The 115343-nt window shown below is 49.6% G+C and carries 92 protein-coding genes (1 of these 92 cut by a window edge); 38 read left to right on the forward strand and 54 right to left on the reverse strand.

All coding sequences use genetic code 11. From position 1 onward, the window contains the following. Positions 1-90 precede the first annotated feature (90 nt). The 3 genes from QP938_12780 to QP938_12790 all read left to right on the forward strand — a co-directional run bounded on the left by QP938_12780 (position 91) and on the right by QP938_12790 (position 2139). Positions 91-672, forward strand: coding sequence for a 5-formyltetrahydrofolate cyclo-ligase (locus QP938_12780; protein ID WIO74158.1), 582 nt, complete (start codon positions 91-93; stop codon positions 670-672). A 55-nt stretch (positions 673-727) separates the two neighbouring features. Further along, a complete protein-coding gene (rpiA, locus tag QP938_12785) occupies positions 728-1408 on the forward strand; it encodes a ribose-5-phosphate isomerase RpiA (GenBank protein WIO75670.1) in 681 nt (226 codons plus the stop codon). Positions 1409-1605: 197 nt separating this feature from the next. Then, positions 1606-2139, forward strand: coding sequence for a peptidoglycan recognition family protein (locus tag QP938_12790; protein WIO74159.1), 534 nt, complete (start codon positions 1606-1608; stop codon positions 2137-2139). A gap of 115 nt (positions 2140-2254) precedes the next feature. Here QP938_12790 and QP938_12795 read toward each other — a convergent pair whose 3' ends face one another. Further along, on the reverse strand, positions 2255-2851 hold the full coding sequence (locus tag QP938_12795; protein WIO74160.1) for a PhnA domain-containing protein: 597 nt from the start codon (positions 2849-2851) through the stop codon (positions 2255-2257). 102 nt (positions 2852-2953) lie between these two features. Here QP938_12795 and QP938_12800 point away from each other — a divergent pair, with 102 nt between their 5' ends. From QP938_12800 to QP938_12810, 3 genes are read left to right on the forward strand one after another with little or no spacing between them, the layout of a single operon-like run. After that, positions 2954-3208, forward strand: coding sequence for a DUF2164 domain-containing protein (locus QP938_12800; protein WIO74161.1), 255 nt, complete (start codon positions 2954-2956; stop codon positions 3206-3208). Beyond that, the gene (locus QP938_12805; GenBank protein ID WIO74162.1) at positions 3205-4035 is read left to right on the forward strand and encodes a patatin-like phospholipase family protein; all 831 of its coding nucleotides are present in this window, start codon (positions 3205-3207) and stop codon (positions 4033-4035) included. Before QP938_12800 ends, QP938_12805 begins: the two co-directional genes overlap by 4 nt. A gap of 9 nt (positions 4036-4044) precedes the next feature. Then, positions 4045-4491: a nuclear transport factor 2 family protein gene (locus tag QP938_12810; protein ID WIO74163.1), complete on the forward strand. Its 447-nt coding sequence runs from the start codon at positions 4045-4047 to the stop codon at positions 4489-4491. Between the two features lie 12 nt (positions 4492-4503). Here QP938_12810 and yfaE read toward each other — a convergent pair whose 3' ends face one another. The 3 genes from yfaE to nrdA form a co-directional block, all read right to left on the reverse strand. Continuing rightward, positions 4504-4755 (reverse strand): class I ribonucleotide reductase maintenance protein YfaE, encoded by a 252-nt coding sequence (yfaE, locus tag QP938_12815; GenBank protein ID WIO75671.1) that lies wholly within the window; start codon positions 4753-4755, stop codon positions 4504-4506. Positions 4756-5154: 399 nt separating this feature from the next. Next, positions 5155-6285, reverse strand: a complete 1131-nt coding sequence (gene nrdB / locus QP938_12820; protein WIO74164.1) for a class Ia ribonucleoside-diphosphate reductase subunit beta — start codon at positions 6283-6285, stop codon at positions 5155-5157. Positions 6286-6385: 100 nt separating this feature from the next. After that, a complete protein-coding gene (gene nrdA, locus QP938_12825; protein ID WIO74165.1) occupies positions 6386-8662 on the reverse strand; it encodes a class 1a ribonucleoside-diphosphate reductase subunit alpha in 2277 nt (758 codons plus the stop codon). A gap of 431 nt (positions 8663-9093) precedes the next feature. Between nrdA and QP938_12830 the strand changes: the two genes are divergently transcribed. From QP938_12830 to ppnN, 4 genes are all read left to right on the forward strand, one after another. Beyond that, the gene (locus QP938_12830; GenBank protein WIO74166.1) at positions 9094-9516 is read left to right on the forward strand and encodes an MAPEG family protein; all 423 of its coding nucleotides are present in this window, start codon (positions 9094-9096) and stop codon (positions 9514-9516) included. A gap of 33 nt (positions 9517-9549) precedes the next feature. After that, a complete protein-coding gene (locus QP938_12835; GenBank protein WIO74167.1) occupies positions 9550-9909 on the forward strand; it encodes a VOC family protein in 360 nt (119 codons plus the stop codon). Positions 9910-9983: 74 nt separating this feature from the next. Continuing rightward, a complete protein-coding gene (locus QP938_12840) occupies positions 9984-10232 on the forward strand; it encodes a DUF1289 domain-containing protein (protein WIO74168.1) in 249 nt (82 codons plus the stop codon). Positions 10233-10398: 166 nt separating this feature from the next. After that, complete coding sequence (ppnN, locus tag QP938_12845; protein WIO74169.1) at positions 10399-11772, forward strand: nucleotide 5'-monophosphate nucleosidase PpnN; 1374 nt, start codon at positions 10399-10401, stop codon at positions 11770-11772. Positions 11773-11787: 15 nt separating this feature from the next. Here the strand turns inward: ppnN and QP938_12850 are convergent, their stop codons facing one another. Genes QP938_12850 through QP938_12865 form a run of 4 tightly spaced genes read right to left on the reverse strand, consistent with a single transcriptional unit; the run spans position 11788 to position 15203 of the window. Beyond that, on the reverse strand, positions 11788-12459 hold the full coding sequence (locus QP938_12850) for a fumarylacetoacetate hydrolase family protein (GenBank protein ID WIO74170.1): 672 nt from the start codon (positions 12457-12459) through the stop codon (positions 11788-11790). Next, positions 12446-12796, reverse strand: a complete 351-nt coding sequence (locus tag QP938_12855) for a hypothetical protein (protein ID WIO74171.1) — start codon at positions 12794-12796, stop codon at positions 12446-12448. Before QP938_12855 ends, QP938_12850 begins: the two co-directional genes overlap by 14 nt. A gap of 23 nt (positions 12797-12819) precedes the next feature. Then, a complete protein-coding gene (locus tag QP938_12860; GenBank protein ID WIO74172.1) occupies positions 12820-14217 on the reverse strand; it encodes an FAD-binding oxidoreductase in 1398 nt (465 codons plus the stop codon). Next, positions 14217-15203: an alpha/beta hydrolase gene (locus QP938_12865; protein ID WIO74173.1), complete on the reverse strand. Its 987-nt coding sequence runs from the start codon at positions 15201-15203 to the stop codon at positions 14217-14219. The genes QP938_12860 and QP938_12865 overlap by 1 nt, the downstream gene beginning before the upstream one ends. Positions 15204-15253: 50 nt before the next feature. On the opposite strand from QP938_12865, the gene QP938_12870 reads away from it, so the two are divergent. From QP938_12870 to QP938_12905, 8 genes are all read left to right on the forward strand, one after another. Further along, on the forward strand, positions 15254-15796 hold the full coding sequence (locus tag QP938_12870; GenBank protein ID WIO74174.1) for an RNA polymerase sigma factor: 543 nt from the start codon (positions 15254-15256) through the stop codon (positions 15794-15796). Between the two features lie 124 nt (positions 15797-15920). After that, complete coding sequence (locus tag QP938_12875; protein WIO74175.1) at positions 15921-16904, forward strand: FecR family protein; 984 nt, start codon at positions 15921-15923, stop codon at positions 16902-16904. A gap of 77 nt (positions 16905-16981) precedes the next feature. Next, the gene (locus QP938_12880; GenBank protein WIO74176.1) at positions 16982-19951 is read left to right on the forward strand and encodes a TonB-dependent receptor; all 2970 of its coding nucleotides are present in this window, start codon (positions 16982-16984) and stop codon (positions 19949-19951) included. 602 nt (positions 19952-20553) lie between these two features. Next, a complete protein-coding gene (locus QP938_12885) occupies positions 20554-23313 on the forward strand; it encodes a TonB-dependent receptor (protein ID WIO74177.1) in 2760 nt (919 codons plus the stop codon). Between the two features lie 298 nt (positions 23314-23611). Beyond that, on the forward strand, positions 23612-24064 hold the full coding sequence (locus QP938_12890; GenBank protein ID WIO74178.1) for a hypothetical protein: 453 nt from the start codon (positions 23612-23614) through the stop codon (positions 24062-24064). A 107-nt stretch (positions 24065-24171) separates the two neighbouring features. After that, a complete protein-coding gene (locus QP938_12895) occupies positions 24172-27021 on the forward strand; it encodes a TonB-dependent receptor (GenBank protein WIO74179.1) in 2850 nt (949 codons plus the stop codon). Positions 27022-27269: 248 nt separating this feature from the next. Next, a complete protein-coding gene (locus QP938_12900; protein WIO74180.1) occupies positions 27270-27740 on the forward strand; it encodes a hypothetical protein in 471 nt (156 codons plus the stop codon). A 107-nt stretch (positions 27741-27847) separates the two neighbouring features. Next, positions 27848-30508, forward strand: a complete 2661-nt coding sequence (locus QP938_12905; protein WIO74181.1) for a TonB-dependent receptor — start codon at positions 27848-27850, stop codon at positions 30506-30508. Positions 30509-30550: 42 nt separating this feature from the next. On the opposite strand, the gene QP938_12910 is transcribed toward QP938_12905, so the two are convergent. From QP938_12910 to QP938_12935, 6 genes are all read right to left on the reverse strand, one after another. Beyond that, positions 30551-31696 (reverse strand): tetratricopeptide repeat protein, encoded by a 1146-nt coding sequence (locus QP938_12910; GenBank protein ID WIO74182.1) that lies wholly within the window; start codon positions 31694-31696, stop codon positions 30551-30553. 194 nt (positions 31697-31890) lie between these two features. Continuing rightward, complete coding sequence (fba, locus tag QP938_12915; protein ID WIO74183.1) at positions 31891-32955, reverse strand: fructose-bisphosphate aldolase class II; 1065 nt, start codon at positions 32953-32955, stop codon at positions 31891-31893. A gap of 215 nt (positions 32956-33170) precedes the next feature. Further along, positions 33171-34334: a phosphoglycerate kinase gene (locus QP938_12920; GenBank protein WIO74184.1), complete on the reverse strand. Its 1164-nt coding sequence runs from the start codon at positions 34332-34334 to the stop codon at positions 33171-33173. A gap of 210 nt (positions 34335-34544) precedes the next feature. Then, on the reverse strand, positions 34545-35555 hold the full coding sequence (gap, locus tag QP938_12925) for a type I glyceraldehyde-3-phosphate dehydrogenase (protein ID WIO74185.1): 1011 nt from the start codon (positions 35553-35555) through the stop codon (positions 34545-34547). Between the two features lie 96 nt (positions 35556-35651). Next, on the reverse strand, positions 35652-37667 hold the full coding sequence (tkt, locus tag QP938_12930) for a transketolase (GenBank protein WIO74186.1): 2016 nt from the start codon (positions 37665-37667) through the stop codon (positions 35652-35654). Positions 37668-37870: 203 nt separating this feature from the next. Further along, positions 37871-38710 carry a 23S rRNA (adenine(2030)-N(6))-methyltransferase RlmJ gene (locus QP938_12935; protein WIO74187.1) on the reverse strand — a complete coding sequence of 280 codons (840 nt, stop codon included), beginning with the start codon at positions 38708-38710 and terminating at the stop codon, positions 37871-37873. Positions 38711-38987: 277 nt separating this feature from the next. Here QP938_12935 and QP938_12940 point away from each other — a divergent pair, with 277 nt between their 5' ends. The 5 genes from QP938_12940 to metF all read left to right on the forward strand — a co-directional run bounded on the left by QP938_12940 (position 38988) and on the right by metF (position 44274). Beyond that, entirely contained in the window at positions 38988-39968 is a 981-nt protein-coding gene (locus QP938_12940) for a metalloregulator ArsR/SmtB family transcription factor (protein ID WIO74188.1), read from the forward strand. A 204-nt stretch (positions 39969-40172) separates the two neighbouring features. Further along, positions 40173-41330 (forward strand): methionine adenosyltransferase, encoded by a 1158-nt coding sequence (metK, locus tag QP938_12945; protein ID WIO74189.1) that lies wholly within the window; start codon positions 40173-40175, stop codon positions 41328-41330. A gap of 71 nt (positions 41331-41401) precedes the next feature. After that, positions 41402-41761 carry a four helix bundle protein gene (locus tag QP938_12950; protein ID WIO74190.1) on the forward strand — a complete coding sequence of 120 codons (360 nt, stop codon included), beginning with the start codon at positions 41402-41404 and terminating at the stop codon, positions 41759-41761. Positions 41762-41835: 74 nt separating this feature from the next. Then, entirely contained in the window at positions 41836-43206 is a 1371-nt protein-coding gene (gene ahcY / locus QP938_12955; GenBank protein WIO74191.1) for an adenosylhomocysteinase, read from the forward strand. Between the two features lie 225 nt (positions 43207-43431). Then, entirely contained in the window at positions 43432-44274 is an 843-nt protein-coding gene (metF, locus tag QP938_12960) for a methylenetetrahydrofolate reductase [NAD(P)H] (protein ID WIO74192.1), read from the forward strand. A 341-nt stretch (positions 44275-44615) separates the two neighbouring features. On the opposite strand, the gene QP938_12965 is transcribed toward metF, so the two are convergent. Beyond that, positions 44616-45875: a TlpA disulfide reductase family protein gene (locus tag QP938_12965; protein ID WIO74193.1), complete on the reverse strand. Its 1260-nt coding sequence runs from the start codon at positions 45873-45875 to the stop codon at positions 44616-44618. 252 nt (positions 45876-46127) lie between these two features. Here QP938_12965 and QP938_12970 point away from each other — a divergent pair. Continuing rightward, positions 46128-47290 (forward strand): IS3 family transposase gene (locus QP938_12970; protein ID WIO74194.1). Its coding sequence is split into 2 segments (ribosomal slippage): positions 46128-46383 and positions 46383-47290, totalling 1164 coding nucleotides; the frame shifts between segments, so codons are not numbered across the junction. On the opposite strand, the gene QP938_12975 is transcribed toward QP938_12970, so the two are convergent. Beyond that, entirely contained in the window at positions 47218-47739 is a 522-nt protein-coding gene (locus QP938_12975; GenBank protein ID WIO74195.1) for a DUF4369 domain-containing protein, read from the reverse strand. The genes QP938_12970 and QP938_12975 overlap by 73 nt on opposite strands. Before the next feature lie 653 nt (positions 47740-48392). Here QP938_12975 and QP938_12980 point away from each other — a divergent pair. Next, the gene (locus tag QP938_12980; GenBank protein WIO74196.1) at positions 48393-48989 is read left to right on the forward strand and encodes a carboxymuconolactone decarboxylase family protein; all 597 of its coding nucleotides are present in this window, start codon (positions 48393-48395) and stop codon (positions 48987-48989) included. A gap of 83 nt (positions 48990-49072) precedes the next feature. On the opposite strand, the gene QP938_12985 is transcribed toward QP938_12980, so the two are convergent. The 9 genes from QP938_12985 to QP938_13025 form a co-directional block, all read right to left on the reverse strand. Continuing rightward, the gene (locus QP938_12985) at positions 49073-50242 is read right to left on the reverse strand and encodes a thioredoxin family protein (protein WIO74197.1); all 1170 of its coding nucleotides are present in this window, start codon (positions 50240-50242) and stop codon (positions 49073-49075) included. Between the two features lie 48 nt (positions 50243-50290). Then, the gene (locus QP938_12990; protein WIO74198.1) at positions 50291-51544 is read right to left on the reverse strand and encodes a TlpA disulfide reductase family protein; all 1254 of its coding nucleotides are present in this window, start codon (positions 51542-51544) and stop codon (positions 50291-50293) included. A gap of 125 nt (positions 51545-51669) precedes the next feature. Continuing rightward, entirely contained in the window at positions 51670-54993 is a 3324-nt protein-coding gene (locus QP938_12995; protein ID WIO74199.1) for a TonB-dependent receptor, read from the reverse strand. A 180-nt stretch (positions 54994-55173) separates the two neighbouring features. After that, positions 55174-56226 (reverse strand): FecR domain-containing protein, encoded by a 1053-nt coding sequence (locus tag QP938_13000; protein ID WIO74200.1) that lies wholly within the window; start codon positions 56224-56226, stop codon positions 55174-55176. After that, positions 56223-56828, reverse strand: a complete 606-nt coding sequence (locus tag QP938_13005; GenBank protein ID WIO74201.1) for a sigma-70 family RNA polymerase sigma factor — start codon at positions 56826-56828, stop codon at positions 56223-56225. Before QP938_13005 ends, QP938_13000 begins: the two co-directional genes overlap by 4 nt. A 186-nt stretch (positions 56829-57014) precedes the next feature. After that, a complete protein-coding gene (locus tag QP938_13010) occupies positions 57015-58172 on the reverse strand; it encodes a TlpA disulfide reductase family protein (GenBank protein ID WIO74202.1) in 1158 nt (385 codons plus the stop codon). 55 nt (positions 58173-58227) lie between these two features. Continuing rightward, a complete protein-coding gene (locus QP938_13015; protein ID WIO74203.1) occupies positions 58228-61383 on the reverse strand; it encodes a TonB-dependent receptor in 3156 nt (1051 codons plus the stop codon). Positions 61384-61493: 110 nt separating this feature from the next. Next, a complete protein-coding gene (locus QP938_13020) occupies positions 61494-62543 on the reverse strand; it encodes a FecR domain-containing protein (protein WIO74204.1) in 1050 nt (349 codons plus the stop codon). Beyond that, entirely contained in the window at positions 62540-63109 is a 570-nt protein-coding gene (locus tag QP938_13025; protein ID WIO74205.1) for an RNA polymerase sigma factor, read from the reverse strand. The genes QP938_13020 and QP938_13025 overlap by 4 nt, the downstream gene beginning before the upstream one ends. A gap of 399 nt (positions 63110-63508) precedes the next feature. Between QP938_13025 and QP938_13030 the strand changes: the two genes are divergently transcribed. Then, positions 63509-64593 (forward strand): IS3 family transposase gene (locus QP938_13030; protein WIO74206.1). Its coding sequence is split into 2 segments (ribosomal slippage): positions 63509-63770 and positions 63770-64593, totalling 1086 coding nucleotides; the frame shifts between segments, so codons are not numbered across the junction. Positions 64594-64819: 226 nt separating this feature from the next. On the opposite strand, the gene QP938_13035 is transcribed toward QP938_13030, so the two are convergent. The 4 genes from QP938_13035 to QP938_13050 form a co-directional block, all read right to left on the reverse strand. Further along, positions 64820-66124 (reverse strand): TlpA disulfide reductase family protein, encoded by a 1305-nt coding sequence (locus QP938_13035; protein ID WIO74207.1) that lies wholly within the window; start codon positions 66122-66124, stop codon positions 64820-64822. Between the two features lie 214 nt (positions 66125-66338). Further along, the gene (locus QP938_13040) at positions 66339-69338 is read right to left on the reverse strand and encodes a TonB-dependent receptor (GenBank protein WIO74208.1); all 3000 of its coding nucleotides are present in this window, start codon (positions 69336-69338) and stop codon (positions 66339-66341) included. 122 nt (positions 69339-69460) lie between these two features. Beyond that, positions 69461-70522 carry a FecR domain-containing protein gene (locus tag QP938_13045; protein WIO74209.1) on the reverse strand — a complete coding sequence of 354 codons (1062 nt, stop codon included), beginning with the start codon at positions 70520-70522 and terminating at the stop codon, positions 69461-69463. Continuing rightward, positions 70515-71114: a sigma-70 family RNA polymerase sigma factor gene (locus QP938_13050; protein WIO74210.1), complete on the reverse strand. Its 600-nt coding sequence runs from the start codon at positions 71112-71114 to the stop codon at positions 70515-70517. The genes QP938_13045 and QP938_13050 overlap by 8 nt, the downstream gene beginning before the upstream one ends. 197 nt (positions 71115-71311) lie before the next feature. On the opposite strand from QP938_13050, the gene QP938_13055 reads away from it, so the two are divergent. Then, entirely contained in the window at positions 71312-72040 is a 729-nt protein-coding gene (locus QP938_13055) for a 16S rRNA (uracil(1498)-N(3))-methyltransferase (protein WIO74211.1), read from the forward strand. Positions 72041-72120: 80 nt separating this feature from the next. Here QP938_13055 and QP938_13060 read toward each other — a convergent pair whose 3' ends face one another. The 9 genes from QP938_13060 to nspC all read right to left on the reverse strand — a co-directional run bounded on the left by QP938_13060 (position 72121) and on the right by nspC (position 83798). Continuing rightward, positions 72121-72555 carry a hypothetical protein gene (locus QP938_13060; GenBank protein ID WIO74212.1) on the reverse strand — a complete coding sequence of 145 codons (435 nt, stop codon included), beginning with the start codon at positions 72553-72555 and terminating at the stop codon, positions 72121-72123. A gap of 367 nt (positions 72556-72922) precedes the next feature. After that, complete coding sequence (locus QP938_13065; GenBank protein WIO74213.1) at positions 72923-73852, reverse strand: SPFH domain-containing protein; 930 nt, start codon at positions 73850-73852, stop codon at positions 72923-72925. A 151-nt stretch (positions 73853-74003) separates the two neighbouring features. Then, complete coding sequence (locus tag QP938_13070) at positions 74004-75197, reverse strand: hypothetical protein (GenBank protein WIO74214.1); 1194 nt, start codon at positions 75195-75197, stop codon at positions 74004-74006. 57 nt (positions 75198-75254) lie between these two features. Continuing rightward, entirely contained in the window at positions 75255-76058 is an 804-nt protein-coding gene (locus tag QP938_13075; protein ID WIO74215.1) for an outer membrane lipoprotein-sorting protein, read from the reverse strand. A 64-nt stretch (positions 76059-76122) separates the two neighbouring features. Then, positions 76123-78477, reverse strand: a complete 2355-nt coding sequence (locus QP938_13080; GenBank protein ID WIO74216.1) for an MMPL family transporter — start codon at positions 78475-78477, stop codon at positions 76123-76125. 171 nt (positions 78478-78648) lie between these two features. Next, on the reverse strand, positions 78649-79230 hold the full coding sequence (locus tag QP938_13085; GenBank protein ID WIO74217.1) for a TetR/AcrR family transcriptional regulator: 582 nt from the start codon (positions 79228-79230) through the stop codon (positions 78649-78651). 226 nt (positions 79231-79456) lie between these two features. Then, positions 79457-81577 carry a S46 family peptidase gene (locus QP938_13090; protein ID WIO74218.1) on the reverse strand — a complete coding sequence of 707 codons (2121 nt, stop codon included), beginning with the start codon at positions 81575-81577 and terminating at the stop codon, positions 79457-79459. Positions 81578-81648: 71 nt separating this feature from the next. Further along, a complete protein-coding gene (gene speB / locus QP938_13095) occupies positions 81649-82527 on the reverse strand; it encodes an agmatinase (GenBank protein ID WIO74219.1) in 879 nt (292 codons plus the stop codon). Positions 82528-82643: 116 nt separating this feature from the next. Next, positions 82644-83798, reverse strand: coding sequence for a carboxynorspermidine decarboxylase (gene nspC, locus QP938_13100; protein ID WIO74220.1), 1155 nt, complete (start codon positions 83796-83798; stop codon positions 82644-82646). Positions 83799-84052: 254 nt separating this feature from the next. Here nspC and QP938_13105 point away from each other — a divergent pair, with 254 nt between their 5' ends. Both QP938_13105 and QP938_13110 read left to right on the forward strand, forming a co-directional pair. Beyond that, complete coding sequence (locus QP938_13105; protein ID WIO74221.1) at positions 84053-84415, forward strand: hypothetical protein; 363 nt, start codon at positions 84053-84055, stop codon at positions 84413-84415. Further along, positions 84412-85299: a hypothetical protein gene (locus tag QP938_13110; GenBank protein ID WIO74222.1), complete on the forward strand. Its 888-nt coding sequence runs from the start codon at positions 84412-84414 to the stop codon at positions 85297-85299. Before QP938_13105 ends, QP938_13110 begins: the two co-directional genes overlap by 4 nt. A 288-nt stretch (positions 85300-85587) precedes the next feature. Here QP938_13110 and QP938_13115 read toward each other — a convergent pair whose 3' ends face one another. The 3 genes from QP938_13115 to QP938_13125 form a co-directional block, all read right to left on the reverse strand. Then, positions 85588-86808: a saccharopine dehydrogenase family protein gene (locus QP938_13115; GenBank protein WIO74223.1), complete on the reverse strand. Its 1221-nt coding sequence runs from the start codon at positions 86806-86808 to the stop codon at positions 85588-85590. 104 nt (positions 86809-86912) lie between these two features. After that, on the reverse strand, positions 86913-88844 hold the full coding sequence (speA, locus tag QP938_13120; GenBank protein WIO74224.1) for a biosynthetic arginine decarboxylase: 1932 nt from the start codon (positions 88842-88844) through the stop codon (positions 86913-86915). A gap of 306 nt (positions 88845-89150) precedes the next feature. Next, positions 89151-91049, reverse strand: a complete 1899-nt coding sequence (locus QP938_13125; protein ID WIO74225.1) for a beta-ketoacyl synthase N-terminal-like domain-containing protein — start codon at positions 91047-91049, stop codon at positions 89151-89153. A 117-nt stretch (positions 91050-91166) separates the two neighbouring features. Between QP938_13125 and QP938_13130 the strand changes: the two genes are divergently transcribed. Then, a complete protein-coding gene (locus QP938_13130; protein WIO74226.1) occupies positions 91167-92180 on the forward strand; it encodes a helix-turn-helix domain-containing protein in 1014 nt (337 codons plus the stop codon). Positions 92181-92184: 4 nt separating this feature from the next. Here QP938_13130 and pdxH read toward each other — a convergent pair whose 3' ends face one another. After that, entirely contained in the window at positions 92185-92820 is a 636-nt protein-coding gene (gene pdxH, locus QP938_13135) for a pyridoxamine 5'-phosphate oxidase (protein ID WIO74227.1), read from the reverse strand. Between the two features lie 327 nt (positions 92821-93147). Between pdxH and QP938_13140 the strand changes: the two genes are divergently transcribed. The 3 genes from QP938_13140 to QP938_13150 all read left to right on the forward strand — a co-directional run bounded on the left by QP938_13140 (position 93148) and on the right by QP938_13150 (position 98809). Continuing rightward, entirely contained in the window at positions 93148-95070 is a 1923-nt protein-coding gene (locus QP938_13140; protein ID WIO74228.1) for a TonB-dependent receptor, read from the forward strand. A 107-nt stretch (positions 95071-95177) separates the two neighbouring features. Then, positions 95178-96146, forward strand: coding sequence for an ABC transporter substrate binding protein (locus tag QP938_13145; protein ID WIO74229.1), 969 nt, complete (start codon positions 95178-95180; stop codon positions 96144-96146). Beyond that, complete coding sequence (locus QP938_13150) at positions 96143-98809, forward strand: ATP-binding protein (GenBank protein WIO74230.1); 2667 nt, start codon at positions 96143-96145, stop codon at positions 98807-98809. Before QP938_13145 ends, QP938_13150 begins: the two co-directional genes overlap by 4 nt. A gap of 60 nt (positions 98810-98869) precedes the next feature. Here the strand turns inward: QP938_13150 and QP938_13155 are convergent, their stop codons facing one another. The 5 genes from QP938_13155 to QP938_13175 form a co-directional block, all read right to left on the reverse strand. After that, on the reverse strand, positions 98870-100039 hold the full coding sequence (locus tag QP938_13155; protein ID WIO74231.1) for a phosphoglycerate dehydrogenase: 1170 nt from the start codon (positions 100037-100039) through the stop codon (positions 98870-98872). Between the two features lie 24 nt (positions 100040-100063). After that, complete coding sequence (locus tag QP938_13160) at positions 100064-101182, reverse strand: phosphoserine transaminase (protein WIO74232.1); 1119 nt, start codon at positions 101180-101182, stop codon at positions 100064-100066. 256 nt (positions 101183-101438) lie between these two features. After that, positions 101439-102077, reverse strand: a complete 639-nt coding sequence (locus QP938_13165; protein ID WIO74233.1) for a thiol:disulfide interchange protein DsbA/DsbL — start codon at positions 102075-102077, stop codon at positions 101439-101441. A 117-nt stretch (positions 102078-102194) separates the two neighbouring features. Beyond that, positions 102195-102881, reverse strand: coding sequence for a thiol:disulfide interchange protein DsbA/DsbL (locus QP938_13170; GenBank protein ID WIO74234.1), 687 nt, complete (start codon positions 102879-102881; stop codon positions 102195-102197). Positions 102882-103277: 396 nt separating this feature from the next. Continuing rightward, complete coding sequence (locus QP938_13175) at positions 103278-103949, reverse strand: c-type cytochrome (GenBank protein ID WIO74235.1); 672 nt, start codon at positions 103947-103949, stop codon at positions 103278-103280. Positions 103950-104101: 152 nt separating this feature from the next. Here QP938_13175 and yihA point away from each other — a divergent pair, with 152 nt between their 5' ends. Beyond that, positions 104102-104737 (forward strand): ribosome biogenesis GTP-binding protein YihA/YsxC, encoded by a 636-nt coding sequence (gene yihA, locus QP938_13180; protein ID WIO74236.1) that lies wholly within the window; start codon positions 104102-104104, stop codon positions 104735-104737. 431 nt (positions 104738-105168) lie between these two features. Here yihA and polA read toward each other — a convergent pair whose 3' ends face one another. Further along, positions 105169-107895 carry a DNA polymerase I gene (polA, locus tag QP938_13185; protein ID WIO74237.1) on the reverse strand — a complete coding sequence of 909 codons (2727 nt, stop codon included), beginning with the start codon at positions 107893-107895 and terminating at the stop codon, positions 105169-105171. Between the two features lie 109 nt (positions 107896-108004). Then, positions 108005-108952: a metal ABC transporter substrate-binding protein gene (locus QP938_13190; GenBank protein ID WIO74238.1), complete on the reverse strand. Its 948-nt coding sequence runs from the start codon at positions 108950-108952 to the stop codon at positions 108005-108007. Positions 108953-109062: 110 nt separating this feature from the next. Here QP938_13190 and QP938_13195 point away from each other — a divergent pair, with 110 nt between their 5' ends. The 4 genes from QP938_13195 (at position 109063) to QP938_13210 (ending at position 111928) form a co-directional block, all read left to right on the forward strand. Continuing rightward, positions 109063-109542 carry a transcriptional repressor gene (locus QP938_13195; protein WIO74239.1) on the forward strand — a complete coding sequence of 160 codons (480 nt, stop codon included), beginning with the start codon at positions 109063-109065 and terminating at the stop codon, positions 109540-109542. Next, positions 109533-110297: a zinc ABC transporter ATP-binding protein ZnuC gene (gene znuC, locus QP938_13200; protein ID WIO74240.1), complete on the forward strand. Its 765-nt coding sequence runs from the start codon at positions 109533-109535 to the stop codon at positions 110295-110297. Before QP938_13195 ends, znuC begins: the two co-directional genes overlap by 10 nt. After that, on the forward strand, positions 110290-111084 hold the full coding sequence (znuB, locus tag QP938_13205) for a zinc ABC transporter permease subunit ZnuB (GenBank protein WIO74241.1): 795 nt from the start codon (positions 110290-110292) through the stop codon (positions 111082-111084). Before znuC ends, znuB begins: the two co-directional genes overlap by 8 nt. Positions 111085-111301: 217 nt before the next feature. Next, positions 111302-111928, forward strand: a complete 627-nt coding sequence (locus tag QP938_13210; GenBank protein WIO74242.1) for a LuxR C-terminal-related transcriptional regulator — start codon at positions 111302-111304, stop codon at positions 111926-111928. Here QP938_13210 and QP938_13215 read toward each other — a convergent pair. The 5 genes in view from QP938_13215 to QP938_13235 are tightly spaced (at most 51 nt apart) and all read right to left on the reverse strand, a layout consistent with a single transcriptional unit that may run on beyond the window. Then, positions 111925-112461, reverse strand: coding sequence for a hypothetical protein (locus tag QP938_13215; protein WIO74243.1), 537 nt, complete (start codon positions 112459-112461; stop codon positions 111925-111927). The two genes, QP938_13210 and QP938_13215, sit on opposite strands and share 4 nt — an antisense overlap. 27 nt (positions 112462-112488) lie before the next feature. Next, positions 112489-113169, reverse strand: a complete 681-nt coding sequence (locus QP938_13220; protein ID WIO74244.1) for an SCO family protein — start codon at positions 113167-113169, stop codon at positions 112489-112491. A gap of 51 nt (positions 113170-113220) precedes the next feature. Next, a complete protein-coding gene (cyoE, locus tag QP938_13225) occupies positions 113221-114132 on the reverse strand; it encodes a heme o synthase (protein WIO74245.1) in 912 nt (303 codons plus the stop codon). Then, complete coding sequence (locus QP938_13230; GenBank protein WIO74246.1) at positions 114129-115208, reverse strand: COX15/CtaA family protein; 1080 nt, start codon at positions 115206-115208, stop codon at positions 114129-114131. Before QP938_13230 ends, cyoE begins: the two co-directional genes overlap by 4 nt. Beyond that, on the reverse strand, positions 115208-115343 hold the end of the coding sequence (locus tag QP938_13235) for a hypothetical protein (protein ID WIO74247.1). Its footprint extends 440 nt past the window's final position; the window shows 136 of its 576 coding nt (coding positions 441-576); its start codon lies beyond the right edge, outside the window — the gene reads right to left on this strand; its stop codon occupies positions 115208-115210. The genes QP938_13230 and QP938_13235 overlap by 1 nt, the downstream gene beginning before the upstream one ends.

Here is a 115343-nt window from a genome sequence, read left to right on the forward strand (position 1 = left end):
TTCGTTTCACAATCCCCCTTTTCTCCGCTTCCCTGTTCAAGGTAGAGTAATTGCATCAACTAAAATTGCATCGACCTACTACAGGGCACTATGGATAAATCACAAATTCGACGCGAAATTCGCCAGCGCCGCAACGCCCTGACCAAGCAGCAACAGCGTTATGCCGCCGAAAGTCTTGCACAACAGCTGGCCAATCTGCCGGAGTTTAAACGTGCCAAACGGGTGGCCTTGTATCTGGGCAACGACGGGGAGATCGACCCACTGCCCACACTGGCACTGGCCGAAGCCGCTGGCAAAACCTGTTATTTACCGGTGCTGCATCCGCTTAAGCACAACCGAATCCACTTTGTGCGCTATCGCACTGGCGAGCGATTGACCACAAGTTACTTTGGCTATCCCGAGCCCCCACTGAAGCATCACCAGATTACCCAACCCTGGGCCATCGACCTGATCCTGATGCCACTGGTCGCTTTTGATGCCCACGGCAATCGACTCGGCATGGGGGGCGGCTTTTACGACCGCACCCTGGCCTTTACCACCAGAAGCCCGTCCCGCCCGAAGCTGATAGGGCTGGCCCATCAATGCCAGCAGATCGACCAGATCGACGTGGAGCCCTGGGACATCCCACTGGACGCCATAGTCACCGATAAATCGGTGATTCGCTGCCGTTAGGCCGCTATAATTGCCGCCACCTTCAAGCCATTAAAAAAGAGCCGATACCATGTCTATGACGCAGGACGAATTGAAACAGGCGGTTGCCAAAGCAGCCGTGGACTACACCCTGACCCGCATCAACGACGACAGCATTATAGGAATCGGCACCGGCTCCACCGCCAACTGCTTTATCGACGCATTGGCCGAACACAAAGCCAAGTTCCGCGCCACCGTTGCCAGCTCCGAGGCCTCAGCTGAGCGACTGCGCAAGCACGGCATTGAAGTGATGGATCTCAATAGTGCCGGCGAGCTGGATATCTATATCGACGGTGCCGACGAGACCAACCCGCGACTGGAACTGATCAAAGGTGGCGGCGCCGCACTGACCCGCGAGAAGATTGTCGCCGCGGCCTCCAAAGAATTTGTTTGCATCGCCGACGGCAGCAAGTGGGTAGACACCCTGGGTGAATTCCCGCTGCCAGTTGAAGTGATCCCAATGGCACGCAGTTACGTCGCCCGCGAGCTGGTAAAACTGGGTGCCGATCCGGTTTACCGCGAAGGCGTAGTTACTGACAACGGAAACGTAATTCTCGACCTCTACAATTTCCGCATTCCTACACCGCGCAAAATTGAAGAGCAGATCAATGCAATTGTCGGTGTGGTAACAAACGGCCTGTTTGCCCTGCGTCCGGCAGATTTGTTACTGCTGGGCACTGCGGATGGCGTAAAAACCATCAAGGCGTCAGACGCGTAATTTTTAAATTCTTCCCGCATTTCGTTATCACTCCATACGGGCTACAAAGTTGAGTAGCCCGCATGAAGCGACGTGCAATGCGGGACAATAGTTAATTTCTCTCCACCCCGTTCCATTATCTCTCTAATTTTTCGTCTGGCAGCTTAAATTACTTACGCCAATACTGTTTGTTGTAGAGACAAACAGGACTGTTATTAATGAACCGTCGCAAATTTTTAATTGGATCAACACTGGCCTTAGCGGGTTTTACAACAGGCAGTTATTTTTGGCCGCGGCGCTGGAACTACATTGTTATCCATCATAGTGCCGGCAATTTCGGCACCATTGAATTTCTGCAACAGGTGCACCGTGAACGACAATCGCGCGATCCCATTGACGCCATTCCCTATCACTATGTGATCGGCAACGGCAATGGATTGGCCATGGGTGAAATCGCCAGCGACTGGCGTAAGGAGTATCACATTTGGGGAACACACGTTTCGACAAATAACCGGGATCGTAATTTTCGCGGCATAGGCATTTGCCTGATAGGAAATTTTGAAGAGCAGACAGTTCCGAAACAGCAGTACGATGCGCTCATTAATTTGGTGAAATCACTAATGATTGAACACCAAATTCCAGTCAGCAACATTTCCGGCCACGGTTATACACCCGGTGAACACACCAAGTGTCCGGGCAAAAATTTTCCGATGGAGAAGTTTTTAGAAGATCTTTCAATACTGTCATCCTGAGTGCAACGAATACAAAATCTCAACATAGGTCGAGATTGTCGCCTTCGGCGCCCAACGCGCTATGCGCTTTTGTCTTCGCTGCGCTCAGGATGACAACAAAAGTGGTTTTTCTAACTCAGGAGCCCGCCTGCTCAGCACCCTGCTTTTTCACAAACTTGGTCAGAATCACAATACGAGTTCCATTCACCCGGCCTTCGATATGCTCCGGGTTGTCGGTCAAGCCGATCCCGCGCACTGCAGTTCCGCGCTTGGCGACAAAACTGGTGCCTTTTACGTTGAGATCCTTAATCAGGGTCACCGTGTCCCCAGCCAACAGCCTGGCACCGTTGCTGTCAAAAGCCGGCGGATAGTCATCATCTTCGTGCACCGCACCGTCGTTTTCTGCCCAGGCCTTGGTGTCATCATCCAGATACATCATATCCAGCAAGTCCCGGGCCCAACCTTCACTGTCCAAACGCTTGAGCATACGCCAGGCCATCACCTGCACCGCCGGCACCTGACTCCACATACTGTCATTCAGGCAACGCCAGTGATTTACATCCAGATCCGTCTCTCCGGCAATCTGGCTGCGACAGGTTTGGCAAACCATCACCGCTTTATCAACCTCAGCCGCATCAACCGGCGGTACATCCAGTGCCGAGAGATGTTCGGGGGACGAGCAAAGCTCACATTTGGAGTCACTGCGCTGCAGCAGAGCCTGTTCAATACTCATGGACAAATACCCTTAATCTATTTGCGGGTATTATGCCTTTTATTTACAACAAAAGCGCGGATAATGATCCATTACCAGCCTCAGCAGACAGGGATTTGACCAATGTCCAAAATCACTTTTTCAGCGGATGAAAAAGCCGCCATTACCCCGAAGATTCAAAGGTACCTACTAGAAAAGCTGGATATTGAGGTGGGTTCATTTGATGCCGAATTCCTGCTTGACTTTTTTGCCCAAGAGATCGGTGGGTATTTTTACAATCGTGCCCTCTACGATGCACAGGCCGCCCTCCAACAGCAGCTGGAATCTATCCAGGACACCATTTACCAGCTCGAAAAGCCCACGGAGTCTCGTCGATGAATAAAATTGGGCTTGCCTTAGGAGGCGGCGGCGTTAGGGGTATGGCGCACCTGCTTGCGCTTGAGGAACTGGACAAACTGGGAATTCGTCCAGCAGCCATTTCCGGTACAAGTATGGGGGCCTTGGTTGGCGCACTCTATGCGTCCGGGCTTAGCGGGAAAGAAATTCGCTCTGGTGTAGAGCGCCACATCATTCGTAAAGACGACCAACTCAAAGATATTCTTCAAAAGAAATCCGATCTGTTTAAGTGGCTGACGTTTGCAAAACCCTCACTCAAACGCGGGGGGTTTTTAAGCGCAAATGGCATCATCGGTTACCTGATGGAACAAATTGAAGCGACTACATTTGAAGAGCTGGAAATTCCGCTCTCCATCGTAGCAACTGACTTCTGGAGTGGCGAACAGATTATTTTTGACAGTGGGGAACTGTTACCAGCACTAACTGCCAGTATGGCGATACCCGGCGTTTTTGCACCAGTTGAATTTGAAGGCAGGGTATTGGTGGACGGCGGACTGGTAAACAACCTCCCTTACGACATTGTTGCAAAGACTTGCGATTACACCATTGCCATTGATGTAGCGCCAACTCGCAAGCCCAAAACCGACAAACCGGTTCCCAACGTATTCGACGCCGCACTGGGTATGTTTGATTTAATGCTGGAAAAAGCGGTGGAACAAAAGATGGAAATATCGCCTCCAAGCCTCTATTTTCGCCCCGAGCTGATAGGTATCAGAACACTCGATTTTGACGAAATAGAAACTGTATTTGATCAAGCCGCACTAAACATGATTCGCCTTAAACAACAGCTGACATCACAACTTAACTAGGAGGTAGTAATGAAAAAAGCATTAGCACTTCTTTTTTTCGTAACATCCAACCTGGCACTGGCCGACCAAGTACGAGACGAAGACCGTCAGTTATTACTGGATAAGATTGAACAATTCAACAGCGCCATCAGGGAAGGCGATAAACAGAAATACAGTGATGTTTTCACTGACGATTTTATTTTCACCTGGTCCCGCGATGGTCAGAACTATACCAAGGAAGACATTCTTCCCAATGTTGTACCTACTCCTGACTACAACCCAATAGTCGATGAAATTGAAATGCGCCAATACGGCAACAGCGCCATTGTAAGCTATCGGGTTCGATTAAAACCGGAAGCTGCCGGCTCACGAGCAACTTTTAGTTATTGCAAAATTAACGGCGAATGGAAGGTGATCTCTTCTCACAGCACTAAAATTGTGCCACCAAAACAGAATTTAGAGACCGAAACTGAATAAGCTATTCTACGACTAGCCTTTCAATTTTAATTCGAGGTCAGTTTTAGGCACGCAACAGCAAGGCAGGATTTCATCGTCGTTGATCCACGCCATTGGCTCCTGCAAGTACGCCACCTCACCGGACAGCAATTGGGTGCGGCAGCTGCCACAGTATCCATCGCGGCACTGATAAGGCACTGCAACACCTTGTGCTTCGAGAGACTCAAGTAAGGTATGGGCATGTTGAAAATGCACCGAGGCCCGGGCACTTTCATTGCCTTCAATATTGCACACCGACACCGCGTGAACCGGCTTGGCCATGCCGTCAAATTCAATTTGCGGCGTTGCCTCCGGTTGTTCCGGGTTGCCCAGCGGAATATAGAACTCAACTTGCTGAAAGCGGTCGAGACTTTCGCTGGCACTGTAAGGCGCAAATAGATCCACGGCGTCGGGCTCCAGTTCAAAAACCGGTTTTTCTGGCTTATTGTCGAGATGAAAATCTGGGTCGGCGATCAGGGATTGCTGCGCCATATCGTTGTTCTTGTCTTTTTCGGTGGACACGTTTTTTATCGCCACCTGTCTAATATTGATTTTTTAATTCCGTCATCCTGAGTGAAACGAAGGATCTTTTCATTTTAAGTAAGAGATCCTTCGCTACACTCAGGGTGAGCAGCGAGCAGAGTTTTACAGAGCAAATCCATCAAACTCTTCGGAGTTGACTTCCGAATCGATGGCACCCACCAGGTAGGAACTGATTTCTGATTCCTGCGGTGCAACCTGTACATTGTCGCTCATCAACCAGGCGTCCATCCACGGCAGTGGATTGCTCTTCACATCGAAAATCGCCGGCAGGTTGATCGCCTGCATACGCTGGTTGGTAATGTATTCAACGTACTGGCTCAGGATCTGCTGATTCAAACCGATCATGGAGCCTTCTTTAAACAGATACGCGGCCCAGTCTTTTTCCTGCTGCGCTGCATCGCGGAACATCTGGATAACTTCGTCCTGACACTCGCGGGCAATTTCGGCCATTTGCGGGTCGTCCTGACCTTTGGCAAAAATTTGCAGCATGTGCTGAGTGGATGTCAGGTGCAGTGCTTCGTCGCGGGCAATCAGTTTAATTACCTTGGCATTGCCTTCCATTTTTGCGCGCTCGGCAAATGCGAACGAACAGGCAAAGCTGACGTAAAAACGAATCGCTTCCAGAATATTGACCGAGGCAATGGTCAGGTAGAGCTTTTTCTTCAGGTCGCGTAAATCCACCACAACTTCATTGCCGTTTACAATGTGAGTACCCTCACCGAAGTTGTTGTAATTATTCACGCCTTCGATCAGGTCGTCGTAATATTTGGTGACACTTTCAGCGCGACGAATAATGTATTCGTTGCTCATGATGTCATCAAAAATCTCACCCGGATTCGGAATGATATTGCGAATAATGTGGGTGTAGGAACGGGAGTGAATGGTCTCGCTGAACGACCAGGTTTCAATCCAGGTTTCCAGTTCTGGTAGTGACACGATCGGCAGCAACGCAACGTTGGGTGAACGACCCTGTACAGAATCCAACAGGGTCTGGTATTTCAGATTGCTGACGAAAATGTGTTTTTCATGATCCGGCAGTTTTGCAAAATCGCCGCGATCGTTGGACAAGTCCACTTCTTCCGGACGCCAGAAAAACGACAACTGCTTTTCGATCAGCTGCTCAAAAATTTTATGCTTTTGAACGTCGTAGCGAGAAACATTGACATTCTCACCAAAAAACATCGGCTGTTTCAGTGCATCGAAGTCGTTGCGATTAAACGTTTGGTATGCCATGGCCAGTTACTTACTCTTTCAAATGGATCCCCGCCTGCGCGGGGATGACATAACTATCAGGTTTTATTTTGTTGTTCACTGCACTCACAGTGACAGGCACTTAAATCTTGCACGCTCCGCCGGCACAGTTGTCCTCTTCTTCCACTTTGCTCTGGTCCGAAGCGCCATCGCGAGTGTTGTGGTAATAGAGGGTTTTCAGGCCCAGTTTGTAGGCAGTCAACAAGTCCTTCAGCAGCAGCTTCATCGGCACTTTATTTTCCGGGAACTTGGCCGGGTCGTAGTTGGTGTTGGCCGAGATCGCCTGATCGACAAACTTCTGCATGATGCCCACCAGCTGCAGGTATCCGTCGTTGCTGGGAATGCTCCACAGCAACTCGTAGTTGTCGCGGTATTTATCCAGGTCCGGCACCACTTGCTTGAGAATACCGTCTTTGGAGGCTTTCACCGATACGAAACCGCGCGGCGGCTCAATACCGTTGGTGGCGTTACTGATCTGGCTGGAGGTCTCGGACGGCATCAATGCTGTCAGGGTTGAGTTGCGCAAACCGTCGCGCTTGATATCTTCGCGCAGCGCTTCCCAATCCATGTGCAGCGGCTCATCGCACACCGCGTCCAGGTCTTTTTTGTAGTTGTCGATCGGCAGCTCGCCCTGGGCGTAGCGGGTCTCGTCAAACTTGCGACAGGTACCAAATTCACGCGCCAACTGGTTAGAAGCTTTCAACAGGTAGTACTGAATCGCCTCAAAGGTGCGGTGAGTCAGGCCATTAGCGGAACCGTCGGAGTAACGCGCACCGTTTTTGGCCAGATAGTAGGCGTAGTTGATAACGCCCACACCCAAAGTACGGCGATCCATGGAGCCTTTTTCGGCAGCAGGAACCGGGTAGTGCTGATAGGACAGCAGGCTGTCGAGTGCACGAACCAACAGGTCGGCCAGCTCTTCCAGATCGTCCAGCGAATCCAGTGCACCAAGGTTAAAGGCCGCCAGGGTACAGAGAGCGATTTCGCCATCCAGGTCGTTAATGTCGTTGAGCGGTGCAGTCGGCAGGGCAATTTCCAGACACAGGTTGGACTGGCGTACCGGCGCTTTGCTCGGGTCAAACGGGCTGTGGGTATTGCAGTGGTCAACGTTCTGCAGGTAAATACGACCGGTTGAAGCACGCTCCTGCATAAATTGACTGAACAGGTCCACCGCCTTGATGGTTTTCTTGCGAACCGAGGGGTCTTGCTCGTATTTGATGTATAGCTCTTCAAACAGCGGCTGGTTCTCAAAGAACGCGTCGTACAGACCGGGCACATCGGATGGGCTGAACAAGGTGATATTGCCGCCCTTGATCAAGCGCTCGTACATCAGCTTGTTGAACTGCACACCGTAGTCGAGGTGACGCACACGGTTTTCTTCCACGCCGCGATTGTTTTTCAGTACCAGCAGTGATTCCACTTCCAGGTGCCAGATTGGGTAAAACAGAGTCGCCGCTCCACCGCGTACACCGCCTTGAGAACAGCTTTTAACTGCTGTCTGGAAGTGCTTGTAGAACGGAATACAACCAGTATGGAATGCTTCGCCGCCGCGGATCTCCGAACCCAGCGCGCGAATGCGACCGGCGTTTACACCAATGCCAGCGCGGTGGCTGACGTAGCGAACAATCGCCGCTGAAGTAGCGCTAATAGAATCCAGTGAGTCGCCGCATTCGATCAGAACGCAGGAACTGAACTGACGGGTCGGGGTGCGTACGCCGGACATAATCGGCGTCGGCAGGGAGATTTTGAACAGGGACACCGCATCGTAGAAACGACGGATGTAATCCATACGAGTCTCTTTCGGGTAGCTGGCAAACAGGCAGGCACCGATCAGCACGTACAAGAACTGTGGGCTTTCGAAAATTTCGCCGGTCACACGGTTTTGAACCAGGTATTTACCTTCCAGCTGTTTCACGGCCGCATAGCTGAATTTCAGATCGCGGGTGTGATCCAGGAACGAGTCCATCTCGTCGAACTCTTCCGGGGTGTAATCTTCCAGAAGGCTTTCGTCGTAGCGTTTTGTGTCGACCATTTTGGCAACGTGGTCGAACAGCTTGGGTGGCTCGTACTGGCCGTAAGCTTTTTTGCGCAGGTGGAAAATATTCAGTCGCGCCGCCAGGTACTGGTAATCCGGACGCTGCTCGGAAATCAGGTCCGCTGCGGATTTGATCATGGTTTCGTGAATATCGGCGGTTTTAATTCCGTCCACCAAATGCAGGTGAGCTTTCAGCTCTACCTCGGACACCGAGACGTTATCCAGGCCTTCTGCGGCCCACATGACGACTTTGTGAATTTTATCGAGATCAATGGTTTCGGTACGACCATCACGCTTGGTGACCTGGATATTGCTGCTGTTCATTGCCAACCTGCTTTTATTATGAGAATAAGTGTCTGGTTTTGATGTTCGGTGCTCAAAACCGCCCCTTACAACCAAAATATGGCGCTGTTCGCCATAAAAAAAGGCGCCTCAACCAGTGAACTGCTCGGTATTCTGTACAACACAGACCCAACAACACTACATCTAGGGACGCCCTTTTCTTGATACACAATATAGTGTGCAGTTCAGCGTTTCGCAACACCATATGTTGTTAATTTAGTATGTATAACCCTGTGGAAAACCTGTGGATTTTGCAATGTTGGTATTTACTAACTTTACAGATTCCGTGACGAGCGTCACTTAAAAAAGGCAAGAAATTTGATCAGAAATTTTTATTTCAGGTTGGTCGCATTGATTGGACAATGAATAGGCTAGGATAGTGAAATCATTCATAAGGAACCGTGGTCAATATAATGAACCTGACTGAAATTTATACACCCGCGCTATGGGGTTTGTTGATCATTCTTCTGACCTGGATCGTGCAATGGTTTGTGGCCAGTGGGCCGAAGGCCAGATTACCGGGAGCAATTCCCGGAAAGATTGACGAAAGCCTGAGTCACTCCTCCTTTGTGTTTCGCGCACACCGCACATTTATGAATTCACTGGAAAATGCCCCGGCAATATTGGGCACCATTTTGCTGGCCTTTCTGGTAGGTGCAGAGCCTTTCTGGACGGCGCTGTTTATCTGGGTATTTGCCATTTCACGGATACTGCATATGGTGCTCTACTTTGCCATCGCCACCGAAAAGAACCCCAGTCCCCGCACGCTGTTCTTTATGCTTGGGCTGCTTGCCAATATAGGTCTGCTGGGGTTGTGCGGTTATACGCTGCTATAGTGACCGATTACAAACTGAACGGAATCCAGTTCAATGAACACACACGAAAAACTTAATTATGTGGAATTTCAGGCGTCGGACCTGAAAGCAACCAAGGTATTTTTCGAGCAGGCATTTGGCTGGGAATTTGTTGATTACGGCCCAGACTACACCGCATTTTCCAATCAAGGGCTGGACGGCGGTTTTGAGCGATCTGACAAGTGTTCAACCGCCTCTCAAGGAAGTGCACTGCTGGTGTTTTACAGCGAGGATCTTGAAGGCACTCTCGATAAAGTCGCTGGGGCAGGCGGCAAAATAGTCAAACCGATTTTCAGCTTTCCCGGCGGCCGACGCTTTCATTTCACCGAGCCCAGCGGAAATGAGCTGGCAGTCTGGTCAGATAAAGGCATGTAACCACTGCGCTTTCGCTGGATACCGACCACGGGTTTGATTAAAGTAGGAACAAATTTCCTTGAGCCAGCAATATTGTGTCTGTAGAGCAGTTTGAGTTTTTCGATATTGCCAATCCTTGCATCGGCGTATGTGAAAATGGCCCCAACGGCATGTGCAAGGGCTGTTTTCGCAAACGCGAAGAGCGCCAATACTGGAACAGCTTGAACAACGATGTGAAACGGCAGATCGTCCAGGCTTGCCAGATTCGAAAACGACGGGCCCAGCAAAAGGGCAAAACCGGCGCAGAAGATACCGATCAATCCCCTCAGGGTGACCTTTTTTAGCTCTGTTTCCACGAGACTCAGTCAGCTGATTCCCAATCATTTACCTCTCACGTACGCCAAACAACGTCCATACTGAAAATAAACCTTCTCAATAAATCGATACTCTAAGAGGAGAGCAAATAAAGAGAAGTGATAACAACAAGCGGATAACAAGAGAGGTACCGCTATGGAAAGAGTCAAAGAGGCCAGTGTACGGCCTATTAAAAGTCTTGAGCTGTTGTCCCACCGGGAGATCTCCGAGCTGCTGGCAACAAATGCCGATATTTTTCAGCAATTTCGACAATGCGCGCTGGCGGTATTGAACACCGACAGTCAAATTGACGATGCCGAGGAGATGCTCAATCAGTTTGCCGATTTTGACATTCAGGTTGAACCAACATCACGTGGTTTAAAACTACGTGTGTTCAATGCTCCAGCCACTGCATTTGTGGATGGCCAGATGATTCGGGGGATTCAGAATCACCTGTTCGCTGTATTGAGGGACGTGGTGTATACCCATGAGAAAATTACCCGCAATACCAAGTTTGACCTGAAGACTTCCGACGGGGTAACTGATGCGGTATTTCGTATTCTTCGAAATGCCGACGTAGTACGCCCTAACCTCGCTCCCAATCTAGCCGTGTGCTGGGGAGGCCACTCCATCAGCCGCACCGAGTACGACTACTCCAAGGAAGTGGGCTACGAACTCGGCCTGCGCGGCTTGAATGTGGCGACCGGCTGCGGCCTGGGGGCAATGAAAGGCCCAATGAAAGGTGCCACCATCGGCCACGCCAAGCAGCAGATTCACGACGGCCGTTATGTGGGAATCTCGGAACCGGGGATTATCGCGTCGGAATCACCGAACCCGATTGTGAACGAGCTGGTGATTTTGCCGGACATTGAAAAGCGCCTGGAAACCTTCGTTCGCCTGGCACACTGCATTGTGGTATTTCCGGGAGGTGCAGGAACTGCCGAAGAGATACTGTATCTGTTGGCTATTCTTTTGCACCCGAAAAACCGCGAACACCCCCTGCCATTTATTCTCACCGGGCCGGAGTGCAGCCGTGGCTACTTTGAAGTGATGGATCGTTTTATTCGCAACACTCTGGGTGAAGATGCCACAGACTATTACCAGATTATTGTCGGCGATCCCCAGGGTGCCGCACGCTCTATTAAAGAGGCAATCGACCGGGTCCACCGTCACCGCCGCAAACACCAGGAAGCCTACTACTTTAACTGGCACACCTATATAGAGTGGAACCTGCAAGAACCGTTTGATCCCAACCATGAAAATATGGCGAGCCTGCGATTGGACAAAGATCAACCCGTGCACCTTCTCGCAGCAGAAATGCGTCGCGCGTTTTCAGGCATTGTGGCGGGTAATGTGAAGTCTTACGGCATCGCCCAGATCAAAAAACACGGGCCTTATCAGCTGCATGGCGACCCGTCGATTATGGTGGAGATGGAAGCGCTACTGAAACAGTTTGTGGCCCAAAACCGCATGAAGCTGCAAGGCGAATACACTCCCTGTTATCAAATCGAGCCATTTGTTGAGGCTTGAAAGCTGTTCGCGCGGTTATCGCACTGTCGACTCCGCGCGAACCAGCCCGGTCAGCTCTGCACAGAGGCTGTCACCAACGGCTAGCGGCCCAACACCAGCTGGCGTGCCGGTGAGCACCACATCGCCGGGCATCAAAGTAAAGTGCCCAGAGATATACGCCATTAGCTTTAATACCGGCGTCAGCATATCGGATGTGTTCACCTGCTGACGAACTTCGCCATTTTGGATGAGTGAAAATTCAAGATTCTGCAGATCGCCATCAAAAGAGACAAATTCCGACAACGGGCAGGCACCATCAAAAGCCTTGGCTTTTTCCCACGGCTGGCCCTTCTCTTTTAACTGCTGCTGTACATCCCGCAGGGTTAAATCCAGTGCCACCCCCACGCCAAGTATTGCCTTTTCGGCTTGCGATTCATCGGCATTGCTCAGCCGCTCACCTACCAAAATCGCCAGTTCAGTTTCAAAGTGGCAGCTTCCACGGTCCATTGGAATGGAAAACGTCGGGGCAATCGGCACCACAGTAGTAGCCGGCTTTATAAACAGCAGTGGCTCTGTAGGAATCGGGTTATTTAATTCCCGTGCGTGCTCGGCATAGTTGCGGCCAATACACACAATCTTTCCAACAGGCAAATTGACTTGCTTACCATCCAGGACGTGCTGGTAGGCAGGTAATTCAGCTGAGTTCATACATCGGCCTGCGTTCATTAAAATTCAGCCAACCGCGAATGATGCGATAAATCACCCAAATACAGACAGCGGCATAGCCCAAAAAGCCAATCATGACAAAAATCAGTGGGGTAGCCACAGCGAGCCACAACAACGCAAACCAGAAAGTGCGCATCTGCCAGCGAAAGTGGCTGGCGTACCAGGTGCCCTGAACACTGTCCTGTTTAATGTGATTGATGATTACTCCGGCAACCCAGGTTATGCCGCCGACAAAAAAGCCCGCCGCCTGAAGGATATATACCGCCAGGGTCAGGTTGCGTGCCTGCTCTTCATCCAACATTTGTGTCTGCTCGTTCATAATCCGTCTCTCTTCGCTTCCTTTTAATCAAACAGTTTGCCGGGATTCATTATCCCGTTGGGGTCAAACACCTGCTTCAGCTGTTTCATCAAGTCAATTTCCGTTTCGCTGCAACAATACCCGAGACTGGCTTTCTTGAGCAAACCAATCCCATGCTCGGCGGACACACTTCCCTCGTAGCGGGACACCAATCTTGCCAGCTCATCACCTATTACTTCACTGTGCCGGGCAAATTGTTCGGTGGTCATCTCATCGGGTTTAAGAATATTGACGTGGATATTACCGTCACCGATATGACCAAATAGGACCACCTCAAAACGCCGATCCATATCGGTCACCAGACGCTCAATATCCGCAACAAAGCCCGGCAGCCGGGACACCCGAACCGACAGATCTGACTTGTAGGGCTGGTAGCGGTGCAGCCGCTCGGGAAGATCCTCACGCAAGCACCACAACGCTTTCGCCTGGGCAACACTCTGGCTGGCTACACCATCCACAATCAAGCCCTGATCCAAACACTCGCTGAAGGCTGCTTCGGCATGGTGCTGATCCAGCTCGTAGACCGCATCGAACTCCAGTAAAACGTAACAGGGTGCTACGGTGGCAAAGGGGCGTGAAGACCCCTCCTCTACCACGATCTGCAAGCCACGCTCGGTGAAAAATTCAAAGGCGGTCAACTCCACAGCCCTTGAAAATACTTTCAGCACCTCGAGAACTGCCGGCAGATCTCGCATCGCCAGTACCATTACCTGCAAGCTTTTCGGTGGCCGGGTGAGTTGCAGAGTCGCCTCTGCGATAAACCCCAACGTACCCTCTGAGCCAATAAACAGCTGCTGCAGGTTGTAACCGGCGTTGTTTTTGACCAGGCCGTGATTGAGCTCCAGCACATCACCTGCGCCGGTAACCACAGTAAGGCCGCGTACCCAGTTGCGGGTCATGCCGTAACGAATCACTTTGATACCACCGGCATTGGTAGCGATATTGCCGCCAATCTGGCTGGAGCCCGAGGAAGCGAAATCTACCGGGTAAAACAACCCGTGCTGCTCAGCGGCATCCTGCACCTGACGAGTAATGACTCCTGCCTGACAACGCAGGGTACGATCGGTGGTATCAAGATCGAGAATCCGGTTCATGCGATCCAGGGCAACGACTAACTCTCCATTGGCAGCTACAGCCCCCCCACTTAATCCGGTGCGTCCGCCGGATGGCACCAGTGCCAACTGGTGCTGATTGGCCAGTTTCACAATCGCTTGCAGCTGCTCGACGCTTTCTGGCCTTACTGCTGCCACCGGTGCAGGCTGCCAAAAGCGGGTGCGATCCACCCCCAGATCCTCTAGGGTGTTGGGGTCAGTATGCACATAGCGGTTACCGACCACATTGGCCAGGCTCTTTAAAACAGAATCGGATAATGCACTATTCATCAATCGGGATGTATGTGTTCAAACACTTGGGCGCGAATGTCCTCGCGTTCATTTACAAGGTGGTGCATCGCTTGCGGCAACCACACTAACTCTGCATTTGGGAATTGTCGCTCTATAGCGGAGATATTGTAGCGCCAGTCCACCGTTGTATCCTGTTGCCCCTGAATTACTGTGATTGGCCAAGTGCAGGAGGGCGCTTCGTTGAAGTCCGCTATCCACTGTTTCATCGCACCCACCCAAACCAGAGGGATTCGGTCCACCTGAAGTGGTTCGTGATGCTCGAGGAATTCGGCAAATACAATGTCATGGGAGTTGCGCCTGAATTTGCGCTTCGTCGTCACCATTCGTCCGTTCAGCAAGCGGTACAGCCAGATACTGAAGTGCCAGTGCCAGGGCTTGATCAGCGGTGCAAGCAACCAGATATTGCGAAAAGGACATGGTTCGTGCCGGGCATTCCTTGATTGAAGAAAACGCAACACGATAGCCGCACCAGTGCTTTGGCCAACAACACTGAATGGACGGGGAAAGTGATTTAACCGGTCCAGCAAGTCTGCAAAAACGGACTCATAGCTGGCAAAACTTTCGATCGCCAGTCGCTCGCCATCAGACAGGCCGTGGCCCGGTAGATCAAAAGCTACCACGGCCTGCCCCTGCTGGATAAGGTGTTCGATCAAATTGCCATACAGACCAACGTGATCAAAGTAGCCATGCACCATAAAGGTGGTGCCGCGAGGCGATGCCGGCAGCCAGTAATAACAACACACCCTAAAACCTTGTGTCTCTATATGCCCGACTCGAAACTCGACATGAGGATCCTGTCTGGCAGGGAATCGGTAGTCGTGCAGATGCCTGAGAAGCAGTGGGTTAGCTGGTGTGTGATCATTTCTAGGCTGAAAGATCAGCTCATCCAGCGAGTTCCTGATCTGTACAAAATCATCAACATTCAGAGAAATCCGTTGCATGGCAATTGCTTCTTTTTCCGGCATTGATTAGATTGCCTGTCGGGAGGGGTTATGGACATCTTCGCAAACCCAGCATGAATTACAAGAATAAACAGCGCATTGAAAAATTAATCAAGGAGCACGGTGCCACTCTGGTGCGGTTTTTGACCCGGCGACTGAACAACCGGGAGGACGCCGAGGACATCGCTCAAAACACTTTTATGCGCCTTTACACTCTGGACAACCCTGATGAGGTTGAGAATCCGCGTGCCTTTTTGTTTCAGGTGGCCGCCAACCTGTCGGTGGATCAACTGCGCCGCAAAGTGCGCATGAACAATTATCTCGATGGCGAGCGAGCCAGGGTAGACAGCGATGAAGCGGCCGGACTGACTGCAGGGGAGCACTCCCCGGAAGAGTTAATGGAAGCTCGTGAGCGGGTACAACGCATTTACGACGTGATCGAATCGATGCCCAACAATGTCCGGCAGGCTTTTTTGCTCAATCGAAACAAGGGCATGTCTTACAGCGATATCGCCAAATTGATGGATGTTTCGGTGAGCAGTGTTGAAAAATATATGCTGGAAGCATTGAAACAATGCCGCCGGGCTCTTGTCGAAGACCCGTCCAGTGAGAAATAATAACGATCTGGTCACGAAACAAATCATCTAATTCACACTCAATGATGAGGACGATTCATTCCAGTTCGTCTACACTGGGCAAGCGATATAAAACTATGAGCCGTTTTCGGGGAATTTTCAGGCGATGACTGCCACTTATACTTACACATCCACAGACGATTTGCTCGATGAAGCGTGCGAATGGGCTGTGCGTTTGCGTGGCGAAAATGTGGACGACTCATTGCTGGATCAATTTTCCGAGTGGCTGACCACCAGTGAAGACCATCGAATCGCCTTCACCCAGATCGCAGATTTTTCCGGCGAACTGGATGTAGTCAAAGCCATGCCGATGGATCACCTGATCCCCGAAGCCAAACAGACCGCCAAGCCACGTTTTGGCTGGCTGCGCCTTTCCGGTGGATTTGCCGTAGCAGCTATTGCAGTTGTTGCCTGGCTGGGCCTGCAACCCACCCTACCGGTAGAACACTATCAAACTAACGTAGGCAAACAGTTGACTGTATCGCTCAGTGATGGGTCCACTGTAGAGCTCAATACAGATTCAGAGCTGGAAGTTCGTTTTGATGACGAGCACAGAACGATTCGTCTGGTGAAAGGTGAAGTTTTCTTCAATACGGCCAAAGACAGCGAGCGCCCCTTTATTGTAGAAATTGGAGATGTCTCCGCACAGGTGCTTGGCACCAGCTTCAACGTCTACCGGACCACCGAGCAAGCCGCCACAGTAGTCGTTACTGAGGGCGCAGTACGAGTTGCCTCAACACACTATCCGTCCCAGGCCACTATCCTGGAAGCTGATCAGGCAGCGGCCTACAACCATGAAAGTGGTATTGAGCCAATCAAGGTAGACCTGGAAGCAATAACCGCCTGGCGCCACCAACAGGTTAAATTCGACAACACCCCTCTTCACGAGGTTGTTGCAACCCTGAATCGCTACAGTTCCACGCCGATATCCTTGCTTTCCAACGATATCGCATTTGTCCCCGTGTCCGGCACCTTCTCTATTGAAGCGCCGATTGACACCGCCCTCGCCGTTGCCGCCAGCCTTGAGCAGCTGGAAGGCACCCTCGAAAACGGCAAAGTAAAGTTGTACAAGTCCGTTAACAGGATATAACCTCTCACATTAATGTCTTAGAACTGACTAACCGGTTCCGGTCAGCCCGTGGCTGACTTGTGCTGTAACGGAGGTCGATGTCGTTGGGACAGCGTCGTAAATCGAGCAAATACAAGGGCTTCAGGCACAACAGGCTGGCAACCGGACTGTTGTGTGCACTGCTGTGCGGCTCCGCAACAGCTGGCCTACACGACGCCTATGAGATCACCCTACCCAGCCAATCACTCAAAGAGACCTTGGTAAAATTGGGTGAAATAGCCAAGATCTCGATCATTTTTTCTGACCGAACGGTCACAAAACTCGACAGCACCGCCATATCGGGCAACATGACGATTGAACAGGCCTTACAACTGGCTATTGAAGGCTCCGATCTGGAACTGCAGGTCATTTCTCCTCGAGCTGTCGCAATCGTCAGTGCGAAAACGGAACATGTGGTCTCCGAATCCACCCCCGACAGTAACGAAGAGCTCTTTTATATCGAAGAACTGATGGTGAGTGGCCGCAAGGTAACTGGTTCAAGGTTGCGACAGGCAGATCTCAACGGCTTTGCTCCGGTAGAAATTCTCTCCGGAACCGAATTACGTATGAGCGGTGCCGAGTCCTTATCTGACTTACTGAAATATATTCCGGTAACCTCCGGCAACTCCACCAGCACCGCAGTGAGCAACGGCGGAGATGGCACCGCCACAGTTACCCTGCGCGGCCTGCCCGCAAGCAATACCCTGGTGCTACTGAACGGTCAGCGCATAGCAAGCAACGGGTTTGGCGGAAAATCCGTCGATATCAATACCATACCCACCGCAGCCATTGAGCGCATTGAAATCCTCAAAGATGGCGCTTCAGCCATTTACGGCTCAGACGCCATTGCCGGTGTTGTAAATATTATTCTGCACAAACAATTCGATGGCTTACAGCTGGAAACCTATTACGGCCAAAGCGGACATGGCGACAACGGCACCATCACCACAAATGCAGTTTGGGGACGGCAGGGCAGCAAAGGCTCTTACATGATTGCCCTGAACCATTATGAACAGGACGGCTTTAACAGTCGCGACCGCGAACTGTCACGGGATGCAGATAGTCGCCCATTGGGCGGTATTGATAAACGCTCGACAGCAACACCGAGCGCACGTATCACCATTGATGAAACAACAATGATTGTCAAAGAGGGCACCTCCGGAGACAGCAGTTCGGATTTTCGGGAAGCCACCGATGAAGATCTCTTTGATTTCCTCGATTACACCTCGTCACTGACACCATCCCAGCGTACGAACCTGTTTATCAATGGCGAATATGAAATCAGTGAGCGAATAATCGGCTCCCTGTCCGCCAGTTACACGCACACAAAATCCAAGATTACATTTGCGCCAACACCAATTTTTACCGCTTTTGAAGATACACCGATCATGGTGGCGGCAGATAATCCATACAACCCGTTTGATACCGAAATAGGCGATGTGCGCCGTCGAATGCTTGAGGTTGGTGAACGCGCCAAGTTTAATAAAAACCGTGCCGCACGAATCTCTCTGGGGTTGCGAGGTCATCTGGAAGATTGGGAGTGGGCCACAACCGCAAACTGGAGCCGAACTTCCGCCAACGAGGAATTTACCGGACTGATCAATGCTGACAGGCTGAGACAGGGCCTGGGGTCACCTGACCAGTGCAGCGAAGATTGTGTAGCCATTAACCTGTTTGGGCCCACCGGCTCTCTGGACCAGGAGCAAGTCGGCTGGATTAAAACCGGCTCCACTTCCACAGGTGAAACCGAATTGCGCAACCTAACCGTAGACCTGAACACATGGCTGTGGGACCTTCCCGCCGGTGAAGTCGGACTGGCATTTGGTGGTGAGATGCGCCACGAATCCATGAACATTACACCGGATCAACTGGCTACCCAAAATAACCTGATCGGCGGTCATAATTTCACCTCCTCGAGCGGAACCCGCAATGTCTTTGAAGCCTACATGGAATGGATGGTGCCACTTTTAAGCGAAAAACCGTGGGTCAAAGACCTCGACTTCAGCCTTGCTCTGCGTCATTCCCACTTCAGTGATTTTGGCAACTCTACAAATCCAAAAGCTTCACTTCGTTATCAATCGAACGAGGACTGGACATTCAGGGCCACCTACGCCACCGGTTTCAGAGCCCCATCTTTGATTGAGCTTTATAAAGGCGCAAGCGAGAACCAGAGCCGCTTGTCCGACCCTTGTTCCAAACCTGAAAATGTCGGTGTCCTGCCCGGTTGCCAGCAACAGACTGACCCACTGCGGATGCAGTACCTTACTCAACTGGGCGGTAATGCCACATTAAAACCCGAGGATTCGAACAGCTACTCGCTGGGCACAATCTGGCAACCAGTGGAGCTCGGCTCCCTCTCGATTACCCTGGACTATTTCCATATTCAGCAGAGTAATGTCATTGACGCAAATGCCCAGTTTTTTGTAACCAGCAACGCAACGACCGGTGAATATGGCGACAGGGTTTTTCGAGATGCCAATGGCGAGATTATTCGAGTTATCAGTACGATGGCCAACCTTGGCGAAAGGGAAGTCACTGGCCTGGATATAGGTGCCAGTTGGTCTTTAGGGCTTGGTGAATATGGTTCAATCGCCACAAATCTCAGTGCCACACACCTGATGGAATACCTCTCTCAAAGCTCACCGCTATCACCAGCAGAAGATCTTGCAGGCACATTTGAGGACGACGCAGCGGACGGCCAGGGCACTCTGCCTGAATGGAAAACTCACCTGAACATTTATTGGCAACACCTGCACTGGGAAGCGGCTTACTCCCTGAATTATGTCGGCTCTCTTACCGAGACAATTCCCGGCTCTGAATTGCGACGCTCTATCACTTCATGGGTTACACACGACGTACAGATGAGTTACCAGACCCTGCAGGGAAAAGCTCGCCTGACCCTTGGCATTGATAACCTGTTTGACAGAGCACCGCCATTTGCGGCGGCTGCATTCAATGATAATTTTGATGCGCGAAACTACGATGCCACCGGCCGATTTGGTTACGCCAAAATCACTTTGAAATTTTAGTAACGCTCGTCACCATCAGATTGATTCAGCTCTCAAACAACCACTCTATACAACCGTTGAATATCACACTCTCCGTGTGAGCTAACTCACAAAACTCGCTCGAGAGTAAACCAGAAAAATTTTCCCTCAATAAAAAGTTCAAATTTCTTAAACTTTTTTCGGCCACCCCAAATCATTTATTGCTTAAAAATACATCTCGCAATTTGAGGCTTTATTTCAATCAGACCTCTTAATTCATAAAATATATTTCACATATATTGAAGCAAATGTGTACATCTGTACCGACACCTTCCTCTCTGCCTATTAAAGACAAAAATATTACAACAATATTACAGGACCAATGCCTGCAGAATGGTCGCACTGCAACATAAAATCGAAAATTACTCAGAGGAATAAGCCATACCTTTTTAGAACAAAAAATTATTGAAATTTTATTCCAGTATCAACTTGATATTCTCAACATCATCCCATCTAAAACCTTTTTTCAGTACGTTTTCAGCTTAAAACCTCTTTGAGGTAAATGCTTTTCCACCCGTCTCACAATCGGATTCGAAACTTTAGATCCATTGATTATAAAAATCGTTTCATTAAGGGGTATTTAAATGATTAAGAAATCTTTGGCTGTCGCCATAAGTTCTGCACTGGGCTTTAGCGCGCTTGGCTTCTCACAAACCATTCTTGCTGACGAGAATACTGAGAACAATACAGCACCAATTGAAGAAGTAGTTATCACAGGCTCCAGTATTAAACGCGATCTGGATGGCGCCCTCCCGGTTCAAATTATTTCCAAAGTAGAAATCGAACGCAGTGGCGTTGCTAGCGTTGGCGAGCTGGTACAGTCTCTGCCAGCAATGCAAGGTTTCACCACTACTGCTGACTCAGTTGGCGGCAGTGGTGGCGGTATCGTAACGGCTAACCTGCGTGATTTGGGCGACCAATACACACTGGTACTGCTGAATGGACGTCGCATGGCTCCCGCTGATTCAGGCAGCTCCATCGACCTGAGCAACATTCCATTGAGTGCAGTTGAACGCGTAGAGGTTCTGACCGACGGCGCCAGCGCACTTTACGGCTCCGATGCAATTGCCGGTGTTGTTAACTTTATCCTCAAGGATTCTGTCGAAGGCACCTCTATCAGTGCTCGTATGGATACCCCGCAAGAAAAAGGTGGCGAGAGCTGGAGCTTTGACGTAACCACCGGTTTCGGTGACATTGACGCGGACGGCTACAGTGTTGTTCTGTCTTACAGCCACCACCGCCAGGATCAACTGGCTTCCAAGGATCGCGATTTTGCCAAGTCCGGCATTATCACCTTCGATCACCCCTCTTACACCCAGCAAATGTATTTCTTTAACGGTTCCGGCAATGCCATTCCTGGCAACGCCCGTGTTAAATACATCGATGGTGACGGCGTAGAACAAACTCGCGTATTTAACCCCTACAGCGCCGCTAACGGTGACTGTGCAGAAAACACCTCTCCAATCGGCGATGAGTGCTGGTTCGATTACACCAGTACTATTGAAATTATTCCTGAATCTGATCGTGATAGCTTCTTCGCAAACGCTCGCTTCAGATTCTCCGACAACCTGGAAGGTTTCTTTACTGGCGCATACTCCACTTACGATATGACCACTCGTATCGCACCATATCCAACAGGCTGGGTTCGGTTACCGAATGACTCCGACCTGGTTATGAGCGAAGTACTGCCGCACTTGACCGACGAAGAGCTGGCTGGCCTGACCTCCGTTGACGGCCGCTGGCGTGCGCTGCCAGCCTCCAACCGTACAACTGAATGGTTATCAGAATCGCTGAACCTGACGTTTGGCCTTGAAGGCAACTTCGGTGACATCGATTATTCAGGTGCAGTCACTCACTCTGTAAACAACCGCGATCAGAATTACCCAACCGGTTGGTTACTGCGTGAGCCGTTCCAGGACGCCGTAAGTAATGGTGACTTCAATATCTTCGCGCACCCAAGCGATTTTACTGACTCAGATATGGCCGCCCTTGCCCCCACCATCTACAGCGGTGACTGGGACAAAGAGAAGATCACCGTTTCAGCAATAGACGGCAAGGCCTCTATGCCAGTATTTGAAATGAATGGCGGTGAAGCACAGGTTGCGGTTGGCTTTGACTACCGTACTACCCGTTACGATCGCACTATCGCCGAAGCCAACGCCAATGAAGACCTGCTCTTCCTGAGCAAGGACACTCCGTACGACATGGAGCGCAGCCAGTGGGGCATGTTCGCAGAAATGCTGTTGCCGGTTACCGACACACTGGAAGTAACCCTGGCTACCCGTTTCGACGAAATCGGCGCAGTTAAAGACAAGATCAACGGCGGTGACATCAACGAATCAGACAGCGACCTGACTTACAAAGTCAGCGCCCTGTGGAATGTTACCGACTACATGTCCCTGCGCGCTTCTTACGGCACCGGCTTCAAGGCCCCGTCCATGCGTGAAATTGGCGAGCCGCTGTCAGAGTTCGGCGTAACATCCGGCAACTTTGCCTGCCCGTTCCCTGCTGGTGACCCGCTGGCTGAGTTCTGTCTGTCTGGCGAATCTCAGTACAACGTATTCCGTCAGGGCTACGCCGGCCTCAAGTCCGAGACCTCAACCCAGTACTCCTTCGGTGCCGTATTCACTGCCTCATCAGGCTTCAGTGCGACCATCGATTACTGGAACATTGAGATGAAGGACCTGGTTGAGCGCCTGGAAGAAGCTCAGATTTTTGCTAACCCGCAGCAGTACCGCGACCTGTTCACCACCAAGCCAAACCTGTCTACTGGTGAAGATGAACTGGCAATTATCCAGGCAGCCGTTAACGTTGGCTCCTCCAGCAACAGCGGCATCGATTACAATTTCCGCAAGACCTATGAACTGTCGTTCGGACAACTGTCTACTTCTTTGTCTGGAACACACTTCCTGGAATCAGAAAGCTCACTGACCGGCAGCAGTCTGGGCCGCTTTGGTGCTGATGCCGCGGTTACTTTCCGCGATATCATCAAGCTGAATGCGGTGCTGGATCACGGCAACTTCACCCACAGCGTTTCCCTGAATTACCGCTCTGGTTACAGCGACCAGCTGCAGTGGGTAACCTTGCTGGAGAGTGACGGCAGCTTCGGTGACGACATTCAGGTTCAGATGCAGGTTCCGTCTTACACCACTATCGACTACCAGACCCAATACCGCATGATGGACGACAGCCTTGTTCTGGCATTCGGTATCAACAATCTGGGTGACAAGGAGCCACCACTGTCTCTGCGCACCGAAGGTGCCGGTCACCAGGTTGGTTGGGATCCTCGCTATGTCGATCCATACGGTCGCACCCTTTACTTCAAAGCTGACTACAGCTTCTAAGAAGAGTGCAACTTTTGTAAGAATGGCAGTCTGTTGAGAAACGCTTTCGCTTCGCAATAGCAAAGTCGATAGTTTTCAACAAACTGCCGGGAGCCGGCCCTAACCGGTCGGCTCCTCTCTCTTCAACAACAATAATTGAAAGCATTTTTAATGGGCCACGTACGCCCCCCTGGTGGCCCTTTTTTACTTTTATTTCTCATCTTGATTCGTAAAGATTGTTGCTTCATTTAATTTATTTGCCAGTTTTGCCAAGTCCCTTTTAAATTAAGAGGGTTACTCTCTAACTGGAAATGACGCCATGAAAAAAACCATATTCGTTTTCTTGTTTTTACTTTCGATGTTTAACCCAAGCTATGGCGACGATTTTCCAGGCATAAAGAAACTCATGACAGAGCAGCAATTTCAAAGCAGCGGGCTGCATAAGCTGACACCTACTGAAATCGATTCTCTCAACCAGTGGCTCATTCAATACACAGCCCATGACGCCAAGACCATACGCCAAACCACTAAAGAAGTTCGGGAAGCAGAAAGCGCCTTGATTGAATCAGAAATTGATGGCGTCTTTTACGGCTGGAGTGGGAAAACGACATTTAAACTAAAAAATGGCCAACTATGGGAACAACGCGACAAGGGGAGCTGGGAAACTGAAATAAATTCCCCTAAAGTAGAAATCAAGAAGAATATTTTTGGCTTTTACAAATTACATATAGTAGGCACAAATCGCTATATCGGTGTAAAGCGAGTGAAATAGATCAATTTTTTTTGAGGACTATTTTTTCTAAATCGTCTCCCTTTTTGAGAGGCTCATTGGGAGTGCTCTCAATTTTCACGTGAGCATCAAATGCCAAGGGGGGCATTATGTTTAAAAAACCACTAACAATGGCTATCAGTTCAGCCCTTTGCTTTTACGGGCTTGGATTGTCCGTTTCAGCAATCGCTGAGGAAGAGAAAGCGAAAGATGGCGAACTGATTGAAGAGGTGGTCACCACCGGCTCTCGTATTGCCCGTGGTAACCTGGATTCACCCACACCTGTTACTGTTATTGACTCAGCAAGCCTGAAGATTTCCTCAGACAGTAATATCGCAGACACCCTGTTTGAACTCCCGTCTACAGGGGTTCCGGGCGTTTCACAAACCACCAGTAACTTCACTGTATTCGGTGCTGGTATTGCCACCGTTGATCTTCGCAACCTGGGCACAACCCGTACTCTGGTTCTGGTTAATGGTCGCCGTCATGTTGCCGGTGATATCGACAATCCATCTGTGGTTGACCTCAACTCAATTCCCAATGAATTTATTGAGCGCGTCGAGGTAATTACCGGTGGTGCTTCTGCCGTTTACGGCTCCGAAGCAATGGCTGGTGTAATCAACATTATTACTAAAGAAAACTTCGATGGGCTGGTTGTAGATGGTAAATACGGCTCGAGCAGCGAAGGTGATGGTCAAGAGTACAACTTCAACATTACCGGTGGCTCTGAGTTTGCAGATGGCAAAGGCCACGCAATGTTCCATCTTGGTTATCAGGATCTGAAAAGTGTTGAGTCCAAAGATCGCAGCCTCTCTGATACCGATGATTTCTTCGGTGACTTTATGGCATTTAGCTCCTTTGCCCCACAGGGCAGCATTAATGCACCGACAGGAGATCTGACCAGTAGTGGTGATACTGAATTCGCGTTTTTTACCGAAGATGCCAATGGTGGCTGGACAAAACAATTTGTTTCTGCAGAAGATGGATTTAACCGTGCAGCATTCCGGAAAATTCAACTTCCGCTGACCCGAAAAAACGTCAATTTTAATTTCGATTATCAATTGACTAATACCACAAATATTTTCCTGGAAACATCCTGGACACAAACCAGCTCTAAAAATAATCTGGAACCAATCTTTGTTGGGCAATTCATCTCGGTTGGTGATGAAGATTTAAATCTGCCGGGAGACAACCCATTTATTCCCGACGATATTGTTCAGGCCTATGCCGATGCTGGCGAACCATTAACTGCAGATGACCAAATTGTATTCCGCAAACGCTTCCTGGAAGTGGGTCCACGCATAACCAGTTCATCACGCGACACCATTCGTGTTGCATTTGGATTTGAAGGCGAGCTTGATAATGGTTCCAACTGGGACCTCTATTATCAGTTCGGTCAAACTGAAAGTTCACTGGGTCGGAGCGGTGACTACAATACATTCTTCTTTGCACAGGGCCTGAATGTTGAGCCAGATCCAGACAATGCTGGCGAATACCGTTGCAAAGATGCCCTGGCCCGCTCTCTGGGCTGTGTGCCAATCGATCTGTTTGGCGTCGGTTCTATCAGTCAGGAAGCAGTAGACTATGTGCGCGTACCGGCCAGCTCCGGAGCACGTCTGCAGCAACAAGTGGTGGGCGGCAACATATCTGGCGACCTGGTTGAATGGGGTCCCGGCATGATTCGCTATGCCACCGGCTTTGAATACCGCAAAGAGCAATACACCCGTACCACAGATGCTCTTGCAGCTGCCGGTTTGAGCTCATCCAACGCCTCGGCGCCAATCAATGGCAGTTACGACGTATGGGAGTATTACGGTGAGGTGGATGTACCTTTGGTTCAAGGTGCCTGGGCCGCTGAATATATCGGCCTGAACCTCGCCTTCCGTTATGGTGACTACAGCACTGTAGGCGGCGTGGACCAGTGGAAAGCCTCTTTCCAATGGCAGCCAATGGAGGACCTGCGCGTACGCATCACCCAGTCTCAAGCGGTTCGCGCACCGAACGTCGCCGAGCTGTTTGACCCGGGCTCAGAAACCTTCGAAAGTTTCGTAGACCCCTGTATTGATGGTGGCGTAGGCGGCCCAGGTAATACCGCGGCAAACTGTCAGTCACTGGGTATTCCACTTGACTTCGATCCGGGCCCCAGCGGCTCATCAGCTGGGGGGTTCCAAAGTGGTAACCCGAATCTGCAGGAAGAGACTTCAGACTCTCTCACTGTTGGATTCGTGTACACCCCCAACTGGGCCGACGGCGTATCTTTGACTGTCGACTACTTCGATATCGAAATTGAAGACGCTATTGAAACCATCGACCCGCAAATCAAGCTCGACCAATGCTATGCAGCTGGTGACTTCCCGAACAACGTATTCTGTGACGGCATTGTTCGCAACGGTGCCAGCCTTGGCTTCCTGGTAGATCGACTGGACTTTGGTTACGAAAACATCGGTTTGCTGCAAACTAGCGGTGTCGATGTTGAGTTCCGCTGGGCATTCGATGCCGACCGTCTTGGCATGGGCGAAGGAAGCTTCCAATGGAGCTGGCTGGGAACCTATACCGGTGACTGGGAACGCCAGATCTTTGGTGAGAAGGAAGATAACCTTGGCGAACCCGGCTACAACCGTGTGAAATGGAATAACCGTCTCTCATGGATGGATGGTCCACTGTCCGTTTCATGGACCATGCGCTACATTGGTGATGGGGTTGCGGATAATTCACCTTCATTCCAAGGCGAGCCCCTTAATGATGTGAACGGTGAGTCTTATCACGACCTGAATCTGCGCTACACCATGGAAGGCGATACCACCTATGAATTCTATATGGGTATCAACAACGTTCTGGACAACGGTGCTCCGTACATTCCAGAGCCTTCTGACAATACCGACACTGGTACCGGCACTGCAGCCGGTGTCTATGACGCAGTTGGTCAATACTGGTATCTGGGCATGACTGCCAGATTCTAAAACCTGAAACATCCATCCTCTTTGACCCGCCAATCGGCGGGTCTTTTTTTGCCTTCGATTCCAGCACTTCTATCACCATCAAATAGAAAAGCCTCCACTAACAAATAGATATATAAATCGTCATATATATATTTATTAATTATTAAAAATCTATTGAATCAACGGAACTTTAATAGACACAAAAAAATATACCGTCTACTTTTAAAAAAACGACCCTATATAAAGAAACGAAATATTGCGTCAATGAAATGACTGTAAAGACACTCTTTATCACAGTAATTTTCACAGCCCTATTCATCGGTGATGCCCCTCTATGCCTGGGCTCTGACGACTCCCCCACCATTCAATCATTAATGTCCACCAAAGAATTCGAACGCTGCGGCCTGAAAAAATTAACTACAGAAGAACTTTCGGCGTTAAACCACTGGCTTATCAAGTACACCGCCAATGAAGCGGAGATCGTTAAGAAAAACTCACAATTCGTCAAAGAATCTGAAGATCAGGTTATTCAGTCAAGAATTATCGGCAAATTCTACGGATGGAAAAAAGGCGCAACGTTTCAACTGGAAAATGGCCAGATATGGGAACAGAGAAACACAACTTACTGGAAAACCAATATGGACAATCCAGAAGTAGTAATAAGAAAAAACCTTATTGGAAATTACGATATGGAGGTTGTCGATGCAAAAAGAAAAATTGGAGTAACCCGAATCAAATAAGAAGTCAAAGTTAATTTTGAGGAATACGGCTTATAGCTCGTCTCAGCTGTGTCATGGGAGCTATTTTCCGGTGCAGTTAATACCAAACTGAACAGGGGTTATACATCATGAAAAAGTCAAAGTTATCGACCTCCATTAGAGTAATACTGGGCGTCGCCTGCACACCAATCCTGTTTTCTCCAGCGGCATTTTCCGCAGATGAAGAAGACCAGGTTTTAGAAGAAGTAGTAATAACCGGCTCGCGAATTATTCGCAAAGACCTTGAAGGCGCTTCTCCGGTTACCATTCTGGATAGACAAACCATTGAGCTATCCGGCACCAACAACGTCAACGAAATCCTGAAAACACTTCCAGCGATTTCCGGCAACATGCTCACACTGGCCACCACAAATGGCGGCGGTGAAGGGACCACAAACGTTACCATGCGGGGACTTCCTGCGACGGCCACTCTGGTCTTAATTAATGGTCGCCGTCTGGCACCTGACGCTGACAGTGGTGAAACACCCGACATCAGCATGATCCCCGTTTCAGCCATTGAACGGATCGAAGTCCTGAAAGATGGTGCATCCGCCATCTATGGTTCTGATGCCATCGCGGGTGTTATCAACTTTATCACTCGTACTGATTACGATGGCCTATCCATCAATGTTGGATACGGGGAAGCAAGCGAAGGTGATTTCGCAAATAAGGAAGCCAGCATAACCTTTGGCAAAACTTTTGACGAAGGACACATTCTCGTTGGCGTCAGCTACGCCGATAACGACCCTGTAAAGTCTCGGGATCGTGACATTTCAGCCGTCACCCAAACCCCTAGCTCCGCACCGCCCTGGGGTAACTTTTTTGTTGAAAGTGTTGATCCGGATAACCTGCTCACGCTCGGTAACGGCTCAATGATCACCAATCCAACCGCCGCCGATTTCAGACCATTCGGGGATGGTGATGCATATAACTATTCGGTAATAACTGACGCGGTGATGTCACAGGAACGGACAAGTGTGTGGGCATCGGGAAGTTATAAAATCACTGACGAAATAGATCTGTTTTTTGACTCATCATTCTCACAAACCGAAGGTGGCTACGACTCAGCCCCGACCCCTGTTTTTACCACCTTTGAATTTCCATCACTAACTATTTCCGCCCTGAATCCATATAACCCCTGGGGTGTTGATATTACTGATGGACGTCGCCGTTTCCTAGAGTTGGGTCCCCGGACAACAAACTTTGAGTATGACAACTTTCGGTTTATCACAGGATTGCGTGGTGAATTTGACAACTCCTGGCGATGGGAGATGGCCTGGAACTTCAATACCGCAGATGGCCTACAGAACAATACCAATATCGTTAATAAGACCCGACTTCAGTTAGCCCTCGGAGATCCAGCCAATTGTACTGCAGTCGCTTCTCAGGGCTGTGTACCTCTCAATATTTTCGGTAGCGGGTTGGCTGGTGCTATCACTCCGGAAATGCAAAGATGGATTCTGGAGGAAACTAACGAGAGCAGCGGGACTGAACTCCAGTCCTGGCACGCTGACTTTTCCGGTGACCTGTTTGAATTAGGGGCCGGGACTGTAGGTAGTGCCTTCGGTATTGAATACCGGGAAGAAGACATTGAATTCAACCCAGACGGAACCACCGCCGCATTTCAGTCCATTGGTAATACCAACTATGGTCCAACATCCGGGGATCGCAGTGTAAAAGAAGTTTACGCGGAATTTCTGGTACCACTGATGGAAAACGTGGATCTGGAATTAGCGACTCGCTATTCAGACTACAGTGACTTCGGCTCGACAACAAATCCGAAAATTGGTTTCAAGTTCCGCCCACTAGACAGTCTATTATTGCGTGCCACTTATTCTGAAGGTTTCCGCGCACCATCACTTCGCGAGCTCTATCAGGGCGCCCAGGAAAACTTCGGCTTCTTCACTGATCCATGTGCAGACGCGGCCAATGTGGGTGTTTTACCGGGTTGTACGGTTCAATCCGACCCGAGCCTGATTCAATTCCTGGCACAGGAAGGGGGTAACACCAGCCTGAAAGCCGAGGAATCTGAAAGTATTACTGCCGGGTTTGTTTGGACACCAGTCGATAACCTCAACTTCAGCTTCGACTATTTTAATGTCAAAACAGACAATGCCATTGATACCAATGCGCAGTTTGTAATCGACCAGAATGCTTTAGGCACATCAGGATTTGTCGATCGCGTTTTACGTACAGGCACAGGCAATATTCAGCTTGTTGACGCTGTTGCCCTGAACCTCGCCTCCCGCGAAGTTACCGGCTTCGACTTTGCAGTCGACTACTCCATTGATACTGACAGTGGTAGCTGGAAATTCAAATGGGAAGGCACCTGGATTGATGAATACCTCAACCAGGCCGACTCATCTTCCGACTTCGTAGATGTGGCCGGGGTCTTTGTTGACGATGCAGCGGCTGGTACTGGCTCAATTCCAGAACTGAAGTACACCCTCAATGCCCTCTGGACATACGAGAACTGGACTGTCAGCTGGACAACAAATTACGTCGACGAACTGGAAGAGCAGGAGTTTCTCGGCGGCGATGTTGTCCATGTCATTGAAGACTGGTGGACACACGATGTCCAAGTTAATTATGAAATGACCGATTACAACACCACCATTACTCTTGGTGCAGACAACATCCTGGACAACCAGGCTCCCAGAGCAACAACCGGCTTTAACGACAATATTGATGCTCGGACCCACAACCTGATTGGTTCCTACTTTTACCTGAAAGCCAGCATTAAATATTAATTCCATAACCACAACCAAAAGGCCCGCTATTGCGGGCCTTTTTTAGTGTTTAATTTTTTCCAGCTTACTTCGGTATCGCTCCTTGATCGATTCCTGACTTGCATATTTCATTGCCAGGGAAAATTGTTTATCTGCAGATGTAAAATCCTTTAGATCGTAAAACATCAGACCCTTTGTGAAATAAAAGACAGATTCGTCAGATTTTAGCCTGATGGATTTTTCCAAATGTTGTAGTGCGGAGTATGGGTCGCCATTCAAGAATGCTTGCTGACTTAACCAGTAATGGTAGTAGGGATTAATTTCCCGATAGTATCGAATTCTTTTCTGGTGATATTCAGCGTTTACAAAATCATGCCAATGTTCATAAAGACTGGCCAGATTACTGTGAGCAGTATAATTTCTACTATCCTCCTCCAGCGCATAAAGATATGCTGCCTCTGACTGTTTATATAGTTGATTGCGTGAATATAGGGCTCCAAGGTTAACCCAGATAGACGACGATTTCGGATCGAGCTGAAGTGCTTTTTTCAAGTATCGATAAGCATCCTTGTAGTTTTTATCTTCCAGAAAACCAATGCCTAAATTACTGTAAAATTGAGCAAAAGCCTCCTGATCACTAATCAAACGTGTGTCGTAATCACTACGGAATTCATCTCGATTGAAATCCACCACATTATCGTAAGCAAACTCTATATCGATATACGCATTGATATGTCGGTTCAGGACAATTACGTCACCACCTTTCATCCAGATAGGCGGCACATCTACCTGCTGAAATGTGACATCCAACTCCGCTTCTCTTGCCAGCGCCACAAATAAATTGGTAAAGGCCAGGCAATTTCCGGTTTTTTTATGGAATGTATCTGATGCGCTGTAAGTTTTCCGGGCATCGTACTCCAGACCCAGCAATCCGTGATCAATCATTCCTGTCAGCAGCGCTTTCGCTCTGCCATTATCCGAGTAACGTTTTGCTGTGACCTGATGTACGAAACTCCTCATTTCATCATCGAGTTTCAGAATTTCGTGATATGGCAGCTCCCACTGCTCCGCCTCCTCCCCAAACAAAGCAGACCCGCTGAGTAATTCATCACGTGTGATTACTGTTCTCTCCGCATAGTGAGGTGAAGTACAGGCCGTAATGAGGCTGCACAGCAGAATCGAAATAATGGAAATAAGTTTGTTATACATAGCAACCCTCTTTTTCTAAGAGTAATTTAGTCGCTTTTTTCTCCCCTTGAGAACGCATGTTTTTTAAAAGTTGCTGGTTTGCTTCGTCGTTTCACTCCTCGCAATGACCTAAAGCAGCTATGCTCAGGCTAAATCAGGGCATAAAAAAACGCCGCTATTTACTGAATGGCGGCGTTTGTTTTGAACAGTAATCCTTACTTGATCTTAGGATCCAGTTCACCGGTTTCGTAGCGATGGAACATAGTTTCCAGGCTGACCGGCTTGATCTTGCTGGCATTGCCGGCAGTGCCGAACGCTTCATAGCGAGCCACACAGATATCTTTCATCGCTTTGGTAGTTGCCATGAGGAATTTGCGCGGGTCAAACTCGGACTTGTTCTGGGCCAGGAAGCGGCGTACTGCACCGGTAGATGCCAGACGCAGGTCGGTATCGATATTAACTTTGCGAACACCGTGCTTGATGCCTTCGCAAATCTGTTCAACCGGTACACCGTAGGTTTCTGGAATCTCGCCGCCAAACTCGTTGATCACAGCCAACCACTCCTGCGGCACAGAAGAGGAACCGTGCATCACCAGGTGAGTGCCCGGAATGCGAGCGTGAATCTCTTTGATACGGTCGATGGCCAGAATGTCGCCAGTAGGCGGACGGGTAAACTTGTAAGCACCGTGGCTGGTGCCACAAGCGATGGCCAGTGCATCCACTTTGGTTTTTTGTACAAAGTCGGCAGCTTCTTCCGGATCGGTCAGCAGCTGGTCGTGGCTCAATTTGCCAACAGCACCAACGCCGTCTTCTTCACCCGCTTCACCGGTTTCCAGTGAACCCAGACAGCCCAGCTCGCCCTCAACAGAAACACCACAGGCGTGCGCCATTTCTACCGCGCGACGGGTTACATCAACGTTGTATTCGTAGCTGGCCGGAGTTTTGCCATCTGCTTCAAGGGAACCATCCATCATTACCGAGCTGAAACCCAGTTGGATTGAACGCTGACAAACATCCGGTGAAGTACCGTGATCCTGGTGCATAACCACCGGAATGTGTGGAAACTCTTCGATTGCCGCCAGAATCAGGTGACGCAGGAACGGAGCTCCAGCGTATTTACGGGCCCCTGCAGAAGCCTGCACGATCACTGGAGAGTCGGTCTGGTCGGCCGCTTCCATGATGGCGCGCATCTGTTCCAGGTTGTTAACGTTAAACGCCGGCACGCCGTAGCCGTATTCGGCAGCGTGATCCAGCATTTGGCGCATTGAGATAAGAGCCATGATTATCTTCCTTTGTAGTCGTTCGACTTGATCGTATTTATCTTTTGGTCGCACGTCGGCCGTTGCACGTCGCACGCTTTTTCCCGTCATTTCCGCAAAAGCGTAAATCCATCTCGCTATTTCGTCATCCACTTGATTAACGAAAGTGGATCCCCGCCTGCGCGGGGATGACGAATCTCGTTGGGATTAGCGTCCGACGTCAGACGTCCGACCACTTATTCCGCTGCTCGCTCTTCCAGAATAGCTACCGCTGGCAGAACTTTACCCTCCACAAACTCCAGGAAAGCACCACCACCTGTGGAGATGTAAGAAACTTTATCAGCGATACCGTACTTGTCTACCGCTGCCAGGGTGTCACCACCGCCAGCAATGGAGAAGCCCTGGTTATTGGCAATGGCCAACGACAGTGCTTTGGTACCTTCGCCAAACTGGTCAAATTCAAATACACCCACCGGGCCGTTCCAGATAATAGTACCGGCTCCCGCCAGAATTTCTGCAAATGCCGCTGCGGTTTGCGGGCCGATATCGAAGATCATATCGTCTTCAGCAACCTCGTCCGCGCCTTTGGTAGTGGCTTCGGCAGATTCAGAGAACTCCTTGCCCACAACCACATCCACCGGCATCGGAATGTTTACTTTCTCCATCAGCGCCTTGGCGTTAGGGATCAAGTCCTGTTCGCAAAGTGACTTGCCTACCGGCTTGCCGGTAGCAGCCAGGAAAGTGTTGGCGATACCGCCACCAACGATCAACTGATCCACTTTCTCGGACAGTGCTTCCAGCACGGTCAGTTTGGTAGATACTTTAGAGCCGCCAACAATGGCCACTACCGGCTTGGCCGGTTGGTGCAGGGCTTTAGCCAGGGCATCCAACTCTCCTGCCAGCAGCGGGCCAGCGCAGGCAACCGGAGCAAATCTGGCCACACCGTGAGTAGAAGCCTGGGCACGGTGAGCGGTACCAAAAGCATCCATCACAAAGACATCACACAAAGAAGCGTAGGCCTTGGACAGCGCTTCGTCGTCTTTCTTTTCGCCCAAATTGAAGCGAACGTTCTCCAACAGAACCAACTCACCTTCGTTCAGCTCAACTCCGCTGCGCCAATCGGTAACTACGGGCACGCTGCGACCGAGCAGCTCACCCATGTGATCAGCCACAGGCTGCAGTGAGTACTGCTGCTCAAATTCACCTTCTGTCGGGCGCCCCAGGTGAGACATTACGATTACCTTGGCACCGGCCTTCAGCGCGAGCTCAATGGTTGGCAGTGCGGCGCGAATACGGGCGTCGGAAGTTACCCTGCCATCTTTTACCGGCACATTCAGATCTTCGCGGATCAATACGCGTTTACCGGCAAGATCCAGGTTGGTCATCAGTTTTACAGTCATTTGTCGTTCTCTGAGAGTTTGTGCAATTCTGGTGATTCGGAACGTTTGGCTGTGGGTCGCACGTCTGACGTCGCACGTCGCACGCTTAATACCGTCCGCATCAAATTCATCTTTTACGTCAGCATCTCGTAGTACCACAACATTCGAGGTCCTTCGAGTTGGTTTTGCTTTTAGCGTGCGACGTCTGACGTGCGACGTGCGACCACTTGCTTAAATCTTCGTATTCCAATACCCCAACACATCCAGCAATCGATTCGCATAGCCCCACTCGTTATCAAACCAAATCAGCACCTTGGCCAGGCGTTTGCCGCTGACCCGGGTCTGGCCGGCATCGACGATTCCGGAACGGCTGTCATGGTTAAAATCGCAGGAAGCCAGTGGCTCTTCGGTGTAACCGAGCACACCACGAAACTGCTGTTCGGCGGCATCTTTGAGAATCTGGTTGAGCTGCTTGGCATCGACATCACTGGCCAGCTGTACCGACAGGTCGATAGCCGAGACATTCACTGTTGGAACCCGCATTGCCTGGGCTTCAAAGCGGCCGGTCAGTTCCGGCAGGATGCGATCTATGCCTCGTGCCAAACCGGTATCCACCGGAATAATCGACTGAACTGCCGAGCGGGTTTTGCGCAGATCGGTGTGATGGTAAGCATCGATTAGCGGCTGGTCGTTCATCGCCGAGTGGATGGTGGTAATAACCCCGTACTCCACCCCCAGTGTATCGTGCAGTGCCTTGATAACCGGTACCACGCAGTTGGTGGTGCAGGAAGCGCCAGACACAATAAGGGACTCAGCGGATAGCAGTGACTCATTGATGCCATAGACAATAGTGGCATCAACTTCAGGCTTGGCGGGCTGCGAAAACAGCACTCGCTTGGCGCCCTGCACCAGATGATGTTCTGCGGTAGCACGATCGTCAAAACTGCCGGTGCACTCCAGCACCACATCGACACCAACATCGCTCCAGGGCAGATCATCGATATTCTCGCGATGGAACATCTGAATGCGATCGTCGTTGACGGTCAACACATCATTGGCCACCGACACCTCGCCCTGGAATCGGCCATGGGTGGAGTCAAAGCGCAACAAGTGGGCAGCCGTTTTACAGTCTGCCAGCTCGTTGATGGCAACAACCTGTAGCTCGCCTTGACGACCACTCTCGTAGATCGCCCGCAATACCGAGCGACCGATACGACCAAATCCATTGATGGCTATGCGCAAAGTGACATCCTCGATGTCATCCTGAAGAGCAAAGCGATGAAGGATCTCAGCGCCACAAGTAAGCCTCGAGATCCTTCGCTATGCTCAGGATGACAGTTATGAAAACAAGCTATTAACCGTCTCGACCACATTTTCGACGGTAAAGCCGAAGTGCTTGAACAGTTCACCGGCCGGTGCGGATTCGCCAAAGCTATTCATAGTGACGCTCTTGCCACCAAAACCGATCCACTTGTACCAGTAGTCACCGTGAGCCGCTTCCACCGCTACGCGACGGGTAACAGAGGCTGGCAGTACCGCTTCGCGGTAATCGGCGCTTTGCGCTGAGAACAGCTCGGCACAGGGCATTGAAACTACGCGTACTTTGCGACCTTGCTCTGTGAGGACATTGGCAGCGTCGACAGCAAGACCAACTTCGGAGCCAGTGGCAATAACGATCGCTTCCGGAGTACCGTCGCAGTCAACCAGGGTGTAGGCACCGCGGGCTACGTCGGCCAGCTGGGCGTCGTCACGAGACTGGTGTGGCAAGCCCTGGCGACTGAAAATCAATGAACTTGGGCCGTCTTTGCGCTCGATCGCCGATTTCCAGGCAACCGCTGATTCAACCGCATCACAGGGGCGCCAGCAGTGCATGTTGGGCGTGGTGCGCAAGTTAGTGATCTGTTCAACAGGCTGGTGAGTGGGGCCGTCCTCACCCAGACCGATGGAGTCGTGGGTGTAAACAAAGATGCTCTGCTGCTTCATCAGCGCAGCCATACGCACCGCGTTGCGGGCGTACTCCATAAATACCAGGAAGGTAGCACCGTAGTTGATGAAGCCGCCATGCAGGGCGATACCGTTCATCATCGCCGACATACCAAACTCACGCACACCGTAGTGAATGTAGTTACCGGATGCATCGTCGGCAGAAACACCTTTGGAACCGGACCAGATGGTCAGGTTGGAACCGGCCAGGTCGGCGGAACCGCCAATCAATTCCGGCAGCAGAGGACCGTAGGCATTCAGGCTGTTTTGTGAGGCTTTGCGGGACGCAATGGTCTCGCCTTTTTGCTGGCACTCTTTGATGTAGGCGTCGGCCTTCTCGGAGAAGTCTGCCGGCAGTTCACCTTTCATGCGGCGCTCAAATTCCGCAGCCAGCTCAGGGTAAGCGGCGCGGTAAGCGTCAAACTTGCTATTCCAGTCAGTTTCCAGGGCAGCGCCTTTCTCTTTTGCGTTCCAGCCAGCGTAAATGTCAGCAGGAACTTCAAAAGGACCGTGGTTCCAGCCCAGAGTCTGGCGAGCCAGTTGAATTTCATCGGCACCCAGTGGTGCGCCGTGACAATCTTCTTTGCCTTGTTTGTTCGGAGAGCCGAAACCGATGATGGTTTTACAGCAAATCAGGGTCGGCTTGTCAGTAACAGAGCGAGCCTCTTCGATGGCTTTTTTCACCGCCTCTCCGTCGTGACCATCAATGGTGTCGATCACATGCCAACCGTAAGAGCGAAAACGCTCTGGAGTGTTGTCGCTGAACCAGGCTGGCGCTTCGTGACTTCCCGCTACTTCACCGTCGATGGAGATACCATTGTCATCCCAGAACGCAATCAGTTTGCCCAGACCCAGAGTACCCGCCAGCGAGCAAGCCTCGTGGGAGATACCTTCCATCAGGCAGCCATCGCCGAGGAAACAGTAGGTGTAGTGGTCAACAACAGCGTGGCTGTCGCGGTTGAACTGTGCGGCCAGTACTTTTTCCGCCAGCGCCATGCCCACCGCATTGGTGATGCCCTGACCCAGTGGGCCAGTAGTGGTTTCGATACCCGGTGCGTAGCCGTACTCGGGGTGACCCGGAGTTTTGGAGCCCATCTGGCGGAAATTTTTCAGCTCTTCGATCGGCAGGTCGTAACCGGACAGATGCAGCAGCGAATAGTGCAGCATAGAACCGTGGCCATTGGAAAGCACAAAACGGTCGCGGTCGGCCCACTCGGGGTTCGCTGGGTTGTGCTGGTAGAAGTCGTTCCAGAGAACTTCAGCGATGTCCGCCATGCCCATTGGGGCACCGGGGTGGCCAGAGTTAGCTTGTTGAACGGCATCCATACTGAGGGCGCGGACGGCATTGGCTAGGTCGCGACGAGTCGGCATTCGGGGTGATCCTCGAGTCGAACGGGTGATCGAATATGACCGGAATCTGGCAACGCCGCATCAGCGGCCAGGACTACCGATGGAGTCCGGTCGTGAAAGGGCGCTATTTTCCCTTAAATGGCCCCATGCAGTCCACCTCGGAGCGGGGCAATCGGACAAGAAGATAGTTTTTTTTGGAAAAAGAGCTGGTCAGATGGCCGGTATCACTCCGGAACCAGCCATTCCACCACCGATTCAGGCTGATCCGACTGGGCCAGTGAGGATTTCAAATAGGGCATCAGATCGGACATTTGCTCAGCCAATTTCCAGGGTGGGTTCATCACCCAAAGTCCCGATCCGGTCATACCATATTCAGGGCTGTCCGGCTGGACACACAACTCTAACTTAAGGATTTTGCGAATGCCCGATTGCACTAATTTTTGCTCGACTCGTTTCACCAGCGCTCTATCCACCACCGGATACCACACCGCGTAAGTACCGGTAGGCCAGCGTTTGTAAGCCGCCAGCAGCCCATCCACCATCTGCTGGTACTCATTGCCCAGCTCATAGGGTGGATCAATCAACACCAACCCCCGTCGCTCCTTTGGCGGCATGGCGGCCTTTAGATGCTGATAAGCGTCGGCCTGAAACACCTTTACTCTTTTATCTTTCCGGTACAGTGCCTGAAGCGGTGCGAAATCCAACGGATTAAGTTCGGTAAGGTGCAAGCGATCCTGAGCGCGACACAAATGGCGAGCCACCTCAGGACTACCGGGGTAGGCCTGCAATTTGCCAGCACTATTAAGCTGCCTCACCGCCGACAGGTAGGGTGCCATCAACTCAGGAACCTCGCTATTCCACATTCGGGCAATACCATCGAGATACTCGCCGGTTCGCTGAGCGCGATCACCCAGCAAGTCGTAGCAGCCTGCACCGGCATGGGTGTCGTGATAGATAAAGGGCTTGTCCTTGGCTTTCAGGGACTCAAGCATCAGACTGAGTACCACGTGCTTTAGAACATCAGCGTGATTGCCGGCATGAAAACTGTGACGGTAGGAGAACATGATGAAAGCTCACTGGAAAGAGGCGCGATTATGCGCTTTTACACCGCTTTTGGTAGCTTTTTCGTTCATGAAAACAGCTTTTTCTGACGCCATTCCAATATCCTTCCGCCTGTTACCCCTTACACCCTCCGACCTGTCATCCTGAGGAGTGAAGCGACAAAGGATCTCTTATTTTGGAAGGCCCGAGATCCTTCGTCGCTTAGCTCCTCAGGACGACAAAGTCGACCTATATCAAATTTTTTTGATATAGGTTTTATGCTCTGTTAATATGCCGCCCATGAATCAGGATCCCCAACTTGCCACCAGTGATCTTGCCAGCCTTTTAAAAGCCGCTGGCGATCCATTGCGCCTGGAGATTCTGCGAATCCTGCAACGCGACTCTTATGGCGTTCTGGAGCTGTGCCAGATTCTGGATCTGCGGCAATCGGCACTGAGTTACCAATTAAAGGTCCTGGCCAAAGCCGGACTGGTAACCACCCGCAAGGAAGCCAATACGATTTTTTATCGACGCGCCTCGGCCACAGGCCCACAGGCAACCCTGCTGGATGAATTGTTTGGCCGGATCGACAAACTCGCATTGCGACCGGAACTGCAGTCGGGAATTGATGCCGTACAGACGGAGCGCACCGAAGCAGCACGAGATTTTTTTGAGCGCAATGCCAAGCGCTTTCATGAGTATCAGGACCTGATTGCCAGCCACAACGATTATGGCGAAGCCATTTGTGGCTTTTTGGACAGTATCGTGCCGGCATCTGCCGATAACGTGCTGGAAGTTGGCCCTGGTGAAGGTGAACTACTGCCAGCCTTGAGCAAACGTTTCAAGAATGTAACTGCACTGGAACTCTCCAGCGAAATGCTTGCCAACTGCCAAGAGCTATCGAGTAAGCAAGCGCTCACAAACATCCAGTTTTTCCACGGTGATACCAGGGAAGCACTGAACGAGGGCATTAGCGCCGATTGCATCACCATCAATATGGTGCTGCACCACACCCCCTCACCGGCAGACGTGTTTGCTGATTTGGGTGGCCTGCTGAACCCTGGCGGCACACTGCTGGTTACCGACCTGTGTCGCCACGACCAGGGCTGGGCCAAAGAAGCTTGCGGCGACCAGTGGCTTGGCTTTGAGCCAGAAGATTTAACCGAGTGGGCATTGGAAGCCGGCTTGAGCGAGGGACAGAGTCAGTACCTCGCATTGCGAAATGGATTCAGAGTGCAGTTGAGGCATTTTGTGAAGGATGGTCGCACGTCGCACGTCTGACGTCGCACGCTTGTTCGCTGCCAACTGCAAGTATCACGCAATCAGCAAGAACGACCCAACTTGCAGGAAACAAAGCGCAGTTTATGAACCTGAGGATTTTAGCGTGCGGCGTCAGACGTGCGACGTGCGACCTCAAGAACAACGGCGCGGTGCATCAAACCAGCACCGGCCACCCGATAACCACAAAGGTGCAGAGGCAATAAAATGACCAAGTACACCGTATTTACTTCGGAATCCGTATCCGAAGGCCATCCCGACAAAATGGCGGACCAGATTTCCGACGCCATTCTCGACGCCATGCTGCAAGACGACCCGGAATCCCGCGTCGCTGTTGAAACCATGGTGAAAACCGGTATGGCAGTGATCGCCGGTGAAGTTCGCACATCCACTTATGTGGATCTGGAAGACATCGTTCGCAATGTGATTCTGGATATCGGTTACAACAGCAGCGATGTCGGTTTTGACGGTGCCAGCTGTGCGGTTCTGAACGCCATTGGTAAGCAGTCCAGCGACATTGCCATGGGTGTAGACGAAGCTGACGATAAGGACCAGGGCGCCGGCGACCAGGGGCTGATGTTTGGTTATGCAACCAACGAAACCGACGTGTTTATGCCAGCTCCGGTTCACTTCTCGCACCGTCTGGTAGAGCGTCAGGCCTATCTGCGCCACCACAAGGTACTCCCTTGGTTGCGCCCGGATGCCAAGAGCCAGGTAACCATGCGTTACGACGAGAACGGCCACCCCTGTGCCGTGGACGCCGTTGTGCTGTCAACCCAACACAACCCGGAAGTCTCCCAGTCCGATATTCGCGAAGCGGTAATGGAAGAGATTATTAAGCATGTGATTCCGGCCGAGCTGCTGCACGCCGCCACCAAGTTCCACATCAACCCGACCGGCCAGTTCATTATCGGTGGCCCGGTAGGTGACTGCGGCCTGACCGGTCGCAAGATCATCGTCGACACTTACGGCGGTATGGCGCGCCACGGCGGTGGTGCGTTCTCCGGTAAAGACCCGTCCAAAGTGGACCGCTCTGCCGCTTACGCCGGTCGCTATGTAGCCAAAAATATCGTCGCTGCAGGCCTCGCCGAGCGCTGTGAAATCCAGGTTTCCTACGCCATCGGCGTTGCCGAACCGACCTCGATCAGCGTGAACACTTTCGGTACCGGCAAGATTCCGGAAGAGAATATCGAAGCACTGGTACGCGATCACTTCGACCTGCGCCCGAAAGGCATCGTCGAAATGCTCGACCTGAAGCGCCCGATCTATCGTAAAACTGCTGCCTATGGGCATTTTGGACGGGAGGATGCGGACTTCACGTGGGAGAAGACGGACAAGGCTGAGATTTTGAGGGCCGCGTTGTAAGTGATTTTGGTCGCACGTCGCACGTCGCACGTCGCACGCTAAAACCATCAGTTCAGGGAGGAACTGAAAGTATGAAGAAATACCAGAAGTTAGTTGTTTGGAAACAGGCTATGGAATTGGCATTGAGTGTGTACAAAAGCACTCAACGGTTTCCTGACGAAGAGAAATTCGGGCTGATCTCGCAAATGCGTAGAGCGAGCGTAAGTATCGCTTCAAACATTGCGGAAGGCGCAGGTCGAGGTAGTGACAGAGATTTCGTCTGCTTCCTCATAATTGCCAGAGGCTCACTGAACGAATTAGAAACTCAGGTTTTATTAGCGATACAACTCGGCTTTTTACAACCACAGGCCGATCTCGAAGACAAAATAGAACACGTCTTCGCCATGCTAAGCAACTTGATAAACAAACTGCAGGATCGCAGTGTCGCCTAATCTGCAGCACGCTCCGCTTTTAGCGTGCGACGTCAGACGTGCGACGTGCGACCTCGAGAAAAGGACACCGAGCTATGAGCAACACCGATTACAAAGTCGCAGATATCAACCTGGCCGACTGGGGCAACAAAGAAATCGCCATCGCAGAAACCGAAATGCCAGCCCTGATGGCTCTTCGTGAAAAATACGCTGCCGAGCAACCGCTGAAAGGCGCAAAAATCCTCGGCTGTATTCACATGACCATTCAGACCGCTGTACTGATCCAGACCCTGGAAGCACTGGGCGCCGAAGTGCGCTGGACCTCGTGCAACATTTTCTCCACCCAGGATCACGCTGCCGCCGCAATCGCTGCCAGTGGTACACCGGTATTCGCCTGGAAAGGTGAGACCGAGGAAGAGTACGAATGGTGCCTGGAGCAACAGATCCTGAAAGACGGCCAGCCTTGGGATGCCAACATGGTGCTGGATGATGGCGGCGACCTGACTGCTATGCTGCACGAAAAATACCCGCAAGTACTGGAGAACGTTCACGGCATCACCGAAGAAACCACCACCGGGGTACACCGCCTGTACGAAATGCTGGAAAACGGCGAACTGAAAGTACCAGCTATCAACGTGAACGACTCTGTAACCAAGTCCAAAAACGACAACAAGTATGGCTGTCGTCACAGCCTCAACGATGCCATCAAGCGCGGTACCGACCACCTGCTGTCCGGTAAAAAAGCCCTGGTAATCGGTTACGGCGATGTGGGTAAAGGCTCTGCCCAATCCCTGCGCCAGGAAGGCATGATCGTAAAAGTGGCGGAGATCGACCCGATCTGTGCCATGCAGGCATGTATGGATGGCTACGAAGTAGTTTCTCCTTACATCGACGGCATCAATACCGGCGAACGCGACTGCATTAACAAAGAGCTGCTGGGCAATACCGATCTGGTGGTAACCACCACCGGTAACGTTAACGTCTGTGATGCCAATATGCTGGCCAGCCTGAAAAGCGGCTGTGTGGTTTCCAATATCGGTCACTTCGACAATGAAATTGATACCGCCTTCCTGCGTAAAAATTACGAGTGGGAAGAAGTAAAACCGCAGGTACACAAAATTTACCGTGACCGGGCCAACAACGATCACCTGATCCTGCTCTCTGAAGGCCGCCTGGTAAACCTGGGCAACGCCACCGGTCACCCGTCGCGCATTATGGATGGTTCTTTCGCCAACCAGGTATTGGCACAAATGTACCTGTGGGAACTGAAATTCGCCGATCAGGACGATACCCGTAAAGCTGAGCTGCTGAAAGTGGAAGTATTGCCGAAGAAACTCGACGAAGAAGTAGCAGCTCACATGGTGCGCGGTTTTGGTGGTGTGATCACCAAACTGACAGAAAAACAGGCCAGCTATATTCACGTGCCAGTTGAAGGGCCGTACAAGCCGGAAAGTTATCGCTATTAATTGAAGGGTCGCGCGTCGCACGTCGCACGTCGCACGCTAAAACCAAGCACCTTGTTTGTCATCCTGAGCGAAGCGAAGGATCTCCCACTTCGAAGCAGAAAAGAGATTCTTCACTTCGTTCAGAATGACAGCACAGAGGGTTTAGCGTGCGACGTCAGACGTGCGATGTGCGGCCAGTCCAACTATTAAATAACTGCGGTCGTTAAGACCCCTACGGACTGACCAATGACCACTGACAATATCAATATCAGCTTCGAATTCTTCCCCCCTCGCACTGACGAAGGCCGGGAAAAGTTAAAAAACGTTCGCGCCGAATTAAACAAACTCGGCCCGGAATACTTTTCCTGCACTTACGGTGCCGGCGGCTCCACCCGCGATAACACCAAAGGTGTAGTACTGGAAATGAAAGGCGAGGGCTACGATATCGCCCCGCACCTCTCTTTTGGCAGCGACAGCGAAGAAACCATTCAGCAGCTGTTGAGCGATTACAAAGATGCCGGCGTTAATCGCCTGGTCGCACTGCGTGGTGACCTGCCTTCTGGCATGGGTGCTCCCAAACCGATCTATGCAGAGCAGTTGGTGGCATTTACTCGCGAGCACTTTGGCGATCACTTTAATATTGCCGTTGCCTGTTATCCGGAAATTCACCCGCAAGCGCCCAGCTATCATCAAGACATCGAATTTCTGAAGCGCAAATTCGATGCAGGCGCAAACTACGGTATTACCCAGTACTTTTACCACGCTGACGCCTATTTTTATTTTGCAGAAGAGTGTGATAAAGCCGGCATTAATCAACCGATTTATCCCGGTATTATGCCGATCACCAACTACCACAATCTGGCGCGCTTCTCTGATGCCTGTGGCGCCGATATCCCACGCTGGATTCGAAAGGGCCTGGAAAGTTGTGGGGAAGACAAAGAGGCGATCAAGGCCTTTGGTTTGGATGTGGTCACCAGCTTGTGTGAACAACTGATTGATGGTGGCGTACCGGGCTTCCACTTTTACACCATGAATCAGGTGGAACCGACCCGGCAGATTATCGAAAATCTGGGCCTTACCGAACAATAGTAGCCCGCATGAAGCGAATGCGTAATGCGGGACAGTGTCCACCATATCCTGCGTTACACTATCGCTCATACAGACTACCCATAGAAGTTCTAATTTAGAGATCCTTCGCTACGCTCAGGATGACAACACCCAGATCTTGTCATCCTGAGCGCAGCGAAGGATCTCAATCTCTTGCAAATACCACATTTACGTCCTCACCCCTACTAAATCACCCGCTCCACCAAACCTCTTATAAGAAGCTGCCAATATTTACAGGTAAAAAAAGGCGCTTATAAATAAGCGCCACGGCAAAGCCCAATTTACTATTGGAGCGGGAAAATCAAATATCTTTTAACTCACAATTACTTTCCAATAACTTTCTCAAGAGCTTTGTGAAGCTCGTCTCCCCGAAGGTTACTGGCAACAATTTCACCCTTATCATTCAGAAGAAAGTTCATCGGTATTCCGCTTACACCATAAAGAAGTGCAGCATCATTATCTCGTCCCTTAAGGTCAGAAACATGAAGCCACGGCATCCCATCCTCTTCGATAGCATTGACCCACTCATCCTTATCATCATCAAGAGATACAGCTAACACATCCAAATATTCGCTGTGATATTTTTTGTACTCCTTGAGGATATGGGGATTTTCAGCACGACAAGGAATACACCAGGATGCCCAAAAATCAACCAACAGATAACGCCCCGGACTCAACAATTCACTGACTGTAACTGGTTCATTGTTTACATCCGGCTGCGTGAAGTTTTTAAATTTATTTCCAGCTTCAACTTCCATTGCCAACTTTTCCTTTAATGCGTTTTTATCCATGTAAGCGGCAAAGGATTTGGCTGCCTGTGAATCCCTAAGGTTTTGGTCGAGACCATCTAAAATCGACTTTTGCTGCTCTTCACTCTCGAAAACCGAGCCGTATCCTCCAGCCATACGATTATCGTGAAGAATAAAGAGCTTTGTTAAATCATCTGTCTTGGGGTCATTTAATTTATTTTTTAGATATTCACTTCTATCCTTCCCAATGGGTCCCATTTTTTTGCTAAGTTCCTGGAATTTTTTAAGAGACTCTGGATCCATGGAATTCATTGGCTTTGTAAAATCAATATTCAGAGCTGAAACTTGCCCCATCAGACCTTCATACTCTTCATCAAAGCGAACCCACAGATCCTCCGTCAAAGCTTTGTACTTATCGTGGACACCAGACCCCTCTACAGACTCTACTGTAAGAACTGTTTTCCCTCTTTTGTTTTTAATAGTTCTGGCTTTGCTACTGTCCAGCTCAGCCAACACCAGGTCAATGTCCGAATTTTCTGCGTAAATCCATCCTGTATAAAGAATTTTTTTATCTTCAAATACAATTTGAGCACGTGCCGGAGGGTTGACTATTTCACCCTCAAAATGAAATTTCCCATCAACCAACTTAGACTTAATACGTTTCTCTGGGGTATTGATATCAAGCTTCTCAAAATCCAGATATATTTCCTGGTCCCGTATTTCTTTTTTAATAACCCCCTCAATACTAAAGTGATCATCGGCACAGGCAGTTGTCAGGCCGCAAAAAGCCGATGCCACAAGCAACGACTTAAAAAATACTGATTTCAATTTCATATTCTCCTCTCCATTAAAAGTGGTGAGATATTCATGTCTCACTATTGATACACGCAGCACCCTTCTGAACACCCTACGGGCAAGCGGAATAATTGAAAAAGCAAGAAAAGGGGCGGCGAGCCGCCCCTGAAAGATAAAAAACTGTTAGAAATCAAAGACCTTTTTAATATCGAGGTACATAACACTGTAGTGGTCTAATAAAACCGGACACCAACTTGGGTGGTAATATCACGCCCCACAGAGAGGTGTTCAATGAGCCAACAACGTCGATCATTTTCAACAGAGTTCAAGCGGGAATCAGCCAGCTTGGTGCTGGATCAAGGTTACTCCATCCCTGAGGCCAGCCGTTCACTGGATGTAGGCCAGTCAGCATTGCGCCGATGGGTAAAGCAGCTTCAACAAGAGCGTGGTGGCATTACTCCAGCCAGCAAGGCGATGACGCCGGAACAACAGCGCATTCAAGAACTCGAAGCACAAGTGAAGCGCCTGGAACAGGAAAAGTCGATTTTAAAAAAGGCTACCGCTCTCTTAATGTCCGACGAGATCAATCGTACGCGCTGATAGACCAGTTAAGTGAGCATGAGCCTGTCGAGGTGGTCTGCCAGGCATTTGGAGTGTCGCGCTCCAGTTATTACGATCATCGGCAACGCCGTTCAATAATTGACGTTGAACGACTGCAACTGCGAAGCCAAGTGTGTCAGTTGTTTGCACAGAGCCGCAGTGCTGCTGGCAGTCGTACTATCACAGATATGATGCGGGAAAGCGGCGTGATAATTGGCCGCTTTAAAGTGAGGCGCTTGATGCGTGAGTCAGGCTTGGTATGCAAACAGCCTGGTCCTCACGCTTACAAGCAGGCAACGGTTGAACGAGTTGATATTCCGAATCAACTTAATCGAGAATTTGATGTTCCAGCACCCAATACAGTTTGGTGTGGTGACATCACCTATATTTGGGCAGGAGGTCGCTGGCACTACCTCGCGGCTGTGATTGATTTGTACCGTCGGCGAGTTGTGGGCTGGAGTTTGGGTTCACAGCCTAACGCTGAGTTGGTTGTTGATGCGTTAGAGAAGGCCTACCAGCAGCGAGGCCACCCTAAAGGTCTCATGTTCCACTCAGACCAAGGGAGCCAGTATGCCAGCCGCTTATTCCGTCAACGGCTATGGCGCTATCGCATAGAACAAAGCATGAGTCGGCGAGGCAATTGTTGGGATAATGCACCTATGGAGAGGCTGTTTCGAAGCTTGAAGTCGGAATGGATTCCGGCAACAGGATACCGATCTTTTGGTGAAGCCAAGCGGGATATTAGCTACTACTTGATGAGCTACTACAACTGCCAAAGGCCTCACCAATACAACGGAGGTATCCCGCCTGTAATGGCAGAGGAAAAACTTAATTTACTGTCCGGAAAGAGTTGACCACTACACTTCAGGTATTTATCGTGGGCAGGTGAGCCGCTTAACTCCGTGACCAAAACACTAAACCCATTCATCGACTTATCCAGCGATACCGACAAATTCATCTCAGTATTGCTCAGGTACAGCGAATCAAACCCGAAGTATTTCCCTTTTTCAAAGTGCAAGCTGGCCTTGGAGGGCGGGTTAGCAATTTCTCCCTTGATTTCAAATTTTCCATCGATAATGCTTCCCGAATAGGTCTTTTTGGGCATCCCCGGGAGTGTTTCCAAAGTAACCGAGATTAACTGATCCGGAATCTCTTTGACCTCACCAGAAAGTACAAAACCGCCAGACGCCATACTCATTTCTGAGAAAGCACCAAGCATAAGAATCAATAACAACCTGCATAGCTTGAACATAACCTTTCCTCCCACTAAAAAAATCAATCCGCTCGCAATAGGCGGTAACACCGCCTCAACCTACGATCCTATATACAATTTAAAAGCTGTAACCTTCTTCAGTACACGCACGATGATCACAAATACCCTACTGGCATCCTTAAAGATTCAAACTTTTACTTAGAGAGCTTAGAAGCACTTCGTGAGCGCTGAATTAACTTGTGAATGCGAGCCTGTTGGGCGGGAGTTAACTTTCCGGAAATGAACTTGATACAGGTTGGTAGAATAGCCTTATTGGAAATAACATAAAAAAGATGGGTGACATAAGAGTCACCCATCTGGGTCATTAATCATGGCAGGTGCTTTCTCCCCCAATATTTCATTTTTCATTCTACTCACATTATGTTTTATCAATCATGATGGGATCTACCCGGTAGATTATTGAAAATCATGGCATTACGGAATAATCGTAGCCTGCATGAAGCGATAGCGTAATGCAGGATAGTTCCCACCAAACCCCGCATTACGCTATCGCTTCATACGGGCTACCGGGATCCTTCGCTGTGCTCAGGATGACAATATTCAGCCACCTGTCATCTTGAGCGGAGCGAAAGATCTCAAACCATGTAAACTTCTTCTTACACCTTTTCCTTACAAACACCCTTCCGTCCATAACCAGCCTGCCGGATACTCAGTCAATTATTAAACACCGACTGGAGAACCACATGGCTCACATGCAACCCCTGCCCGCCGAAACCCATCCGGAACTGGCTGACGACTTTCAGATTTTTGTCGAAATTCTGGGCTTCGTTCCTAACAGCCTGCTAACCATGCAGCGCAGCCCGGATATGGTGAAAGGATTTGGTGTATTGACCAAGGCAGTAATGAATCCGGAAGGCGGTGTTGACCTTGGCTTTATGCGTATGCTGGCACACTTTTGCAGTCGCGCTGCGGGCTGTCAGTACTGTGAAGCCCACTCACTGGTAGCCGCCAAAATTCACGGTATTCCCCAGGAAAAAATTGACGCGCTGTGGGACTACCAGACCAGTGACCTCTATAGCGAAGCCGAACGTGTTGCCCTTGATTTTGCTCTGGCAGCTGGCTCTGTTCCAAATAATGTCGACCAGGCACTAATGGATCGCATGAAAGAGCACTGGAGCGAAAAGCAGATCGTGCACATTCTTGGCGCCATCAGTCTTTACGGCTTCCTGAATCGTTGGAACGATTCAATGGCAACCGATCTGGAAGAGTCACCCAAGGCGATGGGGGAGCGGGTATTGTCATCTGGCGGATGGGATGGTGGCAAGCACGTCGATAAATAAGCCCTACCCTAAAAAAACTAAAACCAGCCCTTATTGAGTGATAAGGGCTGGGAGGTAGTTGCTAAACAGTTTTTTAATAAAGTTTATTCACCTTCTCTGGATTCGATACGAAAAAATTCAGTCATTTCTTGAACACCCCGATAACCATTAAACCGCTTTATTTCTTTTCCATCTGGAGAAAAGAGTATGCCTGTTGGGTAACTTGTTACATTAAGTTCTGCCACCAGCGCTTCTTCCTCATCGCCATCAGCTTTAATGCAGATAATTTCTTTCGCAGCATCTACTACCAATTGTGCGGTATACACCATGCTATCCATCTGCTTGCATGGGCCGCACCAACTGGTTTCAAAGTCCAGAAAATAGGCTTTCCCCGCTTGTTGAGCCTCTTTAATCGCCGCCTGAATGTCGTGTCGGAAAGCAAGAGGTGAGCTGGCCCGTTTGGCAATTTTGTCTTTATAGTGCCTGTCCCTGCTCAAACGATCTTCTTCTTCGGTTATTCCAGGGTCAAACATTTCCAGCCAGCCCAATCTTCCCGAAGCACCTTCCAACGACAGCTTATAGGCTTGACCGTTGAGCCAATAAAAATCACCCACTTCACGAGGTGTCGTAAAGCGGGAGGTTTCATTGGCTGCACGAATGCCCCATTTATCTCCCGCTTCATAGCGCCCATCGTTATTACCGTCAGAAAGAACAACCACATATTCTTCTTCCGCGATCTCTACCGGGCTAATCATAAAGCTGTTATTGGCATAACGCAGTGATTCAGGCACTTCCTCCTGCGACTTTACTGCAATCCAATACGAAAGGTTAATAACTTGATCTGCAGCTTGAGCCTCGTTCTGATATGCAACGGTTACTTGCCCGGCGAACATAGACCAGGTTTTATTGCGTATCTCTCTTAACTTCGCCTTAATTACCGGATCATTCTCGGCCGAGCCATCACCATCGGCATCAATCGCCAAACGATCAAACATGCCCTCTGGCTGACTGCGCCATAGTTTCAGCGCACGACCGGGACCATCTTCACCCTCGAGTTTAAATCGACCTTGCAACTCTTCTGCCCGCACTCCTTTGGTGAGAGAGATGGCTCCAGCTTTGGGGCTGAAGCCTGGTTTGTGAACAGAGCCTTTTTCACCATGGGCGAAGTTCAAGTCCATTTTTGCAGAAGACGTCACAGCCGCTTGATCACCACCAAATGCAAATGGCGACACCGCCATTATCAAAATGGCCAATAAATTTTTGCGAAAAATCATTGAAGTCACCTATCTACACTGATGTTTAATTGCTGTGGTCATTTAAAATTATTTACCGAGAAGCTCCTCTACTTTCTTCTCAACATCCAGACCACGCATATTTACGCCAATAACCTTCCCGGTCTTCGCTTCTACCAGAAAATTGGAGGGTACACCGCGCACCTGAAAAGTACCCACTACCGGACTTTTCCAACCCTTCAGGTCACTGACATGAATCCAATTAGCCTCATCTTCTTCCACCGCTTCAGCCCATTCATCCGCATCTTCATCCAGACTGAATGCGTAAATTTCAAAGCCGTGTTGATGATACTTATCGTAAGCCTGCTTAATGTATGGTGATTCAGCCCGACAAGGCCCACACCAGGATGCCCAAAAATCAACCAATACATACTTTGCATCACTGAGGACATCTTTTAGAGGTACCAGATTTCTATCCATATCTTTCTGGCTGATCTCGGGGATCTTTTTCCCCATAAATCCGTTTTGGCCACCGTTGCTGTTTTTCATCACTTTCAGGCGAAATTCCAGTTGAGCAATATACTCCTTCGCCCAATCAGAAACACCCGATTCATTGAGCAGCTCTTTAGATACTGCCAATTGCCATTCAATATTTTGATCTCTCACACGCAACAAAGCCAGTTTACGTGCATAAGGATCTCGACTGTTCATCGCCACGTCTTTGAGATGCTCTCTCTCAATAGTGCCGGCCAAATCTCGATGACGGGCACCCTCTTTATTGAAAGCATCTTTTTCTTCCAATGACAGTTCTTTATTAGCGCCTTTATTAAAAGCCAGAGTGGAAGCCTGCCTCGCCGCAATAAATTCATCGGTCTTTGCATAGCCTAGAACTATTTCATTATAGTGCCCGCCGGAAACTTCAACTTCCCAGCCTTTTTGGGTCACCTTAATATTTCCAGGCTCCAAAATAAATCCTATCTCGCCTCCAAGTTTACCGGTAAAGACGCCATCCTTTTTCCCTTCGTGAACAATATAGCGAACAAAGCGAATATCATCCTTTTCAACAGTCCCTTTAAGCTTTGCATGGCCTTTATCGACCGGAGCCCTATCAACCAAAGACATCCATGGCGATACTGGCCCTAATCTTTTGTTTTTTTCCTTTCGAGCTTGTTTCCATTCGGAAGCTTCTTCTTTTGAAGGTGCCCGTTTATCCCAAAGTATCAACTCGCCTTCGTCATAATTACTGGAAACATTCACATCAATTTCGTATTGATCACCTTTTTTGTCAGCAAAACAGTTAACAGACAGCATTGCCGCCATCAATATTGTGATAAATTTTCTCATTTTCCCTCTCCTTAACAAAAATCAATAAAGCTTATCGATAGAACCTTATGGAAAAAGACCGCCCATAAAAAAGGGCGGCCAAACCACATCAAATAGGCAAAAAATTGCCTCCAAGAGTTAAAAGACTAAAACTCCTTACTGAGACTCAGGCGCCACAATCTACCCTGACCATAAGCTGTCTGTGCATTACTTTCATAAGGGGTTTGAACCAAAATTTCACCAAGACTATTACGTTGAGTGTAGATAGTCTTTGTGAAGTCATCGGTAATATTTTGAATACCAAATGTTGCTTTTACACCAGACAAAAAGTCCATTCTGGGCAATAAGTCGCCACTATCGAAGTCATAACTGAATGTCAAGTTTGCCAGCGTCGGGTACTCTGAAGTAAAGCGAAGCTGCTCAGTGCCTGAACCAAAAGTTGAAAACCGCTCGACATCACTACGAGCAGTGACGTTTAAAGAAGTATCCAGACCTCGATAAGACCAGGTTACTTGTGCTGATCCGCTGTATTCCGGCACAGCAAAGAAGCGAGACCCAAGGCTAACCTCACCAACCAGATCTACAGGACCATTTGGATCCTCTTCAAACAGAGTCAGCTCATTTGTGAAGACCTGCGCCACATTAACGTTGAAGAAAAACTCACCCCAGTTATCGGTAGGCAATTCATAAGTCAGGCGATAATCCATACCTCTATGAGTTTGTGAGGCAACATTGAATGCTCGTGCATCAATAGTGTAAGTACTATTCAGGAGCCAAGTGCCATATGTCTCAAAGCGGCTACCTGCGTAGGGGTTTTCTCCATTCCAGTCACGGATAACATTTGGTGGCAACGGCGCTCCAACAACAATTACTGATGGGGTTGAGGCATAAATTTTGTCGTTATAATTGGTCTCATGCCATGCTGCATTAAATGTTAATCCTGGGGCAAACCCTGGCGTTAACTCAAGACTCGCAGTAAACGTATCCACATGCTCTGATTCCAGCTGTGGATTGCCACCGGTAATTGCAAACCTTTGGTTTTGGCTTAATCCAATGCTGCTAAAGCCTACTTCTGGCGGAAATAGCAAATTAACCCCAAAGTCTGCTTGAGATGCCGGACTCGTTAAGCTAATCAATTGATTAAGTTGAGGCGCTACAAAAGACGTACTTTTATTCAAACGGAGCCGAGCATGATCATTTAACTGCCAGATCAAGCCCAAAGCCCAAGTAGAGTCCGCTCCAGGGTCTTTAAGTTCGTTAATGGAATCGTCCAGCCAGCCGGGATCTTCACCGCTAATCGAGAGATTACGAGAAGCTTCCGGTTTGTCATAGCTATCGTAGCGGCCAGAAAAAGTAACATCCAGAGATTCAGACCCTTCCTCCATCAAAGGAACCAACCCTTCAATAAAGAACGCATACTGATCACGAGAAATGGAACTTTCAAACGCGCTGCTAGCAACCAGAGAAGTGCTGCCTTCACTGAGATCAAATGAAGATTCAGCTTCCAGTTTGATTTTCTGCCATTCAAATCCGGCTGAAACTACTACATCACCAGCAGGCAGACTAAAAGCAGCGCCGCTGAATACACCACCAAATGTGTCCGTATAATTTGAGCTGGACGCAAACTCCGTGGGCTTCAGATAATTATTCATATCAAGGTTGGCAGGGTCATCTGCAACCGCTGGACATTCCCACTTGTGGGTACCTGAAGAGAAAACTTGCACCAGGGTGCAATCTTCTAAGGGAGGAAGACGATCAGGGCCGAGAAAGACATTTTTAATACCGTCCGTGCCTACACCGTCATTATCCATTACATAATTCAATTTTACGCCATCGAGTCTACGCCCCCTAACCCCTTCCAACTCACTTTGGTTATGAGCACCTCTGACAGTCCAGTCCCAATCACCCAGCTTGCCATCGACATTGAAGTTAAAGGTCAAGCGATCTGTATCGCCGTAATCGAACTGCGATCCAAACTCTGGAAACGTTCTTCCAAACCGGTACTCGGTACCCAGCTGGTTAAACGGGTTGTCTGCGCTGACTTTGACACCGCCAAATACCGGGACCCGTCCACCGGTTTTAGTGTCACGATTTTCATAGATCAATTGACCAAAGAAGCTGATATCTTCGGTTAAGTCCTGCGACAGAGAGACTGTAAAAGTATTGGATTCACGAACAGGTATAGCCAATCGACCAAATTCAGTACTGCCGTCACCAGAAGCACTAAAGTCCTTAAGAATCAGATTACCGTCTTCATCATAGGCCGGCTCTAACTGATCGAGCGACCCATCCCAGTCACGTGGAGCATTGACTCTATCAACGCCTACATATCCAGCTTGATCTGCTGGATCCAGAGCAGTCCAGTCTGAAACCGTGATATTGTTTCCACTTCCATCCGTGTAAAAAAGAGGCGCTGTAACAGCACTTGTACCACCTACTAGTGAGGGAAACTCGCCAGGTGCTGGGCGTGTATTACCAAGCGGCCAATCAGGGGAACTGGAATCAGGCTCTCTACCAGCAAGGTCATCTCTGTCACTTAAATACAGTCCAGAATGCTCGGAGCGCTCAAAACCAAGGCCCAGTCGACCGCCATCCCAACTAAACGCGCCATCCAGGCCAAACTTCCATTGGTTGAAACCACCAGCAGAAGGCTCTTCATACTCCATGTTAGCAATAACGCCCTGATAATCTTTTTTGGTGATTATATTGATAACACCACCTACGGCATCAGCACCATAAATTGCTGAAGCACCATCCAGAAGCACCTCAATGCGCTCAACACGAGACAAAGGGATTGAGCTGATATCGGTCACACCACCCACAAAACCATCGTGTCCCATGCGATGTCCGTCAACCAGAACCAGAGTCGCTTGACTACCAATACCTCGCAAGTTAGCAGTAGATCCGCCTGCATAGTTAGGCGCTGAGTTAAACGTAGACCCAAAAAAATCAGTATCGCCATTTGAATTTTGTGGGATTTGCCTCATAAACTGAGCTAAATTTGTCGCGCCGCTGGCACGAATTCTTGCCGCGTCGTAAGTGATAACCTGACCGGACATTTCAGCAGGGTTGCTGGTTACCCGGCTACCGGTTACGACTAACTCTTCTACTACTTTTTCGTCAGATGAGCCTTCCTCCTTCTCATCCGACGCTTTGATAGTTACCAAACTGTCTGAAGTGAATTCATAAGTAAGCCCTGTGCCTTTCAGCATTTGATCAAGAGCTTCTTTGAGTGTGAATTGACCAACGATTGTGGATACCTGAATATTTCTACCCAGCTCCGGCGGAATCATAATCTGTACGCCGGCTTTTTCACCCAGGTCCAGCAAAGCTGTTCCTGCACTTTGTTCTTTGATATCGAGACTTACCGATTCATCGGCAGCGTGTGCACTTATTGTCCCAACCATCAAGGCAGCAGTTATACCCACGGCCAAGCTGTTTCTTTTAAATGATCTGAACTTCTGATTCATACCTACCTCTCTGGATTATCCTGTCAACACATTAAGCGCACTCAAGTATTGTTATTTAGTGGCTTAACATGTGGACGGCTGCCTAAGTAGAACACCCTACCTTCAAGAGGAAATATTTCTAATAATTATTGAATAACTACTTTAACTGTCTTTTGATATTCCCTTTAACCGGAACGTGAATTACTTATCTGTGCCGACAATTACTATGCGATCAAAGTGCTTTGTGACCTTGATAGGCATTGTGGTTTCAAGCCCCAAAAGGGCACTATCCAGTTGCTTGAGATTGACCAGAGCGAATATTTTCATATTCATAATTCTGTCGTCTTCGATCAGAATTTTCTTACCGCTGTATCGATTTAACTCCTTAACCACCTGATACAGAGGAACATCTTCAAACCTTAATTGGCCACTACGCCACTGCTGGAATCGGGAGATTTTCGAATCATAGTGCGCCACCATCCTTTGTTTGGCATGACTGTAATTCACCACAGTTCCAGCCGTCGCACGATAAGCGCTTTTGGCCGAAGCAGTTTTATCCTGGCCTGCCGAAACGTCCAGCAAAGGCTCATCGCCTTTTGCCGTATCGGTATTTGAATGAATCGCCACAACACCATCCAGAACCGCTAATCGAAAGGAATCCGGCTCTTTGCGGATATCAAAAGCAGTGCCGAGTGCCGTCACTGCCGTGGCGCCCAAATCGACTACAAAGGGTCTATTGGCATCTTTAGCCACATCAAAGAACGCCTCACCCCGCTGCAGAGTGACTTTGCGCTGATTGCCAGACAACTCAACCAACAATTGCGTACCTGTATTCAGGTTAATAACACTGCCGTCGGTCAAATTTACCTGCTTTTGCTCTCCAACACGGGTGACATAACGGAGTACTTCTATATTCTCTTTAGCGCCTTCATCAACTGGCATCCATACATTAAAACTCACGGCAACAGCTAACATAACCGTAGCTGCCATAGCCCACACTGGCCAGCGTTCAGCAGCTCTTTCCAGCCTGGTTACTTTTCCGGAATTCTCTCCTGCTGCGGCCAGTATTTCAGGGTCATCTGCAAGAGCCTCCAAATCAGCCATCAACTCAACTGAGGTTAAAAATTGCTGCTGGTACTCACTGGATTTATTCCGCCAACTCTCAGATGGACTGACACTAGGCTCTTCAGAGTAAAGCTTTGCCAAATCAGTGGCCGCACTCATTTTTTCCTTTAGTCGCTTGAGCGTTTTCATGATCCTTTCTCTCCACTCTCATCCTGAGCATATTCCGCGGACTCACGTATTCTGATCAGTGCCTGTTTCATGTATTTCTCTACTTGCTTGACCGACACACCCATATCATCAGCAATTTGCCGATAACTCTTATGTTTAAAGCGGTTTTGGATAAAGGCCTGTCGCCACCGGGGGCGCAGCCCGAGAATCACATCCTTAACCCGCTCCAGCTCCTCCCGATTGAGGGCAAGCCTTTCGGGTGAAGCATGCTCTATGGCGGACTCTTCCGTTAACTGGTGCTGCTCTTTTTTCAAGAACCTTTGTCGAACCTGTTTATAACGCGCCAGGTCTACTACAAGGTTATTTGCCATCGCAAACAGGTATGAGCACCACTTACCTCGATCTGTTGGCAATCGGGCTATAAGGTCGTCTTCTTTGGCTAATTTGGCGAAAATCTCTTGAATGATGTCGTCCAGTTCGTGACTGCTACCCATCACACTGGTCAAAAAAGCCCGCAATGAGGTGCCGTGCTCCCTGAACAATTGTTCGAGAAGCTGCTGTTTAGACACCGCTCGATGACTAACCAGATCAATCACATCGCTCTTCTTGCGCATCAGTCGCATAGCTATTGCCTGTACCTATCCAACTATAGGACGGCCAGCTACCCATCGCACCCTACCTTTACTCAATAATTTTAAAGGCTTCTCTACAAGAACTACCTCGAAAGGCCATACGCGGTCGTTGTACATACAAAAATGGCGCTTTCAAATGAAAGCGCCATTTCGGTTAATAGTTAGCAGGCTTGAAAACTACTCCTGGAAGTATGACTCCAACTTCTCATCCAGTTTCCACTCTCGTAGCCCTACACCCTGAATCACACCCTCCGAATCAATCAGGAAGTTCGCGGGGATTCCCTGAATAGCGTAGTCTTTGACATATTGATTAGCCCAGCCGTTATCAATTAGCAGATTAAGCCATGGCACTTTCTCCTCTTCACTGGCAACCAGCCAGTCATCCCTGTCTTCATCCAGAGAAACTGCATAAATCTCAAAACCTTTATCTTTATATTTTTCGTAGGCCTTTTTTAAGTGAGGAAACTCACCACGGCAAGGGCCACACCAGGAAGCCCAGAAGTCAAGCAAAACCAGTTTATTTTTTTCAACCACCTCTGACAACAAAACATCTTTCCCGTCAATATCATAGGCTGTAACGGGTTTATAGGTTTTTCCCTTCGAAACAGACTCTCTAGCTTTTTCTTCTTCAATCCACTTCTCAAGACTTTCTCTATATTCTATAGCAGATTGATTTCCGCCAAGATCTTTCTCAAGTTCAGACACCATCGAAATTCTTTGACGAACATCAAAGCGGTTCCAATCCTGGTTTTTCATTAAAGAAAGGAGTCTCACTAAGGGCGACTGATCTTCTCTGAACAATTTTTCTGTATGAGAATTAACAATATCACTAACTTTTTTACTGGCCTCATTACTTTTACTTCGGGCACTTTTAACAGCCTCTTCATCCATCATATCCAGATCAGTGAATACTTCTTTATTCACTTTTTTGCTGTTTTTATAAGCTGAAATATATTCAGGGTTTTTCCGATAGCCATAAATCTTATTGTTAATATCTCCGCCATCAACAATTGGACCAATATCTGTCCAGACAACCTGATACTTATCATTTTCCAGTATCATTTCTATATTAAACTGCGATATTGATATTGTTGCCTTTGCCGGCTGATCAATAGAGCCAGAACCCGTAAACTCTCCGTCTTCTATATCACTTTTCGCGATTAGTTTATTGCCATCATAAAAAATGGATACTGAATCAGCTTTAACCCCCTCAGCCAATGATCCATGAATCATAAATCCATCAGACTCTGAACAAGCTGACAATGAAATTAACACGGTTATTGCAAAAGCAATGAACTTGGCAAGATTAATCGCCACAAACTTCTTACTGCTCATTTATTTTCTCCCATCCTAAAAAATCCGCCCCCAATAGGGGGCGGCTAAAGTAAGCTTAAAAATCAAATGACTTTGTAATATCAAAATAAACAACTCGCCCACGAGAGCTGACCCTATTGGCGATATAGCCTACGGAATTGTCAACAAACGGGAAATCAGGCTTAAACAGGTTCCTGGCTCCCAGTTGCATTTTGACACCACTCATCAATCCAGATAATGCTGGTGACTGATAGCCAACCTGCAAATCAACTGTTGTATAAGACGGACTGGTTCGTCTTGGATTTGCATTTGGAATAAAGTCATTATAAATCGTAGCTCTGGCTGAAGCCGGATCTATCACTTTGTGACTTGAAGTGTGGTGTGCAATTGCAGTTACGGAATAATCCCCGTAAGCCCAGTTCAAGGACAAGTTTCCTGCCCAGCGGCTCACACCATACTCACTGTCAGCCAGTTCTATTTTTGGTGATTCATCAATAACCCGGTGACTCAACTCCAGATTTCGTACGGCATTAAATGCCAATTGCCACGCACCAAAGTCTGTGTCTAACTCATAGCTCGCACGAAAATCGATTGTTTCCGATTTGCGCCCTGAGAAGTTGATTTGGCGGGTATCAAGTACCATCACGTCGCCAGAAACCCGAAATACATCGGGAAGACTATCAATGTGCTGCGACAGGAATCCGAAATCCGCACCAAAGCCGGGAGTACCGATATAGTTTTCAAACTCTGTGCGGCTGTAAGTCACACCCAGTTCCAGCTCCGGCAAAATAGAGGGTGTCCAGTCAAATCCGTAAGTTAATGTCTCGGCATTTTGAGGTTCAAGATCGGGATTCGGCCCCATCAGCCTTACAATGCTGTTTACACCATCCGGCACAACACCACCTTGCAGCGCATAATAGAGCGCACCATCCATAGATCGTGATGTGCCAAACTGCTGTGATGGCTGAGGTGTAAGGAAGGACTCACCCCATGTGGCACGGAAACGCAAATCAGAAGTGGGCTTCCAGCTTAGTGTTACCTGCGGGTCAGTGCTACTGAATGAGCGCTTCAAGGTAGTTGCCGGCTGTGTAACATACTGTGCACCAACCGGTACGCCAAGCAGTTCCTCAAGATCAATACCAGGTGTTGCTATAGAAACGCCATTGTCATAGCGAGACTGGCCCTGCTGATCAATACTTTCATGACGTACTGCCAATGTCATTACCAGCTCTTCTGCCCAAGCTTTATCAGTCAACAGGGGTACGCGCATTTCACCAAAAAATGCTTTAACATCCCGCTCGGTAGCCTGTGCCAACAACCCTTCAAACCCCGGAACATTTCCATGCTCTTCTTTACGTAGCTGCAAGCCAGCTACCACGGACACATCCCCTGCTGGCAGTGAGAATAAATCACCATTTACTGTGGCTTCAAAACTGTGCACATCAGAATCAAAATCATTGATGAATTGTTCTACGAGACTACTAAGCAATTCAACGTTATGTGCAACAATTACCGGATCAGTTCCATCTCCAAATACATTCAACTGATTTAATACCGGGAATACTCGCAACTCTGCGGTATCATCACCAAAACCAAAGGTGCCTGTTAAATCACTCAGATAAACTGACTGTCCTTTTTCCTTACTGTAGGCATAGTCAAGGTTAAAGGTCCAACCACTGGCAAAAGGCAAGTCACCTTGGAGACCCATGCTGGCTTGCAAACTATCCTGCTCTTGTTTATTACTGAGCTCCATCTGGGAAAATTCATTTTTGAAGCTGTATCCAACCAAAACATCGCGATTGAAATTATTGTATGGGTTACTTTCAGGAATGTAGGCAAGGCGCTCATAGGTCAAGAAGTTGAACGCAAACACATCTGGCTGCCAATTTTCAGCGTTTTCCTGTTTTGTCAGGCCAACATCAAAAGAAAACACCATACCGTTGGTGAGATCCTGTTCCCCTGCCAATCGTATAGACTTGCTTTCGGCTTCAGGGCCAATATTAAAACGCTCGTATACAGAGCGATCACCACTCATGCCCGACAACAGGTCTGCTTCATCCAGAGCGGTGCCATCCTGCCCTTCAGGGATCAGTCCAACCTCATAAAATGCCGGCACAATACTGGCGAGATAAGCTTCAAATGGGCTCGATGCATCAATGGTGAAAAGTGGTTCATACACAACACCGGGCTGGCCTATGCCCCTACGACGCGCATTAATACCGCCGCGATCACTGAAATCACCCACCCCAGATGGCCCTACATGAATAAAGCTGTTGATATCAGCAGGCTTATTCTCGGCTACATCTGCACTGATAGTTGCAAAACCGCTATCCCAATGAAATGTGTAGGCGCCATTCAAACGACTTATATCACCACCAGAACTGGACTTCTCATGGCGCGCCTGCAAAACGGCGCCCTTATAGTCTTTACGCAATATAATGTTGACTACACCGGCTACGGCATCAGCACCATAAATCGCTGAAGCACCATCTGTCAGGATTTCAACACGCTCAACCTGTGACAATGGAATAGATGAAATATCGGTAAAACCACCTGACGATTGTGCTGATGTCGCTTTACGACGACCATTAATCAGCACTAAAGTAGCTCGGCTTCCCAAGCCCCTGAGGTTGATTGAGGATGCACCAACAGGCGATACAGGGCTTCCACCAAATGCGCCAAACTCCCCCTGACCCAGATCCACACTTTCAGAGGTAATACTGGAGAGGTTTTGCGGCAACCGACGAAAAACATCTTCTAATGAAGAGTAACCGCCCTGCTCCAACTTTTGACGATCCAGTGTAATTACTGGCGAAGCAGGATTGTGACCTTTCAAGCGGGTACCTGTGACTATAACTTCTTCGACGAATTCTTCTTCATCTTTGATGCTGGTTTCTTCCAGCTTTTTGATGACAACGGAATCTTCTGACAGAAACTCATACTTCAATCCTGAATCTGCAAGCAAAGCATTTAATGCAGACTCTAATGTATAGGATCCGGAAATTCCTTTAAGAACCTTACCGGCAGATAGATTTGACGGTACAACTATCTGGACACCAGACATTTTTGACAACTTCAAAAGTGCCGAATCCGCGCTTTGTGAAGATATATCCAGATCCAGTGTTTTTCCATCAGTAGCAAAAACAGACCCACCAGAAATAGCAAGAGACAATGCTGCTGATATACTCAATACCAATGCTTTGTGCTTGAATATGGCTTTACCTAAATTCATAACCCAACCCTTTGTTATAAAAAGTTATTGCTCTACCAAAAATTATCGAGCAATAACTAGACGCACAAAGAATTCAGATCCCACGCTTTTTCGCTGTTTAAAAATCAAAATTAATTCTGTTTTGATTTATTTATAACTACCCGATCAAAGTAATGGGTTATTTTTATAGGCATTGAACCTTCCAAACCTTGAAGGGCACGATCAATTCTCTGAACATCAAATACAGCCGATACTTTCAAATCCACAATATCAGAATCTTCAATCAGTATTTTTTTTCCGCTGTAACGGTTTAACTCTGCCACAACCTGATAGAGTGGTTGACGGGTAAACTCAAGACTCCCACTCCGCCACATTGCGATGTTCCCAGCATCGTTAGTCACATATCCCTCAATTACTTGATGCACAGGGTCAACTTCGGCTGTCCAACCTGCGGCCACCCGTATCTGGCCAGATTTTTTGAGCCTGATAAATCCACCCTGATTCAGGTCGCCACTATCCAGTAAAGCTGCATTACTGGATGGCGCTTCTTCTGATGAATGGATAGCAACCATCCCCTCAGTGACTGAAATTTGAAAATTTTCTGGATATTTACGTACGTTAAACTCTGTACCCAGAACAGTCACTGTGCGCATGCCCACATCCACACTGAATGGCTTCTCCTCATCACGAGCCACATCAAAGTAAGCCTCGCCTCGTGTCAATATGACTCTTCGGCTGTCTGCCGCCATAGTGACCAGCACCTCTGTACCGGTGTTAAGGCTCAATTGGGAGCCGTCGGACAACTCAACCGTTTTCACTTCGCCTATACGTGTTGTATAGCGAGACATTTCGGCGCTATCTGTTAGCGGCTCCTTTTGCATCCAAAAAACAGTGGCCACCGCCAGCATTACAGATGCAGATGCCAACATTCCTTTATAAGGCAAAGATTTTTTCCTGGCATGCTCGAAATCCACCAGCGATAACAGCTCTTCATCGTCAGATAGCGCTTCAATATCTGCCATCAGGTGGAAGCTTGTAACTAACTCTTCCCGGTAGTCACTATCCTCACTGTCCCAAGGGTTCAGCGCTTCGGCCTGATTCGCCGACAATCGGCCCGACCAAAGCCTGGCCAAACCTCGCGAAGCCTTTACTCTTGCATGACTTTTCATCAGATGAATCATCTTCTGCTCCCTCCCTGCTCCTGACCCTTGTTTACCGCCTCAAGCGTCTTTTTAAGTTTGGCAACAGCTCTGGCGACAAATGCTTCAACCTGCCTTTCCGTGACACTCATTACGACTGATATTTCTTTATAATTCATGTGCTTAAAGCGACTTAAAATGAATGCCGTTCGCCAGGTGGGTTTTAAAGCTGTGATTGCTGCTTTCACTGTCGACAGTTGCTCTTGGGCCACTACCTCTACTTCAGGAGACAACTCATAAACTGTGCCCGCCAAATCATTGCTCTTGGCAGCACAGTACTCCCTACGGATCGCCTTGCGACGCTCCATATCAACGATCAGGTTATTCGCGGCAGTAAACAGATAGGCGCGATTTTGCCTTGAATCCACCTTTTGTCGCCCTTCAAGGTCTTCCTTACGGGCCAGTCGGGTAAAGACCTCTTGAACGATGTCATCTATATCTGTCTTACTGCGAACCCGCCCCAGCAAAAATGACCGAAGAGCGTCTCCGTGGTCACGATACAGTTGTTCCAGAAACTGCTTATCAGCCTCCGAACGACGCAAATTCAAATTAACCACCCTGCTCATTTTGGCCTTGTGTACCTTCACTATAGATGCTTCAGACAAGTCTTCTCACATTATTGGACGCACCAGGCATCAGAATCCCACGGTTTCTATGTGTAATAATTTACAAGCGTATCAACAGCTGGGTATTACTATAGATTCTACGACCACACTTTCTACCAAAGCCCATAAAGCTTTAGCAGTGACTGATGAAGCTTTATAGATGAAGTGTTTATCAATGTGCACCCGAAACACTCAAGAATAGGCGTGGTTCAAAAGCCATGGCGGCGAAGAGGACAGCTTTAGAACTTATAACTTTATGTTAACTTTCCAATGTAATCCCCCCGAAAAATAATCGCGCTTTTAAGTAGAGACTTTTATGATGTGAATCAGAAGGAGTTATCTATGAAGAAGTCGAAGTTTTCGGATCACCAGATTCTGGCGATACTGAAGCAACATGAGGCTGGCGTTTCCGTTGCCGAATTAGCTCGTGAACACGGTGTCAGCACAGCCCTGATTTATCAATGGCGTTCAAAATATGGCGGTATGGACGCCGCCTTGATGAAGCGCCTCAAAGAGCTGGAAGCAGAGAATGCCCGCCTGAAGAAGATGTATGCCGAGGAGCGCATCAAAGCAGAGCTTCGCCAAGAGGCCCTCGAGGGAAAGCTGTAAGGCCATCCTGCCGCAAAGCAATGGCCCAAAAGGCTGTTCAGCGGGATGGCATCAGCATCCGTCTAGCCTGTGCGACCTTCGGCATTAGTGAGACTTGCTACCGCTATCAGGCAAAGCTCTCATGTGAGAACCAACAGATTGCAGGCTGGCTATTAAGTTTGACAGAGGCCCACAGACGCTGGGGGTTTGGCTTGTGTTTCCTTTACCTGCGGAATGTAAAAGGTTTTCCCTGGAATCATAAGCGGGTTTACCGTATTTATCGGGAGCTGGAGCTAAATTTACGAATAAAGCCCAAACGACTTATCAAACGCGACCATCCTGGCGAACTTGATGTGCCCACAGCGCCTAATCAGGTCTGGTCGATGGACTTTATGAGCGATGGGCTAATTGATGGTCGCTCATTGCGTACGTTCAATGTACTGGACGACTACAATCGTGAGGGCTTAGGCATTGAGGTTGACCTCTCTTTGCCAAGCAGCAGAGTGATACGAAGCCTTGAGCAGATTATTGAATGGCGAGGGAAGCCAATGGCGATACGTTGTGATAACGGCCCGGAGTATATCTCTCAGAAGCTAATTGACTGGGCAACCGAGCAACGTATTACTCTGCTATACATCCAACCTGGCAAGCCAACTCAGAATGCGTACATAGAGCGATTTAACCGAACCGTTCGGCATGAATGGTTGGATATGCACCAGTTCGAGAACGTTGCTCATGCCCAGCTATTGGCCACCCAATGGTTATGGCAATACAATAACGAAAGACCAAATACCGCCATTGGCGGTGTGCCGCCAAGGCAATTAATGTTGGCGGCTTAATCCTCTACTAAAAAGCTCGGTTATAAATGGGGGGATTACACCAACATCCATCTAGATCAGATCAAAAACAACCTGGCTGGTCGATTAAACTAATGGCACTTTATGGGGATGTAGAAGTTTATTAAATATTCCACAAACAACTGCATGGGTCACCCCAACTTCCACAAATAAATAAACCTTTGGATTCATTATTCGAATCACTATCTATCAGCAATATTAATAATCCTTATAATTTCTTGGAAAGACCATTTTCCTTAGTTTTTGTATCAAATATTTCTTTAATCTTTTTAATCAGCGCTTCACCACGTAGATTTCGATCGACAATAACTCCAGAATCCGCATCCACTAGATAATTAACTGGAATACTATGTATACCGTATAGTTTTGCAACTGGACCATCAAATCCCTCTAAGTCGCTGGTATTGATCCAGAACAGCCCTTCCTCTTTTGATGCTTCGTGCCATTCATTTAGATCCTCATCTAATGAAAACGAGAAAATATCAAATCCTTTTTTATGATATTTATTGTAAGCTTCTTTTAAGTACGGAATTTCTTCCCGACATGGACCACACCAGGACGCCCAAAATTCTACGAGGACATATTTTTTCCCTGAAATATAGTCATTCAACCTAACTTCTTGACCTGATATCTGCTCTGCACTAAAGTTTTTAATAGGTACACCAACAACCATCTCGAGGCTTCTCTGAACCTTCAATTTAGACGATTCTACTTCGGCAATAAATTGTTCAAGCGGCGGATAGTTAGGTAACTCAGCTGACAATGCCTGTAAATCTCTAATCTTTTTTTCCAAAGACAACAGGTCTCTCCTCTCCACCAAGGTCCCTATTTTTAGCGCCAACATTCGTAGCAAAGGGTCTTTATTTGAAGAAATCGAATCCAGAAAATTTTGCTTATGTTGATTTTTTTGCAAAAATAAATCCTTGAGAATGGAATTCAGCTCTTCTTTACGCTCTTCGGAGACCTCTTCGGAATTATACTCTTCTTTGATCAGTTTAATTTTCTCTTCAACCGAACGACAAGCAGCACCCTGTTGCCAGTTATCATAAAAAAATTGGTTGTATTGGCCACCAGTTACCTCTCTCGAATTCAGATCTACTTCCACTAGACCTGGTTCCAATATAAGCTCAACCCCAGTTACATTTTTTTCTTGACCGTTCTGAGTAGAGATAACGTACAAAAAAGCTTTATCAACCATTCCTGCCGACACAAGAATCGACACCTTGCCATCAACAACCTCCGTTTCCGCAATCACGGTAACACCGTCCTCACTTTTCTCATCCTGGTAGTTATAACGGATCAATCTTGCTATTAACTCCTCCTTATTGAAGCCTTTCTTGCTCATCTCACTGGTCATTTCAATGCTAGCCTTCAAGACCATAATGGCATCGCCCACTTCAACGTCAGCCATTTCATTGCTTACCTGCTGAACGTCCAAATTCTTCGAAACCACCCTCTGATCGCAACCTGTAAGCACCAATATTAGAGCAATCATACTGATTATTATCTTCATCACCGCCTCCCCAATCAATCAACACACGGATTTAGCACACCGCCATGGAAATAATGTCAAATTTGAACCCTGCTTCTGTTTTGCAGAAACATCTAGAGGTAAGGCATCTATAAGTGTTGGCTCTTTCGAGTTAAAAATATTTATGCCTTTAACCGAAACTTGCAAAAGAAAAAAGAGACCACTATTAAGTGGCCTCATCTTTCAAGATGATGACTTAGAAAGTAAACGCTTTCGTTACCTCCGCATAGATTGCCCGACCGCGCGGGTCAACCCGCGACGGATCCCAATCGGGCCCACCATAATTATTCAGGAACGGAAATCTATTATTAAGCAGGTTTCTCACACCGGCATTTACCTTCCAACCGGTATCTGCAAAACTATAGGTACCGTTAAGATCAAGGGTCCAATAGCTGCGGATCTTTTTGCCATCTTGCGGGGCAACTCTGCCAGAATAACTGCTGGAGTAGTTGTACTGCATGGTGGCAGACATATCACCATCACTCCAGTTGAGATAACTGCTCACTTTCAGTCGATCCGGGCCAAAGGTGGTGGCATCTATATATTGTGGTTCCCCAACTGCCGAGAACTTCTGCACGACTTCTGACGTATACGTACCGCCAGTACCCACTCTAAAAGCACCGAGATCCGTATCAAAGTCATAGATTACTGTGAAGTCCCACGCCTTGCTGCTGTGTTCAGCAATATTCACCGTGCCATAAACGTAAATGGTATTTAGCGAACCATCCGCATTAAATATCGCCGTACCCGGCACAGACAAGTATCCCAATGGATCCGTTTTCAAAGCGTTATCACCCGAGTCAAAGCGCCCATCGATATTAATATCACTGTAATTCACGCTGAGGCTAAGCCCTTCCATTGAACCGCTTGGAATCCAATCAAAACCAATAGAGATATTATCGGACAGTTCCGGCTCTATATTTGGGTTGTTCTTGAATATCCGAATATATGCATCAACATTATTGGTAAATGGATTCAATATCGTCGCTATATCCTCTGACTCGTCAAATGCCCGGAACATCCTTGACAGGGTAGGCACCTGGAACGACTCACCCCAGCTTGCACGGAACTTGAAGTCATCCGTCACATACCAGCTCAAGTCTACTTTGGGGGAAGTATTTGAAAAGCTACGTGTCTCAGTTGGCCCGCCAATCTTAAAACGGCCAGTGAAATCATATCCGTCATAGCGCGCTGCCAGCTTCAAATCCAGGGAGCGCACCCAAGGCAAACTATTACCCTCATTAATCAACGGGATACCCAACTCAACGTATGCGGATTCTACCTCTCGCGACAATTCTGATTGTCCATCCGAATCATTAGCCTCATCAAACCATTCCCCAACATCCACTTCCTCATCACGCATTTCTATCCCTGTCGCCAGCGCCACATCGCCTCCTGGCAGAGAGAACAGGGTACCGTTTGCTGATACGTCCCAAGATTCCGTTGTAAAGCTTACCCCACTCAAAGCCTCTTCCATCGTCGGAAACAGAGCATCAATCTCGGCAGGGTCATTGGCACTGCCATTACCAAACAGATTGATATCCCCTGAGAGAGCGGCATCAAATACTCTACTCATAACTGCAGACTGGCTAAAGTATGTGCTATCGGTTTTTGTATCCGTGTATGAAATTTCAGCAGACCAACTATCCGTCAAGTCCACATTGAACCCTAATGTAGCCACCTCCATCTTCGACTCTGTCGTGACTGGAGGGCGTGAAGCACCCCCTTCCGTATATTCACTTACTGGCAAATAACCCAATAATAAAGACCTCTCAAAAATAGAGGCCGGCAAGAAACGACTCGCCAAATAGTCATACTGCTCCTGAAGGCTGTCTGGTAAATCCGTGTAATACGGACTTTGAGTAAAAAGAGAGCCCGTCACAAACAGAAGTGGAAAGCTCGCAGCAGACTGCGATTCTGTTCTGGTAAAGTTGGTTTCGGCAAAGACTTCCACTCTGTCGGTAAGTTCCTGACTGCCAGAGAATCGGTATGAGGTAATTTCTGTCTCTGTAGTACCCGATTTTGCGAGCTCAGCCTGCGTGTCAACCGGTATGATATTGTCTGGACTGAGTTCAGATAGGCCATTGGTGCCATCATCGTCTTGAGGCAACGCGCCAAACTTAACAAAGGCAGCACTTCCCGTAGTGAATAACCTCTTAATGTCTAAACCACTTATCACGCCCGGTTGCCCAAAAGCGCTAACGCGGTTATCGCTCCCGCCTCTTGGCCGGTGGTCATCGGTCACATAACCCGCTTTACGGGTATTCATACCATCGGTGTTTCTATGGTTGAGCGTCAGCATGGCATGACCGCTACCCCAGTTTGTGCCTATTAGCTGCTCTAACTGGTAGTTGTCGCCATCATGGGCACTGTTTTCATAACGGATCGAGGTTTCCGAACCAACGTAGTCCTTACTCAAAATAAAGTTAACAACACCCGCTTGGGCATCCGCACCATAAATGGCCGAAGCACCATCCAGAACAATATCCACCCGCTCAATAGCCGCAAAAGGGATGCCATTCAGGTTGACCGTACCATTTTGAAAAGTAGCTGATTGCGCATAGCGACGGCCATTAACGAGCACTAGTGTAGAGCCGCTGCCAAGACCACGCAGGTCAAACGCCGTCTCCCCCTGACTCAAGCGAGAAACACGGTCGGGATCAAGAGTGGTGGCAGAGTTGACGCTATTGTTGTTCTGCGGAATATAGCGCAACAAATCTTCAACAGAGCCTATACCCAGCCTTTTGATATCTGCCTTGGTAATACTCTGAGTGAATGAGCCAGTGCTTATATTCTTCAAGCGAGTACCAGTGACAACCACTTCCTCAACTTCTTCTATCGCCTGATTCTGGGAATTTTCATCATCCTGCTCTTTAATTACTACCGAATCTTCTGACAGAAATTCATATACCAAGCCTGAGTTTCGCAGCATTGCACTTAAGGCTGACTCTAATGTGTACTCACCATTTACTTTAGCTGTTCGAAATTTTTTACCAATCTCCTGGCTGAAAATTATCTGTGCACCAGACTTTTCTGCCAATTCGAGTAACGCTTTACCCGCTATAGATTCGCTGACATCAAGCTTAAAAATCTCAATTTCAGCAGCATTGATTACTTGTGAAGCAGAAAGCATTAATGCCGATGCAACACCAAGCACCAGTCGTTTAGTTTTGAATGTATTTGAACGGATGGCCATATCGACCCTACCTCCTCTATGTGAGCTTTTTGGAGTTGCCTTTTTCGATTTTGGCAACTACCTAACTACACGAACACTCACATCAAACACCCTGAGTCACTTTGCCAAATAACCAAACTCAATCATCTATTACTGTTATCCTTAACGCTCTTGCCAACCAAAATTGTTCGATCAAAATACTGAATCACTTTAATTGGCAATGTTTTTTCCAGACTGGCCAAAGCGAGATCAATACGATCAATTCGCACGGCAGCGTATATTTTCAGATCCATAATAGCTGCGTCTTCAATCAGGATTTTCTTACCGCTGTATCTATTGAGCTCCCTCACCACTACCGATAGAGGCTCTTCATCAAACCGCAACTGCCCGGATCGCCACCCCTGATATTTATCAATATCATCAGAGGCATATCCCACTAGCGAATCATTTTCTACATCTACTTCTGCCACCCAACCGGCGTTAATTCGAACCTGTTGGGGGGATTTAACTTTCGCCGCATTACCCGTAGCAACACTCAATGAAAGAGCAGTAGGCACTATGTCTGCACCATTTTTGTGTAGAGAAATTTCTCCATCGAGTACAGCTATGGTGAGTTTTTCTGGTGTTTTTCTTATATTGAACTCGGTTCCAAGGACCGTGACTGAGCGCCCATCCAGATCAATGGTAAATGGACGTAAGGCATCTTTAGAGACTGCGAAATAAGCTTCCCCCCGCTTGAGGTGGAGTTGCCGTTTACTCTCACTCATCGTCACTTGCAGCTCCGTTCCGGTGTTGAGCGTCACCACACTGCCATCATCCAGCTCTACGGTTTTTTGCTCGCCGACTCGAGTGACATAACGAAGACCCGCTGACACTGCCACGTCAGTCGGCCACCACTGAACCCAGCTGAATATTCCGCTTATAACCAATACAAGTAATGCTGCAATGGCCCAACCCTGCCCGAAGCGTTTCGACATACGTGAGTCCGCAAAAGCCGCTTCAGTAATTTCGACAATATCCGGATCATCTGCCAGCCTTTCCATATCCGCCAGTCCATGGGTAATATCCAGAAAATCTTGCTGATACTCTGCCTCGTCCTGTGTCCAGGCAGCAATTTTGACCGCCTCGTCCGACGTTAATTGCCCGGAATACAGCCGGGCAACCTGACGAGCGGCACGGTATTTTGAGGATAAGTTTTTAGCCATCGTTTTCATTCCTTGTTAAACCTCGCATGGCATGTTGGGCATCCCTGACCCGAACCAGAGCCTGGGTCATATAATTTTCCACCTGCTTGACCGTTACACCCATATGTTTGGCAATCTGGGTATAGCTCATGAATTTGAAGCGATTCAAAACAAATGCCTGACGCCAGGCTGGCTTCATCTCCTGAATAACCTGCTTGAGCATGGAAAGGTCCCGCTCGGCGGAAGCAGCGGCTTCCGGGGTAATTTCCTGCACTTGATCACAGTCTTCCAACTGGTTGGTGTAAGTGCGTTGCAGCGCCTTGCGTCGCTCTATATCCACAATCAGGTTATTAGCCATAGTGAAGATATAAGCGCGATTACGTGCATGGCTATCAGCCATTTTTGTTTGCAGCCCCTCCATTTTTACCAGCCGCAAGAATACTTCCTGCACAATATCGTCGGGATCATCTTCTGCTCCGGTGCGACCAAAGAGGAATGAACGCAAAGCATCACCGTGCGCTTTGAACAGTTGTTCAAGCACCTTCTCACGCGCTTTGTGATGACGGCCATGAAAATCGAGCACGTTGTCTTCTTTACGGCTCATCGCTCTCATTGAGTTTCTGCACCTGTGACTCTCTAAGATTAGCTTGCTTAGCCTCTCTTTTCGCATCGGCGGCCCCGAATAGACCTCCTCTAGCTAACTACACGAACAGAACCGTCATTCACCCTGAGTAGCACCCCTATTCCTGCCCATGCACCCAATGATTCTTTATAATCAACTGCTTATCTGCCTTAACGATTAGAACTACTATGCGAATTAGCCGTATTTATCTTGACCAGCCATTGAGTATTGGCCTCGAATTTGCTCTCAGCCCTGAAGCTGCTCGTCATCTGGTAACCGTATTACGCGCTAAAGCTGGCACCGAGCTCATACTGTTCAACGGACAGGGGGGTGAATATCGGGCCATCCTGACAGAGGTTGCCAACAAAAAGGCCAATGTGCGTGTTGATTCGTTTGATGACACCGATCGCGCGTCCAACCTGAAGATCCACCTGGGTATTGGCATGTCAAAAGGTGATCGGTTTGATTTGGTGGTCCAGAAGGCCACCGAGCTGGGCGTATCTGAAATCACCCCTCTCTACACCGAGCGCACCGAGGTGAAATTAAAGGGCGATCGCGTTGATAAAAAACTGCGCCATCTTCAGCAGGTTGCTATCAGCGCCTGCGAGCAGTGCCAACTCAATCGCGTACCGGTTGTAAATCAGCCTGTTGCTCTCAAAGACTGGCTTGGGAATGTTGATGCGGAACAGAAATTCGTTCTTCACCACCGCAGTGACAAGGCATTAAAGGATTATGAGGAAGTGCCAGCATCCGTTGCTTTGGCGATTGGACCAGAGGGGGGGTTGTCTGACGCCGAGATAGACGCCTGTCGGCAGAGTGGTTTTGAGCACCTGACCATGGGCCCAAGGGTGTTGCGAACAGAAACAGCACCGCTCACCGCTATCAGTCTGTTGCAGTATGTTTGGGGAGATTTTTAAGAAGGTGTAACGGGGAAGGTTTACGGGATAATGACAAGTGGATTACCGACATAGCTAGTCGGCAATCCACTTTACCAGCATTAGAACGCGGCTACTTTGTCGCCGGATGATAATGCTTTCTGACCAAACTCGATGAATTCTTCGAGGTCTTTTGTACCCTGGCTCTTGGATACAACATTGCCATTGCCATCCAAAATCAGGCAGGCCGGGTAGGCAGTTACACCTTGCTGCTCAGCCAACTTGGTCAACTCCTGGTTTTCACCGGCAGTTTGCTTCAGGCTTACAAAACGGTCGTTGTAGAGATCACCCACTTTGTGGACTGGGAACAACATACCAGTCATAAACAGGCTTTCAACAGAACGTTTTGGGCTATCAAGGTAAACCAAAACCATTTTGTTCTCTTGCTTGGCCTTGACCATCGCTTTATCGAACGAATCGTCCATAAATGCCAATCCGCCGGCAGATGCCTGGCTGGAAATCAGCAGCGCACACAGTGCTCCATATAACTTTTTCACAAAAACTCTCCTGCAAATTGCAGACAAAATATAAAAAAAGCGGTTTATGGAAGGTTAATGTAGTGCCTTCAACATACCGCAACATTCAAATAGGTTTGGATGGTTAAGCGTCCAGTTTCATCATCACCGCTACGCTTGTACATATATAAACGTTTGAGAGGCCATATACCCGCACGGTAAATGGAAAAAAAGTCTTGTTTTTTGGTCACAACTTGACCAAACACACAGTTTTGAGGGTGCTCATACTCCATTCGGGGTAAATGTCTGTGTGGAATGCGTAACCCAAGGCATGGTGGCAAGGATACTGCTCAGGGTGTCGAGCCACTATGTGGACCACCCCCTGAGCGTAATTTCTAATTGAAAACAGCTACTTTTTGGTGGTGCGAAGGTCGATCATTGGGATGTTGTCGCCGCCCGTATAAACCGGTAGCACACCGTTCCACTGCTCAACCTTTTTCAACTCGATATAATTAGGTGATTTCGCCAACGTCTGGTTGATGACACTGATCTTATAGGCTTCAGCGTCTGCCAGCGCCTTAATCCGCTGCGCTTCCAACTTGGCAGCTCTCAGCTCTGACTCCGCCTGCTTGACCTTTTGATCCTGCTCGGTGGCAAAACGCTCCAATTCGGCCTGCTGCTTAAGCACTTCCTGCTCACGTCGCTTGGTTTCGGTGATGGCAGTGCGAATGACAGCTGGCAGCTCCACATCACGAATCAGTACTGTTTCTACCTGTATACCTTTCGGTGCCAGGAACTCCGCCAGACCCAACTGCAAGGTTTCCTGCAACTGACGCTGGATTGACTCTTTAAAGAAGTCTTGTGACATGGCGACCCCTTTGCCCTGTTCCCTCAGTATGGAGCGCAGTTTGGGAATCATGTGCACCTGAATCAGTGCCTGGGTGGTACCCGTATTGCGTAGAATATCCGGGGCCATCTCTCCGACAGTACGGTACTGCACGGATACATCCATACGCGTAATCAGTTTGTCTTCCGCCGGGATGCCTGCTGTTTCTTTATGGGTTTTCTGGCGCAGGTCGAAGGTGGTGAACTCCAGTAGTGGGTTCACGATGTGCAGACCTTCTTTATAAGTATCGTCCTGGACTTTACCGAACAGTGTCGCCACTTTGACGTGGCCAGCCGGAACGGTAATCACGATTGAGAAGAGCAACAGGAATATGCCCCCCAATACACACAAATAGCCAAACCATTTGATGGGCTTTTTCCGTTCTTCGCTATTGGCTTTTATCAGCCAGAAACCTACCAAAAAGAGGAAGGGCAACAGTAATAACTTGGTCATTGTTTTTCCTTTTTTTCAAACCAAAGAATGCCCAGTTATATCACACTTCTTGCAGCAATAACGTTATAGGGGATATTGAGACTCTTGTTTATCTTCTTGAAACTGGAATTTAGGGTTACTTACCGCTCATACAGCTGCAATGGCGATATCATCAAAAATGATACAACACTGACAACTGAATATAGTCATCACGCTCCAGAAACCAGGAAGGCTCTCCAACTTCAGACCCAGTTAGAAAGCGCGCTCGCAATTCAGCCGTTATATGATCATCAATTCGACGCTCTGCTTCAATATTGTAAAACTGTTCTCCAGTAATTCGATCTACAGATACTCCTGCAAGTATCGCTGTATCGCTGATATCGTTTAATGACCAGCGTAAACCGACAAACAGGTCATTATCAGCCAATGTATCGGGGGCATTGCTGTCACGTCCATCGTACTGGTACTCGACAAGTAGGCCCAAGTCGCTATCAGACTCCATTATTTGATAAAAGGTATATTCCAAACCCGCTACTGAAGCAAAAAATGTTTTCCCTTGTCCCTTACGGGAAATAGCTTCCAGCTTCCACAACCAGGCCTCATTGGTGTACTGCAAGTCTATCCCGACCTGACTGATTACATCGTAAAGTGACACCAGTTTGTGCTCGTTATCATCTACGATAAACCTTGGCTCACGGCTGGTTCCATAAAAATAGTATCCGCCAATATCCCAATCACCCAGGTAGTGCGAATAACGAACAGCGAAGTCCTGGTGCCACTGTTCGGCACCTGACTCATATTCAGCCCTGCGGCTATTTACTGGTAGCTGGGTTCGAAACCTGCCATCTTCTCCAGGAAAAGTTCGCTCTCGAAAATAGGGCAGCCAATATAGACTTAAAGCTCCCCATTCTTTCTGGGTAGTGGCCGCCATCATAGGCTGACCCAGCTTGTCCTCTTGATCAGGATCTTCCACCGCATCTGTCTGGTTGATGACATCTACCAAGTGACGGGATTCGGCCACTCCCCAAAATACTTTGTCGACACCAACGGTAACCTCCCACTCATCCCCGATTTGACGCCAATACGCCTCACGCAAGTCAAAGTGAGTACGCTCTCTGTCTTCTGCGTCGTATCGGAAAAAAGGCACAAACCCCAACTGAGTTTTTCGATCGGATGCTTGATAACGAAATTCCGGCTGCATCATAATCGACACACCGAGGTTTTTTTGCTGCTCAATCTGCCTTGGTTTCTGGGGAAAAAACCGGCCCTCCACTCCAGATTCGCCTGAAAACTTCCAATCTTGGGCCTGGACAGTAAAAGCGGATAAAACCAAAGCAGCGAACAACGTTTTGTCTAACAAATTCATCACAAACTACCTGTGGGGTTTAAGACCTTGGATTCATATGCCCTCGCCACAAATCGACTATCGCAAGCGCTTGAGAACACCCTTTGAGAAATCCTTCTCTGTTAGACCCGCCTTGAAAACATACTCAGAGAAAACCAAATCAGTGCTTTTCCCTGTTTTATGGTTGGCCATACTCAACAAATGGGCACGCCACACACCATCCTCATATTTTTTGTATTCGTTAAATCTCAAGGTTTTAAGCAAATCACCACGGCGATCAAAGAACTCTAACTTGCGGACTTGAAAATCCTGCTGATCAATCCATGATACCTGTTTGCTGTAACCGGATTTCTGATAAGTTGGATAACGTTCCACCACATCACACATCAACTCAGGTAGATCAGGGCACGATTCTACGCGTAAGAATTTGTAGGTAAATTTATTCAGCTCCTGGGCCGTAAAATCTTCAAATGCAAATTCACTGCCGACAAAGGGACCAGATTTATTGGCCGACGAAATTCGCTTTACTCGCTTCAGGGCTGGCAAGTAAAGCCACTGGTCATCGGGATCCAGAATCTTAGCGTGGGAAAGAAGAGCTGTACCCTCAACATCGGCAGGCGTATAAAAATAGATCAGGCTTTCATCGCCCAGGCTTTCATCCGCCACCTCTAATGTTTTAGTCTGCAGTGTTCTGGATGTTTCACCACCAGCAGCATTGCGGAGAACCATTTTCATCTCGACCTGACTATCACCAAAACCCCGATCCGACCGGTCGGATCGAGCGGCTATTTCAAATCCTTTTTCTTCCGGAGTTTGCGCCTGTGCTGAAATAAAAATAGATGACGCCAGAAGGCCAACTGTAATCAAATTAAATATTTTCATGGTAAACCTCGGTGTTTAACATTGTTCATGAGCACCACCTGCTCGTTCCTTTGGCTGGTATTTTTTACCCAGCCACGTCTATCAATTGGCTTTTATCACTGACTTTCGCTTCTTTTTTATGCGCCAGCATTAAAATCGCTGGCAACATCAAGAAGTCAAAAATCAATGCCACCAGGATTGCCATACCGGTCAACAGGCCCATCTGAAAATTGATCATGAATGTTGAGAATGTCAGCACCCCAAATCCAATTACCAGAATGATTGTTGTTGCCAGAATTGCTACGCCTACGGTATGAAATGCGTAACGAATGGCGTCAGGTATATCCAAGCCTTTTTCGCGACGGGCACGCAGATATTTCGACAGAAAATGCACGGTGTCATCAACTACAATACCCAGCGAAGTGGCAGTAATTGTTGCTGCAGCCATCCCTACTTTGCCCACTAATAGAGCCCAGATTCCAAAAGTGATAAGAATTGGCACTGTATTGGGGATCATGCTTAATGCACCCAACCTGAAACTGCGCAGTGCCAGCATCAATATCAATGCGATGGCCAGAATTGCCCATATATTCCCTTCAAACATACTTTCGATGTTGCGCTGTGATATATAGGAAAACATCACCGTAGCGCTTGTAGGTGTTGCCCGCATTTGCTCAGGCAAATTGGTGGAAATCCAGTTGCGAGCTCGATCCAGAAAATTCCGAACCTCAATCGTAGATAAATTTTTCAGTGAGGCAGTTACCCGTGTGGCAGATTTATCTACATTAATTCGGTCGTTAAGGTCCAGGCCGTATGGCAAAGATAATTCATACAGCAGCAGATATTGCGCTGCCATTTCACGGTTGTCTGGAATCTTATGCCAGGCAGGATCATCGCTGTGCAGGTTTTTGTTTAGTCGCTTGATGATGTCTGTGTAGCTATAGACATGATTGACCTCTTTCTGCTGGTCCAGCCAATTGGTGAATTCCTCCAACTCAGCCAAATATTCCGGCTTGCTGATACCGCCCTCTTCACCGGCTTCAACAGAAAACTCTACAACGTAAGGGCCGTTTAGATGGTCATTGGCAAAATCTGCATCGTTACGAAATTCCACGCGCTCATCGAAATATTTCACAAATTCATCATTGAGCTGAATAGTTGGAATCATCGCTATCAGTGCCAGCGAGATAGCCCCGGAAATTACCAGAATAGGTTTGTATTTCAGCGTCACCCAATCGGCCAGACGATCTATTGCCGCCTCCAGTTTGGAACCTCGGGCCTCCACCACTTTCGCTTTGATCGGCAACAGGCTGACAACAGCCGGCAGCAGAGTTAATGACAGAAGCCAGGCTGCCGCAATACCCATCGCGGTAATATTCCCAAGGTGCCAGAACGGTGGTGAGTCAGAGAAATTCAGCGACAGAAAACCAACGATAGTGGTAAGGCTTGTTATGGTTACCGGCATCAGGTTAATTCGCATGCTTTCTTTCAGCGCACTGAATTTATCGCGCCCTTCACGCATACCATCAAACATACTCACCAGAATATGAATGCTGTCTGCAATTGCAAGGGTAAGAATAATGGTTGGTGCCGTTACTGAAATTGGTGTCAGTTTTATTCCGAAAAAACCGGCTAGCCCCATCGCCATGATGGTTGAAAAAAGTATTACTACCAGGGTCGCAAACATAGCGCTGAAAGAACGCAACACTATCACCATGGTAATCAGCAAAATCAGATACATAAGGGGAGTCAAGGTACTGGCGTCTTGCTGCCCGGCTTCCCCAAAGGCATTGTTGAGCATTGATACCCCTGACAGGGCAATTTTCAGATCGGGAAACTCGGTTCGAAACTGATTGGCAATTGCTCGTGCTGCATTGGCTGACTCTGGAACTTCTGTAATGCTGTTTCCCGGAAACTGCAAAGTGACATTAATTCCTGTGGTAGCAGCATCTTCAGATACCAGATTTCTGCGCAGTAGAGGTTCATCGAGAGCGATCTGTTTTTTCTTAACCAATTCGGGCGCACTCAGGTTCAGACCATCGCTGATGAGATCTTCAACAATCAGGTCATCCTGCTCTGCCCATGAGTATTGGAAGTTGCTAATGGAATCGACCCTTAGAACATAGGGTATTTGCCAGGCCTGCTCGGTAATGCGCTCGACTGCATGTGCTATTTCCGGTGTAAACACATCGCCGTTTGCCGGTTTTATCACAAAGGCAATGTTGTCATTTTTTGTATAGGTATCCTGAAAGGTTTCAAAAGCGACCAATTCCGGATTTTCATCGCTGAAAAATACTCTGTAATCGGTAGAGAAGCCCAACTTCCCCATTCCACTGCCCAGTGCAATTACAAGTCCAAGTGCAGCGAAGATTACCAGCCAACGAAAACGTATCATTTGGCTAGCCAATATTTCGGCAAATCGATCAATGTACTTTCCCATGATTCCAGCTCCGTTATGCGTTAACACCAAATCAGAATGAGCATTCTGATTTATATAAATTTTTTAGCTGCTTCCATGCCGTGTTTCAGCTTGAGGTGGCCTCTTTGCAGAATGAGCATTCTGATAATGGCGATAAAAAAGCGCTTCCGAGCGCCATAGTTTCACCATCAATTAGTTGATCGCCTGCAAGGCTACATCAAAGTATTGCTTCATCCTTTGCTCGGGAATTCCCGAGCGCGCCACCATGGCCATACCCAACTGGATACCCAACAGATAACTGGCGTACTCATCCAGATCCATTTGAGAGTCGATATCCCCCTCTCTTTGGGCATTCTTTAGCGCACGAAGAAAGACTTGGCGTAACTTCTCAAACAACTCCCGGATTCGTTGACCAATCTCTTCGTCGACATTGGATAGCTCCACTGCGGTATTGCACATAAAGCAACCCATTTGTGACTCCGGTGTCTTGCCATGTTCCTGCAACCTCTGGAAATAGGCACGCAGCTCAACAACTCCTGCATCCGGGTGCGACAAATCCTGAATCAATTCCCTGGTAAACTTCTCTTGAAAGTGTTCCAACGCAGCAAGGAACAACTCTCGTTTGTTACCAAATTCACCGTAGATACCATACCGGCTGACCCCGGTGCACTTTACCAGGTCATCCATAGACGTATCGGTGTAGCCCTTCTCCCAAAACAGGTAGACAGCTTTCTCGATAACTTCCTTAGGATTAAATTCACGTGTTCTAGCCATAGCGGGGCACCTTAACAGAATGACCGTTCTGAAATCAAGCGGTATCTGATTTTTGCCGGACTCGAAATGCCTGATATGGTCACGCGAGGAAATCTGAATATAAAAAAAGGCACAGCTTGTTGTGGCGATTTTACGTGCCACAACAAGCTGTGCCCTGTTCATATCTATTCCACACCAGCCGGCAGCTTCAACCTGTTCACTGCCAACTCATACTGAATAGCAATGGTTACTTCACACCCATCTCTTTCAACAGGTTAATGGCACCGTCTATTTTCTCCATCACCCAGAACATGTAGCGGTTGTCGACGTGAATGGAGCGGGTGGTGGTCTCATCGAAATACCAGTCTGAGTTTACCGACTCAAACGTACCGTCAAAGATCAAGCCAACCAGCTCACCACGGCTGTTCAGGGTTGCTGAGCCGGAGTTTCCTCCAGTGGTGTCCAGTGTGGTCAGGTAGTTAACCGGTACACTGTCGATGGACTTTTCGTAGTAGTCGCCATAATCCGCCGCCTCGATGGTCTTCAGCAGCTTTTGCGGAGAGTTGAATGGCCACTCGCCGGTCTCTTTCTGCTGCAGGCCTCGCAGGCTAGTAAACGGGGTGTAGGCCAGGCCGTCTTTTACTTCTGCTCCAGTCACCTTGCCGTAGGTTACACGCAGGGTCGAGTTGGCATCCGGGTAAACTACCGAGCCTTCCGACTCCGCTTTGGCAATCAATGCCGCCATGTAAGCTGCGCGCAGTGGCTGTAGCTCACCGGATTGGGTTTTAGCCTCTTTTTCGAGCTGCATATCGTAGTCGTACAGTGCCACTGCCAGCTTGATAAATGGATCGCTGCTCGCTTCAAAGTCAGCCGGTGTTTTGCCAATCCACGCCATGCGAGTATCGCTGTCGGTCAGCTTGGTGTTGGTGTACAGGCTGTCGATATCGTCGATGATCGCATCCAGAGCCGGGGCGTGTTGTTCAACCGGTAGTTGGCTGTAATAGCCGAGCCAGTATTTCCACAGTGCCTTGTCGACTTCAGCATCAAAGCGACGATCCAGCTGGGCGATACCACCCTTGAAGCCACCCATGTCGCGCTTCTGGTAACCGCTTTCACGCTCGGCATCCGGCTTTTCATTCTCTTTGGCCAGACGGTACAGCTTGCTTGCAGCCGACAACAGTGCACTTTTGCCACGACCGTAATACAGGTCGCGAGCAGCAGTGGCATTTTCTTCTTTCAACAATTGATCCAGTTGCCCAATGGCCGCCGCGTATTTGGCCGTGCGATCGCTGTCCGCAGCAATCCACTGGTTCAACTCGGCTTCCGATTGTTTGCGAAGTTCAACCAGGCCAACTTTTTCTGCCCCTTCCATCTGGCCGAGATAGTTTTTCACCCGGTTATTGGTGCTGGCCACGGTGCTGGCATATTTGATCGCCGCATCCGGATTCTCTTTGGTAACGCTGGCAATGATATCCAGCACATCCGAGTAGTGCTTGTGCATGGTCGGGTAGCTCCAGCCAAAGCTGTGCTCAACTTCAACCAGGCGACGGTAGCGATTGGTACGGCCCGGGTATCCAGCCACCATGACATAGTCTTCTGCTTGCAGCGGTTTGCTCGCTGTCTTCAGGTAAGATTTTGGTTGGTAGGGAACATTCTTTTTCGAAAAATCTGCTGGCTTGCCATCCTTGCCAACATAGGCACGCAGGTACGAGTAATCGCCGGTGTGACGTGGCCACATCCAGTTATCGATATCACCGCCGTATTTACCAACAGTATCGGATGGCGCATGTACCAGACGAATATCACGAATTTCCAGGGTCTTGATCAGCAGGTATTCTGCACCGCCGAAGAAGGAGTTCACTGTGCAGCGATAGCCTTCGGTTTCACACTCGGCAATCAGGGCTTTTTCACGATTTTTCAACGCTTCGTAGCGCTCAAGTCCACTGACCTGCTCGAGACCACCCACCATTGCCTGGGTAACATCGTCAATCTGCTCGGTTACGAAGATGCTGGTGCCGGGAGGCATTGGCAATTCCTGCTTCAGGCGCTTGGCAAGGAAGCCGGTCGAGATCAGGTTGTTCTTTTCATTTGAGTTGTATTGGATACCACCATAGGCACAGTGATGGTTGGTAACCAGCAAACCTTTAGGAGAGACAAAGGATGCAGTGCAGTAGCGACCCAATTGCACAACGGCATTCAAGGGATACTCGGTCAGGCTGGCCAGGCTCTCGGCTTGAATTTCCAAACCTTCGGTTTTCAGCAACTCGGATATTTTTGGCAGCTGACCCGGGCGCCACATGCCTTCGGCGGCAAAGGCCGGGCTCGCCACAGCGGCACTGAGTGCCAGTGCGGTAATCAGTTTTTTCATGGTTTCCCCTCCAGGTTGGTTGTAATCATTAGTGCGTCATCCTGAGCTGTGCTCAGGATGACATTTGCAGATTATTTTTGCGTGCGTTGCACAATGCCCATCAGCTTGTAGGTCAGCAGCGATGCAGCAAAGTCATAAGCGTGGAAGCCCTCGATCGGGGCAAATTCCATCACGTCAAAGCCGACGATCTTGCGTTGTTTGGCCACCGACTCAAACAGTTTCAGAGTCTGGTACCAGCTCAGTCCACCCGGTACCGGAGTACCGGTAGACGGAAATACAGACGGGTCGATGCCATCGACATCAACGGTGAAAAATACGTGCTCGGGAAAATCGTCCGGCAGGGTAATTTCACAGATATTGTCCGGCACCAGATCCTCGCCATCGAGATGGTGGACGCCATACTCCTTGCGCGCTTCCATTTCTTCTTCGCAGTAGGCGCGAATGCCAAGCTGGAACAACGGCACACCAAGATTGACCACACGTCTCATCACTGACGCGTGAGAGTACGGATCGCCTTCGTAGGCATCGCGAAGGTCGGCGTGAGCATCGATCTGGACTACGCCGATATCTGTGATACCCGCTTCGATCAAGCCCTTGATATGGCCAAAAGTAATCGTGTGCTCACCACCCAGGCCCACCGGCATTTTGCCGAGCTTGACCACTTCTTGAGTTGCCTCGGAGATACGCTCCACAACAGTGTCCGGATCAGCGGAACAATCCACCGGCTCACGAGTGTAGATACCCTCTTCGCAGGGGTTGCTCTTGCCGTCCCACTTCTCCAACTGCCAGCTGGCCTTGAGAATGGATGACGGCCCCAGTCGAGTGCCACCACCGTAAGAGACAGTGCGTTCAAACGGCACCGGAATAATGTGGAAACGAGCCTCTTCCGGTTTCGGCTGCTCAATTTCAGAGCCCAGGAAGATCGGGTAATCAGTATCAAATTCGTCCATTCGATTTTCTCTATCGTTTGTATCTGGTTGTTTCAGCTTTTTGGGAGATGAGAGAAGAGAGATGGGAGACGAAACTACAGATCCAGCTTCGCCGTCTCCCATCTCACAATCAGGCTCTACGAAAGCCGGGTCTTAAAATCCTCGTACCCAAACTCTCTTACCACCTCCAACGAATCATCCCGCGAATCCCAGATCGCAATGGCGGGCAGGCGAATACCGTTAAAAGTAGTGGTTTTGACCATGGTGTAGTACGCCATATCCTCAAAAACCAGTCGGTCGCCCACTTTTAGAGGCTCAGCAAAGCTGTAGTCGGCAATCACATCGCCGGCTAAACAGGTCATACCGCCGAGGCGATAGTTATGCTCATACTCATCGGGCATACCTGAGCCAGTAATCACCGGACGGTAGGGCATTTCGATCACGTCCGGCATATGGCAGGTCGCGGAGGTGTCGAGGATCGCCAGGTTCATGCCGTTCCAGGTCAGGTCCAGCACCTCGGCCACCATCACTCCTGCCTGATAAGCAGTGGCTTCACCGGGCTCCAGATACACCTGCACATCGTACTTGGCAGCAAAGGCCTTGATGCGGGCGATCAGGTCATCCACTTGATAACCGGGGCGGGTGATGTGGTGACCACCGCCAAAGTTGACCCACTTCATGCGGTGCAGCAGGTGACCCCACTTCTCTTCCACCACATCAAGAGTGCGCTGAAGCGGCGGGAAATCCTGCTCACAGAGAGTGTGGAAGTGAATGCCGCTGATACCGTCGAGCTGGGTTTCGTCAAACTGAGACTGTGGAATACCCAGTCGCGAAAACTTGGCGCAGGGGTCGTAAATTTCGGTAGCCCCCTCGGAGTGCTCGGGGTTGACCCGCATACCAAACTCCATGTGCGGACGCTCGGTCTTGGCGGCCTGAATCAGCGGTTGAAAACGTTGCCATTGGCTAAACGAGTTAAACACCACGTGATCGGAAATCTGCAGAATCTCTTTCAGGTCGTCTTCTTTGTAAGCCGCCGAGAAAGTGTGTACTTCCTTACCGTACTCCTCTCGTCCGAGGCGCGCTTCGATAATGCCACTGGCACAGGTGCCGTGCAGGTACTTGGTCACCAGCGGCGCCAAACTCCACATGGAGAACGCCTTCAGTGCCAACAGGATTTTCGCACCGCTCTCTTTCTGAACGCGATCGAGAATTTGCAGATTGGCTTCGATAGCGGCCTTATCGACAACGAAGCAGGGAGAGGGGACGCGGGTGGGGTCGAATTCGTGGCTCATCCAATTTCAACTCGATAAATTAAAATGAAACTCTATTCTGTAAACAAAGCAGTTATATGACCTCTACCTATTTGAGCAAACACCTTTGAGCAAAAGAGTTTCTCGCGACAGAAAGCTTGGGCATTCTACCAGCAGATTATCCGTCAAGTACCTGTTTTTGCAGCCAAGCCGGTAATTTCACGGCAACCACAAACGATACTCTATTTCTATACTAGTTCTCAGGGCTGACGATATGACTATTCAAGGAACACATCATGCCACTCACCAAGAAGCAGCTTAATATCCTGTGTGCTTATCTGTTAACCAGTACGGTGCTGTTGAGCTGCTCAAGTGTTAACCCCTCTGAGGACTACGATTCAATCACAGCATCGCTGTCATTTCTCGCTGTCGGGGAAACCACCAAAGTTCACTTGCTGCAACGACTGGGCCAGCCAAGCTCCACTTATGAAAACGACGAAGTCTGGATATATCGAATTCAATACGACCAAACAACCGACAAAATCAAACCAGCTTATGGTCAATTCCCCATTTGGAACAGCTATCAATTAGTACTGCTATTTGATCCATCGGGGTTTTTGAGTGAATACAACCTGATCGGCGCTGGGGATGACCCATGACACTTCGAATTCTGGTCTATATAGCGAGCCTGGTTTTAAGCGGTTGTATTTATATTCCTATTCCCGGGACAGATCCACTGAAGGACGAGGAGAGCTGGCTGAGTGATACCCCGGAGGTCAGTCGACGTAAGGTGTTACTGCAACTGGGAGAGCCTATAGCAACTCGGTTGGATGAAAAAATACTGATCTATCATGATGTGCGTCTGGATAGTTTCTGGATAGTAGGCGCAGGGTATTCCGGGGCAGCAGGTGCTGGATATGACGCCTCTGCGCTGGTAGTGATTTTTGACGATCAGGGCCAAAAACAACAACACATATTGTTAAACCCAGCATCACTTTTACAAAGCCAATTGCCGATGGCATCCGGATATACGGTTCTGAGTGACTACTCAGCCGAATCCTTTGCCGGAAGTAAAGAGGAGGCGGCTAATCTCCGCCCCAAGTTAGGAGAAATTATTGTTGCAGAGCAAGAGCTACTGCAGCAGGCCCCATCAACAGTCAGCTGCCAGCTAAATATTTTTGGAGGTTATGCCGATGTCGACCTGAACTCCAGATTGGTCGGCACCATTGACCCGAGAACCTATCTCTCACTCTCTCTTGCCGTGGGAGAACACCATTTGAATGTCTTGCCACTCCACCCCACTGCCCCCAACCGGTTACCACAATTTCAACCGTCAGCATCATTGCGAATTAACTGTGAAGCAGAACAAGTGATTTACGTTCAAATAGAGGCCGAAACGACTTTCTGGAGCATAACACCTGGGTATTTTCTGTCATTGTTGCCAACAATTGAGGGGATTAAAGCGATTGATAAACGACGTCCTGTGCTGGCAGTTACCGGCCAAGGTTCAATGATAGAAAGCAAAGGGCCATGGCAGGACTAAACCTGTCATATTTGTTTCTCACTTCTAAGCGCGATCGAGAATTTGCAGATTGGCTTCGATAGCGGCCTTATCGACAACGAAGCAGGGAGAGGGGACGCGGGTGGGGTCGAAATTAATCATACTCTATCCATTCCATGTCATCCTGAGCGCAGCGAAGGATCTCTGTTTCTAAATCAACTTATGAGATCCTTCGCTGCGCTCAGGATGACAGATACGAAGTGAGCAGAGACGCCGAAGAGAGATCGCTGTTTCCATCTCCCATCTCTCGTCTCACATCTCTCAATCAGATCACGCGTCCAGCGCTTTCGCCTGCTCCAGATCGTACTCAACCACAGTCCATGGCAGGCCGTACTTGTTGAGATCTTCCATAAACGGATCCGGATCCATCTGTTCCATGTTCCAGACGCCGGCGCCGGACCACTTGCCTTCCAGCATCATTTTGGCACCGATCATGGCTGGAACACCGGTGGTGTAGGACACCGCCTGGGAGTTCACTTCGGCGAAGCACTGCTCGTGGTCGCAGATGTTGTAGATGTAGTAGCACTTCTCCACACCATCCTTGATACCGCGTGCAATCACACCAATGCAGGTGCGGCCTTTGGTGCGCGGACCAAGACTGGCCGGGTCCGGCAGCAGCGCTTTCAGGAACTGTACCGGCACAATCTGTTGACCGTTGTAGTCCATCGGCTCAATGCTGGTGAGACCGATATTCTGGAACACTTCGAGGTGTTTCAGGTAGTTATCGGAAAAGCTCATCCAGAACTGGGCTTTCTTGATGGTCGGGATGTGTTTGACCAGCGACTCCATCTCCTCGTGGTAGAGGCGGTAGATGTTGTAGGTGCCAACACCCTCCGGACAGCTGAAGCTGCGCTTCTGGCTCATCGCGTTGGTTTCAACAAACTCGCCGCCTTCCCAGTGACGACATGCCGCGGTGATCTCGCGAATGTTCAGCTCCGGGTTGAAGTTGGTGGCGAACTTGTAGCCGTGGTCGCCACCGTTGACGTCAACGATGTCGATCTGGTGAATTTCGTCAAAGTAGTGCTTGGCCAGGTAAGCGGTAAACACGTTGGTGACGCCGGGGTCAAAACCGGAACCCAGCAACGCGGTGATACCGGCTGCAACAAAGCGCTCCTGGTAAGCCCACTGCCACTTGTACTCGAACTTGGCCACTTCTGGCGGCTCGTAGTTGGCAGTATCCAGGTAGTGAACGCCAGTTTCGAGGCAGGCGTCCATAATGGTGAGATCCTGATAGGGAAGGGCAACGTTGATCAACAACTGCGGCTCAACTTCGCGAATCAGCGATACCAGTTCGGGTACGTTATCAGCATCAACAGAAGCCGTCTCGATTTGACGACCGGTCTTTTCAGCGACCTGCTGGGCGATGACCTTGCACTTCGCTTCGTTGCGGCTGGCCAGCACGATGCGAGTGAAAGTGTCAGAAAGTTGTGCGCATTTGTGGGTTACAACACCACCGACGCCGCCGGCGCCGACAATGAGGACTGTTGCCATCGTCTGTTTTCTCTCCAGGATGGGGCGGTAAGAAAACAGATTGGACTGCTCATACTCACTGGATATTGTAGCTATCCAATGAAAATGAACAGTCCCTGCAAGCTCTACCGCTCAAAGTAAGTATTACCGCTCAGGCACCTTGAGTAGTCTGCAAGTATCTGGCGGCGGTCTGCGGGCGCGATTCTACCATCTTGCACCGCTTTTTCAGCCCTATTTCTAAAACTGTTGAATAAATATAGTGACTCATACTCCACAGTGCGCAATACCTCATCGGCATCGTCCGCCTCAATCTCGTGAGCAAGGTCAAAGCTGCCATCGGCATTAATGCGAACGCTGATTGCGTGATTGTCACCAAACAGGTTGTGTAGCGAACCAAGCGTTTCCTGATATGCCCCCACCAGGAATACACCAATGCAATAGTCGTCACCGTGATTAAACTCGTGCAGAGGCAGGGTTTTGCTTGGCCCACCATCCCTGCCGATAAAGCGATCCATTTTGCCATCACAGTCACAAGTAATATCGGCAATCACCGCTTCGCGATTGGGCTTTTCATCCAGCCGACTCAACGGCATAACCGGGAACAGTTGTTGCAGTGCCCAGTTGTCTGGCAGTGACTGGAACAGGCTGAAGTTGCCGTAATAGATGTCGGCGCGGGCCTGGCGGAGATTGGCAAGATGTTCACTGATCTCTTTACCATCAGCCTCAAGGCCTTCTGCCATCGCGGCAATGCGCTGCATCAGGCCGTAATAGATATTTTCTGCCATAGCCAATTCCGCCAAACGAATATCACCTGTGGCAAACAGATCACGTACACGCTGACGCAGCTCTATGGCGCTGCTGTAGCTTTGCTCGATATTCTCTTCTGAGAGACGCTCGGCACAGACAAACAGGGCCGCGACTTGCGAATGCACATCATCCGGTAAAGACGCTGGCAGTGCCATTGGATCAAAATGACTGACATCAAGAATGTTAAACAGCAGGATTGAGCTGTAAGCCACTGTGGCGCGACCCGATTCGGTCACCAGCATCGGATGGGCAATACCCTCTGGATCGAGCATTTCGCGAGTGGTGCGAACAATACTCTGACAGTATTCATCAACACTGTAGTTTTTACTGTAACCACCGGTGCTGTTGGATCCGTCATAATCCACTGCCAGGCCGCCACCCATATCCATCCAGCCCATTGGCGCACCTTCGCCAACCAGATCGGTGTAGTAACGGCAGGCTTCGCGAACGCCTTCGCAGATATTGTCGATATCCGGTAATTGCGAACCCAGATGGCAGTGCAGCATCTTCAGGCAATGCAGCATGTTCTCACGCTTCAGCAGTTTCACCCCTTCCATTACCTGAATAATACTGAGGCCAAAAATACTGCGCTCACCGGAGTCTGCCTCCCAGTGGCCTTTCACTTTGGTAGAAAGTTTGATGCGAAAGCCGATATTTGGCTCGACACCCAGCTTGCGACTGCGCTCAATAATCAGTGCAATTTCATCCAGGGTCTCGGCCACAAAAAAGCAGCGCACACCTAACTGGTTGGCGCGCAAACCAAGATCAATAAAATCGCGATCCTTATAGCCATTACAGACAATAATGCTGTCGGTTCCACGCGTCTCTGCAAGGGCAATCATCAATTCCGGCTTACTGCCAGCTTCAAGGCCATGGTGATAGCGCTCACCGACACGAGCAATCTGCTCAATCACATAAGCCTGCTGATTGACCTTGATAGGAAATACACCACGGTACTGGGCGTTGTAGCCGTTATCAGCTATCGCTCGGGCGAACGATTCATTCAGCTGGGTGATGCGATCCTCAAGGAGGTTTTCAATGCGCAACTGTACTGGCGTGTCGTAACCACGCTCGCGAATACCACGAATAATATCGTTCAGCTTGACCGTTGCCCGCTGGTCTCCACATGGGGCGGATATGGTGACTTCACCCTCACTGGACAGATCAAAATAACCCGCACCCCAGTCACGAATTCGGTACAGTTCTGCGGATTGCTCCGCATTCCAGTCAGTTGAGCGGTTGTTGGTCAACTCTACAATCTCCAGTCAGGCAAAAACTCGCGGCTTTATATAGCTCAAAGCCCATAGATTCAAGGATTTTCACGGCTTTTTCATACCATAGTGCCGTGTGAGGACGTCAAACTACTGTTCAACCCGGATGAAAGCAACCTCTCTATCCCTAACGGTATAGTGAGCTAAAGATGAGCCTCACTACCTATGGGGCAGTGAGGCTGGGTTGATAAGGATTTCAAACTTAATCGAAAGACGAGATTGTCGCCTTCGGCGCCCAATGCGTTATGAACTTTTGCTTCGCTGCACCCAGGGCGACAGCGGTACTTAAACCATATCTGCGAATGGATTGCCCAATGTGAGTTCCACAGGCTGGGCAAAGCCCGGCACTACCACTGACTGGCTGGTGACTTTGATGTCAGCCTCATTAATCATTCCTTCGCCAAAGCGATAGATCGGTGCCAGCTCGCAGTGATCTGCCTGCTGCTCATAGCGCGCGGCAGCGGCTCGAGTTTCCTCGCGGCGATGACAGTAATCGGCGTACTGGTTCGGGTAACGCTTGGCCAGCATTTTCTCGGTCACTTGCGGCGACATAACCACGCCAGTGGCGTTATTGCCACCAAAACCTTTGGCATTAATAAACGCCACATCCAGCTCACCCGCACCTACATTGATGTCGGTGTTGGAAATTTTCAGATGATCCGCATAGACATCATCAGCCACCTTATCGATGGTTTTAATGCCCGGTACCAGACCGTATTTAAAGATCCCCAGGGAGTTGAGCATCTGGTCGCCACTGGCCGGAGCCATGGAGTGACCCACATAGGCTTTTACTGCCACCACTGGCCACTCTTTGATATCAAATGCTGCGGCCACCTGGTCAAAAATATGGGATTCGGTAACCCGGTTCTGAGGCGTACTGGAGCCGTGAGCCTGGATAAAGCTGCGCTTTTGTACCGCCTCGTCACCGAGAATAGCGCGGGCGGCAGCTACTGCCTTGGCGACCGAGACATAGTTGCCGGCACCGGGGCTGGAGATGGACTTCTTCACTCCGTCAGCATTAACAAACACATCCGGAACACAACCGTGGACATCGGCGCCCAGTTCAATGGCCAGAGCGTCATCCATCAGAATGATGTACTGGGCAGACTCGCCTGCGGTAAATCCGCAGTTCTCGCCAAATGGACGGCTGGTGCGTCGCGGATCGGGATTTTCAACACCGTCGATTTTCGCCAGACCTTCTTCGGTCGCCAGTGCACCCATGGTGGTAAACCCTTCCAGTACTTCCGGGTTCATCGGTGATTCGGCGTTGCCAACCACCGCCACTCGACGACGCCCATGACGAATGTCATCTACGGCTGCACGCAGGTTGTAGAGGAAGCTGGCACAGGCACCGGCCACCGATTCGGTATGACCGACACTGCCCAGCACGTAGGCGTTTAAAAAATCCGCCGGCATGCTGTTGAGAGCCATAGGAATCTGTTTGGAGCTTGGACGCCCACCCTTGAAGCGGTTGGAAATCACACCGCCCCAACCTTCTTCATGCAACTGGCCTAATGCACTGCTGGCGTATACGCCTATCTCATCCGGGTGTACGGAGTCAGTGATTTTCTGCCAATCAATCCCGATAGAGCGTACCGCGTCGGAGGCACCATAAATTGCCATCTGCAAACCACGGGGCTGGAAGCGGGAATTATAGAGTTCTGCCGGCTCAAATCCGGTGGGCAGAATACCGGCCGATTTCACCGGAATGCTGCGAAAATTGGGTACCAGGCCTTCGGCACTGCCCTGAATTTCAACTCGCACCTTGCCTTCTTCCAGCTCAGTCACCACCCAGTCAGACGGCAAGGTTGGCGGCAAGCTGCGACGACGGGTAATAAACTTCAGCGCTTCCCCGGTGGCTTCCAGTTTCAGCAAACTGTTACAGGGAACATTATCCGGGTCAAAATGATTGGCTTCGATGCGACGAATCAGGGTGCCATCCAGCACCTGCTGGCGATAACGGGCCGCAATCTGTTCTTCATTGACTGCATTGCCCTCAGAATCTTCATAGTGATCGTCAACCCAGCGAACCAGCTTCATCAAACAGGCCAATCCCACCAGAGTTTTGGTTTGCTCCTGTTCGGGGAGAGACTCCAGAACCATGCGACGATAGGCTTGGTGAAATGATCCCCTGCCCGCAGAGTTAATGCCGCCGAAGCCGACGATTACTGGTAACGCTGTCATGTTGTACCTCACTATTATCACTGCCTGCGATTGTAGGCACCGCGACCGGTTGATTAAAGGCCATTTTGGACATACAGTGCGGCATATCAGCCACCAAATTGACCAGAAGCTTTCTCTATGACCTCTACCACCCCATTCAAAGTCGCCATTCTGCTGTGCGACAAGTTGCTCTCCACCAGTGCCACTATGCCGATTGAGATGTTGCGAACTGCAGAGGCTGCAGCAAGGGGAGAGGACCGTACAGCACGGCGTATCCAGATTGTGACCCTGAGTGTCGACGGCGCGCCGGTCAGGAGTTCTGCCAATATCGAAATCAAGGCAGACAGAGCACTGAATGATGAGGCATATGATTTGGTACATATACCCGGCCAATGGCGCAACCCTCGACCTGCTCTGCGCAAATATCGTGAGTATTTACCCTGGCTGAGACGCCAGGCTGAACAGGGTGCGCTAATCTCTTCTGTGGGCACCGGCTGCTGCTTTCTGGCCGAAGCAGGCCTGCTGAATGATCAGCCCGCGACCACTCATTGGCATTACTTCGACCAGTTCCAACATGACTATCCGCAAGTGCAGCTCAAACGCCAGTATTTTCTGACCCGTGCCGGCAACCTGTACTGTGCGGCCAGCATCAATGCCCTGGGGGAGTTGATGGTTCACCTGATTCACCGCCTCTATGGCAGCGTGATTGCCACCCATGTTTCGCGCAACTTCTTCCACGAAATTCGCAACCTCAATGAACCTGTAGGCTACTTTGCCGATCAGGTGCAATACCACCCCGACGAACAGGTGGCCCAAGCGCAGATCTGGCTGCAAGACAATTTTGGCAAGCCGGTACGGATGAGTGATCTCGCCGCCCAGTTGGGAATGAGTATGCGCACCTTTAACCGACGCTTCAAAGCGGCATTGGGAAAGACTCCGCTAAGCTACCTGCAGGAAATCAGGCTGGAAAATGCCCGCGAACTGCTCCAAAAAGCCAATCTCTCGGTATCCGAAGTAGCCGGACGGGTTGGCTATCAGGATACCGGGGCATTCAGCAAGGTGTTTTCCGCCCACTACCACACTTCACCGACTCGCTATCGTGAAACCGTGCGGGCGAAATTATTCAAACCAGAGAAAACACTGAAGTATTAGGTAGCTAGGGTGCCAGCCTTTCGATCTGCCACTCGCCGTCCTGTAACAGGTACTGGAAGCGGTCGTGAAGGCGATGCTCACCGCCTTGCCAAAACTCAAATTCATTGGGAATCACTCGAAAGCCTCCCCAAAAATCGGGCACCGGAATCTCGCCTTTTGAAAACTTGGCTTTTATACGCCCGTACTCGGCTTCCAGAACCTGTCGCGAGCTGATGCGACTGCTTTGCTGGGAAGCCCAGGCACCCAGCTGGCTTTCCCGAGGGCGCTTGAGAAAATATTTCAACACCTGAGCCTTGCTCAGTTTCTCCGCTTTACCCGAAACAATCACCTGACGATCCAGAGCCAACCAGGGGAAATGCAGGCTTACATTGGGGTTGTTGGCTATATCCCGTGCTTTGCGGCTTCCCAGGTTGGTGTAAAACACAAATCCCTGCTCATCAAACCCCTTCAGCAACACCATACGCTGCCATAGTCGGCCGTCGGCACCAGCTGTGGCGACACACATAGCTGTAGGATCGGTAATTTCGGCTTCAATTGCCTGCTTCATCCAATGATCAAACTGCGCATATGGACTATCCGCCAAACTCTCCCTAGTGAGTTTGCCGTAGGCGTATTCCCTGCGTTGATGCTCCAGGCTCATGAATTTCTCCTCAATGGTACCGATCACAACTGTAGCCACTATTCTACGGTGAGTTGCCACGGCGCAATAGTATTTATGGTTTAGACAGTTGTCCTCTACAATTCAATGAGGGTCAGTCAACAGGACCGATAAAGCAGTGCAATTAAAAATAACCGGGAAACTCGGGAGTGAACTGTTATGAGCCAATGCAACCTCCTTGTAGCGGCTATACGTTGTAGCATCGCAACTACTGCAGGTCTCATCTGCTCCCTGGCGTGTGCCACTGACGATTATCTTACTGAACAAGACATAGTTTCCGAGCTGCCAACGGTGATGGGGGCAGCCCGAATGTCCCAATCGCTTGCCGCCACTCCCGCGGCGGTAACCATTATTGATCGGGCGCTTATTAATGCTTCCGGCGCCAAAGACTGGATTGACCTGTTCCGTCTGGTTCCCGGCTTTCAGAGTTACTCGGTCAACGGAAACCGTTATGGAATTGCCTACCACGGCATTGGCCGGGAATTTCCGAACCATCTGGAAGTGATGGTAAATGGCAGGTCGGTTTACCAGCCATTGTTCTCCAGTGTGGACTGGAGCACTGGTTTGGGAATCGCACTCTCCGACGTAGATCATATCGAAATTATTCGGGGCACCAATGCGCCAAGCTTTGGTTCCAACGCATTTTTAGGGGCGATCAACATAATTACACGAAATCCAATTCAGGATCAGGGCATGGCCGTTGAGAGTTGGTATGGCTCTAAGGATACCCGCAATCTCAATACCCGGATTAATGGCAAGCTTGCTGACATGGATTACCGGCTCTCGATCGGCTATCAACACAATAGCGGGTTTCCGGCAGTTCCTGATGGTTCAATGGATGACGGTCTGGAACTGTTCCAATCCAGCTTTCGAGGCAGCTACACCCCCAATGTACAAGACAGTTTTGATATTGAACTGGGCTTTACCCGCAACCGCTTTGGCTTTGGCGACCCGGATCACCCGGATGAATACAGCCCGGCACGCTTTGACAGCTTTTTCCAGTCAGTGAAATGGCAACGCACTCTCAATAGTGGCAACGAACTGCAACTGCACCTCTATCACAACGGCTTTGAGGGTGAAAATACGGTACCTCTTGGCGATTTATCAGAGCTGCTGGCTGCAGAGGTTGGAATAGATATTTCTACGGCAAAGGCAATTCTGTCCGCAATGGGCATTTCGGATGGTCCTTTTGAGATGGGTTTTCGCGATATCAGTTCGCAGCGTATTGATGCCGAGCTCCAGCACAATTGGCAGATTTCCGATAGTGTACGCACCAGTTGGGGAACAGGCATTAGAAGTGAATCAATTTCGGCAGAAGCACTTCTGGAACCTGAATCGTCGGTGGATATGACCAGTTACCGCCTGTTTGCAAACACCGAATGGCAGCCTCATGCGCAGTGGATTATTCACGGTGGTGCCATGTTTGAGCACAACCCCATCGTTGAGAGCATTTTTTCTCCCCGGTTGGCGGTAAATTACCTGCTTACCCCTAATCACAGTCTGCGTGTAGGGGTAGCTCGCGGTAATCGCTCCCCCTCCTTGCTGGAAGCTAATGAAAACAATGTTGATGTTCGGGATGGCGTTTTGCTGAATGCCGTGCGTCGCGCGGACAGTTCTCTGGACGCTGAGAAGCTGGCAAGCTTTGAATTGGGCTGGTTTGGCAACTTTCCTCGAAGGGGCCTGACCGTAGATCTCAGGGTCTATAAGGAGAAAATTCGCGATGGCCTTGAGCAGTATCAGCAGTCAATTGTCTCAGCCTTTAACGACGATCGTATTGCCATCACAGACAACCTGTTTCGCTCCACCACTAAAGGGGTTGAGTTGCAGGTTCGCTATCAGCCAAGTGACAAAACCCTCGTTGCGGCCCAATATGCTTACAGCAGTCTCACAGGTTCTTTCCCCGGCTCCTTTGATCCGGCCATTACTGTTACTCTGGACAGGTACACGCCCGCCAACACCGCCAGCCTCCTGCTCAGTCATGATTTCGAATACGGCATAAGTGCCAGCACCACTTTCCACTACCGTGATTCAGTGATTTGGAAATCCAGTGGTGATGTCATTGACTCAGACTACAGGGTTGATGCGCAATTGAGCTATCAACTCCCCTTTGGCAGCCCCGGCAACCGGCTATCCCTCGTCGCCCAAAATATCGGAAGCACCAGCGCTGATTTTCACCAAAACAATCGATATGAAACCGGCTACTACCTGAAACTTGAACTGGAGATACCCTGATGAGGCTAATATCAATCCTCCCTCAATGGTTTATATAAGCCTTTCACTTTATACTTATGCCCTAAAATAAAATGGTTCCCACCACGGACGGATTGAACAGGAAGTTAATGCTCACAAAGCCCAAAAATCACAGGCGTCTTGCTGCGCTTATATTGTTTGTGATGTTCTGGATATCTGCACCTGTGCGTGCTGATATACCGGAGGTGGAAGTGATCCTGTCATCCGATGCCAGCCATTACGAGGGTGTTTACCAGGCATTTACAAACTATCTGGACAAGCTTCCTGCCAATGTCCGGATTATCAAACAGGTTCTGGGCGACGATGATAAGCCAGTTGCAATCAATTCACGCACGAACCTGGTGGTTGCCGTTGGTGTAAACGCGTGCCAGAAAGCTATTTCTCAAACCGGCTCATCACCATTACTTTGTACATTTCTACCTCGCAGCGCATACATTTCCCTCATTGAACAATATCCAACGCGCCAAAACGACGGCACGGTAAGCGCCATCTTTCTGGACCAGCCTGTCAGCCGCTACATGGTTATGATTCGTCAACTTGTTCCCACCGCCCGCGAGTTGGGAACGGTGGTAGGGCCAGTTTCCGAACAGCTGCTTCCGGAAATCAATGCGCTTGGCAAGCAACACCAGTTAACGGTCAATGTTGCAAACATTGATGAGGAAAGTAATCCGGTCAAAGTATTATCACCAATGGTGGAAAACAGCGATGTGATTTTGGTGACACCAGACCGCGCCAAGCTGAACAAAGTAACCGCGAAATGGTTACTCCACCTGAGCATTCGCCAGCGCATTCCGGTCATCGCTTTTTCAAGAGCCTATGTCAATGCCGGGGCTTTGGCCTCAATCTATTCAACACCAGATGATATCGGCAAGGATAGCGGCCAATTTGTTGAGCTCTGGCTGAACAATACCCAGGCTCCTTTGGGCAAACCAAGATACCCCAAGTTGTATTCATTGAGCACCAACCAAAATGTTGCAAGGGCTTTGAGAATTTCGCTGGAAAGTGACTCGGAGTTAAAAGCTGCCATAGACAGGGCTGAATCCGGGGCAGAGCAATGAGAGCCAACCGCTTCCGGAATTTCTTTCGACTGTTCCGAAAAATTCGTTGGCAATTTGTCATAGCAACGGTTATCCCGCTCACACTCATTACCCTAATACTGACCGCCTACCTTGTGTCTGCTCGGCAGCAGGATTTACGTGAGCAGTTTGTCCGATCGAGCACAATCAGCACTGATTACCTCGGGGATAAAGCAGTTGTTGAACTCTATGGTGGCGACACACAGCGGCTGCAGGATATGGCCAATAATATCGCCAAGTTCCCCGATTTAATGGGTGTTGGCTATTTCAATATCGATCTCGAATTAGTGGCAGCCTCGGCCAAGTTCAATATTCCCGGTAATGTGATAGCCACCCTTCAGGGAGGCTCCTTCCTGGAATCCGATCGCTTCCTGCACTTGCTGCGACCTGTTTATCTGCAAGAGATTGTAGTGGATGACTACGACAGCCAGAGCTCATCGGAACAGCTATTAGTAGGTTGGGTAGCGGCTACTTTTGATGCCCAGGCGAATCAACGTCAACAAAGTACCATTTTCCTCGCCGGCGTCAGTATTGCCTTGTTGGGTCTGGGGATGGCCATTGCACTTTCAATCTATCTGGGTCGCAGTATCGTACAGCCGGTACAATCTCTGACCAGTACGGTACAAAAGCTCAAGGATGGTCACCTGGCCGTGCGCGCACAGCCTTCAACTACCGAAGAGCTGTCATCTCTGGCTACAGGCATCAACCAGATGGCCGAGTCCGTAGCTGAAGGTCGTCGCAACCTTGAACAGAAAGTACGCGACGCCACCAGTCAGCTTGAAGAAACGCTGGAAGACTTAAGAGACAAAAACCGCCAGTTGGAACTGGCACGGGAGGCCGCAGAGATCGCCAACCGGGAAAAGAGCGACTTTCTTGCTCGAATGAGCCATGAATTACGCACCCCCATTACCGCCATTCAGGGGTTTACCCGATTGCTGCAGGATACTGAACTTGGCGTTGCTGAGCGCAGTTACACCTCCATCATCAATCACTCATCCTCGCAGCTGCTCAACCTGATTGACGATATTCTCGCTATCAGCCGCTTGCAGTCCAATGCCATTGAGATTGACTCCTTTCCTTTCAACCTGATCGAAGTACTGGAACAGTCTGTAGCCCAAATGGCTTTGCCGGCACGGGAAAAAGGCCTTGAGCTGATCCTCAACATTGCTCCCGAAGTGCCGATCAATGTTGTAGGAGACAGCTTTCGAATGTCCCAAATACTGATCAACCTGGTATCCAATGCGGTCAAATTTACCGAAAAGGGCTATGTTCGGGTTGCTGTCAGTGCCACTAACAAAGATGAACATTACAGCTTGATCCAGATTCGGGTCAGCGACACCGGTCTTGGCATACCGAGCGAGAAACAAAAAAACCTTTTCCAGGCGTTTACCCAGGCAGATACCTCTATCACTCGAAAATTTGGCGGCACCGGACTGGGCCTTGCAATCGTCAAAAGCCTTCTGGATTTAATGGATGGAACAATCTCACTTGAAAGCCAGCAAGGGGTTGGTACCACATTCCTTCTCAATATCCCGCTGCCAGTAACTGCTGTAGAGAAAGGCCCATCATTAATAGACGCCAGGGTAGCTCTTCTTGATCTACACCCACTCAGCCGGCAAGCAATGAGCGACTCCCTGTGCCGCTATGTTAGCGAGCTGGAAGTAGTACAAAGCATTGATGAACTCAGTAACCGGCAACCCGATGCACTGGTACTCGGCCTGCCCAGTAATGAATCCACCCAGGCTAACTGCCAGTACCTGGAATCGATTTTGGATCGCTGCGATGCGCCTATTCTGGTTTTAAGCCCGAGTCCGGAGTTAAGTGCCTGGATAGAAACATTTATCGGTTCGACAAATATTCGGGTTCTGGAAAAGCCCGCATCTCAGGAAGTTATGCACCAAAGCTTGCAGCAGCTTATCTGTAAAGAAGGTGACACTCCCAAACCTCAGGGAGACGACCAGCGACTGCTCAGCGGAATTCAGGTATTGATTGCCGAAGACAACCCGTTTACCCGGGAGTTCCTCAAAACACTATTGAGCAGGGAAGGCGCTTATTGCAGCCTGGTTTCAAACGGCAGTGAAGCCGTCGCAGCCTGTAATCTACAGACTTTTGATATTCTGTTAATCGACATCCACATGCCGGAAAAAAGTGGTATTGAAACGGTTCGGGAAATTCGCCAACAGAGTGGCCTGAATAACAATACCCCAATCATTACTATCACTGCGGACGTGCTCCAGCAGGAGCGACTGGCGTTGGATGATGCCGGCATCACCGATCTGCTCTTTAAACCCGTCGATGAGCAATTGTTACTTGAGCGGATTCTGCAGCACTGCCGCCCCGGTTCCAGCGTGCCCGAGTTAAAAGAGAAACTGGGGGACGAGATTCCCGTTGATGCGTTCTTCAACGAAGTTAACCGCCTTCTGAAATTAATCAGGGACGCCTGTGAAATAGAGGACCTTGAAGCGGCTAGAGACCCGGTACATCAGCTTCTCGGTATTGCTGGCGTATTCAAATTGCCCGAGCTTGAGGTGAAAGTAACCAGCCTGCACAGATCTGTGAAAAACCATCGCCAGTCACAAGCCGTCATGGCTTTAGAGGAACTGGAGCTCGAATGCCAGCTGATGGCGACCGCCAATAATAAATAAGCCCGACGCCATGCCGGCTATCGGGCTTATTACACAAACGATCCTTTAGGGTAACAGGCTCTAGAGCAAGCGAACCCTTACCACGCCATCTACAGATTCAATTGCCTTCAATAAATCACTGTCCGGCTGCTGCTCAACATCGATGATGTTATAAGCCAAAGTCTCACGGCTTTTATTGACCATATCAATCACATTGATTTTGGCATCAGCGAGCAGAGACAGGACGTGCCCCAACACCCCAGAGAAGTTCTCATTACATATAGTAATTCGATAACCGCCCATTCGATCCATGCGGGTTTTTGGGAAATTGACGGAATTGCGAATGTTGCCGTTCTCGAGAAAGTCGATCAGCTGGTTCGCGGCCATCACCGCACAGTTCTCCTCTGCCTCGCTGGTACTGGCACCCAAGTGCGGCATCAACAGGATATTTTCATTACCGAGCAACTCCGGCGAGGGGAAATCCGCAACGTATTTACTCAACTGCCCTGCTTTCAACCCTGCAAGCAGCCCATCCAGATCGACAATAGACTCACGGGCAAAATTGAGAAGAACAGCACCCGGTTTACAGAACGCCAGTGTCTCGGCATTCAGTAAATGACGTGTGGCATCGATGGCGGGCACATGGACAGTAATAAAGTCCGCGCGAGACAACAGGGTTTGCAGATTTTCCATTCTCTCAACACGGCTGGACAGGCTCCAGGCCGCCTCAACGGAAAGTGCCGGGTCAAATCCAACCACATCCATACCCAACTCAATAGCCATATTGGCAACCATGGAACCAATGGCACCCAGGCCTATTACCCCAAGGGTTTTACCGGCAATCTCTCCACCGGCAAAGTTTTTCTTGGCGGCCTCTACCTGGCGAGACATCTCCTTGTGGTCGTCAATATGTTTCAGGGATTGTGAGTAGTTCATGCCCCCGACAATATCTCGTGACGCCAGCAGCATTCCGGCCAGTACCAATTCTTTCACCGCATTGGCATTTGCACCGGGTGTATTGAAGACCACCACACCTTTTTGACTGTAATCAGCCACCGGGATGTTATTTACTCCGGCGCCACAGCGGGCAACGGCGCAGACACTTTCAGGTAATTCAATTTCGTGCAGCGATTGACTGCGCAGCATAATGGCGTCAGGGCTAATGAACTCGCTGGCGATTTCATATTTTCCACGCGGGAAAACATCCAAACCTTTAGCGGCAATCTGGTTGTAAGTGCGAATCTTGTACATGATTATCCTCTGTGGATTGGGTGTTTATTCAATAATCTGTTGTTGATATGCCCATTCAATCCAGGGCATCAACGCTTCCAGGTCAGCGGCTTCAACGGTCGCACCACACCACAGGCGCAGACCGGAAGGAGCATCGCGGTAGGACCCGATGTCGAAAGCGACACCTTCTGCCGCTAACAATTTCACCATCGCCTTCACGCGGCCTTCATCCAGATTAACCTTCAAACAAACACTGGTATTCGAGCGAGTCGTCTCCTCAACAGCGAGAAATTCGATCCATTCCTTGCTGGCAACAAACTGCTCCACCACGGCAAGGTTGGCTTGGGAGCGGGAAATGGTTGCGGAAACTCCACCCAGTTCGCGAACCCAATCCAGTGCATCCAGATAGTCGGCTACACAGAGCATAGACGGGGTATTGATGGTCTCGCCGCGGAATATACCTTCATTAAGGCTACCGCCCTTTGTCAGTCGAAACAGTTTTGGCATCGGCCAAGGGGGAGTGTAGCTCTCCAATCGCGCCACAGCCCTGGGGCTGAGAATCAGCATGCCGTGAGCCCCTTCCCCGCCCAGCACTTTTTGCCAGCTGTAGGTCACCACATCCAGTTTGTGCCATGGCATTTCCTGGGCAAAGACGGCGGAGGTTGCATCACAAATAGTCAGGCCACCACGGTTATCCGGGATCCACTCATCGTTCGGGACCTTTACCCCGGAAGTTGTTCCATTCCAGGTAAATACCACATCGTGATCAGGATTAACCTCTGACAAGTCAGGCAGATAACCGTAATCGGCAGTGATAGCGCGAACATTGTCCAATTTGAGTTGGTTACGTATATCGTTCAACCAGCCAAGTCCAAATGATTCCCATGCCACCACATCAACCGGGCGAGGCCCCAACAGCGACCACATGGCCAACTCCATAGCGCCAGTATCCGATGCGGGCACAATACCCACCCGGTATCCATCAGGTAACCCGAGCAACTCGGCGGTATCTGTACAGGCTCGCAGCAGAATCTCTTTGCCAAGTGCCGAGCGATGGGATCGCCCCAGACACCTTTGATCAAGGTTCGAGAGCTGGTAACCAGGGCGCTTGCTACAGGGGCCAGACGAAAAATTGGGATTAGCCGGTTTCAGGGTCGGTCTCATCACGGTCTCTCAGTTGGAATGATTGGTGCCAATGCACCGGACAGCGGATAAAAAGATTGTAAGAGAACGACTTTGTGATGTCAGTGGGTGGCATTAAGTGAGAAGCCAACCACCTTCAAATAGATAATAGCTTTCACAAATAAGCGAATTTCGGCAACAGGGTTGCTTGATGAAAGCGTGCCATTTAGGGTTGGTTAGCCACTTTCAGGAGAGAAGATATGCTGGCTCACATGACTTGTGAACCAGCACTTGAGTATTACTTCTTGGCTTTACGCTCTTTTTCGATCAGGAAGTCAGCCACTTCCAGCATTGCATCTGTGCTTCCGGCAGACTCAACACCAATACGGTATTTGCCGTTAACAATAATGCTCGGGGTACCGGTAATACGATAAGCACGGTTACGGGATTGTGCCTGCATGGACTGGCTTATCACACCGAATGAGTTAAACACGCTGCGGAACTGCTCGCGATCAACACCAGCCTCTGCAAAGACCTCACCGATTTCCCGCTCAGTAGTCATACGCTTGTGATCTTTGTGATAGGCATCAAACAGTTTTGCATGCATCACATCAAGGTTATTCAGGGACTTGGCGGTGTAATAAGCACGGGTGTGTACTTCAAATTGCTTGCGACCCAATGTGCTCGGGTTACGCACGAAAGTGACATCTTCCGGCAGCTTTTCTGACCACTCTTTTACACTTGGGCTGTAGTGATAGCAGTGAACACAGCCGTACCAGAACACTTCTGTCACTTCGATCTTGTTCGGATCACTGGTAGGAACCGGCTGAGGCAGCACAAAGTAGTGTTTTTCTGCCTGGTATTTTTCTTCGGCCTGGCAGCCGACCGTCAGAACAGCACTGGCAACAAACAACAGCGCAGTAAGCAAAGCTCGCATGTATGTCCTCCAAGAAAGAACGTCTAAATTGTATTGTTAATATCAGCCTGAATGTTAACGCTAAATCATCAGACTGCCAAAGTCTTCAAAAGTGCTTGTAAAGCTAGGTAAAATTACTCAACTTCCCTTAGGGGCGGTTGACTCTAATACGTCTTTTTCCATATCGCTGCTGGCTTGTTCTCGCTCCTTCTCAATCAGGAACTCTGCCACTTCCATCATTTTATCGTTACCACCAAGAGCCCTTCCGCTAATCAGGTATTTTCCCTGAACCACCAGCCGTGGTGTACCGGTAATCAGGCATTGCCTGGTTAACTGTTCGGCTTTAAGAGCCTTGCCCTTGATCTCCAGAGAGTTAAACACCTCACTGAAGGTAGCTCGTTCGACTCCGATTTTTTCAAACAGATCTGCAATCTCACGCTCGGTCTTGAACGGTCGGCGCCGCACATTCATCTCGTCGTACATTTTAGGGTGAAACTTATCCATCACTCCCAGCTGTTCAGCAGTATAGAACGCCTGGGCGTGGAGTTTCATTCTTGGATGCCACACTGCTGGCAATCGATGATAGTTAACGTCTTTACCCAGGCCTTCCTGCCAGGTATTAAATTTGGGCGACAGGTTGTAGCAGTGACGACAACCGTACCAGAAGACCTCCATAACCTCGATGTTGTTCACTTCTGCCAACTCAACCGGCTTGGGTAACTTCAGGTAGTGAACCCCTTCTTTAAAGGTTTCCTCCGCCCTTACCAGGGAGCTACTCAGCAACAGGCAAGCGGCCATAGCCATCATGCGAAACGTAAATTGCATCTCTTTCCCTATTTTTATAAAAATCAGACACTAGGGCCTGTCGACACTAATTGATTACTTGCTGTTGTGTCTAAAAAAGCGCCAATCAAGGCATGAGGAGAGCAGTTTGGTCATTCCAAATAAACGACGAATAACGCTGAGTGGCGCTTTTTTAGACACAACCCGTAGGGCTGCGGCCATTTTCCCGCCCAGCTACGTTATCAGTCGCTTATGTAGAGTAACTACACTGCACTCCTTCTGCCTTGCTGGCCAAAAAAATGGCCTTCAGCAGCAAACAATCAATTAGTGTCGACAGGCCCTAACACAGCAATCAGACAAATTACTGGGACGCCAGTTCACTGGCAACAAAAAAGGTGGCCTGAGCCACCTTTTTGTTAATCGCGTCAAAGTGACGAGTTATTCCTCGTCCTTTACGCCCGCATGCAAACCGGAGAGGTAGTTGGCTACCGCTTCGATTTCCTTGTCACTCAGGTTGGCGGCTACTCCGCGCATGATTCGGGTATCACCGTCATTGGTGCGGGCATTACTGCGGAATGCCTTCAGCTGTTTAACGATGTAATCGGCATATTGACCACCCAGACGCGGATAACCTGCTGGCGCATTACCCATACCAGTTGGCGAATGGCAGCCGGAGCAGGCCGGAACATTGGTCTCGTGGTTGCCAGCGCGGAAAATTTTCTCACCCACCGCCATCAACTCAGTAGCATTCAGGCCTTCCAGTGGCCAGTCTTTCTCTTTTTTGGCGCCTGAAATCTGCATCGGGTTGGACGAGAAGTACGCAGCCAGATCGGCCAGGTCCTGCTCACTCATATTATCCAGCTGACCAATCATCTCGGGAACCTGGCGCTCACCGGATTTGATATCGTTCAGCTGCTTGAGCAGGTACTTTTCGCCCTGCCCGGCCAATTTGGGGTAAAGGGCAACCGGGCTGTTTCCTGTCTCACCGTGACACGCTGCACACGTAGCCGCTTTTGTCTTACCTGCCTGGGCATCGCCACCAGCTACCGCCAGAGGAGCGGCCATCATCAAGCCAACAGCAACAATAAAACCTTTCGAAACCTGCTTCATCGGGTATTCCGCTTTCTTTGTTTGGATACACATTGTTTTGTTTGGGTACAATAGCGCAGCGAGCGAACGCAACGCCAGTTTGACCGGCATGGCGGCGCATTATAGCCCAAACCCTTACAGTTCGTAACACTACTGAGTTGATAGCCGTCAATATGAGTGAAATTTTGCAGTTTCAAACCGCTTTTTTTACCCAGAGCAGCCCAACACTGGCCCAGTGCCCCCCCGACAACGGCGCTGAAGTCGCCTTTGCCGGACGCTCTAATGCCGGGAAGTCCAGCGCCCTGAATACCCTGACCGACAACCACAAACTGGCCAGAACCAGTAAAACCCCGGGTCGCACCCAGTTGATCAACTTCTTTCAGCTTACGGAAGAGCATCGTCTGGTAGACCTGCCCGGCTACGGTTTTGCCAAGGTTCCCAAGGCCATGAAGGAGAAGTGGGATCGCAATCTGGCTCAATACCTTCAAGAGCGTCAGTCGCTCAAAGGCCTGATTCTGTTGATGGATATTCGCCATCCACTGCAACCCTACGACCTGCAGATGCTGCAGTGGGCCAATGACGCAAAGATGCCGGTCCACATCCTGTTGACCAAGGCAGATAAACTGAAGCGTGGCCCAGCGCAGAGCACACTGTTAAAAGTGAAGAAAACGCTCAAGGAGATGGGATTATCAGATCGCCTTACTGCCCAGACCTTTTCGGCCCCAAAGAAGGACGGCGTGAAAATTCTTGAAAACCGTCTGCGTGAATGGCTTAGCCCCCAACCGCAGCTCGCCCCCGAAGCCGACTGATTCTTCCCCGTAAACCCGGACAAAAAAAAGCGGCGCTGTATCAACAGCGCCGCAATAATTCGATCGGGTAATCCAAGTGAGGGGGAGGAATACTTCAGCCCGATCTTTCACTCACAACCAAGAGGTGGGTTGTACTGAAAGCTTAGAACAAGCTGATTGGGGTAAGTTCCGGATCCGTTGAAAAAATTGTGCCCAATTTCACATGTCAGGAAAAAAGGTTAAAAAAAAGCCCTAACCAAGAAGGAGGCGGTTAGGGCTTGCTTTGCTGTTGCTTGGGGGAAAACAAGTTTGGGGGATAGAGTAAGACACCTCGGGCGTCACACCCCATCCGTTATTCAAACTATAGACGATAAAAATACAGGCTGCTCAAAACTTGCTCAAATATTTTTCAAGTTACTGATTTTGAACAAATATATTTTTTGACCAACTGGTCAATGAGCTTCATCCCAGTTATCCCCAACTCCGACATCCACTACCAGAGGTACTGACAACTCGGCCGCCTTTGACATGTATTCCGGTAGTCCGGCAGTCACCGTTTCCAGCTCCGCCTCCGGCACTTCCAGCACCAGTTCATCGTGCACCTGCATAATGACACGGCTCTTCAAACCTTCCGTTTGCAGCCACTGATCCACGGCAATCATTGCTCGCTTGATAATATCTGCCGCCGTGCCCTGCATCGGCGCGTTAATGGCGGTACGCTCAGCAGCCTGACGATGAGCGCCATTGCGGGCGTTGATCATCGGAACATACAGGCGTCGGCCAAACAGGGTCTCCACATAGCCCTTCTCTTTTGCCCCTTCCCTGGTCTTCTCCATATATCGTTGAACACCCGGGTATCGTTCAAAATAGAGGTCGATGTACTGCTGTGCCTGGTTGCGACCGATATTCAGTTGACGCCCCAAACCAAAGGCTGACATTCCGTAGATCAACCCGAAATTAATCGCCTTGGCACTGCGTCGCTGCTCCGGAGTAACTTGATCCAAAGCAGTATCAAACACTTCGGCAGCGGTAGCCCTGTGGACGTCGAGCCCTTCGGCAAAGGCCGTTAACAGGCCTTTATCCCCGGAGAGGTGAGCCATAATTCGAAGTTCAATCTGCGAGTAGTCCGCCGCCACCAATTTGCAGCCTTTGGGCGCGACAAAGGCGTGGCGAATACGCCTACCCTCTTCGGTGCGCACCGGAATATTCTGCAAGTTAGGGTCCGAAGAAGACAGTCTCCCGGTCGCTGTAACCGCCTGATGATATGAGGTGTGGACACGACCGGTGGCTGGATTGACCATCTCCGGCAGCTTGTCGGTATAGGTGGACTTCAGTTTGCTGAGACTGCGGTGTTCCATCAGCAACTTCGGCAGCGGGTAATCCAGCGCCAACTCCTGCAGCACCTCTTCCTTGGTGGACGGCGCACCTTTGGCGGTTTTTTTCAGTACCGGCAGTTGCAGCTTGTCGAACAGAATAGCGCCCAATTGTTTGGGTGAGGAAAGATTGAACTCCTCTCCTGCCAACTCAAACGCTTCCTGCTGGATTTCCGCAATGCGCTGACCGAGTTGTTGGCTCTGCTGACGAAGTAATGAGCCATCTATCAGTGCGCCGGTGCGCTCGATGCGCGACAATACCGACAGCAATGGCATTTCGATTTCGGTAAATACCGATTGCAGTCCGGGCTGACTTTCCAACTCCGGCATCAGGGCCTGATGCAACCGCAAGGTTATATCGGCGTCTTCCGCCGCATATGGCCCGGCCGTTTCAATATCAATCTGGTTGAAAGTAAGCTGCCCGGCCCCTTTGCCAGCGATCTCTTCAAAACTGATGCAGCGATGGCTCAATAGTCGCTCGGCGAGGCTGTCCATATCGTGGCGTCCGGCGGTGGAGTTCACTACATAAGATTCCAGCATGGTGTCATAAGCCACCCCCCGCAGATCGACGCCCTGTCGAGCCAGCACGCTCATATCGTATTTGAGGTTCTGGCCTATTTTTTTCAGCTCCGGGTCTTCCAGTAGTGGCTTTAACTTGTCCAGCACCTGTTGACGCGACAGTTGTGACGGCGCGCCGAGGTAGTCGTGACCAAAGGGTACGTAGGCAGCACTACCAGCCTCCACCGCAAAGGACACCCCAACCAGTTCAGCCTGCATGTAATCAAGGCTGGTGGTTTCGGTATCAAAGGCAAACAGCTTGGCGGTCTTCAGTTTGTCGATCCAGACATCCAGTTGTTCTTCGTTGAACAGAATTTCATAGTGGGCTTCTATTGCCTCCACTGCCTGTTCAGGAGCCTCGTCACCGCCCTGCTCTACTTCCTCCAGCCATGTTTTGAATTCCATCTCCCTGAACAAGGCCAGCAATGCATCGGAATCCTGTGGCTGGTGGCTGAGCTCATCATGACTTAACGGCAGCTCAATATTGGTGCGAATGGTTGCCAGATCGTGGGACAATTCCGCCTGCTCGCGAAATTCAGCCAGTTTTTCCGGCATCTTCTTCGCGCCGCGAAAGCCCAATTCACGAATCGGTTCCAGATCTTCATAGATCTTTTCCAGGCTACCGATACCCTGAAGCAAGGCTACGGCGGTTTTTTCGCCCACGCCAGGCACACCGGGAATGTTGTCGGACTTGTCGCCCAACAGGGCCAGGTAATCAATGATCAGTGTGGGCGGCACACCAAATTTGTCGGCTACGCCATCCACGTCCAGACAGGTTTCGGTCATGGTATTTACCAGTGTCACCTTGTCGGTGACAAGTTGAGCCATGTCCTTATCGCCGGTTGAAATTACCACTGCCCTGCCCGCTTTTTCCGCCTGTTTGGCGAGAGTTCCAATTACATCGTCCGCTTCGACTCCTTCCACCACCAGGATAGGCAAGCCCATGGCGCGAATGATGTTGTGGATCGGCTCAATCTGGCTTCGCAGTTCATCTGGCATCGGGGGGCGATGAGATTTGTACTCAGCATAAAGTTCATCGCGAAAGGTCTTGCCCTTGGCATCAAACACCACTGCAATTTCACTGCCCGGATAGTCCTTGAGCAGGCGACGAATCATTGAGATAACTCCGCGCACCGCACCCGTAGGCTGACCAGCAGAGTTTATAAGCGCCTGCAGCGCAGGAACGTGAAAGGCACGATATAAATAGGAAGAACCATCGACCAATACGAGCGGGGTTGATTCAGCCATGAGCTGGTATGTCCTTGCGGTGAATATTATTAGTGAGCGGAGTGCCAGAATACAGGCACTCCAAAAAAGACAAGCTTAACGGAAATGGCAAAACGGGTTAATGCCCCGTTTACTTACGATTGAGACAGCGCTCAAAGGCGTCGGCCACATTTTCGAGAAATCGCAGGTATCCATTTTCTCCGGGAGCAATCTCACTACCCAACGGATCAAGCATTACTGTGGCAACACCAGTCCGCTGGGCAAATGCTTCAGCCGGCTTGGAGTTGAATTGTGGATCCACGAGGATACAAGCCAACTTACCTTTCTCATGAGCCAGTAACTCTGCCAAAGATTTCGCACCAACCTGGGCACCAGACAGATTTCTCAGGGATCCCAGCTGCTTAAGCCCAAAGTGCTCTACAAAATGACCATAAGCATCATGCTGAACGACAAACTGATCCATGGGGAGTTTTGCAAAACGCGCGCGTGTGCGTTGTTCATAATCCTGCATCTGCCCTGAAAAGCTATTTGCTCTCTGTAGATACTGTTCCGCATGCTCCGGGTCTAGTTCGCTCAACCTTGCAGCAAGTGCAGTAACCAGCACATTTATATTCTCCGGGTTAAGCCAGAGATGAAGATCCTTTCCATGATCGTGGTGGTGATGATGGTGATGACCTTCAGAGTCGTGTTCATCATCATGGTGATGGGATGGATCGTCACAACCTTCACCTTCGGGCCAAATCAGGCCATCAAGCCCAGCAGTAACCAGCTGGCGATCATCGGGCACCATCTTTTCGATAAAGCCGTCGAAACCCTCACCGATATGTACAACCAGGTCAGCATCATCCAGTTTCACCCGGTCTGAAACACGCATGGCAAAGTCATGAGGTGAAGAGCGATCGGGAATAAGCTGATGCACCTCAATGCGATCAGCACCTATGTCTTTTATGACTAGAGCCAAGGGTTTGATAGTTGTTACTATTTTAATCGGCTGGTTAGCTGATTCCGCAAAAACGGTCGCTGAGAATCCCAAACCCAACACAATTAGTGTCAAACTGCGGAAAATTTGCCAAATCACGTTAAATCTCTTCTTTACACTAATAAATAATGTTACATAATAACACTTAGCTAAATAGCAGAGCGACTAGTTTTGCACTCCTTTACCTTATCGGCTGCTGGTGATGTTATATGATTACTAATTCAAAACTCGCCTATCACGAACACGACCATCAACGCTGTATTGATGCTGCATTGGCGCGTGCCGCTGAAGTGTGTGATTCCCGTAAAGCACGGCTCACATCAGCTCGGCAAGAAGTACTCAAACTGATCTGGCAAAGTCACCAGCCTCTTGGGGCATACCGAATTCTGGAAATGATGACCGAGAAAAGTGGCAAGCGAGTCATGCCACCGACGGTCTACAGGGCTCTGGATTTTCTCCTTGAGGTAGGCCTTATTCACCGCATCGCTTCACTGAATGCCTACATTGGCTGCCCATTTCCCAACAGCCATCACAGTGAGCTGTTCCTGATCTGTCGCAATTGTGGTGCCGCCGCAGAGTGCAGTGCTGACACCGTAAACAGTGCAGTCGCTTCTGCCGCACAGCGCGCAGGCTTTCAACTGGAGTCGCAATCAGTGGAACTGGTAGGACTTTGCCCACAATGTCAGTAGAGCTGCCTCAACTTGTTTCTCTTCAGAATGTGGGCGTTCGATATGGCGAACAGTCCGTTCTGGAGCAGATCAACTTTGACCTCAGGCAAGGCCAGATCGTCACCCTGATAGGGCCTAACGGTGCGGGTAAAACCACACTGGTCAAGGTAGTGCTTGGGCTCACGAATCCTTCAACTGGCAAGGTGAAGCGATCCGGGGGGCTACGTATCGGTTATATGCCACAACGTCTGCACATAGATCCGACATTTCCCCTGACCCTTTTCCGATTTTTGCGTTTGACCGGAGCCACTAACGACCAGTGTAAGCAAGCACTCACTACTGTTGGGATTGAGCGTCTGCAAAACAGCCCCTTGCAAGGACTCTCAGGCGGAGAGCTGCAACGCGCGCTTCTGGCACGAGCATTGTTACGCCGCCCCAACCTGCTTGTACTTGATGAGCCGGTTCAAGGGGTGGATGTGATGGGTCAGGAGCAGCTCTACAAGCTCATTGACCGCATTCGCAAGGAACTTAATTGTGGGGTGTTAATGGTTTCCCACGACTTACACCTGGTAATGTCTTCTACCGATGAGGTGATTTGCCTGAATCGCCATATATGCTGCCACGGCAGTCCACAACAGGTCAGCAGTAGTCCGGCATTTACTGAACTTTTCGGGACTAAAACAGCATTTTATACCCACGATCACGACCACAAACACAACTTACACGGTGATGTGGTATGCGATCACAGACACTCGGGAGAGCAGGGCAATGCCTGAGTTTCTTTGGCTGGCGATCGCCGCTGGAATTGGTGTGGCAATCACTACCGGACCTTTGGGGTCATTTATTGTGTGGCGAAGAATGGCCTATTTTGGCGACACACTTGCCCATTCTGCCTTACTGGGTACGGCACTTGGCCTGGTACTGCATGTCGCCCCCACTATCTCGGTAATCGCCTCCTGCATATTGTTGGCGCTGATCCTGACAGTGCTGCAGCGCCAGCGACAACTGGCCGTAGACACTTTGCTGGGGATTATGGCGCACAGCTCTCTCGCCCTGGGTCTCGTGGTAATCGCCCTGTTACCGAATATTCGCATCGACCTGATGGCTCTGCTGTTTGGCGACCTGCTATCCGTCACTCCCGAAGACATAATCATGATCTTCGCAACTGCCGCAGTCGTGTTGGGAGTTTTATTGTGGTTGTGGCGCCCCTTGTTGGCGATCACCGTGCATGAAGACCTGGCCAAAGTGGAAGGTGTTCCGGTAACTTTCGTTCGGACCGCTTTGATGACACTGATTGCACTGGCAATTGCTATCGCCATGAAGGCGGTGGGCGTACTTCTGATTACAGCGCTGATGGTAATACCTGCAGCCACTGCCCGGCGTTTTGCCAACTCTCCAGAGCAGATGGCTATTCTTGCTGCCGTCATTGGAAGTATTGCTGTGCTGGCTGGACTGTTGATGTCCTGGTATGCCGACACCCCGGCAGGCCCATCAGTGGTGCTTAGTGCGACCTCTTTGTTCCTGTTGAGCCTTACCAAACCCGGCTTACACACTAACCGCTAAGTTAAGCACTAAGTATGATTACAAAACTCCAGTAGCCGTCATAAACTGAAAATCCACTCGTGAAGCCCATTCTAATAAGAAACAGGGCGATTGCTTCACATTGGCTTTACGTTTTATGCTGGGGGTACTCGCTCTTAAACCCACGGAGCCTGGTAGTCTCTGATTGCCTCGAAGTGCAACAATGAATAACTCAATAACAAAACAAGCAAGGATGGATATGGCCAAGACTGATAACAGACTTGGTGTCGGAATGATTTCGGATCGCTCATGCGTTCAGAATGCCTACCTGATTGAACAGATTCAGAAGGAATTACCTTATTCCTGTGAGCTGACATCAATCGACAAGGCTGATAGCTTTCATTGTCTGTTAATGGACTGCCAATATTACAGCCCTGAAGACATGACAAACCTGCTACATCAGATCAATGAGTACAACCAACCTCCGATTCTCGCACTGATTAATGCAACTCATTACGGACCTTATGAATCCCTGATTAATTGGCCGGGTGTAAATGGCATTTTCTACAGCAATACGCCACATCAGCAGTTAGTGAACGGCTTAAAAGCAATAATGGAAGGGGAGTTGTGGCTGCCTCGTAGATTGATTGGCAAGTTTTTGGAGCGCAACCGGCGATTACCCAAAACCGGCCTGAATGATGCTCAACTGACTCGCAGAGAGACCCAGATCTTACAGTGTGTACTTCAGGGTGCGACCAACGCAGACATATCTCAACAGCTGTTTGTCAGCGAACACACCGTGAAAAGCCACCTATACAATATCTACAAAAAAATCGGTGTTAAAAACCGGCTTGAGGCAAGTAACTGGGCTCGAAGTCACCTCTAATCAGCACTCCCTTTCCGCCGATAAGTGCCGTCGAATAAGACCTGCCAGGTCTTGCCTTTATTCGACGACGCTTCCCACAGCTGGCGAACGGTATCTCCCTGCGGGGTCCAACGGATTCGGCTGAGAAATGCATTGCCACGAGGGTCAAAACCGCTGCCCTCCATTACCATGGTTCCGTCATCATCCAGGCCACCATTGATCCGTAACAGCAACCCGCCATTATCCACCCAAGTCTGGTGCCAACGTTTGTTGCCCTGGTCATAGGTGTTCAAACTGCGCCCACGACTCTGCTTTACACTGCGCCAGTTTTCCTGAATTCCACAGCCCGCAAGGATTTTTTCAATCGTGTTTTCACCAACTTTCTCGCCAGTTTTGGTATCAAAGACTTCCCAGTCTCCCAACCAAAAATCGAACTGGCGATACTCTTCACCCTTACAGGCTCCCTGATCAGGATCATCGTCAGCAAACGCTGACTGCCAGCCCATCATGCACAACAATAAAGAGAAATAAACACCAGCTGTCTTGAATTTCATTTTTACTCTCCGTTGTAATTCTTGGTGCTACCCCTTGAAAGAAGCCCGCATAGACCGCCAGGTGTAGCGCATTTGCATTGGGTCCTGTGGATGGCGGAAAAAACCGTGATAGTGGCCGCGGGGATTAATAATTACCAGATTACCACTGTGATCGACGGTGTATTCACCTTCGCCCTCCATAGGCACCTTGTTGTAGGCGATATTTAATTCCGCAGCGAGTTTACGAATAAAATGGGGATTGCCGGTTACGCCGACAAAGTCTTTATTGAAGAATTTGACGTAGTTGTTGAGCACTTCCGGGGTGTCTCGCTCCGGGTCAACACTGACCATTACGATCTGCAAATTGGCCAGTTCCTCTTCACTAAGCGGGTTTTCGCCACTGCTGGATACCATACGATTAAGATCGGCCAGAGCAGTTGGGCAGATATCCGGGCAAAAGGTAAACCCAAACAGCATGATCGTCCACTTGCCCTCCAGGCGGGCGCTGTCAAACGGATTGCCATCCTGGTCAATCAGGTCGACTTTGCCGAATATACGAGGCTTTTCAAACACAATCGCGCCATTTTCGCGTAGCTCATTAAAGCTCAACACTCTTGGCTGGGTCACCTTGTGAACAAAGCCGGCAACCCCTGCCGCCGCCATCAGCAGTACTCCAATTACTGTCAGGCGAATGTTATCGCGGCGTTTTTTGGCTACATCTTCGGTCATTTAATAAATACTCAGTTATCCCTTTTCGTGCTGTTTTAATGCAGGGGCAAATTAAAATAGGGTAATTGGTGCTGTCACCAGATAGTGGTCCAGAAGCATCACCACAAACAGCACCATCAGATAGACAATGGAATACTTGAAGGTTTCCATTCCGGCATCTGCTCGACTGCCACGAAGCAGCACCACCGACCAGTACAGGAACCCACCGTTTAGCAGCATCGCACCCGCCAGGTATAACCAGCCAAACATGCCGGTAATATAAGGCAGCACTGTAACTGCCACCAGAATCAGGGTGTAGAGCAAAATATGCAACTTGGTGTAGGCCTCACCATGAGTCACTGGCAGCATCGGAATGCCAGCCTTGGCGTAATCGGCTTTGCGGTGCACTGCCAGCGCCCAGAAGTGGGGAGGTGTCCAGGCAAAGATTATCAGCACCAGCAGCAGTCCATGACCACTTACTTCCCCGGTGACTGCCGTCCAGCCAAGCAGTGGCGGGGCGGCGCCAGCCAATCCACCAATCACGATATTCTGCGGAGTCGCCCGTTTCAGGAACATGGTGTAGACAAAGGCATACCCCACCAGGGAAGCGAAGGTAAGCCAGGCGGTCAGGTGATTGATAAACAGCATCAATATGGCCATCCCCAGCGCCGCTGTCACAATCGCAAACAGTATCGCTTGTGTCGGTGCCACTCGACCCTTCGCCACCGGTCGGTTAAAGGTACGTATCATTTTGGTATCCACGTGGCGATCCACCACATGGTTGATCGCGGCGGCGGCACCGGCGCACAGGGCTATCCCCAGGTTGCCTAAAATAAGGGTGGTCAGATCCGGTATCCCGCTGGGCACTGCCAGCAACATACCAATCACCGAGGTGAGTATCATCAGTGCCACTACCCGTGGCTTGGTCAACTCCAGATAGTCGCGCCAACCAACCCGATTTAATCCAATTGATACCCCACTCATAAAGCCCCCTTGGCAGACAGTTGTTGCCCTGCAAAATTGTTATTTGTTTCCCTAGCAGCATAGTAAAGACGGGTTGCCACTGTCACCAGCGTAAGCAGTAATATTGCTCCACCGGCATTGTGAGCCACTGCCACCGGCAGTGGCAGGCTAAATATGATATTACTTATACCGAGACTCACCTGCAGTGCCAAAATCACCCACAGGACTAAAGCCAGTCTCCGCACAGCGGCAATACCAGAGCGCCACAGTGCCAGGCCCAGCAAAACCACATACACGGATACCACAATGGCACCGATTCGATGACTTAGGTGAATCGCCACACGAGCATCGTTATCCAGTTGTCCACCCAGATAGTTGGGGCCGATGTGTTGCAGAAAATTAAAACCCTCACTGAAGTCTGTTGGCGGCAACCACTGCCCCTGACAGGTCGGGAAATCGGGGCAGGCGAGGGCGGCGTAGTTGGAGCTGGTCCAGCCACCCAAAACTATCTGCACAATAACCACTGCCAGTGCACCCCACACCCAAGGCTTGAGGCGTTGAGCCGTACTTACCTGCATGGAGTTAAGCCGCATTGGCTGCATTGCCAGGCGCAACCGCAACAGCCAGAGCAATGTCAGCAACGAAAAGCCGCCTAGCAGGTGAGCGGTCACCACTTGAGGCCAGAGTTTCAGTGTCACGGTCCAGGCTCCAAACGCTCCCTGGCAGATGACCAACAACAACAATCCAACACAAAGCCCAAAGGGATATTCGCCATCAGTTTTGCGGGCTCGCCAGCCGATGATGTTCAAGCCAATAATTACCAGCCCCAATAAGCTGGCGCAGTAGCGATGCACCATTTCCGGCCAGGTCTTGTCAGTATCCACCGGCGAATCGGGAAACGCCGCTTCCGCTTTGGCAATTTCGTGATGTTCATCCGGCCAGGTCAGGTGGCCGTAACAACCGGGCCAGTCCGGACAACCCAGTCCCGCATCCACCAGGCGGGTGAAGGCTCCGAGCACGACAACGACCAGCGCCAGAAGAATGGCAGCGGTGGCGAGGTAATAACCGGGTCTAACCATTCTGATAGCGTTTGGCATCACAGCAACACCTTCAAGTCTTTGATGATCTCTTTGTAATTTTGTCCTGCGGGGTAGTAGAGCACCAACTTGCCCTTGGAGTCGGCCAGATAGATAAATCCATCTCGCTGGTCAGGAATATTGCTGTTATTGAGC

It is taken from the genome of Porticoccaceae bacterium LTM1 (assembly GCA_030252795.1).
In the GTDB taxonomy this organism is placed as follows: domain Bacteria; phylum Pseudomonadota; class Gammaproteobacteria; order Pseudomonadales; family Porticoccaceae; genus SCSIO-12696.

Excerpts from the sequence above, each read along its gene's own strand:
- QP938_12810 (WIO74163.1), top strand. The coding sequence starts at position 4,045 with ATGAAAAAAGCATTAGCACTTCTTTTTTTCGTAACATCCAACCTGGCA.
- QP938_12990 (WIO74198.1), bottom strand. The coding sequence starts at position 51,544 with ATGAGAAAATTTATCACAATATTGATGGCGGCAATGCTGTCTGTTAAC.
- QP938_12805 (WIO74162.1), top strand. The coding sequence starts at position 3,205 with ATGAATAAAATTGGGCTTGCCTTAGGAGGCGGCGGCGTTAGGGGTATG.
- QP938_13230 (WIO74246.1), bottom strand. The coding sequence starts at position 115,208 with ATGCCAAACGCTATCAGAATGGTTAGACCCGGTTATTACCTCGCCACC.
- QP938_13075 (WIO74215.1), bottom strand. The coding sequence starts at position 76,058 with ATGAAAATATTTAATTTGATTACAGTTGGCCTTCTGGCGTCATCTATT.
- QP938_12875 (WIO74175.1), top strand. The coding sequence starts at position 15,921 with ATGACTGCCACTTATACTTACACATCCACAGACGATTTGCTCGATGAA.
- nrdB (WIO74164.1), bottom strand. The coding sequence starts at position 6,285 with ATGGCATACCAAACGTTTAATCGCAACGACTTCGATGCACTGAAACAG.
- QP938_13005 (WIO74201.1), bottom strand. The coding sequence starts at position 56,828 with ATGCGACTGATGCGCAAGAAGAGCGATGTGATTGATCTGGTTAGTCAT.
- nspC (WIO74220.1), bottom strand. The coding sequence starts at position 83,798 with ATGAGCCACGAATTCGACCCCACCCGCGTCCCCTCTCCCTGCTTCGTT.
- speB (WIO74219.1), bottom strand. The coding sequence starts at position 82,527 with ATGGACGAATTTGATACTGATTACCCGATCTTCCTGGGCTCTGAAATT.
- QP938_13175 (WIO74235.1), bottom strand. The coding sequence starts at position 103,949 with ATGAAGCAGGTTTCGAAAGGTTTTATTGTTGCTGTTGGCTTGATGATG.
- QP938_12890 (WIO74178.1), top strand. The coding sequence starts at position 23,612 with ATGAAAAAAACCATATTCGTTTTCTTGTTTTTACTTTCGATGTTTAAC.
- QP938_13210 (WIO74242.1), top strand. The coding sequence starts at position 111,302 with ATGGCCAAGACTGATAACAGACTTGGTGTCGGAATGATTTCGGATCGC.
- QP938_12965 (WIO74193.1), bottom strand. The coding sequence starts at position 45,875 with ATGAAATTGAAATCAGTATTTTTTAAGTCGTTGCTTGTGGCATCGGCT.
- QP938_12860 (WIO74172.1), bottom strand. The coding sequence starts at position 14,217 with ATGAATAGTGCATTATCCGATTCTGTTTTAAAGAGCCTGGCCAATGTG.
- polA (WIO74237.1), bottom strand. The coding sequence starts at position 107,895 with ATGGCTGAATCAACCCCGCTCGTATTGGTCGATGGTTCTTCCTATTTA.
- QP938_12895 (WIO74179.1), top strand. The coding sequence starts at position 24,172 with ATGTTTAAAAAACCACTAACAATGGCTATCAGTTCAGCCCTTTGCTTT.
- QP938_12980 (WIO74196.1), top strand. The coding sequence starts at position 48,393 with ATGGCTCACATGCAACCCCTGCCCGCCGAAACCCATCCGGAACTGGCT.
- QP938_12790 (WIO74159.1), top strand. The coding sequence starts at position 1,606 with ATGAACCGTCGCAAATTTTTAATTGGATCAACACTGGCCTTAGCGGGT.
- QP938_13105 (WIO74221.1), top strand. The coding sequence starts at position 84,053 with ATGCCACTCACCAAGAAGCAGCTTAATATCCTGTGTGCTTATCTGTTA.
- QP938_13050 (WIO74210.1), bottom strand. The coding sequence starts at position 71,114 with ATGAGAGCGATGAGCCGTAAAGAAGACAACGTGCTCGATTTTCATGGC.
- QP938_13145 (WIO74229.1), top strand. The coding sequence starts at position 95,178 with ATGCTCACAAAGCCCAAAAATCACAGGCGTCTTGCTGCGCTTATATTG.
- QP938_13020 (WIO74204.1), bottom strand. The coding sequence starts at position 62,543 with ATGATTCATCTGATGAAAAGTCATGCAAGAGTAAAGGCTTCGCGAGGT.
- QP938_12855 (WIO74171.1), bottom strand. The coding sequence starts at position 12,796 with ATGAACGAGCAGACACAAATGTTGGATGAAGAGCAGGCACGCAACCTG.
- QP938_13045 (WIO74209.1), bottom strand. The coding sequence starts at position 70,522 with ATGGCTAAAAACTTATCCTCAAAATACCGTGCCGCTCGTCAGGTTGCC.
- fba (WIO74183.1), bottom strand. The coding sequence starts at position 32,955 with ATGGCTCTTATCTCAATGCGCCAAATGCTGGATCACGCTGCCGAATAC.
- QP938_13195 (WIO74239.1), top strand. The coding sequence starts at position 109,063 with ATGATTACTAATTCAAAACTCGCCTATCACGAACACGACCATCAACGC.
- znuB (WIO74241.1), top strand. The coding sequence starts at position 110,290 with ATGCCTGAGTTTCTTTGGCTGGCGATCGCCGCTGGAATTGGTGTGGCA.
- ahcY (WIO74191.1), top strand. The coding sequence starts at position 41,836 with ATGAGCAACACCGATTACAAAGTCGCAGATATCAACCTGGCCGACTGG.
- QP938_13115 (WIO74223.1), bottom strand. The coding sequence starts at position 86,808 with ATGGCAACAGTCCTCATTGTCGGCGCCGGCGGCGTCGGTGGTGTTGTA.
- QP938_13170 (WIO74234.1), bottom strand. The coding sequence starts at position 102,881 with ATGCAATTTACGTTTCGCATGATGGCTATGGCCGCTTGCCTGTTGCTG.
- QP938_13010 (WIO74202.1), bottom strand. The coding sequence starts at position 58,172 with ATGAGCAGTAAGAAGTTTGTGGCGATTAATCTTGCCAAGTTCATTGCT.
- QP938_13110 (WIO74222.1), top strand. The coding sequence starts at position 84,412 with ATGACACTTCGAATTCTGGTCTATATAGCGAGCCTGGTTTTAAGCGGT.
- QP938_12885 (WIO74177.1), top strand. The coding sequence starts at position 20,554 with ATGATTAAGAAATCTTTGGCTGTCGCCATAAGTTCTGCACTGGGCTTT.
- QP938_12835 (WIO74167.1), top strand. The coding sequence starts at position 9,550 with ATGAACACACACGAAAAACTTAATTATGTGGAATTTCAGGCGTCGGAC.
- pdxH (WIO74227.1), bottom strand. The coding sequence starts at position 92,820 with ATGAGCCTGGAGCATCAACGCAGGGAATACGCCTACGGCAAACTCACT.
- QP938_13015 (WIO74203.1), bottom strand. The coding sequence starts at position 61,383 with ATGAATTTAGGTAAAGCCATATTCAAGCACAAAGCATTGGTATTGAGT.
- yihA (WIO74236.1), top strand. The coding sequence starts at position 104,102 with ATGAGTGAAATTTTGCAGTTTCAAACCGCTTTTTTTACCCAGAGCAGC.
- QP938_13055 (WIO74211.1), top strand. The coding sequence starts at position 71,312 with ATGCGAATTAGCCGTATTTATCTTGACCAGCCATTGAGTATTGGCCTC.
- QP938_12935 (WIO74187.1), bottom strand. The coding sequence starts at position 38,710 with ATGTTCTCCTACCGTCACAGTTTTCATGCCGGCAATCACGCTGATGTT.
- QP938_13080 (WIO74216.1), bottom strand. The coding sequence starts at position 78,477 with ATGGGAAAGTACATTGATCGATTTGCCGAAATATTGGCTAGCCAAATG.
- QP938_13035 (WIO74207.1), bottom strand. The coding sequence starts at position 66,124 with ATGAAGATAATAATCAGTATGATTGCTCTAATATTGGTGCTTACAGGT.
- rpiA (WIO75670.1), top strand. The coding sequence starts at position 728 with ATGACGCAGGACGAATTGAAACAGGCGGTTGCCAAAGCAGCCGTGGAC.
- metK (WIO74189.1), top strand. The coding sequence starts at position 40,173 with ATGACCAAGTACACCGTATTTACTTCGGAATCCGTATCCGAAGGCCAT.
- QP938_12905 (WIO74181.1), top strand. The coding sequence starts at position 27,848 with ATGAAAAAGTCAAAGTTATCGACCTCCATTAGAGTAATACTGGGCGTC.
- QP938_12830 (WIO74166.1), top strand. The coding sequence starts at position 9,094 with ATGAACCTGACTGAAATTTATACACCCGCGCTATGGGGTTTGTTGATC.
- QP938_13065 (WIO74213.1), bottom strand. The coding sequence starts at position 73,852 with ATGACCAAGTTATTACTGTTGCCCTTCCTCTTTTTGGTAGGTTTCTGG.
- QP938_12865 (WIO74173.1), bottom strand. The coding sequence starts at position 15,203 with ATGCCGGAAAAAGAAGCAATTGCCATGCAACGGATTTCTCTGAATGTT.
- QP938_13140 (WIO74228.1), top strand. The coding sequence starts at position 93,148 with ATGTCCCAATCGCTTGCCGCCACTCCCGCGGCGGTAACCATTATTGAT.
- ppnN (WIO74169.1), top strand. The coding sequence starts at position 10,399 with ATGGAAAGAGTCAAAGAGGCCAGTGTACGGCCTATTAAAAGTCTTGAG.
- QP938_12950 (WIO74190.1), top strand. The coding sequence starts at position 41,402 with ATGAAGAAATACCAGAAGTTAGTTGTTTGGAAACAGGCTATGGAATTG.
- QP938_13165 (WIO74233.1), bottom strand. The coding sequence starts at position 102,077 with ATGCGAGCTTTGCTTACTGCGCTGTTGTTTGTTGCCAGTGCTGTTCTG.
- cyoE (WIO74245.1), bottom strand. The coding sequence starts at position 114,132 with ATGAGTGGGGTATCAATTGGATTAAATCGGGTTGGTTGGCGCGACTAT.
- metF (WIO74192.1), top strand. The coding sequence starts at position 43,432 with ATGACCACTGACAATATCAATATCAGCTTCGAATTCTTCCCCCCTCGC.
- QP938_12880 (WIO74176.1), top strand. The coding sequence starts at position 16,982 with ATGTCGTTGGGACAGCGTCGTAAATCGAGCAAATACAAGGGCTTCAGG.
- QP938_12940 (WIO74188.1), top strand. The coding sequence starts at position 38,988 with ATGAATCAGGATCCCCAACTTGCCACCAGTGATCTTGCCAGCCTTTTA.
- QP938_12910 (WIO74182.1), bottom strand. The coding sequence starts at position 31,696 with ATGTATAACAAACTTATTTCCATTATTTCGATTCTGCTGTGCAGCCTC.
- QP938_13000 (WIO74200.1), bottom strand. The coding sequence starts at position 56,226 with ATGAAAACGCTCAAGCGACTAAAGGAAAAAATGAGTGCGGCCACTGAT.
- QP938_12850 (WIO74170.1), bottom strand. The coding sequence starts at position 12,459 with ATGAACTCAGCTGAATTACCTGCCTACCAGCACGTCCTGGATGGTAAG.
- QP938_13040 (WIO74208.1), bottom strand. The coding sequence starts at position 69,338 with ATGGCCATCCGTTCAAATACATTCAAAACTAAACGACTGGTGCTTGGT.
- QP938_13130 (WIO74226.1), top strand. The coding sequence starts at position 91,167 with ATGACCTCTACCACCCCATTCAAAGTCGCCATTCTGCTGTGCGACAAG.
- QP938_12795 (WIO74160.1), bottom strand. The coding sequence starts at position 2,851 with ATGAGTATTGAACAGGCTCTGCTGCAGCGCAGTGACTCCAAATGTGAG.
- QP938_13160 (WIO74232.1), bottom strand. The coding sequence starts at position 101,182 with ATGAGACCGACCCTGAAACCGGCTAATCCCAATTTTTCGTCTGGCCCC.
- QP938_13215 (WIO74243.1), bottom strand. The coding sequence starts at position 112,461 with ATGAAATTCAAGACAGCTGGTGTTTATTTCTCTTTATTGTTGTGCATG.
- QP938_12985 (WIO74197.1), bottom strand. The coding sequence starts at position 50,242 with ATGATTTTTCGCAAAAATTTATTGGCCATTTTGATAATGGCGGTGTCG.
- QP938_12780 (WIO74158.1), top strand. The coding sequence starts at position 91 with ATGGATAAATCACAAATTCGACGCGAAATTCGCCAGCGCCGCAACGCC.
- QP938_12995 (WIO74199.1), bottom strand. The coding sequence starts at position 54,993 with ATGAATCAGAAGTTCAGATCATTTAAAAGAAACAGCTTGGCCGTGGGT.
- QP938_13155 (WIO74231.1), bottom strand. The coding sequence starts at position 100,039 with ATGTACAAGATTCGCACTTACAACCAGATTGCCGCTAAAGGTTTGGAT.
- QP938_13070 (WIO74214.1), bottom strand. The coding sequence starts at position 75,197 with ATGAATTTGTTAGACAAAACGTTGTTCGCTGCTTTGGTTTTATCCGCT.
- QP938_13150 (WIO74230.1), top strand. The coding sequence starts at position 96,143 with ATGAGAGCCAACCGCTTCCGGAATTTCTTTCGACTGTTCCGAAAAATT.
- znuC (WIO74240.1), top strand. The coding sequence starts at position 109,533 with ATGTCAGTAGAGCTGCCTCAACTTGTTTCTCTTCAGAATGTGGGCGTT.
- QP938_13085 (WIO74217.1), bottom strand. The coding sequence starts at position 79,230 with ATGGCTAGAACACGTGAATTTAATCCTAAGGAAGTTATCGAGAAAGCT.
- QP938_13220 (WIO74244.1), bottom strand. The coding sequence starts at position 113,169 with ATGACCGAAGATGTAGCCAAAAAACGCCGCGATAACATTCGCCTGACA.
- QP938_12800 (WIO74161.1), top strand. The coding sequence starts at position 2,954 with ATGTCCAAAATCACTTTTTCAGCGGATGAAAAAGCCGCCATTACCCCG.
- nrdA (WIO74165.1), bottom strand. The coding sequence starts at position 8,662 with ATGAACAGCAGCAATATCCAGGTCACCAAGCGTGATGGTCGTACCGAA.
- tkt (WIO74186.1), bottom strand. The coding sequence starts at position 37,667 with ATGCCGACTCGTCGCGACCTAGCCAATGCCGTCCGCGCCCTCAGTATG.
- QP938_13090 (WIO74218.1), bottom strand. The coding sequence starts at position 81,577 with ATGAAAAAACTGATTACCGCACTGGCACTCAGTGCCGCTGTGGCGAGC.
- QP938_12870 (WIO74174.1), top strand. The coding sequence starts at position 15,254 with ATGAATTACAAGAATAAACAGCGCATTGAAAAATTAATCAAGGAGCAC.
- QP938_12920 (WIO74184.1), bottom strand. The coding sequence starts at position 34,334 with ATGACTGTAAAACTGATGACCAACCTGGATCTTGCCGGTAAACGCGTA.
- QP938_12900 (WIO74180.1), top strand. The coding sequence starts at position 27,270 with ATGACTGTAAAGACACTCTTTATCACAGTAATTTTCACAGCCCTATTC.
- QP938_13125 (WIO74225.1), bottom strand. The coding sequence starts at position 91,049 with ATGACAGCGTTACCAGTAATCGTCGGCTTCGGCGGCATTAACTCTGCG.